Source organism: Curtobacterium sp. 22159, assembly GCF_052045775.1.
Taxonomy (GTDB): domain Bacteria; phylum Actinomycetota; class Actinomycetes; order Actinomycetales; family Microbacteriaceae; genus Curtobacterium.
In genome coordinates this window covers 263,975-353,656 of the sequence record NZ_JBQEPN010000002.1, presented here as the reverse complement: position 1 = coordinate 353,656, position 89,682 = coordinate 263,975, and the positions used below count along the sequence as shown (strand labels likewise).

The window sequence follows — 89,682 nt, the reverse complement described above, 5'->3', positions numbered from 1 at the left end:
CGACACCGGCGTCCCGCGGTCAACCGGCAGGCGTCACGAGCCCGATCTCGTACGCGAGGACGACGGCGTGCACGCGGTCCCGCAACTGCAGCTTCGCCAGGATGCGCCCGACGTGCGTCTTCACGGTCTGCTCCGCGATGAAGAGGTCGCCGGCGATCTCCCCGTTGGAGCGGCCACGGGCGACGAGCAGGAAGACGTCCCGTTCGCGGTCGGTCAGGACGTCGAGCACCCTGGTGCGTGGTGCCGCGGGCGTCGGGGTGGCGACGAACGCCTCGACGAGGTGCCGGGTCACGCGCGGCGCGAGCAGCGAATCGCCCTCCGCGACCGTGCGGACGGCCTGGACCAGCTCGTCGGCGCTCGCGTCCTTGAGCAGGAAGCCGCTCGCCCCGGCGCGGAGCGCGTCGAACACGTAGTCGTCGATGTCGAAGGTCGTCAGCATCACCACGCGCACCGGCCGGTCCGCGGGCGCCGCGGTGATCCGCCGGGTCGCCTCGATGCCGTCCATCTCGGGCATCCGCACGTCCATGAGGACCACGTCGGGCTGCAGCCGCACGGCCTCGACCACGGCGTCCGCTCCGTTCGCGGCCTCGCCCACGACCTCGAGGTCGTCCTGGGCCTGGAGGATCGCCCGCAGCCCCATGCGGAACATCTGCTGGTCGTCGACCACCATCACACGCGTCATCGGGTTCCTCCGTCGGCCGCCGGTCGCGGCGTGGTCGTGGTCGGCAGGGCCGGCAGCACGACGTCGACGCGGAAGCCGCCGTCGTGGTCCGGACCGTGGTCGACGGTGCCACCGAGCGACGACACCCGTTCGCGCATGCCCGCCAGGCCGAAGCCCCCGTCGTCCGGGGGAGCGGTCGGCACGCTGCCCGCCGGTGGCGCGTCGTTCGCGACCGCGACCGTGAGTGCGGTCCCGCGGTGGGCGACCGTGACGGTCGTGGGGGCGCCGGGGGCGTGCCGGGCGACGTTGCCGAGCGCCTCCTGCACGATCCGGTACACGGTGAGCTGTGCGATCCGGTCCACGGCGTCGTCGTCCTCGGTGTCGACCTCGAGCCGGAGGGCGACCGGGATGCCGGCGGCACGGGTGGCCTGCACCAGGGCGGCCAGGTCGGCCAGCCGCGGCTGCGGGGCACGCTCGGCGTCCGACTCCCCGCGCAACGTGCCGAGCAACTGCCGCATCTCCCGCAAGGCCGTGCGTGACGTCTCGGCGATGGCGGCGAACTCGTCGCGTGCCGCGGGCGGCAGGTCGGCGACGCGGTAGGGCGCAGACTCGGCCTGCATGTGCACCACGGACATGCTGTGGGCGACGACGTCGTGGAGCTCCCGCGCGATCCGCGACCGCTCCTCGACGGTGCGACGGCGCGCCTGTTCGAGGTCGACGTCACGACGGGCAGCGGCGAGCTCCTCGCGGATCGACCGTCGCTGCCCGATCACGATCGCCGCCGCCGCGACGATGAGGGTGTCACCGGCGGTCACGACGAAGCTCGTCGCCCAGACGTCCGGCTGTGCCCACCGGCCGGGCGTCACCGCGACGAGCGCGAGCGTCACGACAGCGGCCGCCGCCCAGACCGTGGTCGTCAGTCGCCAGGACGCGCGGACGCCGAGCACGACGAGCAGCACGCTCAGCCCGATGATGCCAGTGACGGGCACGGGCCACGGGCCGGCCGTGCCCGGTGCCGTCAGGAGCCCGAGGGCCGCGAGCCCGGCGAGGTGGGCGACGGACGACCCGCGCGGGAACAGCGGGGCGAGGCCGAGGCTCAGCGACAGCACCGCCGACACGAGCATCGCGAGGGGGACCGGCACACCGTGGACGACCGCCGTGACCGGGGCGGACACGGCGAACAGCGTCACCGCGCTGACGACGAGACCGACCCGGGCGGCGACGGGGATCCACGACGTCCGGGACGGCTTCGACGGGCTGGTCACGGGCGGGCGGTCCCTCCGGTGGGCTGGATGCGGGGCGCGGGTCGGGTGGCCGCGGGGGCGTCGGTGCCGACCGTGGTCGCCCCGGCGCGGGCGGCGGCACGTGCGTCGCGCCTCCGGGTGACTCTACCGATCACCCGGTCGACGACGATGCCGAGTCCGGCCGCGACCACCATCGACACGATCGCGGCGACGACGGGCTCGTGCAGCACGCTCGACGCGGCGAGGGCGATCCCGATGGACGTCGCCGACCAGGCCAGTCCGGCGACGGAGCTGATCGCGAGGAATCGGCGGTAGGGCAGCCGGGTCGCGCCCGCGGTCATGTTGACGGCCACCCGTCCGACGGGGATGTACCGCCCGACGAGGATGAGGCTCGCGGAACGCCGACGCATCTGCTGCTCGGCGAAGGCGAACGCCGCGGCGATGCGCGGCCGCTTCGACCGCGCCAGCCGTGCCAGTCCGATCCGGCGTCCGAGCCAGTAGGCGACCGAGTCGCCGGCGACCGCCCCGACGGCGGCCGCGACGAACACGGCGGCGAGGACGGGCTGCCCCGAGGTCGCGGCGACGGCGGCGACGGCGACGAGGGCCGACTCGCTCGGCACCGGCGGGAAGAACCCGTCCACCAGGCAGAGTGCGGCGAGGACGACGTAGACGAGCGGGCTCGCGGCCAGTTCGACGACGAGCGGGGTGATCTGGTCGAACACGGACGGCTCCCTCCGCCGACGGATCTCGTCGACGTGGACGACGCTACGGAGGTCCCGGACGGCTGCCATCCCGCCGGGGTCTCGACCACCCCCTACCGCGGTATGACTTCCCCTTGGTCGAAGAACACGTCCGGGGCGTCGACCCGACGGTCCCGCACGGTCGTCGGCGCCTCGAGGTGCACCGCCCCCGACGGCAGGATGCCCGCGCCGCCGAAGCGCTCCATGACGCGCCACTGGGCGACGACGTCCTCACCGGCGTGCTCGGGCGGGAGCGCCGGCCAGAAACCGAAGCCGCCGACGGTCTCCAACGCCTCCCGGTCGTAGAGCACGCACGCGCCCACCCAGGCGACGCGGTACGGCACCCAGCCACCGGGCTCGACGTCGAGCGCCGCAGCGAGGTGCGTCGGGTTCGCGGCGTTGTGCAACGACCAGCGGTCGAACGCCGGTGTGCCGCGGCGCACCACCTCGGGCACGACCGGACCGTCCCACCGCTCGAACACCGCCGTCTCCGCGGGCCGACGATCGGCGAGGTAGGACAGCCCCTGCACCGGGCTGCCGATGAACCCGCAACCGGTGCTGCGCAGCGCATCGAGCATCCGCGCGACCGAGCCCGGTTCGAGCCAGACGTCGTCGTCGAGGAAGAGCACCGCGGGAGCGGTGGCGTGGTCGAGGAGGAACTGCCGGTGCTCGGCCAGACCGCGCCGCTCCGGGTGGGTGAGCAGCGTGACGGGGCGTCCCTGCGCCTCCAGGACCCGCAGCATCGCCGCGACCGCCGGCTCGGAGGCGGCGTCCCCGCCCGCCGACTGGTCGCTGAGCACCAGCCGGAGGTCCACCTCGACCTGCGCCGCGAGGCCCGCGAGGGTCGTGGCCAGTTCGGCCGGACGTCCGACGGTCGGCACGAGCACGTCGACGTCGACCCCGCGGGCCGGGTCGGTCGGCTCCGCCCACGATCCGGACCAGCGGGCGGTCACGGCGCGGGGTCCGGCTCACGCCGGGCGGCGGCCTCACGGATGCGGCGGACGACCTCGGTGGTGGAGTGCTCCGGCACGTAGTCGACCATGACCACCTCGCCGCCGTAGCCGCGCACCACCTCCGTCTCGCGCAGCATCTCCGGCGAGTAGTCGCCGCCCTTGACGTACACCTCGGGTCGGAGCCGCTCGATGAGGGGGATCGGGGTGTCGGTCGCGAACACCGTGACGAGGTCGACGCAGGCCAGCGCCGCCAGGACGCCGGCGCGGTCCTCCGCCGGGTTGATCGGACGCTCCGGACCCTTCAGGCGGCGGACGGAGTCGTCGTCGTTGAGGGCGACGACGAGCAGGTCGCCGAGGTCACGAGCCTGCCGCAGGTAGGTGGTGTGTCCGCGGTGCACGACGTCGAAGCAGCCGTTCGTGAACACCACGCGCCGTCCCGCCTGGCGGGCACGTTCGACGGCGGCGGCGAGTTCGTCGTGGTCGACGACCGTCGCAGCGGGGGCGGTCACGGACTCGAGCAGGGCAGCGGCCGTGCAGACGGAGGTGCCGGCCTCGCGCACGACCACGTCGGCCGCGGCCTGTGCGACGGCGACGGCGTCACGGAGGGGTGCCCGGACCGCGAGCGCGACGGTGGCGGCCGCGCAGAACGTGTCGCCGGCCCCGGACGCCTGCTGCTCGGACGCCGGCGTCGCCCGGGTCCGGAAACCGTGGTCCTGGCCGGGCTCGAGCAGGACCGTGCCGTCGCGGTCGAGCGTGACCACGGCGGCGTGCGCTCCCGTCCGGGCGAGGACGTCCGAGCGGGCGTCGACGATCGCGGCCACACGTTCGGAACCCACCCCGAGCTCGCGACCGAGGAGGGCCGCTGCCTCGCCCGCGTTCGGCGTGACGAGGTCCGGACGGAGCGAGGACCACCGGGTGAGGTCGTGTGCATCGACGACCACGGCAGCGGGACGGTCACGGTCGAGCATCGGGACGACCTGCTCCGGGCGGACGCCCAGTCCGTAGTCGCAGACCACGGCGGCGTCCGCACAGCGGACGGCACGCGCGACGGCCTCGGCCAGGCGTGCTCCGTCGTCGGCCGAGGGCGTCTCGGCGAGCTCGTCGACGCGGACGACGACGCGATCGCCGCCGACGACGCGGGACTTCGTGGTCGTCCGGGCGCCCGGGACCTCGACGAGGAACGAGGTGTCGACCCCCGCCGCGTCCAACCGCTGGCGGAGCACGGCGCCGGACTCGTCGTCCCCGATCAGTCCGACCATGCGGACGCGCGCGCCGAGGGCCCTGGCGTTCACGGCGGTGTTCGCCGCGCCGCCCGGGACCGAGACGGTCTCGGTGACGCGGACGACCGGGGCGGGCGCCTCACGCGAGACGCGCTCGGCTTCGCCGACGGTCCACCGGTCCAGGATGCAGTCGCCGATGACCACCACGAGCGGTTCGCGGTCGTCGACGGTCGCGACGAGGTCGCGGACGAGTCGGACGTCGACGCTCATTCCGCACCTCCGGTGGGACGGGCGGGGGACCCGACGGCCGCTGCGGCGGCGGGCGGGGCCGGTTCGAGGTGCACGACCGTCGTGGTGGTCATCTCGTCGAGCAGGTGCGGGCCGTACCCGTAGCCGGCGCCCGACGCGCCGCGGGGTTGGGCGCTCCCGCCGGGCGCTCCGCCGAAGACGGCGTTCACCTTGACGGTCCCGACTGGGAGCGCCGCCGCGGCGCGCAGCGCGTTCCCGGTGTCGTTCGTCAGGACGGTGGCGGCGAGCCCGTACCGGTCGGCGGCGGCGAGCCGGAGGCCCTCGTCGAAGTCCTCGACGACGCGGACCGGCGCGATCGGGCCGAACGTCTCCTCGGTCATCGCCAGCATGTCGTCCGTGACCTCCGTGAGGACGGTCGCAGGGTAGAAGGAGCCGAGGCCGCCCGGGGTGACGCCGCCGGTGCGCACCGAGGCACCGCGCGCCACTGCGTCGTCCACGTGGGACTGCACCGTGCGCCGGAGCCGGTCGTCGACGAGCGGTCCGTACTCCGACGCCGCGGAGGCGGTCCGACGCTCGGCCTCGGCGACGAGTGCGGCGACGAACGGCTCGGCGACCTCGCGGTGCACGTACACCCGTTCGACGCTCGTGCAGATCTGCCCCGTGTTCGCGAACGCACCCAGGGCGACCTGCGACGCGGCCCACTCCGGGTCCACGCCGGCGTCGACCACGACCGCGTCGTTCCCGCCGTTCTCGCGGATCACGTGCGCGCGGGTCCGGGCCGCGACCTCGGCGAGACGATCACCCGTCGCCGTGGAGCCCACGTGGGCGTACACGTCGATGCCGTCCTGCTCGAGCAGCAGCTCGCCGGTGGTCCCGTCGCCGTCGACACCCACGAGGACGCCGTCGGGCAGGACCTCGGCGATGAGCGCGTTCAGCCGGGCGATCGTGGCGGGGGAGCGCTCGCTGCCCTTGTGCACGACGGTGTTGCCGGTGACGATCGCAGCGCCGAGGATGCCGCACGCCACCGCGACCGGGTCGTTCCACGGCGTGAGGGCGAGCACGACGCCACGGGGGTGCGGCACCGACCAGTCGGCGGCACCGTACTGGCCACGGAGGGCCTCACCGCGGTGCACGGGTCCCAGCTCGGCGTACTGCACGAGCGTGCCCACGCCCGCTTCGACGCCGCCGAGCGCGTCGCCCGGGACCTTGCCGGTCTCGCGGGTGTTGAGGTCGGCGAGCTCCTGCGCGTGCGCCCGGACGTTCGCGGCCGCGGCGTGCAACAGCGCGCCCCGCTCGGCCGGTGCGGTCCGTGCCCACGCCGGGGCCGCCGCTCGTGCACGGGCGACCGCGTTCCGGACGTCGTCCTCCGTCGACCGGCGCGTGGTCGACGCGACGGACCCGTCCACGGGGTTCGTCACCACCAGGTCGCGGTCGAGGTCGGCTTCGGTCGAGAGCGGGGCTTCGAGCGTCATGGGGTCCTTCCGGCAGACGGGCGGGAGTCGAACGCTGCTCGTGGTCGGCTGGACGCGCTCTCGGCTTCGCGCTTCTCGTCCATCCACGCCCGCTGCTGGGGAACCGACCGGAGCAGAACCGGTAGACGTGGTGTGTGCAACAGATCGGGAACGGTGGAGAACGCTTCGACGACGTGCGGGAGATCGCGGTGCTCCGCGGTGGGGGACTGGGCGACCTCATGTTCGCCGTCCCCGCGATCGAGGCGCTGGCTGCCGCGTACCCGCAGGCCCGCGTCACGCTGCTCGGGAGCCCCTCGGCACCGGCCGTGCTCGCCGGACGGACCGACGCCGTGCACGCGTTCGAGGAACTGCCGGTCGTCCCCGGGGTCCGCGACGCGGGGGACGACGCACCCGAACCCGAGGAGTTCTTCGACCGCCTCGCCGGCCGCTTCGACCTCGCCGTCCAGCTGCACGGCGGCGGTCGGAACTCGAACCCGTTCCTGCTCCGGCTCGGCGCCCGCCACACGGTCGGCACCGCGACGGAGGACGCCGAGGTCCTGGAACGCTGGGTGCGGTACGTGTACTACCAGCACGAGGTCCTCCGGGCGCTCGAGGTGGTGTCGCTCGCCGGTGCGGCCCCGGTCACGCTCGACCCGCGGGTCCGGGTGCGGGACGACGAGCGGGACGCCTGGCGCGAGCGGCTCGGCGTGACCCGGAAGCTGCTGGCCGTCCACCCCGGCGCGACCGATCCGCGCCGCCGGTGGAGTCCGGAGCGGTTCGCCGCGGTCGCCCGGGCACGGCTGGCGGCCGGGGACGACGTCGTGCTCGTCGGCGACCCCTCGGACGTGCCGGCCGCTGCCGCCATCGTCGACGCGCTCCCGGCGGACGCTGCCGACCGCGTGCACGACCTCACCGGGTCGCTGCCGCTGACCGAGCTGCCGGCGGTCCTCGCCGCGGCCGACGTCCTCGTGGGCGACGACTCCGGGCCGCGCCACCTCGCCGTGGCGGTCGGCACGCCGACGGTGGGGGTGTTCTGGTTCGGGAACGTCGTCAACGCCGGGCCGTTCGACCGCGGGCGCCACCGGGTGCACATGTCGTTCGTCACACGGTGCCCGGTGTGCGGGATCGACGTCACGCAGGTCGGCTGGTCGGCGGAGCGCTGCGAGCACGACCCGTCCTACGTCGACGAGGTGCAGCCGGAGGCGGTCCTGCAGGACGTCGAGGACCTGCTCGCGACCACCTGACGGCCGGGAGGCGCGCGGCGGCGCGACCGGCGGCGCGATCGGCGGCGCCGGTTGCGCGATCGGTGGCGGCGAGCGGGCAGGACACGCCGTGCGTGCTCGGTCGAGTGGGCGGAACCGGTCGGCGCGGCGCGCCGAGCGTGACGTGTCTTGCGTACTCGACCGTGGCGGGAGACGGACGGGNCCCGTCCGTCTCTGGCCGGGTGAGGCCTACGGCCAGCTCGGCTCCGTCGCCGGCATGATCGACAGCTCGCGGATCTCGCAGCCGGCGGGCTGGGCGAGCGCGAACAGGATCGAGTTCGCCACGTACTCCGGCTCGATGAGCTGCGCGTCCGGGCCCGGCTTGTACTGCTCCGTCCGGCCCTCGAAGAACGCGGTCCGCATGCCTGCCGGGATGATGTTCGTCACACCGACACGGCCCGCGGTCTCGGCGGCGAGGGCCTGCGAGAACCCGCGCACGCCGAACTTCGACGCGGAGTAGGCGGTGCCGTCGCCGACGCCCTTGAGCGCGAGCGACGAGGAGATCGTCACGACCCGGCCGTGCGTGGCCTCGAGTGCGGGGAGCGCCGCGCGCACGACGGCCGCCGTGCCGAGCAGGTTCACCGCGACGATCCGCTCCCAGTCGCCGGACGAGATGCCGCCGATGGGCGCGGGCTTGTCGATCCCCGCCGCCGTGACCACGGCGTCGAGGCCGCCGTGGCGTTCTGCCGCCTCGCGGACCGCGCGTTCGGTCGCCTCGGTGTCGGTCACGTCGACGGCGACGGCGTCGAGGCCCTCGGGCACGGCGTCGACACGCAGGTCGAGGACGATCGGCGTGCCGCCGGCCTCGGTGACCGCGGCGACGACGGCCGCTCCGAGTCCGGAGGCGCCGCCGGTGACGAGGACACGGCCGATGGGGGTGGTGGGGACGGGCATGGACTTCCTTCCGTAGGGGCGTGGTGCGGTGTGGCGGACGCCAGGCGCGGGGCGGTGCCGCTCCGCGCCTGGCGTCCGGCGGGTGGTGACGTCAGCCGACGCGTTCGATCGCGGCGGCGAGCCGCGTGGTGGAGCGTCCGGGGTGGAACGGGACCGTGACGACCCGTCCGCCCCACTCCGCCAGGGTCGCGGACTCCGGCAGTTCGCTCGCGGTGTAGTCGCCGCCCTTCGCCCACACGTCCGGGCGGAAGCGGCGGAGCGCCTCGTCCGGGGTGTGCTCGTCGAACACCACGACGGCGTCGACGCAGTCCAGGGCGAGCAGGAGTTCGACGCGGTCCTCCTGGCTCATGATCGGGCGGTCGGGTCCCTTCAGGGCGCGGACCGAGCTGTCGGAGTTGAGGCACACGACCAGGCAGTCGCCGAGGGCCCGTGCCGCGGACAGTGTGCGGGCGTGGCCGGCGTGCAGGAGGTCGAAGCACCCGCCGGTCGCGACGACGGTGCCGCCGGCGCTCCGGACGTCGTGCACGAGACGCATCGCGTCGCGGTCGGCACCGGGGACCCGGACCGGGGCGGGGCCGTCGTCCGCGAACAGGGCGGTGACGCCACCGGCAGCGAGGTACTCGGACGCGGCGGTCACCCCGGCGGTGACCGCGTCGGTGACGTCCGCGCCGGAGGCGAGTGCGACGGCGACGCTCGCGGCGAGCCGGTCCCCGGCGCCGCACGGGTCACCGGCGCTGACCGACGGAGCGGGGACGAACCGGTTGCCGGAGCGTCCGTCGGCGACGAGCGCGCCACGGTCGCCCAGGGTGACGGCGACCGCGCCGACGCCCCAGCGTGCGACGAGGTCCTCCGCGGCCTCGGTCGCGAAGGGGACACCCTGACCGGCGAGCCCCGTGAACCCCTTCGCCTCGGCGGCGTTGGGGGTCGCGACGGTGATGCCGGGCACCGGTTCCGCGCCCTTCGGGTGCGGGTCCCACACGACGGGGACGCGCTCGGCGACGCGTGCCAGGGCCTCGCGCAGCCCCGGGGCGGCGGCCACCCCGCGTCCGTAGTCGGCGACGACCACGGCGTCGACGTCGCCGAGGGCAGCGACCATCGCGTCGGTGGCGTCCGGGACGGGCGGGGTCGCGCAGCCCTCGTCGATCCGGACGAGGGCGTGGTCGACGACGCGCACGCGGGTCTTCACCGGGGTCGGGGCGCCGGACGGGCCGGCGACGACCGTGACGTCCGGCAGGAGGTCGCGGATCTCGGTCGCCCGGTCGTCGTCGCTCAGGACGGTGACGAGGGTGGTGTCGTGGCCGTCGCGCGCGAGCATCGTGGCGACGAGGCCGGCGCCGCCCGCTCGACGGTCGTCGGTGTGGACGTCGACCACCGGCACGGGAGCGTCGGGGCTCAGTCGTTCACTGGTGCCCGAGACGTCGATGTCGAGCAGGGTGTCGCCGACGACCGCGATGCGGAGGGGGCTGCGACCGCGCCCGGGCTGCGCTGCGCCGTGCGGCGACGCTGCGCCCTGGGGCGACGCTGCGGCCGTCATCGGCGACCGCCGCGGCGCAGGGCGGGCTCCATGGCCCGGCAGAGCGCGTGCACGAGCACCAGCTGCGCCTCCTGCACGTTCGCCGAGGGCCCGTCGATGCAGATCGCGTCGTCCACCGCCTCGGCGAGCGGGTTCGGCCGCGGACCCGTCATGGCGAGCGCACGGGCCCCGACGGCGCGGGCGGCCTCGGCGGCCCGGAGGAGGTTGGGGCTCTTCCCGCTGGTCGAGAGCAGCACGACGACGTCCCCGGCGCGGGCGTGCGCCGACACCTGGCGGGCGAAGACCTCGTCGTAGCCGTAGTCGTTCCCGATCGCCGTCACGGCCGAGGTCTCCGCGTGCAGCGAGATCGCGGAGTAGGCGGGGCGGTCGCCCTGGAAGCGGCCGGTGAGCTCCGACGTCAGGTGCTGCGCCTCGGCGGCGGACCCGCCGTTGCCCGCGGCGAGCAGACGACGGCCGGCGACGAGCCGGGCGGCGATGTCGTCCGCCCAGTCCGCGATGTGGTCCTTGTGGTCGACGAGCGACGCGATCACCGGGACGGAGGCCGCGACGTGGTCGAGCACGACGCGGGCACTCGCGGTGTCGGTCTCCTGCTCGATCCCGGTCTGCTGGTCGATGGTCATCGTGCGTTCCTCTCCGTCGGCTGTGCGGCGCGGGCGACCCGGCCGGCGTGGGTGGTCCGCGCGCGTGCGGTGGTCGGCGACGCGCTCACGGCGGTCGTGCCGGCGAGCAGCCGCTCGTAGACGCGCTCGCTGTCCGCCGCGACCTTCTGCCACGTGTAGCGCGCTTCGGCACGCTCGCGTCCGGCGCGTCCGTAGGCCTCGCGGCGCTCCGGGTCGTCGAGCAGCGACCCGACGGCGGCCGCGACGGCGGTCTCGTCGCGCGGCGGGACGTGCAGGCCGGTCGCGTCCTCGACGACCGTGTCGATGAGGCCGCCGACGCTCGACGCCACCACGGGGCGACCGCAGGCCATGGCCTCGAGCGGCACGATGCCGAACGGCTCGTACCAGGGAGCGCACACGACGACGTCGGCGCTCCGGTACACGGCCGGCATGTCGTGCTGCCCGAGCTGCCCGCGGAACGTGACGTGGTCGCGGATCCCGAGGGAGCGGGCGAGGGCGTCGAGTCGCTGGTACTCGGGATCGTCCGGCAGGTCCGCTCCGGCGACACCGGCGCCACCGACCACGACGAGTTCCACCTCGCGGCCCTCGTCGACGAGCTGCGCGAGCGCGGCGATGGTCGTCCCGACGCCCTTGCGGCGGACGAGCCGCGACGCGGAGAGGACGCGGAACGGACGGTTCCGTTCCTCGACGGGTCCGTCGGGGCGGAAGAGCGAGGTGTCGACGCCGCACGGCACGACGGAGATGCGGTGCAGCGGCACGCCGAGTGCCTTGAGCTCGAACGCCTCGTCGGAGCACGTCGCCACGACCTGGTCGACGCTCCGGCCGACGGCGGGTTCGATCCACTCGCGTTCGGCGGGGCTGGTGTCAGCGGCGCCCTGGTGGCGGCGCTTCACCACACCGAGCGCGTGGAAGGTCTGCACGACGGGGATGCGGACGCCGCCGGTGCGTGCCTGCACCTGGGCGACCGCCTCCAGGGCGGCGTGCCCGGACATCCAGAAGTGCCCGTGCACGACGTCCGGGCGGTCGACGAACCACTCGGCCGCGAGCACCGACGCGAACGTCCCCATGTACGGGAACAGCTCGTCCTTCGGGACGGCGCGGGCGGGACCTGCGTCGACGTGGACGACCTCGACGCCGGGACGCAGCGGCACCCGCACCGGCTGCGAGGCGTCGTCCCGGCGGGTGTACACCGTGACCTGGTGGCCGCGGTCGGCGAGCGCCCCGGACAGCTCGGCCACGTGGACGTTCTGCCCCCCGGCGTCGACTCCGCCGAGGACCGCGAGCGGACTCGCGTGCTCGGACACCATCGCGATCTTCATCGCAGACTCCCTTCGAGTGCGGCTCCCGCCGCCGTGTGCCGCCGCGCTCCGCGCGAGACGGCGTCGTCGAGCAGGTCGTCCCAGTCGGCGGTGAACCGGCCGAGTGCGTGTCGGGCCAGTGCGGCCTCGCGCGCGACGGCGCCGCGTCGTCGCGCTTCGTCCGGGTCCTCGGACAGGGTCCGGGAGGCGCGGACCAGCTCCTCGACGTCCGTCGCGATCGCGCCGGCCTCGGCGGGGACGGTCCGGGCCGCATCCGTCGTCGCGAGCACGAGCACCGGCATCGCCATGTGCATCGCCTCGATGAGCGAGAGGCCGAGCGAGGTCCACCGGTTCGGGTGGACGTAGGCGCGTCGTTCGGCGAGGGCGGCGTGCATCGGGTCGGACGGGACGTCACCGCGGGCGACGACGCGGTCCCCGAACCCGAGTTCGACGAGCCGTTCGGTGCCGATGCCCCAGACGTCGACCGGGGCCACCGTGGCGAACCGGGGCAGCAGGTCGGTGCCGACGACGCGGTTCCGGCGGACGGGCTCGTTGATGACGACGCCGAGGCGGTCGAGCGTGCCGGTGTAGATCGGCCCGGGGTCGACGACGCCGTGCTCCACGACGGTCGTGCGGGTGGTGCCGCAGTCCCACATGAGCGCGTTCCAGTGCGTCACGTGGGCGATCGTGAGGTCGTCGCGGTCGCGGAACGGGTGCAGGCTGTTCGGCACGTCGACGCGCGGTGCGTTGTGCTCCACGAACACCATCGGGACGTCGCGACCGGCGAGCAGTCGCCGTGCTTCGTCGAACTCCTCGGTGCGCTGCAGCACGACCACGTCCACCTCGGCCTCGGCGACGTCCGCCGGGTCGATCTCGATCGCGGACGCCGGCCAGTCCCGGCCGCCCCGGCCGAGGCCCCAGGCGTCGCGCGCCTCGGTCGTCGGGATGAGGTACTCGTGCGGGCCGCGGACGAAGGCGTCCATCCAGCCGCCGTGCACGTGCCACACGAGGATCCGCATGCAGGGCCTTTCGTCGGGGTCGTCAGGAGGAGAAGGAGGAGCAGTGGCGCACGCTACGCACGGGCGTCTGTCGTCCCACGCAGGTTCGTGTGTTCCATCCGGGAAGCGCGGTCCAGGAGTCGCTCGTGGGCTGCCAGCACGTCCTCGACGCGGACGTCGGAGAGGCAGGGGTGTCCGGGCACGGGGCACTCGCGGGCACGGCTCAGTCGGCACGGCGCCGACTGGTCGCCGAGGAGTTCCACGAGCGGGGCGTACGGGGCCCACTTCACGGCGGGGACCACGGGCGAGAACAGGCTCACGACGGGGGCACCGACGGCGGCGGCGAGGTGCGCGGGTCCGGTGTTCCCGACGACGACCACCTCGGCGCCGGCGAGCACGGCCGCGAGTTCGGCGGGCGACGTCCGTCCGCCCAGGTCGATGCCGGTCGTGCCCGCCACCGACGCGGTGAGTTCCCGTTCCCCGGGGGAGCCGGTGACCACGACGGGCACCCCGCGCTCCGCGTAGGCGGCGACCAGCTCGCGGTGTCGTGCCTCGGGCCAGGACCGGGCCGGGACGCTCGCGCCCGGGTGCACGACGACGTACCGGTCGAGCGCGGCGACGACCGCGGGTGCCGCCGCGTCGCGTCGGACGGCCAGGCCGCCGGTGTCGCCGGAGGGCAGCCGGAACCCGGCCGCCTCCGCGATCCGCAGCGCGCGCTCCGGTTCCGGCAGCTCCTCGGGGAGGTCCTCGCCCGGCCGCAGGCGGACGTCGAGGAGCGAGCCGGGGTGGTCGACCGACGCCCCGGTGATCCTGGGGACACCCGCGAGCCGCAGGAGGAGGGCCACGGGCAGCGGCGACTGGTGGAACGAGGTGAGGACGACGGCCTCGTCGGGCTGCACCTCGGTCACCAGGGCGCGGAACTCGCCGAGCACGGCGTCGTCGATCGGGCGGGCGGTCTCGGTGACCCACGGCGCCGCCCACACCCGCACCTGGTCGACGCCCGGCAGGAGCGCGGCGGCCGGCGCCCCCTGCGGGCCGCAGAGCATCGTCACGTGGGACGCCCCGGCGGCGACCGCCCGGACGGCGGGACCGGCGACCAGGACGTCCCCGAAGGAGTCCAGCCGCACGACGAGGACGCGCGGGCGGTCGTCGGTCACGACCGGACCGCCGCGGTGCGCGCGAGCACGAGGGTGACCGCCTCGTCGAGGTCGGCCGCCACGGTGGTGGCAGCGTCCACCTCGTCCTGCCGGGTCCGGTCGGTGGGGACGAGCACGCCCTGTGCGCCGGCGGCGACCGCGGCTCGGACGTCCGCGCCGATGTCACCGACGACGACGATCTCGGCGGGGGAGATGCCCAGCTGCTCGGCGGCGTCGAGGACCATGCCCGGGCGCGGTTTCCGGCACCGGCACCCGTCGTCGGCGTCGTGCGGGCAGACGCGCCACACGTCGAAGGGACCCACGAGTTCGTCCACCCGTGCGTTCGTCGCGTCCACCTGGTCGCGGGTCGCGAGGCCCTTCGCGATGGCGGACTGGTTCGTGACGACGCCCAGCGCCAGTCCGGCGGCGCGGGCGCGTTCGACCGCGCGGTGTGCTCCGGGCACCGGCACGACGAGGTGCGGATCGGCGTTGTAGGGGACGTCGATGACGAGCGTGTCGTCGCGGTCGAAGAGCAGGCCGCGGATGACGCGGTCCGGAGCGAGAGCCATGCTCCCTGGATACCGGCGCGCGGCATGGCGTCCGCGCAGGAAGCGTGGTGCGCCGAGGACGCGTGGCCGGACACGCTCCCCGTCGCCGGGGGCTAGCGTCGGACGGGTGACCGCCGTCGACTCCCTGCCCCCGTCCGACGGGCGCCCCGAGCTCCTCGTGCTCCGCGCCATCAAGCTCGGCGACCTCCTCGTCGCCGTGCCGGCCCTGCACGCACTGCGCCGGGCGTTCCCCGACCACCGGATCACGCTCGCCACCACCGCGTGGCTCGCGCCGGTGGTCGAGCTCCTGCCGGAGGTCGACGTGCACCTCGCGCAGCACGGGCTCGACCACCCGATCGGCGCCGATCGCGGCGTCGTCGACGTCGCGGTGAACCTGCACGGTGCGGGCCCGGAGTCGTCCGACCTGATCGCGGCGCTCGGCGCCCGTCGGGTGATCGGGCACGCCGACCCGGTGCACGGCTTGGACGGTCCGGTCTGGCCGGACGACGTCCACGAGCGCGAGCGGTGGACCCGACTGCTCGACTGGCACGGCATCCCCGCCGACCCGGACGAGGTCGCGATCGCGCGCCCGGCGGCCGACCCGGCCCTGGCCGGCGCAGCGGTCGTGCACATCGGCGCGTTCCACGGGGCGCGGCACTGGCCGACGGACCGCTTCGCCGAGGTGGTGCGCGTACTGCGAGCGCGCGGCCTCGACGTCGTGCTGACGGGAGGCGCGGACGACGTCGAGCGCGCCGCCGCCGTCGCGCGGGCGGCCGGGCTCGGAGAGGAGGCCGTCCTCGCCGGCGTCCTCGGGTTGCAGGAGTTCGCCGGGGTGATCGCCGCCGCGCGGTTGGTCGTGACGGTGGACACGGGGGCCGCGCACCTCGCGTCGGCGTACGGCATCCCGTCCGTCGTCGTGTTCGGTCCCGCTCCGCCCGAGGCGTGGGGGCCGCCCGCGTCGGGGCCGCACGTCGTCCTGACCGACGCCTCGGTTCGCCTCGGCGACGTCTTCGCCGAGGACCCCGATCCGGCGCTGCTGGCGGTCGGGGTCGCCGACGTGCTCGCCGCGGTGGACGGGCTCGGTGTGCACGGGCCGGATGCTGTGACCGGCGGCGTGGCCTCCCGGTAGCGTCGCCGACGAGCAGCTCGGACACGCCGGGTGCTCGTGAGGAGACGAACGTGTTCGAAGCCGCGAACATCCGGGACTGGATCGGGCTGCCCGTCGTGGACGAGTCCGACGACAAGATCGGGAACCTCGAGAGCATCTACTACGACACGGCGTCCTCGGAGCCGGCGTTCGGTGCGGTGACCACGGGGCTCGTCGGGTTCCAGAAGCTCGTGTTCGTGCCGCTGCTCGGCGCCCTCGTCGCCCCGAAGCACCTCCGTGTCGCCTACCCGAAGAAGCTCGTCAAGGACGCGCCGACGATCGCCACCGACGGTGAACTCGACGCGGCGCTCGAGCCGGAGCTCTACCAGCACTACGGGCTGCCGTACCAGACCGGCAGCGGGGGCGAACGCCGACTCGGCCGACGCTGAGCGACGGCCGCTAGCCTGGTCGGTCCGACCCGTCCCTGGAGGCCGACCTGATCCGTTCCGTCCGTTCGACGTCGCTCGCGGCGCTGGCGGTGCTCGTCGTGGTCCTCGGGACCGTGCTCGGCGGTGCCACCGGTGCGACGGCCGCCCCGATGTGGCCCGTGCCGGTGCCGTACCCGGTGACGGACGACCCGGCTGAGACGCTCGCCGCGGTCCCGCCCGGGAGCGAGTACGTCGCGCTCGGGGACTCGTACTCGGCCGGGTACGGACTGTCCGATCCCACCCGGTTGCCGACGAACGCGTGCGGGCAGTCGGCGCGGGACTACCCGCACCGCGTCGCAGCCCGGTTCGGACTCGCGCTCACCGACGTCACGTGCGCCGGCGCGACGAGCGAGGACGTGACGAGTCGCTCGCAGTTCCGTGGCGTTCCGCCGCAGGTCCGCTCGCTCTCCGCCCGCACACGCCTGGTGACCTTGACGATCGGCGGCAACGACGCGGACCTCTTCGGCACCGCGGCCTCGTGTCTGGCGCTCTCGGCGCAGGGCCCGGTGTTCTCGGGTCGGGACGCCCCGTCGTGCCGGAGCACCCTCGTCTCCGACGGCGTCGACCAGCTCGGCGCGAAGATCGATTCCCGCGTGGCGCTCGGCATCGCGGACACCCTGGCGGCAGTCAAGCGGGCCGCCCCGAACGCCGTGATCGTGTTCCTCGGGTACCCGGCGATCTTCCCGGACGCCGACCACACGCCGAAGGGCGGTTGCTTCCGGTCCGCACTCGACCTCGGCTCCCTCGCCGGGTCCTTCCCCGAGGACTCGTACCCGTTCACGAACACCGACGTCCGCTACCTCCACCGCGTCCAGGAGCGGCTGAACGACGTCTCGAGGTCCGCTGCCGACGCAGCCGGGGTCCGGTTCGTCGACGTGTTCTCGTCGACGCAGGCGCACTCCGCGTGCGCGACGCGCAAGCCGTACGTCTCCGGCGTCTCCCTGGACGGCTCCGCCAACCTGCGGCGCATCGACCTCCAGCCGGGTGCCCTGCACCCGAACCCGCGTGGCGTGGCGTACCTCGCCAAGCGCGTCGCGTCGGCGGCCCGGGAGCTCGCCGGCTGACCCGCGGTGTCGGCCGGCCGGCGTCAGGCGCTGACGCCGACCGGTTCGGTGTGGGCCGCGGGCGGGACGACGCAGACCGGCGAGACGGTCTCGCGCAGGACGTCGTGGAGCACCGCGCCCGACAGCGCCCGGACGTGACCGAGGCCGAGCACCACGAGCGACGCCCGCCGGGTGTGCGACGCGATGGCGTGCCCGGGGTGCCCCTCGACGAGCAGCGGGTGGAAGCGCACGTCCGGGTGACGCGCGGTGAGCTCGGCCGTCACCCGCTGCAGCAGCTCGGCGTTCCGCGCCCGCCAGCGCATCGGGTCCTCGGCGAAGTCCGTCAGCCCCGTCCGGGTCAACACGGGCATCTCCCACGCTCGCAGGAGCGTCACGCGGCGGTGCCGACGGTGTGCCTCGTCGACGGCGATCGCGACGGCTCGTTCGTCGATCGGTTCCTCGACCGCGAGCACGACGTCGCCGTCGATCGGGTGCGGCCCGTCCGGCACGACCACGGTCGGCACCGCCGCACGTTCGGCCACGCGCGCCGGATCGCCCCCGGCCGTCGACCCCCGCCGACCGCGGTACGTCCCGATGACGAGCAGGTCGCCGCCGTCGGACTCGTCGACGAGCGCCGTAGTGAAGGGTCCGGCGTGCCGTCGCACCTCGACCTCGGCGTCCGGCAGCGCGGCACGTGCGGCGTCCGCGAGGGCGTCGGCGACCCGCTTCCCGTCGGGCCCGGCGCGGCCCTCGATCGCCGGGTCGACGCCGATCACGCGGATCCGGCGTGCCTCGGCGCCGATGCGGTCGGTGATCCAGCGCAGGGCTTCGTCGTGCGGCTTCGCCGCGTCGGCGGCCAGGGTGACCGTCGTCCACTGTTCGTCCATCCCGATCGACCTCCTCGTCGCGGGGCCTTCCGGGGCGTCGCGTGGCGCTCCGTGGCTCGCAAACTACTCCCGCTGCGGAGCCCGCGTAGCGTTGCGGAGCGTGGGTGTGCTGAGTGCGGGACTGCTGCTGTACCGGGACGGCGACGACGGCGTCGAGGTGTACGTCGCGCACATGGGCGGACCGTTCTGGCGTGGACGTCCGCGGGCGTGGTCGATCCCGAAGGGGCTGGCCGAGGGCAGCGAGGACCCCCTCGAGACCGCGCGTCGGGAGTTCGCGGAGGAGATCGGCGTCCCCGCACCCGACGGTCCGCTGCTCGACCTCGGCGAGGTCCGGCAGTCGTCGGGCAAGGTCGTCCGGGTGTTCGCCGTCGCCGCACCGGGCTTCGAGGTCGACGAGGTCCGGTCGAACACCGCCCGCATCGAGCTCCCACGCGGTTCCGGCCGGTTCGTCGAGGTCCCCGAGGTCGACGAGGCACGGTGGGTGTCGGTCGACGGAGCACGGACGCTCCTCGTCGCCGGTCAGGTCGCTGCGCTCGACCGGTTGATCGACGCGATCGGTTGATCGTCGCGAGCCGTCGGTCCGGTCGACCGGATCAGCGTGCGCCACCCCGGTCCCCGGGGCGATCGCGTTCCGGGCGGTGTTCGCGGTCCGGGGATAGCTTGGACCGGCGTCGTGGCACGCGGCGCTCGGAGCAGGGGAGTGTTGCATGCGGCGATGGCGGGCGGTCACAGCGGGGCTGACGGGGATCGTGCTCGGGGCGGGGTTGGCGGTCGGTGGGGCGACGAGCGCCTCGGCCGCACCGGCCGGGCACTGGGGCACGTTCACCCTCAGCGGGACCAACAAGGACTACACGGGCACGATGACGCTGCCCGGGTTCCCGGACACGACGTTCACGTCGGATTCCCGGCAGTCGACGGTCGTCAGCGGCGCTTCGACCTGGCAGGGTCCGTCGACCGGTCCGGGCGCTGCCTACGGTTCGAGTCGTGGCAACACGTACCTGAACCAGCGACCGAACGCCGACTCCCCGACGGCGAGTGCGGCGTCGACCACCACCTACACCTTCGACGGCCCGACGCCCGGCAACGGGAGCTGGTCGTTCGTCCTCGGTGACATCGACGCCGACCAGGCGACGATCGCCGCGACCCTGCAGGGCGGTGCCGCGGCGTCGGCGGCACAGCTCGGGTACCAGGGCTCCTACAACTCGTGCTCCTCGGTCTCGCCCGGCGGCTGGTCGTGCCCTGCCGATCCTGGTGGCGTCCCCGCCGGGAAGGACGTCCCGACCTGGGACCCTGGGACGCGCACGCTGACCGGGAACACCGCCGCGAACGACACCTCCGGGGCGAGCGCGTGGTTCACGCCGACCGTCCCGCTCGAGACGTTGACGATCACGTACCAACAGCGCAGCGGCTTCCCCGTGTACCAGACCTGGTTCGCGAACCGCACCGCCGGGATCAGCGGCACGGCGACGCTCGACGGCGCGCCGATCCCCGGCGCGACCGTCACCGTGACCGCCCCGCGCGGCACCGTGTACACGACGACGGCGAACGCGGACGGCGCCTACGCGTTCCCGCAGCTGCCCGTGATCGGTGGCTACACCGTGGCGGTCACCCCGCCGGACGGCGCGACCGGTCCGGACCAGCCGATCGTCGTGTCGCTCAACACCGCCCCTGGTGGAGCGGATGCCGTCGCGGACTTCCCGTTCACGACGCCCGACCCGGCGACCACGTCCGTGATCGGCACCGTGACCGACTCAGCGGGCAACCCGGTCGCGAACGCTCCGGTGGTCGTCACCGACCCGGCCGACCCGGCCGGACCACCGCTCGTCGACACCACCACGAACAGCGCAGGCGCCTACACGGGCTCTGACCTGCCCGCCGGCACCGACCTCGCCGTCTCGGTCGCCGGCGCGCCCGCGACCACGATCACCACCGGTGCTGCGGGCGGCGCACCGACCGAGCCGGACGCGGTCGTCGCCCCCGCTGCGGTCGTCGCGACGATCACCGGCGTCGTCTCCCTCGACCGCACACCGGTCCCGGCCGGCGCCGTCGTCGAACTCGTCGACGCGGACGGTGCGGTCGTCGGTTCGGACACGACGGACGCCGCCGGTCGGTACACGTTCGCGACCGTCGCCGGCACCTACACGGTCCGCACCACCGTGCCGGTGCCCGGTGCCACGGGCTCGACCGCGAACCCCGTGACGGCGACCGCCGGGACGACCGTGCAGTCGAACCTCCAGTTCGCGACCCCCGCGGCACCGGTCGCCGTCACGACGAACATCCCGGGCAGGGTGCTCGACACGAACGGCGCCGCGGTGCGCGGTGTCGAGGTCACGGCGACGCCGACCGACCCGGACGCCGGCGCCCCGGTGCGCACGACCTCGGGCTCCGACGGGACGTTCGACCTCAGCGGACTGCAGCCGGACACCGAGTACGTGGTCGCCGTCGAGGGGGCGGACCCGGTCACGATCACGACACCGGACAGCGGCGCCGCGGACGCGATCGTGTTCGCAGTCGCGGCCGTGGCGCCGAGCCCTTCCGTCAGCGCGTCGGCCGGCACCACCCCCGTGTCGACGGTCGGTGGCACGCCGACGGGTGGCGCGCTCGCCTACACCGGTGCGGACGTGACGCCGGGGATCATCGCGGCAGGCGTGTTGGTGCTCCTCGGCGCGGGCCTGCTGACCTTCCGAGCGGTGCGCAACCGCCGCCGGAGGCACCTGCAGGACTGATCCACCCTGCGAGCGGGGCGGGAGCGGCGCTGCCGGTCCCGCCCCGCCGCGCTGCCGGTCCCGCCTCGCCGGACTCCGCCAGCGCTCCCGAGGGTGCACGACACGCCGCGTGCGTGTCGCCGAAGGGCCACGAAGCGCCGCTTCCCGAGGCCGAGAGTGACGGATCGGGCACACTCGCGAAGGCGAGCGCGTGCGCGCGTGCCTCAGCGGCGCCGCTGCGTCGGCACGGACGCCGTGGCCACCGCGACCGACCCGGTCAGGGTCTGTAGCGCACGCGACACCACCGGCACCGACGTCGTGACCACCGCGAGCGACGACGTGATCGCCTCGATCGACGATGTCGACAGGTGCTCCTGGTGGTGCGAGTGCACCGGGAAGCCCCGACGCGCCGCGACGACCACGCCGAGCGACCCGAGCAGCACCGCGGCACCGGCGAACGGCACGGACTGCAACCCGATCGTGCCGAGCGCCTGGCCGCCGATCGCCGCGCCGGCCGCGATGCCGATGTTCGACGCGCCGTTGACCAGCGCTCCCGCGATGTCGGGCGAGACGCCGCCGGTCCGGATCGCCGCCGCCATGAAGAGCGTGCCCGTCGTGCCGTTCGCCGCCATCCAGAGGCCGGCGACGACCATCGTGCCGAGCAGGGACCCGTGCACGAACGGCAGCGCCGCGAGTGCGCCGGCCATCACGGCGACGGCAGCGATGAGGGTCTGCCGCGGGGCACGGTCGACGAACGTCCCGGCGAGCCAGAGCCCCACCACGCCCGTGCCGCCGAGCAGCAGGAGCGCCCCGCTCACCATGCCGGAGGCGAGTCCGGCATCGACCGCGTACGGGCCGATGTACGTGTACACGACGTAGTGGCCGGCGAACAGCAGCAGGTCGGCGACCACGACCGAGAGCAGCCCCGTCCGTGCCCATGCACGAGGCGAGCCGATGTGCGGCGACGACGCACCGCGGACACTCGGCAGGAAGAGCAGCGCGACGACGGCGAGGGTGGCGGCCGCGACGGCGACGGCGCCGACGGCGGGACGCCAGCCGACCGACTGCGCGGCCCAGGTCGCGACGGGGACGCCGATGACGAACCCGAGGGAGCTGCCGGAGTAGACGAACGCGATCGCCCGGCCGGCGAGCCGCGGCGGCACGATCCGGGTGGCGTACGCCGAGGCCACGGAGAAGAACAGTGCGTGGGCGACACCGCCGACCACCCGGCCGGCGCAGACGACCGCGAACGAGGGCGCGAGCGCGATCATCACGTTCGACACCGCGTAGCCGACGAGCGTCGACACGAGGACCGCCTTGCGCGGCAGCCGGGCGGTGAGGGACGTCAAGGGGAGCGCCAGGATCGCCACGGCCGCGGCGTAGACGGTGACGACGATGCCCATGGTCGACTCGGACACGCCGAGGTCGGCACTCATTGTGCCGAGCAGCCCGACGGGCATGAGCTCCGTCGTGATCGCGAAGAACGTCGCGAGACCGAGCACGGCGATGCCGACGATCGAACGGGTGGTGACGGTGATCGGCCGCGTGTTCGTCGACACGGCCGAGGTGGTGGTGTTGGTGGACACGGTGCTGACCTCCTCCGGGGAACGGTGGAGCGCGCGTCGGTGCCGTCGTGACGTGACGACGACTCGTCCGGTGGGTGCCGGTCGACGATGCGCGCTCGCTGTGGTGTGTGGGTTGTGGGTACGACTCCACGGCGAGTGCGCTCTTCCAGTGTTGCACGCCCCGTCCGGGCGACGCGAGAGCGTTGGCCGTGAAAGTCCTCGGAGCGCTCCAACGGCGGTGGGACCGAGGCATTCCCGATCAGTTCTCGTTGGTCACGGTGCCCTGTACGCCTCCGCCGCGGAGCGTCAGCGTCAACGTGCCGCTCATCGACTGCGCCGACAGCGACACCGAGCCGTGCAGCGCGTCCGCCCGGGGGTAGCAGGCGGAGGTCGACTCCAGGCGGTTCGCGGTCGCCACCAGGCAGATCGTCGAACGGTCCGTCCCGACGCCCGCCCACACGGCCCACGGCGTCTGGAGTGAACCGCCGTCCAGCTCGCGGTTCGTGAAGATCAACCGGGTCGTCCGCAGGCTCACGGGCGCCTCGACCGGTCCCGGCAGCTGGTCCGCGTAGGTCTGCGGCTCGTCGAGCAGGTCCTCCAGCGTGATCGTGCCGGCGCTCGGCGTGACGCTCGGGGCTGCCGCCGTGTCCGGGCGCGAGGTCCCGACGACCGTCCCGGCCGCGAACGCGACGCCCACGGCGGCCGCGACGCCGAGCGTGATCCAGATCCGTGGTCGGCCCATCCAGGGAGCGCGCGCGGTCCGGTCGTGGCCCGGGAGGCGCGGTTCGGCCCCGTCGGCGTGGGTCACCGTGGTCTCGTCCCCACCCGGCTCATCGTGCTCGTCCGCGCCGGTGGGGCCCGGCGTCGGTACGGCCCGCTCGAGAGCGGGAGCGGGAGCGGCGGGAGCGTGGTGCCGCCGGTGTCGACCGAGCTGTTCGAGCGCGGCCCGGGCCTCGGCTGCCTCCGCATCGGAAGTCGCACCGCCCCAGGCGATCGCCTCGAGCCGTGCTCGCTCTGCTGCCACGTCGTCGTCGGCCATGTGCACTCCCGGTCCGGTCGCACTGTCCTGCTCATCGTCCCACCGCCTCCGGGTCGGCGCGCGCCCAGTTCGTGGGGCGTAGACGGGTGTGATGAGCGACAAGCGCGATCCCGATCCGGAGACCCTCGAGCCGCTGAGCCACGACACGCAGTCCGGCGAGGCCGACTACGTGGCGACGAGCCCGGGTGGATCGGGCACCGAGCGGCACGTCCCGCTCCCGGAGGAGGAGCAGGGGCGCGGCACCGAGTACGACCCCGTCGACCAGGGCCCCCAGCAGGAAGGGCAGGGCGGCTGACACCGGCGGGCGGAGGGCGGGCGCCGGGCGACGGCGCGCGTGTCAGGCGATGACGCGCCGGAGCACCGCGCGCTCACCGAGCGTCCACCCGGCACTCGTGACGACGTAGAGCGCTGCGGCGAGGGGCGCGATCGCCGCGAACACCACCGTGACGAACGGTGCGAACCGACCTATCGACGCCATCGCTGCGCCGCCCGGCACCCCGGCGTCCGGCACGGCGGCGGGGTTCCATCGCAGGTTCGCCCGCCGGGTGGCCTCGACCACCACGGCGAGCACGGCGAGCAGCAGCAGGACGACCCAGGCGTGCGCCCAGAGCGGCGAGGTGAGCACGGCCACGAGCGAGTGGCCGAGCGGGACGCCCGCGAGCGTCGCCGCGAGCAGGGTGTTCGTCGCGCCGTCGATCGTGGCGTGCGTGAACAGCGTGTACACGAGCGAGAGCACCGGGGCCTGCGCGAGCACCGGCAGGCATCCGGCGAGCGGTGACACCTTCTCGTTCGTGTAGAGCTCCTGCATCGCGCGCTGCAGGCGTTCCGCGTCCTTGCCGTACCGCTTCCGGAGCGCGGTGATCTGCGGGGCGAGCCGCCGTCGGTCACGTTCGGCGCGCACCTGCAGCACGGCGAGCGGGAGGAGCACGGCTCGCACCGCGAGGGTGAGCAGCACGACGGCGGCGGCCGCGGCGAGGCCCCCGGCGAGCGGGGTGAGCGCCGCGGTGGTCGCGGCGACGAGTCCGGCGCCGCCGTGCAGCAGCGGCGCGATGACGGGCAGGGTGGTGAGGTCCATGACGTTCCGATCGGTTCGGCGGGAGGGGTCGCGTGTGCGGCCCGGCCACCGGTCGGTGGTCAGGCCGGGGCGACGGCTCCCGGTGCCCGCGGTCGGGCGTGCCCGTCGGCGTCCGGGTGGCTCCACGCGATCCTCGTGGCCAGGTCGACCGAGGCACGCGCGGCCGCGACCCGGGGCACGGGCAGCAGTCCGAGCACGAGCGCGAGCACGGCGGCGACGAGGACCGCGACGGCCACGGCGGTGATCCCGACCGCTGCCGCCGCGAGGAGGGGGACGGCCGCGACCGAGGGGTCGCCGAGGACCAGCGCGGCGGTGACGCGCAGGAGCAGCTCGACGACGGTCATGGTCCGTTCAGGGTATCGCCCGCGTGCCGTCGCGGCCGAAGTGGCTGGTCAGGGCAGGATCGTGCCCATGACCGCAGGTTCGCCGAGCACCCCAGCGACCGTCGCCCTCGAGCGTGCCGGGGTCCCGTACACGCCGCACGTGTACGAGCACCACGAGACCGCCACGAACTTCGGCGAGGAGGCGGCGGCGGCCCTCGGGCTCCGGCAGGAGCAGGTGTTCAAGACCCTCGTGGTGTCCGTCGACGGCGCCCTCGCCGTGGCGATCGTGCCCGTGTCGAACCGACTCGACCTCAAGGCCATCGCGGCGGCCGTCGGTGGGAAGAAGGCGACGCTGGCGGACCCGGCCCTGGCGGAGAAGCGCACCGGCTACGTCGTCGGCGGCATCAGCCCGGTGGGCCAGCGGACACGCCTGCGCACGGTGCTCGACGAGTCCGCCCTGGCGTACCCGAGCATCTTCGTGTCCGGCGGCCGTCGCGGCTTCGACATCGAGGTCGCGCCGGCCGACCTCGTGCGGGTGACGGAGGCCACTTCGGCGCCCATCGCCCGGGCTTGAGTCGAGCCGCCGCAAGTTTCTTCCACGACCGGGAATGACCCGGCCCCTCCTGCGTTGCATTGAGTCGAAGGCACTCAAGTTCCCAGGAGGTCCCTTTGCCAGCAACGTTCGGCCCGACCGGCGGCAACGACTCGTTCGACGAGTTCCTCGCACGTCTGCTCGCGGCACAGGACACCGGGGCCCAGCGATCCGTACCGCTGGGACGCCCGGTCGACATCACCCGGCTCCTCAGCCGGCGTACCCACGAGCTGCTCCAGCGCACCGCCCAGTACGCGGTCGAGCAGGGCCAGCACGAGGTCGACGCACTGCACATCCTGCACGTGCTCGTCCGCACCGACCCCTTCACCGCCGTCGTCCGTCAGGCCGGCGTCGACCCGGAGCAGCTCGCCGACGAGATCGAGCAGCGCCTCCCGGTCGCCCGTGAGCCGCAGGGCGAGCCCACCGGTCGCCCGGCACTCACCGGCACCGCGCAGCGCATCCTGCTCGAGGCCACCCAGGCCGCCCGCGGTTTCGGCAGCACGTACACCGACCCCGAGCACGTCTTCTTCGCGCTCGTCATGGACCAGGACACCGTCACCGGGCAGTTGCTCGCGAGCGCCGGCGTCACCCCGCAGGTCATGCAGGACTACGCCCAGCAGGCCGCGGCAGCAGCACGAGAGGGGCGACCCATGCCCGGCACCACCGAGGCCGACCAGGCCCGCAGCGATTCCGACACCCCGACGCTCGACCAGTTCGGCACCGACCTCACCGAGCGCGCCCGCGACGGCCGCATCGACCCGGTGATCGGCCGCGCCGACGAGATCGAGCAGACCGTCGAGATCCTGCTGCGGCGCACCAAGAACAACCCCGTCCTCATCGGCGAGCCCGGTGTCGGCAAGACCGCGATCGTGGAGGGCCTCGCCCAGCGCATCGCGGACGGCGACGTCCCCTCGCTGCTCCAGGGCAAGCGCGTCGTCGCGCTCGACCTCGCCGGCATGCTCTCCGGCACGCGCTACCGCGGCGACTTCGAGGAGCGCCTGACGAAGGCCATGGACGAGATCGCGGCGCACGCCGACGAGCTCATCGTCTTCGTCGACGAACTCCACACCGTCGTCGGCGCCGGTGGCGGCGGTGAGGGCGGCTCGATGGACGCCGGCAACATCCTCAAGCCCCGCCTCGCCCGCGGCGACCTGCACATGGTCGGCGCGACGACGCTGAACGAGTACCGCCGGATCGAGAAGGACGCCGCACTCGAGCGTCGCTTCCAGCCCGTGACGGTGGGGGAGCCGAGCGTCGAGGACGCCGTGGCCATCCTCACCGGGCTCGCTCCGCGGTACGCCGAGCACCACGGGGTGACCTACACCGAGGACGCCCTCCGCGCCGCCGTCGTGCTGTCGCACCGCTACGTGACCGACCGGCACCTGCCCGACAAGGCCATCGACCTCATCGACCAGGCCGGCGCCCGCCGTCGCCTCGCGCTGTCGGGCGACGTGGACGTCGACGCCCTCCGCGCGCAGATCGCGACGCTGACCGCGTCGAAGGACGCGGCGGTGGCCGAGGAGCACTACGAGGAGGCGTCGCGTCTCCGCGACGAGATCGACGGACTGGAGGCGCGGATCACCGCCGCCTCGGAGGCGGACGCAGGTCGCGCCTCCCGTCAGGAGCAGGTGGGCACCTCGATCACGGAGGACGACATCGCGGCCGTGGTGTCGCGCGCCACCGGCATCCCGGCGACCCGTCTGTCCGGAGGCGACCGCTCCCGTCTCGCCGCACTCGAGGAGGAGCTCCACGAGCGCGTCGTCGGCCAGGACGACGCCGTGCGCGCCATCGCGACCGCGGTCCGGCGCAACCGGACCGGCATGGGTGACCCTCGTCGCCCCGTCGGCAGCTTCCTGTTCCTCGGCCCGACGGGTGTCGGCAAGACCGAGCTGGCCAAGGCCCTGGCGGTGTCGTTGTTCGGCGACGAGTCGGCGATGCTGCGCTTCGACATGAGCGAGTTCGGCGAACGCCACACCGTCTCGCGGCTGGTCGGTGCCCCTCCGGGGTACGTCGGCTACGACGAGGCCGGGCAGCTCACCGAGCGCGTCCGCCGCAACCCGTACTCCGTCGTGCTCCTCGACGAGGTCGAGAAGGCCCACCCGGACGTGTTCAACCTGCTGCTGCAGGTGCTCGACGACGGGCGTCTGACGGACGGTCAGGGTCGCACGGTCGACTTCCGGAACACGGTCGTCATCATGACGTCGAACATCGGCTCGGAGTTCCTCGCGTCGCGCTCCGGCGCACTCGGCTTCTCCGCGTCGGCGGACGGCGGCTACTCGGACGACGACCTCCGCGCCCGGGTGATGGGCAAGCTGCGCGAGTCCATGCGGCCGGAGTTCATCAACCGCATCGACGACATCGTGCTGTTCCGCAAGCTCGAGCCGACGCAGCTGCGGTCGATCGTCGACCTGCTGCTGCAGGACACCGCACTCCGCCTGCTCGCCCAGGGCATGACGCTGTCGGTGTCGGACGCCGCCGTGGGGTGGCTCGCCGAGCACGGGTACGAGCCGGAGTACGGCGCCCGGCCGTTGCGCCGTCTCATCCAGCGCGAGGTCGACGACCGCATCGCCTCCCTCGTCGTCGACGACGCCGTGACGGACGGCGACACCGTCCGGATCGACGTGGTCGAGGGTGGGCTGCAGGCGACCGCAGGGGTGGCAGCGGCGGTCTGACCCGACCGCAGTCGGAACGCCCCGGGGTCCTCACGGACACCGGGGCGTTCTCGCGTGCGACGGCATCGGCAGCGCCCGTCGCAGAATGCCGCTCAGAAGAATTGTCGAAAAGGGTTGCGCGGACATTGTCCGAGTCGATAGTGTGCACGAGCAGCAATCGACACGTCAGCACGAGACCGAAAGGGGGCCTGACATGTTCATCACCACGACGACGCCGTTCCGCGGAATCCGTGTGTTCAGCGGCTCCCTCATCCGGGTCCGCTGACGCGGGGCGTCCCACACCCGTCGACATCCCTGTCCTGAAGCGTCCGCGCTGAGTCCGATCTCGCGCGACGACGCCGGGAACGACCACCGATCGCGCTCGTCGCGTCACCCCCGTGGGTGGCGTCCGATCGTGCGTGGCGCAGGGACGGGAATGTCGGTGGCTGGTGCGACGCTCTTCCGCATCGGCAGCAATTCCGTTCCGCTCCGTCGGCATTCCCGACGTCATTGCGGAATGCATTCTCACGCATTCATCACCGCTGCCCGCGTTCCGGGCGGCACCGTCCTGCCCGCGCAGTACGTCACGCCCTGAAAGGCACCACCATGTCGACGAAGACCCCTGTCCGCCCTCCCGATACCCGCGCGGTGCGCTCGCGGGTGTCACTGTCCGACCGCATCGCGCTCCGCGTCGGCATGTCCCTCATCATCTGGAGTCGCCGGACCCGCCGCGAGCGTCCCGTCGTCGACCACCGGACGCGGCTCCGGCTCGACCGGGAGCGCGAGGCGCGGGAGGCCGCCTGGCTGCTCCAGACCGCCGCCCTGCGCCTCTGGCGCTGACCGCATCCCCGGTGGCGGGTCGCCTCGGCCGCAGCACCCTGTGGTCCGCGGCGACCCGCCGTCGGAGGGCGCTGGTCGAGCCGGGCCGGGTGCCCGACCCACGCCGCGCCTCCCGTACCGTTGTCGGGTGACCGAAACCGCAGCTGCCCTCGTCGAACGCCTGACTGCCATCGTCCCGGACTTCCCCTCGCCGGGGATCCTGTTCCGCGACGTCACCCCGGTGTTCTCCGACGCGGTCGCCTTCGGGCGGGTGTGCGAGGCGCTCGCGGCGCCCTTCGCGATCGGTGACGGCTTCGCCGCCGTCGCCGGCATCGAGGCGCGCGGCTTCGCGCTCGCGGGCGGCATCGCGGCCCAGCACCAGGTCGGCGTCCTCACCGTGCGCAAGGCGGGCAAGCTGCCGGGCGAGGTCCTCAGCGAGCAGTACGCGCTGGAGTACGGGGAGGCCGAGCTCGAGCTCCGCCCGGGCCAGCTCCCCGCGGGGACGCGGGTGCTGGTGGTCGACGACGTCCTCGCGACCGGGGGCACCGCGGCCGCGACCGTCACCCTGCTCGAGCGTGCTGGGTACGAGGCGATCGGCTTCGCCGCGCTGCTGGAGCTCGACGGACTCGCCGGTCGCGAGCGTCTCGAGCCGCGCCTGCGTGTGCAGACGCTCGGCGCCGTCACCGCCTGAGCGCTCCCGCGCGCCCCCGCGCACTAGTCTTGTCGCACCACACCGATCGAGGAGTCCCATCACCGTGACCGAGTCAGTCGCCCCGCCCGCAGAGCTTCCCCAGGCACCCGAGCCCCGCACCGCGACGACGACCACGACGGGCACCGAGCTCTTCGACGGCGTGCGCGGGGTCGTCGCGATCCGTGTCGACGGCGTCCTCAAGGACCTCGCGGCGTCGGTCGACGCCGGTGTCGTCGTCGAGCCGGTGACGCTGGACGAGCAGGACGGTCTCGACATCCTCCGGCACTCGGCCGCGCACGTGCTCGCGCAGGCCGTGCAGCAGATCAACCCGGACGCCAAGCTCGGCATCGGTCCGCCCGTCACCGACGGCTACTACTACGACTTCGACGTCGCCGAGCCCTTCACCCCCGAGGACCTCAAGGCCATCGAGAAGGGCATGGACCGGATCATCCGGCAGGCCCAGCGCTTCCGTCGTGTCGTCGTCACCGACGAAGAGGCCCGCGAGCGCATGGCGGGGGAGCCCTACAAGCAGGAGCTCATCGGGCTCAAGGGCGCCGCCACCGAGGGCGACTCGGGCGAGAGCGTCGAGGTCGGTGCCGGCGAACTGACCGTCTACGAGAACGTCGACCCGAAGTCGGGCGAGGTCGTCTGGCAGGACCTCTGCCGCGGGCCGCACGTCCCGCACACCCGCTGGATCGGCAACGCGTCGAAGCTCATGCGCGTCGCCGCGGCGTACTGGCGTGGGTCCGAGAAGAACCCGCAGCTGCAGCGCATCTACGGGACCGCATGGCCGGACAAGGACCAGCTCAAGGCGTACCTCGAGCGGCTCGAGGAAGCCGCGAAGCGCGACCACCGCAAGCTCGGCGCCGAGCTCGACCTCTTCTCGTTCCCGGACGAGATCGGCTCCGGGCTGGCGATCTTCCACCCGAAGGGCGGCATCATCCGCCGCGAGATGGAGGACTACTCGCGCCGTCGGCACGAGCAGGCGGGCTACTCCTTCGTCTACACGCCCCACATCACCAAGGGCGACCTGTTCGAACAGTCGGGCCACCTCGGCTGGTACAAGGACGGCATGTTCCCGGCCATGCACATGGACGAGGCACGCGACGAGGACGGCAACGTCACCCGCCAGGGCGCCGACTACTACCTCAAGCCGATGAACTGCCCGATGCACATCCTGGCGTACCGCTCGCAGGCCCGGTCCTACCGTGACCTGCCGCTCCGGATGTTCGAGTTCGGCACGGTCTACCGCAACGAGAAGTCCGGCGTCATCCACGGCCTCACCCGGGTGCGCGGGATGACCCAGGACGACGCCCACATCTTCACCACCCAGGAGAAGATGAAGGAGGAGCTGACCACGACCCTCCAGTTCGTGCTCTCGCTCCTCCGCGACTACGGCCTCGACGACTTCTACCTCGAGCTCTCCACGAAGGACCCGGAGAAGTACGTCGGCGACGACGCGGTGTGGGAGGTCGCGACGAACACCCTGCGCGAGGTCGCCGAAGAATCGGGCCTCGAGCTCGTCCCGGACCCGGCCGGCGCGGCGTTCTACGGCCCGAAGATCTCGGTGCAGGCCCGCGACGCCATCGGCCGCACGTGGCAGATGTCGACCGTGCAGCTCGACTTCAACCTCCCGGAGCGCTTCGAGCTCGAGTACACGGCGCCCGACGGTTCCCGCCAGCGCCCGGTGATGATCCACCGCGCCCTGTTCGGCACGATCGAGCGGTTCTTCGGCGTCCTCACCGAGCACTACGCCGGCGCGTTCCCGGCCTGGCTCGCACCGGTGCAGGTCGTCGCGATCCCGGTCGCCGCGGAGTACGGCGACTACCTCGACGAGGTCGTCGCGAAGCTGCGGTCGCACGGTGTCCGCGCCGAGGTCGACCACTCGGACGACCGCATGCAGAAGAAGATCCGCACGCACACGAAGCAGAAGGTCCCGTTCCAGCTCATCGCCGGCGGCGACGACCGGGACGCCGGCGCGGTCTCGTTCCGCTTCCGCGACGGCCGTCAGGACAACGGCGTACCGGTGGACGAGGCGGTCGAGCGCATCCTCACCGCGATCCGCGACCGCGCGCAGGTCTGATGACCGACGAGCAGGACCCGCTGGTGATCCGGGACGCCGCCACGGGCGCGGCGGTCCCGGACGCCTTCCAGCGGCTCTGGAACCCGCACCGGATGGCGTACATCGACGCCGGGCGTGAGGGCCGGGGGCGTGGTCACGAGGACGACTGCCCGTTCTGCGAGGCGCCGCGGAAGTCCGACGAGGACGCCCTCATCGTCGCGCGCGGTGAGCACGCCTACGTCCTGCTCAACCTCTTCCCGTACAACAACGGGCACCTGTTGGTCTGCCCGTACCGGCACGTCCCGCTCTACGACGAGGCGACGGCGGACGAGACCCGCGAGATGGGCGAGCTCACCCAGACGGCGATGCGCGTGCTGCGGGCGGTCTCGCACTGCGACGGGTTCAACATCGGCATGAACCAGGGCGAGGTCGCTGGGGCCGGGGTGGCGGCGCACCTCCACCAGCACATCGTGCCGCGCTGGGCCTCGGACTCGAACTTCTTCCCGATCATCGCCCGCACGAAGTCCATGTCGCAGCTGCTCGGCGAGACCCGCCGACTCGTCGCCGACGGGTGGCCCCGGCACCACTAGACTGTCGGCATCATGAGCGACAGCAGCAGCACCCCCGGCACCTCGATCACCGGCTCCGACCGCGTCAAGCGCGGCCTCGCGGAGATGCTCAAGGGCGGCGTCATCATGGACGTCGTCGACGCCGAGCAGGCCCGCATCGCCGAGGAAGCCGGCGCCACGGCCGTCATGGCCCTCGAGCGCGTCCCCGCCGACATCCGTGCCCAGGGCGGTGTCGCCCGCATGTCCGACCCCTCGATGATCGAGGAGATCATCGCAGCGGTGTCGATCCCCGTGATGGCGAAGGCCCGCATCGGTCACTTCGTCGAGGCGCAGGTGCTGCAGGAGCTCGGTGTCGACTACATCGACGAGTCCGAGGTCCTCTCGCCCGCCGACTACGTCAACCACATCGACAAGTGGAACTTCACCACGCCCTTCGTGTGCGGTGCCACGAACCTGGGCGAGGCGCTCCGTCGCATCACCGAGGGCGCCGCGATGATCCGCTCCAAGGGCGAAGCCGGCACCGGGGACGTCTCCGAGGCGACGAAGCACATCCGTACGATCACCAAGGAGATCGCCGCGCTGCGCAACCTCAAGGAGGACGAGCTCTACGTCGCCGCGAAGGAGCTGCAGGCCCCCTTCGACGTCGTGAAGGAAGTGGCGCAGACCGGCAAGCTCCCCGTCGTGCTCTTCACCGCCGGCGGTGTCGCCACCCCGGCCGACGCCGCGATGATGATGCAGCTCGGCGCGGACGGCGTGTTCGTCGGCTCCGGCATCTTCAAGTCGGGCGACCCGGCCAAGCGTGCCGCCGCGATCGTGAAGGCCACCACCTTCCACGACGACCCGAAGGTCATCGCCGAGGTCTCGCGCGGCCTGGGCGAGGCGATGGTGGGCATCAACGTCGCCGACGTGCCCGCACCGCACCGTCTCGCCGAGCGCGGCTGGTGAACGCCCGGCCCCGCGTCGGGGTCCTCGCCCTCCAGGGTGACTTCCGGGAGCACATCGCCTCCCTGACCGGACTCGGCGCCGACGTGGTGCCGCTCCGGCGGCCGGAGGAGATCGCGACGCTCGACGGCGTCGTCATCCCGGGCGGCGAGTCGAGCGTGATGGACAAGCTCTCGCGGGCGTTCGGCGTCGCCGAGCCCCTGTCCGAGGCGATCCGCGGCGGACTGCCCACCTACGGCACGTGCGCGGGCATGATCATGCTGTCGTCGCGCATCGCCGCGGGGATCCCGGGGCAGCAGACGCTCGACGTGCTCGACACGACCGTGCGGCGGAACGCGTTCGGCAGCCAGAACGACTCCTTCGAGACCGACATCCCGATGCCGGCGCTCGGCGACGCCCCCGTGCACGCGGTGTTCATCCGTGCTCCGGTGGTCGAGGAGCACGGTCCGGGCGTCGAGGTCCTCGGAGCGCTGTCCGACGGGCAGGTCGTCGCGGTGCAGCAGGACAACGTCATCGCCAGCGCCTTCCACCCGGAGGTCGCGGGGGAGGACCGCTTCCACCGCCGCTTCCTCGACCTCGTCCGGAGCGCCTGACGGTCCGGCAGCCCGGGGACGCGACCCGCGAGGCGGCGGCGATCCGTTCCTCCCGGCCAGTAGACTGAGTCAGATTTTCCGCAAGACGCAAGGAGCACCGTGTCCGGGCATTCCAAGTGGGCAACGACCAAGCACAAGAAGGCCGTCATCGACCAGCGCCGTGCCAAGTCGTTCGCGAAGCTCATCAAGAACATCGAGGTGGCCGCCAAGATGGGCGGCGCCGACCTGTCGGGGAACCCGACGCTCGTCGACGCCGTGCAGAAGGCGAAGAAGACCTCGGTGCCGAACGACAACATCGACCGCGCGATCAAGCGCGGCGCCGGCCTGACCGGTGAGTCGATCGAGTACACGACGATCATGTACGAGGGCTACGGCCCGAACGGCGTCGCGATGCTCATCGAGTGCCTCACGGACAACAAGAACCGTGCCGCGGCCGAGGTGCGGACGGCGATGTCCCGCAACGGCGGCACCATGGCCGACCCGGGCAGCGTCGCGTACAACTTCTCGCGCAAGGGCGTCATCTCGGTCACGAAGACCGACGGCCTCGACGAGGACACCGTCATGGGTGCCGTGCTCGACGCCGGCGTCGAGGACGTCATCGACCAGGGCGGCGGGTTCGAGGTCATCACCGAGGCGACCGACCTCGTCGCGGCCCGCACGGCCCTGCAGGACGCCGGGATCGACTACGACTCCGCCGACGCCGAGTTCGTCCCCGGCGTGAAGGTGCCGGTGGACGCCGACACCGCGCGCAAGGTCTTCAAGCTGATCGACGCGCTCGAGGACAGCGACGACGTGCAGAACGTCTACGCGAACTTCGACATCCCCGCGGACGTCCAGGCCGAGCTCGACGAGGACGAGGACTAGTCCGGTGCTGCGCGTGCTCGGGGTCGACCCCGGGCTCACGCGGTGCGGCGTCGGCATCGTCGAGGTCGCACCGAACCGTCGCGCCCGGCTGGTCCACGTGACGGTCGTGCGCACACCGGCGGACATGGCGCTCGAACAGCGGCTCCTCCGGATCGCGGACGGCATCGCCTCGGAGATCGACGACCACCGGCCGGACGCCGTGGCGGTCGAGCGCGTCTTCGCCCAGGCGAACGTGCGCACCGTGATGGGCACCGCACAGGCCGCGGGGCTCGCGCTGCACGCCGCGGCTGCGCGGGGCCTCCCGGTGGGCCTGCACACCCCGTCCGAGGTGAAGGCGGCGGTCACCGGCTACGGCAACGCCGACAAGCGCCAGGTCCAGACGATGATCGCCCGGGTGCTCGGACTCGACGAGGCGCCCCGACCCGCCGACGCCGCCGACGCGCTGGCGCTGGCCGTGTGCCACGCGTGGCGGCTCGGGTCGCCGGACGCCGTCGGCACGCGGGTGACGAACCTCACGCCGGCGCAGCGGGCCTGGCGCGACGCGCAGGGCGCGACGGTCGACTCGCCGCTGGCACGTGCCGCCGCCGCTGCGGCGCGGTCACCGCGTGGCTCGTCCGCGCCGTCGGTGGCCGCCCGTAGGCTCGGGGCATGATCGCGAGTCTCCGGGGCACCTGCATCGACATCGCCGGGTCCGACGTCGTGGTCGAGGTCGGCGGCGTCGGCTACGCGGTCACCGTCACGCCCGCACACGCCCTCACGATGCGCCACGGCGCCGAGGTGTTCCTCCGCACGGCGATGATCGTGCGTGAGGACGAGCACCTGCTCTTCGGCTTCGAGTCGACCGACGCCCTGCAGGTGTTCGACCTGCTGCGCAGCGTCTCGGGCGTCGGGCCGAAGTCGGCGATGGGCGTCCTGGCGCACATGGCACCCGCACAGGTCGCGAACGCCGTCGCGAACGACGACGACGCCGCCTTCCGCAAGGTCTCCGGCATCGGCCCGAAGACGGCGAAGCTCATCATCGTGGCGCTGGCCGGCAAGCTCGCAGCGTTCGAGCAGGCGCCCGCCGTCGCCGCCACGGGGACCGCCGCCCACCCGGCAGCGGTCGACGTCGTCGCGGCGCTCGTCGGGCTGGGCTGGCGTGAGGACGCAGCCCAGCGCGCAGTCGACGACACCGTCGCGAACGAACCCGGGGTCGCGGCCATGGGGACGCAGGCCCTGCTGCGCGCCGCGCTCGGCGCGCTCCGTCCCGCCGGGGCCGGCCGGTGAGCGGCATCACGGCCGCGAACGCCGAGTCGCAGGAAGAGCTCGCCTTCGAGGGTGCGCTCCGGCCGAAGTCGCTCGACGAGTTCGTCGGGCAGCGCAAGGTGCGGGGCCAGCTCGACCTGTTGCTCAAGGCCGCCGCCCTGCAGGAACGCACGCCGGACCACATCCTCATGGCGGGTCCGCCCGGGCTCGGCAAGACCACGCTCGCGATGATCGTGGCGCACGAGTCCGGCCGTCCCCTGCGGATGTCCAGCGGCCCCGCGATCCAGCACGCCGGCGACCTCGCCGCGGTGCTGTCGTCGCTCGTCCCGGGCGAGGTCCTGTTCATCGACGAGATCCACCGCATGGCCCGCTCCGCGGAGGAGATGCTCTACCTCGCGATGGAGGACTTCCGGATCGACGTGATGGTCGGCAAGGGAGCGGGTGCGACGAGCATCCCCCTGGACCTGGCGCCCTTCACCCTCGTCGGGGCCACCACCCGTGCGGGGCTCCTCCCGAACCCGCTCCGTGACCGCTTCGGCTTCACGGCGCACCTCGAGTTCTACGAGAAGGACGAGCTCGAGCAGGTCCTCATCCGGGCGGCGCACCTGCTGGAGCTGGACATCGACCGGTCGGCGTTGCGCGAGATCGCCGGACGCTCGCGGGGGACACCGCGCATCGCGAACCGCCTGCTCCGCCGGGTGCGCGACTACGCGCTCGTCCACCGCACGTCCGACGGCATGGCGGCGGTGCAGGGTGCCCTCGAGCTGTACGACGTCGACGAGCTCGGTCTCGACCGCCTCGACCGGGCCGTCGTCGAGACGATGCTGACCCGCTTCGACGGCGGTCCCGTGGGACTGAACACGCTGGCCGTCTCCGTCGGTGAGGAACCCGAGACCATCGAGAGCGTCGTCGAACCCTTCCTCGTCCGCGTGGGGCTCGTCACCCGCAGCCCGCGCGGCCGGATCACGACGCCGCAGGCATGGCGTCACTTCGGCATGACCCCGGGGCAGGGGAGCCTCGCACAGCCGGGGCTCTTCGACGACGAGTCCGACTGAACCGTCGCGGTCGGGGCGACACGCCACGCACGGATGTGTGCCCTAGACTGCTACGGCCCGAAACCGAGCAACCAGAGAAGGCATCGCATCATGGGTCAAGAAGTCATCCTCATCGTCATCGTCGTGGCGTTCGCGGCCTTCATGTTCTACAACAGCCGCAAGCGCAAGAAGCAGCAGGCCGAACTCGCCGACAAGATGGTGCCGGGTGCGCGCGTCATGCTGTCCTTCGGCCTCTACGGCACGCTCCTGTCGGTCGACGACGAGAAGGTCACCGCCGACGTCGAGATCGCGCCGGGCACGGTCGTCACCGTCCACCGTCAGACGCTCTCCCGTGTCGTCGACGACACCGCGTCGGACATCGCGACCACGGCCACGCCGGAGGACGAGCCGACCGCGTCGAAGCCCGTCGTCGAGCTCAACGGCGAGCCGGTCTACGGTGAGCGCCTCGACCAGGCCGAGACCGACGCGGCGAAGCGCAAGACCGAAGACTGACCCCTCGGCCGCCGGGTCCACCGACCCGGCGGCGACACCTGCCGCCGGTCTCCCGCCGTCGGTCCTGACAGAAAGACGAGACGACCGGTGGCACGATCGACACCCGTCAAGAAGGCGATCCGCTCGCTCACCTGGTTGGTGATCCTGATGGCGGTCCTCGCGGGGTTGAACACCGCGGCGTCGATCCTCGCCGGGTCGACCAAGGACGACAGCGGGAAGTGGTTCGCCGGGGCCAGCTGGGTCCCGGAGCTGGCCCTGGACCTCCAGGGCGGCACGCAGCTGACCCTCGCTGCCCAGAACACCGAGGGCGGCTCGGTGACGAGCCAGCAGCTCAACCAGGCCGTGAACATCATCCGGCAGCGCATCAACGCCACCGGCGTCTCGGAGTCCCAGATCAACACGCAGGGGACGAACAACATCGTCGTCTCCATCCCGGGCAAGCCCGACAAGGCGACGATCGACCGCATCGAAGCGGCCGCCAAGCTGACGTTCCGTCCGGTGCTCTACACCGAGGCGGCGACGAACACGTCCGTCGGCGACGGTTCGTCGAAGGCATCGCCCACCCCGTACTCGCCCCCGGCCTCCCTCGCGGCGACGCCGAGCGCGAAGCCGACGAACGCCAGTGACCTCAACTGGGTGACGCCGAAGCTGCAGGACCTGTACACGAACTACAACTGCAAGGCGCCGGACGACGTCACGACCGCGCCCGACGACGAACCCCTCGTCACCTGCGACCAGGACGGCGCGGCGAAGTACATCCTCGGGCCGGTCGAGGTCTCCGGTTCGGACATCAGCAACGCCACGTCCGGCCTCGCCACCGACTCGCAGGGCACCTCGACGGGCCAGTGGGCGGTCAACCTGACGTTCAACGGCACCGGCACGAAGGACTTCCGCACCGTCACGAACCGCCTGGTCTCGCTGCAGCAGCCGCAGAACCAGTTCGCGATCGTGCTCGACGGCTCGGTCATCACCGCGCCGACGACGAACTCCGCGATCACCAACGGCAAGGCCCAGATCACCGGATCCTTCACGGCCGAGTCCGCGAAGACCCTGGCCGACCAGCTCAAGTACGGTGCCCTGCCGATCAACTTCCAGGTGCAGTCGAACGAGAACATCTCGGCGACGCTCGGTACCGCGCAGCTCGTCGGCGGTCTCGTCGCGGGCCTGATCGGTCTCATCCTGGTGATCATCTACTCGGTCATCCAGTACCGAGCCCTGGCGTTCGTCACGGTCCTGTCGCTCGGCGTCGCCGCAGCACTGACCTACCTCGTGATCGCGATCATGTCCTGGCGCGTCGACTACCGGCTCTCGCTGGCCGGCGTCGCGGGTCTCATCGTGGCGATCGGCATCACAGCGGACTCGTTCATCGTCTACTTCGAGCGCATCAGGGACGAGCTCCGTGACGGCCGCGGGCTCGAGAGCGCGGTCGAGGCCGGGTGGAAGCGTGCGCTGCGCACCATCCTGGCGTCCGACTCGATCAACTTCCTCGCCGCCGTGGTGCTCTACATCCTCGCGGTGAGCGACGTGAAGGGCTTCGCGTTCACGCTCCTCCTGACGACCCTGATCGACGTCGTCGTGGTCGTGATGTTCACGCACCCGATGATGCAGCTCATCGCCCGCAGCCGGTTCTTCGGCGAGGGGCACCGGTTCAGCGGGCTCGATCCGTCCGCCCTCGGCGCCGTCTACCGGGGGCGTGCGCAGTTCCGTGCTCCGGTGGTGGACGGCAAGCGGCAGCGCAGCGCGGGTGAGGCGCAGCGTCGACAGACGATCGCGGAGCGGAAGGCCGCGCAGGCCTCGCGCGAGGACGGCACGACGCCGGACGGGAAGGACGACTGATGGCCAGCTTCAGCCAGTTCGGCAGCGACCTGTACACGGGCAAGCGCTCGTACGACATCGTCGGTCGCCGCAAGACGTGGTACCTCGTCGCGATCATCGCGATCGTGATCTCCCTCGCGGTCCCGTGGCTGCGCGGCGGCTACCAGCTCGGCATCGAGTTCACCGGCGGCTCGGAGTTCACGCTCTCCGACGTGAAGAACCTCGACCAGAACGTGGCGACGCGCACCGTGGAGTCCATCGTCCCGGACGGCATCCCGCGGGTCTCGCAGCTCGGCACGCACGGCATCCGCGTGCAGACCGGTCAGCTGACCGACCGTGAGACCACCGAGGTGCAGGACGCACTCGCCAAGGCGTACGACATCCCGGACAGCCAGGTCGCGGCCACCTTCATCGGTGCGACGTGGGGCGCGGACGTCCTCGCCCAGGCGATCCGTGGTCTGGTGATCTTCCTCGCCCTCGCCGCCGTGTTCATGGCGCTGTACTTCCGCACCTGGAAGATGTCGGTGTCCGCCATGGTGGCGCTCCTCCACGACCTCCTCATCACGGCGGGCGTGTACGGCATCGTCGGACTCGAGGTCACGCCGGCGGCGGTGATCGGCTTCCTCACGATCCTCGGGTACTCGCTCTACGACACGGTGGTCGTGTTCGACAAGGTCCGCGAGAACACCAGCCAGGAGTCCCACCGCACGTTCGTGCAGTCGGTCAACCTCGCCGTGAACCAGACGCTCGTCCGGTCGATCAACACCTCGGTCGTCGCGCTCCTGCCGGTGGCGGCGATCCTCTTCATCGGGTCGTACGTCCTCGGCGCCGGCACGCTCCGCGACATCTCGCTCGCGCTGTTCATCGGCATCATCGTCGGTACCTACTCGACGATCTTCATCGCGTCGCCGATGTACGCGCACCTCCGTGAGAACGAACCGAAGATCAAGCAGGCGGACGCGAAGAAGCAGGCCGCCGCGGCGAAGCGGCAGCGCTCGGTCGACGCGGCGGCGGAGGTCTGATGGCCGACGACGTCGACGTCGCCGAGGCGCTCCGTCGCCTCGAGTCCGGTTCGCGCCTGTTCGACGTGCGCGAGCAGGGAGAGTGGGACGAGGTCCACGCGCCGCAGGCGACGCTCGTGCCGATGTCCGAGCTGGTGGCGCGCTGGCGGGAGATCGACGGCGGTGACCAGCCGGCCATCATCGTCTGCCACTCCGGTGCCCGCTCCGCCCGGGTCGTCGCCGCGCTCGAGCAGTCCGGGGTGCCGGCGGTGAACCTCACCGGTGGCATGGTGGCCTGGGAGCAGGCAGGCGCCCCGGTGGTCCGCGACGCCCAGGGCGAACCGCGTCACGAGCACTGACCGGACGCGCGTAGTCTTGTCGGATCGAGCTCGGACACCGTCCCCGGGAGGCGCAGCATGACGGACACCCGTGAGTCCACGCCCCAGGACGCCCCCGCCCCGCGGGCGGACCGCCGAGCCAACGGCGGCGCGAGCCGACCCGGATCCGCGCCGCGGCCGTCGAGCCCGCTCGGCCCGAACACGACGGGCAACCTCGGTTCGCTGCGCTCGCTGCTCCCGCGGCTGTTCTCGCGTGCGCAGCCGGCGGGCGCGGTCGACACCCTGATCCGCACGGTCCGGTCGCACCACCCGAAGGCCGACGTGACGCTCATCGAGCGGGCGTACTCCGTCGCCGAGCGCGCGCACGACGGGCAGAAGCGGAAGTCCGGCGAGCCGTACATCACGCACCCGGTCGCCGTGGCCCAGATCCTCGCCGACCTCGGCATCGGCACGATCACGATCGCCGCCGCCCTCCTGCACGACACCGTCGAGGACACCGACTACCAGCTCGACCAGCTGCGCGAGGACTTCGGTGACGAGATCGCGATGCTCGTCGACGGGGTCACGAAGCTCGACAAGGTCAAGTACGGCGACAGCGCGCAGGCCGAGACCGTCCGCAAGATGGTCATCGCGATGTCGAAGGACATCCGCGTGCTGGTCATCAAGCTCGCCGACCGCCTGCACAACGCCCGGACGTGGGGGTTCGTCGAGTCCGCCTCCGCCACCCGCAAGGCGAAGGAGACGCTCGAGATCTACGCGCCGCTCGCGCACCGGCTCGGCATCCAGATGATCAAGCTGGAGCTCGAGGACCTCTCGTTCGCGGTCCTCCACCCGAAGCTGTACGTCGAGATCGACAGCCTCGTCAAGGAGCGTCAGCCGAAGCGCGAGCAGTTCGTGCAGAACGTCATCGGCACGCTCAAGAAGGACCTCAAGGCCGCGAAGATCCGCGGCGAGGTGATGGGTCGGCCGAAGCAGTACTACTCGATCTACCAGAAGATGATCGTGCGCGGGCGTGAGTTCGACGAGATCTACGACCTGGTCGGCATCCGCGTGCTCGTCCCCACCGTGCGCGACTGCTACGCGATGCTCGGTTCCGTCCACGCGCGGTGGACGCCGCTGCCCGGGCGCTTCAAGGACTACATCGCGACGCCGAAGTTCAACCTGTACCAGTCGCTGCACACCACCGTCCTCGGGCCGCAGGGCCGTGCGGTCGAGATCCAGATCCGCACCCACGAGATGCACCAGCGCGCGGAGTTCGGTGTCGCAGCCCACTGGAAGTACAAGCAGCGTGCCGCCGGCCGCGACGTCGACACCTCTTCGTCGACCGACCAGGACATGGCGTGGCTCGCGCACATCACCGACTGGCAGGCAGAGACCAGCGATCCCGGCGAGTTCCTCGATTCGCTGCGCTACGAGATCGGCGCCAAGGAGACCTACGTCTTCACGCCGCAGGGCAAGGTCATCGGTCTTCCGGCGGGGGCGACACCCGTCGACTTCGCCTACGCGGTGCACACCGAGATCGGCCACCGCACCATGGGCGCCAAGGTGAACGGTCGGCTCGTGCCGCTCGAGAGCCAGCTGTCCAGCGGCGACGTCGTCGAGATCTTCACGTCGAAGAACCCGGACTCCGGGCCCAGTCAGGACTGGCTGACGTTCGTCCGCAGCCCCCGCGCCCGCAACAAGATCAAGCAGTGGTTCACGAAGGAACGCCGCGAAGAGGCGATCGAGCAGGGCCGCGACGCGATCGCGCGAGCCATGCGCAAGCAGAACCTGCCGCTCCAGCGCATCATGAGCCAGGACTCCATCTCCGAGGTGGCGTCCTCGATGCGGTACGACGACGTCTCGGCGCTCTACGCAGCCGTCGGCGAGGGCCACGTCTCGACGCAGTCCGTCATCGAGAAGATCCTCGGCAACGTGCAGACCGAGACCGAGACGGAAGAGCCGGAGCTCAGCTTCCCGCGTCAGGTCACCAGTCGACAGCTCCGGAACAGTGACAGCGGCGTGCTCGTCCGCGGCGCCCCGGACATCCTCGTCAAGCTCGCGAAGTGCTGCACGCCGGTGCCGGGCGACCAGATCGTCGGCTTCATCACCCGCGGCCAGGGGGTGTCGGTCCACCAGGCGTCCTGCACGAACGTCAAGTCGCTGATGAACGAGCCCGACCGCATGATCGAGGTGGAGTGGGCGCCGTCCTCGAAGTCGGTGTTCCTCGTGCAGATCCAGATCGAGGCGCTCGACCGCTCCGGACTCCTCAGCGACGTCACCCGCGTGCTCACCGACCACCACGTGAACATCCTGTCCGCGACGGTGTCGACGTCCTCGGAGCGGTTGGCGCTCAGCCGCTTCGTGTTCGAGATGGGCGACACGACGCACCTCGACCGGGTGTTGAACGCCGTGCGACGGATCGACGCCGTGTACGACGTGTACCGGGTCAGCGCGGGCTGATCGGCAGCACGGTGTCCCCGGCGCCGTCCAGGAGCGCACGCAGTCGCCGCTCCGCCTGACGGACCATCGGGATGCGTCCGAGGGCGGTGAGCCGCGCACGGACCTCGTCGACCGAGACGTCCGAGACCGTCAGCAGTCCGTGCACGGCGGACGACTCGGCAGCGCCGAACGCGCCGTCCGCAGTGTTCGGCGTGCGGAGCAGGTCAACGGCGGTCCGCGCCGGGACCGTCACCCGGAGCTCGCCCAGGTGCACGACGTCCTCAGCGGGCACGCGGACCTCACGGAGGCGGACGCCGAGGCCGAGGTGCCCCCGACTCTGCACGGGGATGCACGCTTCGAGGGGCGCGGGTGGGCGGGACGCGGCGCCCCAGATCCACGCGGCCGTGAGCGTGCCCGCGATGAGCCGCGGGTCCTCGAGCGCCCAGGCCGCCGCGGCGGCGCGCAGCGCCGGGGTCTGCGGTTCGCCGGGGGAGGCCCAGCACGACCCGACGGCGACGAGCTCGCCGGCGAGGACCGCGGCGCGCAGCTCGGGCTCCGGCCAGTCGTCACAGGTCACGAGCGGGGAGCGGGGCACCCGCACATCCTGCCCGACCCCGCGGCGAGCCCCACACCCCCTGTGGAGAGGGAGGGCTCCGGCCGTGTCAGCGCAGGACGTCGGCGCGGTGCACGAGCGCGGCCGCACCGATGAGCGGACCGTCCTGGGAGAGTCCGGTCGGCACGATCCGCACCTTCGTGACGAAGGGGAACTCGACCCGCTCCGCGACGGCCTGGCGCGCGTACTCGAAGAGGTCCGGGGTGACGTGCGAGAAGCCGCCGCCGATGGCCACCACCTCGAGGTCCACCAGGCTCGTCGCCGCGGCGATCGCCTGGCCGAGGGCGCGGCCGCTCCGCCGGACGGCTGCCACGGCGACCTCGTCGCCGGCGGCGTAGGCGGCCGAGAGCTCCTCGCCGGTGCTACCGGTGAAGCCCTGCCGCTGGGCCCAGGCGACCGTCTTGGGGCCGCTGGCGATGGCCTCGAGGCACCCGGTGCCACCGCAGGCGCAGGGGTCGTCGAACCCGCCGCACTCGACGTGGCCGATGTGTCCGGCGTTCCCCGTCGGACCGCTCACGGTGCGACCGTGCAGGATCAGCCCGCCGCCGACACCGGTCGAGACGATCATCCCCATGACGTGGTCGGACCCCTGGGCGGCGCCGACCCAGTGCTCGGCGAGGGTGATCGCGAGGCCGTCCATGCGGAGCGTGACGGGGATGCCCTCCGGCACGTGCGCCGCCACGCGGTCGCGCAGCGGGTAGCCCCGCCAGACCGGCATGTTGAGCGGGGAGACGAGGCCGTGCACCTCGTCGACGGGTCCGGCCGAACCGATCCCGACGCCGACCAGGGCGGCGTCGGCGGGCAGTGCCGCGAGCGCTGCGGTGACCACCTCGTCGACGGCCGCCTGCAGTTCGTCGGACGTCCGCTGCGGCCCGGTCGGGCTCCGGAAGCGGGTCTCCGCCAGCACGATCCCCTCGTCGGTGACGAGGGCGGCCTCGACCTTCGTGCCGCCGAGGTCGACAGCGAGGGCGAGGGCACGCGTGTGCGGCGCGGTGGTCTGCGGTGCGGTGGTGGACATGCACGCTCCGATGCGGCGTTCTGGAGGCGCGGTGCGGTCCGCGGACGCTGCGTCGCGTCCGGTGGGCACCGGCCCGTGGTGGTGGGTGGGTCGGCTCGTCGGGCTCGCGCCCGGGTCAGTAGGAGGTGGTGTCGTCGCCGAGGGCCGATGCGCTGCCGGTCTCGGCACGGTGTGCGACCTCGTCGAGGATGCGCGCGGACGCACTGGTGCCGATGCGGTTCGCACCGGCCTCGACCATTTCGATGAGCGAGTCGAGGCCACGGACGCCGCCCGACGCCTTGACGCCGGTGTCGGCACCGACGGTCGCGCGCATGAGGCGGATGTGCTCGGCGGTGGCGCCGCCGCCGGCGAACCCGGTCGAGGTCTTCACGAACGCCGCGCCGGCCGACCGAGCGGCGCGGGAGGCGGCGACGATCTCGTCGTCGGTGAGGAAGGCGGTCTCGAGGATGACCTTCACCACGGTGTCGCCCGCGGCGTCCACCACGGCACGGACGTCCGCCTCGACGCGCTCCCAGTCGCCCGACTTGGCGGCGCCGATGTTCTGCACCATGTCGAGTTCGAAGGCGCCGTCGGCGAGGGCCTGCAGCGACTCGCCGACCTTGGCGGCGGTGGACGTGGTGCCGTGCGGGAAGCCGATGACCGTCCCGACGCCGACACCGGTGCCCCGGAGGCGCTCGACCGCGTAGGTGACGTCGCTCGGACGGACGCAGACGCTGAACACGCGGTAGGCGGCGGCCTCGTCGAGCTGCGCGTCGACGTCGGACCGCGTCAGCTCGGGCTTGAGGATCGCGTGGTCGATGAGACCACGGACGGCATCGGCGGTGACGGAGAACGCTGCATTGTCCACCCGGCAAGCCTACCCGGAGCCGGGCCGCGTACCGTGCCCCGCATGCACGTCCTCGTCACCGGGGCCACCGGGTACATCGGCGGTCGCCTCGTCCCACGTCTCCTCGAAGCCGGTCACGACGTCCGCGTCTTCGTCCGCACGCCGCGCAAGCTCCAGGACGTCCCCTGGCACGACGACGTCGAGATCGCCGAGGGCGACCTCCAGGACGCCGCGGCCGTGCGCGCGGCGGTCGATGGCGTGGAGGCGGTGTACTACCTCGCGCACGCCATGGGCGCGGACGGTGACTTCGAGCACGCCGAACGGCAGGCGGCGGAGACGATGGCCCGTGAGGCTCGGGCGGCGGGCGTGCGTCGGTTCGTGTACCTCGGGGGACTCCACCCCGACGGTGCGCTGTCGAAGCACCTCCGCAGCCGGAAGGAGGTCGGCGACGTCCTGCTCCGGTCCGGTGTCCCGACGATCGCCTACCAGGCCGGCGTCGTGATCGGGTCCGGCAGCACCTCGTTCGAGATGATCCGGCACGTCACCGACGTCCTGCCGTGGATGCCGGCGCCGCGGTGGGTCCGGAACCGCATCCAGCCGATCGCCGTGCGGGACGTCCTCTACTACCTCGTCGCGGCACTCGACATCCCTGCCGACGTGAACCGCACCTTCGACATCGGCGGACCCGACGTCCTCCGGTACGGGCAGATGCTCAACGGGTACGCCGTGGAGGCGAAGCTGCCGCAACGACCGATCTCCGTGCTGCCGGTCCTCACGCCCGGGCTCGCCGCGCACTGGTTCAACCTCGTCACACCGATCCCGCGGAAGCTCGCGACGCCGATCATCGAGTCGCTGCAGTTCGAGTGCGTGCAGCGTGAGCACGACATCGACGACGTCGTGCCCCGTCCCGAGGGCGGCCTGACCGGGTACCGGCGGGCGGTCCGGCTCGCCCTGAGCCGGATGCGGACGGGTGAGGTCGAGACCAGCTGGCGCAACGCGACCCTGTCCGCGACCCCCGCGGACCCGCTGCCGAGCGACCCGGACTGGGCCGGCCACACCGTGTACGTCGACGACCGCAAGCGGCACTCCGCGGCGTCGGCCGAAGAGGTGTGGCGTGTGATCGAGTCGATCGGCGGTGACAACGGCTGGTACTCGTTCCCGCTCGCCTGGGCCGCCCGCGGGTGGATGGACAAGGCCGCCGGGGGAGTCGGGCTGAACCGGGGCCGACGCGACCCGCAGCGTCTGGAACAGGGCGACGCGCTGGACTGGTGGCGGGTCGAGCGCCTGGACCGCGGGCGCTACCTGCGGCTCCGCGCCGAGTTCAAGTCGCCCGGGCGCGCGTGGCTCGAGATGACCGTGACACCCGCCGACGACGGGGGCAGTGACTACCGACAGCGGGCGATCTACTTCCCCCAGGGCCTCGCCGGGCGGCTGTACTGGTACTCGATCCTGCCCTTCCACGGGGTGATCTTCCCGGGCATGGTGGAGCGCATCACCGCGGCCGCGGAACGGGAGAGCGAGCACACCGAGTCAACGGGGCGGAACTGGACCCAGCAGAATGGGAAGCCGGAACCGGCACACGAGGAGGCAGCATGACCGCGGAACACACCAGCGTCCTGTTCCTGGGCGACAGCATCACCGAGCAGGGGTCGTGGGACGCCTGGCTGCCCGACGAGCGCACCGTCAACCAGGGCATCGGCGGCGACACCACCGACGGGGTGCTCACCCGCCTCGACGCGGTCGTCGCCGCGCAGCCCGAGGTCATCGTGCTCCTCATCGGGACGAACGACTTCGGCAACCACCGTGCGAGCGTCGAGCACGTGGTCCGGGGCGTCGAGTCGATCCTCGTGACCCTCCGGCGCGAACTGCCGGGCGTCCGGCTGCTGCTCGTGTCGATCCTGCCCCGGCAGGCCGAGTACGCCGCGAAGATCGAGGAGGCGAACCGGCACCTGCGGCAGTTCGTCGCCACGTGCCACGCGCAGTACCTCGACGCCTGGCCGGCCCTCGCCGACGGCGACCACCTCGACGAGCGGTTCACCGAGGACGGACTCCACCTCACCGAGGACGGCTACCGGGCGTACGTCGCCGAGCTCCTGCCCGCGCTCGAACGGGTCCGCGAGCTGCCGCCGATGTCCCGCTCGATCCAGGCCATCGACATCGACGCCGACGCCTGATGGCGGCACGCAAGGGTCGTCCCCCGGCGGGCTCGTCGCTCCACGGCGTCTCCTCGGCGCCGTCGAGCGCACCGGGCGGGGCACCGGGCCGAGCAGCGGGCGACACCCCGCCGTTCACGCGCCCGGCCCTCGCACCGTCACTCCTCGCCGCGGTCGTGCTGCTCGCCTGCGTCGCGATCATCGACTCCTCGGGCTTCGTGTTCGCCCGCTGGGGCGTGACGGTGCTCGCGCTCATCGTGCTGGTGTTCACCGTCCGCGGTCGCGCATGGTGGGCGACCGCGATCACGGCCGCCGTCGCGGTCTGCTGGAACCCGATCGTGATCGTGCCGATCCCGGGTGAGGCCTGGGCGGCGCTGCAGATCGTGGCCGCTGCGCTCTTCATCGTCGTCGGCATCCTCGTCAAGGTGCCGCGCGAGACGGGGACGCCCCGCGCCTCCAGGCCCTGAGCGGCGCGCTCGGCGCGGACCGGGCGTCCGCGCGGACGGTAGGATGAGGGGCCGGGCACCGGGCCCGGCCGTTCGACGCGAAGGGCATGGATGAGCAACGAGACCGAGCCGGTGACCGAGAGTCCTCTGCTGAACCCTCGACCGTCCTCCGGCGGTCTCGACCGACCTGACGTCGTGGTGCGGAAGGGTCGTCTGACGCTCGTCAACGGCCACCTCACCCCGCAGCAGTCGATGATCGAGGACCTCCTGTTCCTCGACGACGCGCTCACCGCCGGTGACGTCGACCACCTGCTCATCCGTGGGAACGACCAGCGGCCCGTGATCGCGGTCGACGAGCGCGACCGACAGCGTGCCGAGAGCGCTGTGATGGCCGCCGCGGCCAACGAGCCCTTCTACGCCAAGCCGCCGCGCAAGCCCGCGGTGCTCGTCATCGACGACGGCCTCGGGTCGGCGGACGAGCCCGTGCTGCGGGTGTTCCGGCCGCGCGTCGAGCCCCTCGGACGCCTCCGCTACGGCGCCGAGACGAGCGTGCAGCTCGAGTTCTGGCGGGTCACCGACACCGAGGTGCTCGCGCCCGTCGAGAACGCACTGATGCGCCGGAGCCTGCCGATCGACGAGTTCGTCCTGGTCGACATCGAGCGTTACGGCCGGACCTGGCGCACCGTCGAGCACATGTTCGACGACCACGTGTCCGACATCCGGTTCCCGATCGACATCGTGTTCTCGTGGGTCGACGGCAACGCCGTCGAGTACCAGCGCGCGCGGCAGGCCGCACAGGCCGGTGCGGTGCTCGGCGAGGGCGACGACGCACCGGCACGGTTCCGGCAGATCGACGAGTTGAAGTACGCCCTCCGGTCGGTGCACACGTTCGCACCGTGGATCCGGCAGATCTTCATCGCCACCGACTCGCCCGCGCCGGCGTGGCTCGCCGACCACCCGAAGGTGCGGATCGTCCGCTCCGAGGAGTTCTTCGCCGACCCGTCCGTCCTGCCGACGCACAACTCGCAGGCGGTCGAGTCGCAGCTGCACCACATCCCGGGCATCAGCGAGCACTTCATCTACTCGAACGACGACATGTTCTTCGGGCGCTCGGTCGACCCTTCGGTGTTCTTCAGCCCGGGCTCGGTGACGAAGTTCATCCTCGCGACGACCCGGATCGGGCTCGGGTCGAACAACCCGGCACGCAGCGGGTTCGAGAACTCCGCCCGCGTGAACCGGCGCCTGCTGCAGCAGCGGTTCGGCGCGGTGACGACCCGCCACCTCGAGCACGCGCCCACCCCGCTGCGCGTCTCGATCATGACGGAGATGGAGCACGAGTTCGCGGACGAGTTCAAGGCGACCGCGGCGTCACGCTTCCGGGCAGCGGACAACATCTCGGTGACCAACTCGCTGTACCACTACTACTCGCTGCTCACCGGCCGGGCGATCGTGCAGGAGAACGCTCCCGTGCGGTACATCGACACGACGATGCAGTCCGGGCTGCGGGCGCTCGACGAGCTGCTCAAGAAGCGGAACGTCGACTTCTTCTGCCTCAACGACGGCAGCTTCCCGGAGGTCAGCGACGAGGAGCGCACGCAGCGCGTGACGGACTTCCTCGAGAAGTACTTCCCGTTCCCGGCGCCGTGGGAGCGGCCGAGCGCCTAGCGCGCGCGTCGCGCCGGCGGCCCGCTGGGCTGCCGGCGGGCGGGCTGGCGCGCGCCGAGGTTTCGCGCTGAGCGACAGTTCACGCGCCCGTCCACGCGTGAACTGTCGCTCAGCGCGTGAAGTCGCAGGGGCCGCCGCCGTCGGCGCGCGGGCACCCGCCGGCGGCCGCGCCGGCACCCGCCCGCGCAGCCGCGGCTCAGCGGTGGACGGGCGAGACCGGCACCGAGTCCAGCGTGAACACCGGGATGCTCGAGGTCACCGGAGCCGGCTCGACCGCCGGGGCGATCGTCACGCCGGCAGCAGCGAGTCGGGCCTCGGTCTCCACGGCGGAGACCGGTTCGCCGACCGTCGCGTAGTGGCCGATCGGCACGACCGAGTGCACGACGTTGTGGCCGTACACGTGCACGAGGTTGAAGGACTGGGCGCCGTCGCGGCCTCGGGTACCGCCCTGGAACTCCGTGAGGTCCTGCGTGTAGCACGTGGCACTCGCGACCGACACCGGGATCCCGGCGAACACGGCGCTCGTCGAGTAGTGCAGGTGCCCGGCGATGATGGCGATGACGTCGCTGCCCTCGACCACCTCGGCGAGCGCGTCCTGGTCGCGGAGCTCCACGAGCACGGCGAGGTCCTGCACGCTCGGCACCGGCGGGTGGTGCATCGCGAGGATGGTGCCGTGCGGGGCCTGCTCGGACAGGACCTCGGCCAGCCAGTCGAGCTGCTCGGGGGAGACCTCGCCGTGGTGGGCACCGGGCACGCTCGTGTCGAGGGTGATCACGCGGAGGCCGTTCACGTCGTAGACGAAGTCGACGGGGCGATCGGTCGGCTGGAGCCCGAACAGCTCCTGTCGGAAGGCGCCGCGCTCGTCGTGGTTGCCCATCGCCCAGATGACCTGCGCGCCGATGCGGTCGGCAGCGGGCTGGACGATCTCGCGGATGCGGGCGTAGGCGCCCGGTTCGCCCTTGTCGGCGACGTCGCCGGTGACGACGATCGCCTCGGGCCGCGTCCCCGACCCCTCGATGTCGGCCACGATCTCGCCCAGGCGCGCGGCCGAGTCGACGGCGCCGTACAGCTCACCGTCGCCCGCGACCAGGTGGGTGTCGCTCAGGTGGAGGAGGAAGTGGTTCGGCCTCGGGTGTTCGGCCGTCCGGCTGTCCAATGGGTTCTCGTTCCGTTGGCGGGTGCGTGGTGCAACACAGTGCCACACCGTCCTGGACGAGTCCAGCACGTCTCGATGAACCCGGCGTGAATGCCGCCGGTGTGTTCGGCAAACAGGAAGCCCCCCGTCGCGAGATGCGACGGGGGGCTTCCTGGTGACGGGACTAGTGCGCTCCCGGTCCGACCTGCGGGGCATGGTGGCTGCCCTCGAGGTCGGGGCCGTGGTGCGCGGCGTGCGCGGCCTCGAGCTCGGCCTTCGACACCGGGGCGATGCGGTCCTCGAAGAAGAAGCGCGACATGCTGGCGCGGATCTTCTGCGCACCCGTGATCTTGCCGCGGGCGTTCGGACGGATCATGAGCGGCTTGTACTCGTTGAACTGCAGGAGCTTCCAACGCTCGTACTCGTCGAGCTGCTCGTGCACCTCGATGTACTCGCCGTGGGGGAGTCGGACGATGCGGCCCGACTCGTAGCCGTGCAGCACGATCTCGCGGTCCTTCTTCTGCAGGGCGAGGCACACGCGCTTCGTGATCCAGAAGGCGACGAACGGGCCGAGGACCGTCGTGGCCTGGATCACGTGGATGACGTGGTCGATCGACACGTAGAAGTGGGTGGCGATGATGTCCGACGACGCGGCGGCCCAGAGGCTCGCGTAGAGCGTGATGCCGGCGGCGCCGAACGCCGTGCGGGTCGGGGCGTTGCGCGGACGGTCGGCGAGGTGGTGCTCGCGCTTGTCACCGGTGACCCAGCCCTCGATGAACGGGTAGAGCAGGATCCCGAGGATGAGCAGCACGAGGACCGCGATCGGCGCGAGGATGTTGAACGAAACCGTGTAGCCGAACCACACGACCTCCCAGTGCGGCGGCACCAGACGGAGCGCGCCGTCCGCGAAGCCGATGTACCAGTCGGGCTGGGTACCGGCGGACACGGGGGACGGGTCGTACGGGCCGTAGTTCCAGATCGGGTTGATCGTGAACAGCGACGCGATGAGGGCGAGGATGCCCGCGACGATGAAGAAGAACCCACCGGCCTTCGCCGCGAACGCGGGGAGGATCGGCACACCGACGACGTTCTCGTTCGTCTTGCCCGGGCCCGCGAACTGCGTGTGCTTGTTGATGACGACGAGCACGAGGTGGACGCCGAGCACCGCGACGAGGATCGCCGGCAGCAGCAGGATGTGCAGCGTGTAGAGGCGGCCGACGATGTCGGTGCCCGGGAACTCGCCACCGAAGAGCAGGTAGGCGATCCAGACGCCGATCACCGGGACGCCCTCGATCATGCCGACGATGATGCGGAGACCGTTGCCGGAGAGCAGGTCGTCGGGGAGCGAGTAGCCGGTGAAGCCCTCGGCCATGGCGAGGACCCAGAGCAGGAAGCCGAAGACCCAGTTCAGCTCACGCGGCTTGCGGAAGGCACCGGTGAAGAACACGCGCGCCATGTGCAGCATGATCGAGGCCACGAACAGCAGCGCCGCCCAGTGGTGGATCTGCCGGACGAAGAGGCCGCCGCGGATGTCGAACGAGATGTTCAGCGTCGACTGGAGGGCCGTCGACATCTCGACGCCCTTCAGCGGGACGTAGGAGCCGTGGTAGACGACCTCGGCCATGGACGCCTGGAAGAAGAAGGTCAGGAACGTCCCCGAGAGCAGGACGACGACGAAGCTGTACAGCGCGACCTCGCCGAGCATGAAGCTCCAGTGGTCGGGGAAGATCTTGCGCCCGACCTCCTTCACGAGGCCCGAGATGCTGGTCCGCTCGTCGATGTAGTTCGCGACCCCGCCGATGATGCGGGACCCGCGCTCCGGCGCCGGCTTGGTGGTCGACGCGGGTGCGTCGGTGGTGGTGCTGCTCATCAGCGTTCACGCTCCCAGAAGGACGGTCCGACGGGCTCGTGGAAGTCGCTCTGTGCGACCAGGTAGCCGTCGTCGTCGATCGCGATCGGAAGTTGGGGGAGGGGACGTGCGGCCGGTCCGAAGATGACCTCGCAGTTGTTCGAGACATCGAACGTCGACTGGTGGCACGGGCAGAGCAGGTGGTGCGTCTGCTGTTCGTACAGGGCGACCGGGCACCCGACGTGGGTGCAGATCTTCGAGTACGCGACGATGCCGTCGTAGCCCCAGTTCTCGTGCCCCTTGGCGGGGTGGAGGTCCTTCGGGTCGAGGCGCATGAGGAGGACGGCGGCCTTGGCCTTCTCCTCCAGCATGTCCTCCTTGTCGAGCATGCCGTCCGGGATGACGTGGAACACCGAACCGATGGTCACGTCCGACGCCTTGATCGGCAGACCCGTCGGGTCCTTCGTCAGGCGCGTGCCCTTCGCCCACATGGTGTGGCGGAGGAGTTCGTTCGGGTCGGCCGCGGGCGCGAGGTCGCGCACGAGGACGATGCCGGGGAGCGGGAACGCCGCGAGGGCGCCGATCATCGAGTTGCGGATCAGCTTGCGGCGGCTGAAGCCGGACTCCTTGTCGGCGAGCTGGAAGGCCTCGACGGCCTTCGCACGCGTCGCGTCCGTGCCACGCGTGGTGTGGCGGAGCTCCGAGATCTCGCGGTCGACGACGAGCGACTTCGACCAGTAGACGGCACCGAGGCCGAGCGCGAGCAGGGCCAGGGCGATCGAGAGGCCGAGCCAGAGGTTCGCGGTGCGGACCGTCCCGAAGTCGTCGGACTTGATCGGGAAGGCGATGTACGCGGCGATGGCCAGGACGCTGCCGACGATCGACAGGTAGAAGAAGGTCGCGACCTGGCGCTCGGCGAGGCGCTGCTTCTTCGGGTCGACGTCGGTGCGGCGCGGGCGGTGCGGCGGCTCGCCCGGGTTCTCGAACGGCTCCGCGGGCAGGACCGCGGTCCCGGCCGACGTGGTGGTCGCGCCGTGCTTCTCGACAGCCGAGGACGAGTTCAGTGCCTCGTCGTCGTGCTCTGCCATGGTGTTCCCTTCAGTGTCGTTCGACACGGACGATCAGTTGGACTTCGCGGTGAGCCAGACGGTCATCGCGACGACCGCGCCGAGCCCGAAGATCCAGATGAACAGACCCTCTGCCACCGGGCCGAGGGAGCCGAGGGCGAACCCGCCCGGCGACTTGTTGTCCTGCACGTACTTGAGGTACGTGATGATGTCGGCCTTCTGCTGCGGCGTGAGGTTGAGGTCGTTGAACACCGGCATGTTCTGCGGGCCAGTGACCATGGCCTCGTAGATGTGCTTGCCGGAGACCGTCTGCAGGTTCGGGGCGTACTTGCCCTCGGTCAGGGCACCGCCGGCGCCCGCCACGTTGTGGCACATCGCGCAGTTGATGCGGAAGAGCTCCGCGCCCTCTGCCGCGTCGCCGTCCTTGCCGTTGGTGAGGCTGCTGGACGGGACCGACGGGCCCGGGCCGAGCGACGCCACGTACTGGGCGAGTGCGTCGACCTGCTCGTCCGTGAACTGGGCGGGCTTCTCTTCCGCCTGCGGGCCCTGCGCGGCCATCGGCATGCGGCCGGTACCGACCTGGAAGTCGACCGACGCTGCGCCGACGCCGATGAGGGACGGACCCTCGCTGGTGCCCTGCGCGGAGAGGCCGTGGCAGGTGGCGCAGTTCGAGGCGAAGAGCTTCTGGCCCTCGTTCACCTTCGACTGGCTCGACGCGGCCACGGTGCTCGTGCTGTCGTCGGCGTTGGCCGAGGAGCTGAACAGCGCGTACGCACCGCCGGTGGTCATGAGACCGACGACGATGAGCGACACGGTCGCCATCGGGGAACGGCGGCCCTTCTTGGACTTGGTTCTGTTGAACATGCGGTGGGGGCTATCCAGTTCCTACTTGAGAAGGTAGATGACGGCGAAGAGGCCGATCCAGACGACGTCGACGAAGTGCCAGTAGTACGACACGACGATCGCGGTGGTCGCTTCCTTGTGACCGAAGTTCTTGGCGGCGAAACCGCGGCCGAGGGTCAGGAGGAAGGCGATCAGGCCGCCCGTCACGTGGAGACCGTGGAAGCCGGTGGTCATGTAGAACGCCGAGCCGTAGGCGCTGGAGGAGAGCGTGACGCCCTCGTGCCAGAGGTTCGCGTACTCGAAGACCTGGCCGCAGACGAAGATCGCGCCCATGCAGTACGTGACGAAGAACCACTCCGTCATGCCCCAGTCCTTCGGGTTCCAGCTCGTGCGGTGCACCTGGAACCGCTCGGCGGCGAAGACCGCGAACTGGCAGGCGAAGCTGGACAGCACCAGGATGATCGTGTTCACCGAGGCGAACGGCACCTCGAGCTTGGAGGTCTCGGTCGCCCAGAGCTCGGGCGAGGTGCTGCGCAGCGTGAAGTAGATCGCGAACAGGCCGGCGAAGAACATGACCTCGCTGCCCAGCCACACGATCGTCCCCACGGCAACGGCGTTCGGCCTGTTCAGGACCGGACCGCTGGCGGATCTGGAGAGAGGGGTGCTAGTCACGTCCTCCATTATGGCGGAAGTCGCACGCAGTGTTTTCGCAGGAGACTGGCGGGTCTTCCGAATTCACTACGATCGAGGCATGTCCGACCTCCTGTCCTGGCCCTCGGTGATCAGCGCGCTCATGGCGCGCGACGACCTCACGATCAGCCAGTCCACATGGGCCATGCAGGAGATCGTGGAAGGGCACGCCACCGACGCCCAGATCGCAGCATTCGTGGTCGCGCTGCGCGCGAAGGGCGAGACAGTCGACGAGGTCGTCGGGTTCCGCGACGCGATCCTCGATGCCGCCGTCCCGCTGGACGTCGACCCGATGGCGCTCGACATCGTGGGCACCGGCGGGGACGTCGTCGGGACGGTGAACGTCTCGACCATGGCGGCCATCGTGATCGCGTCGGCCGGGGTGCCGGTGGTGAAGCACGGCAACAAGGCGAGCTCGTCGAAGTCCGGATCGAGCGACGTGCTCGCCGCCCTCGGTCTCGACCTGACGATGGACGCCGCGCGTGTCGCGGACACCTTCCGGCGCGTCGGCCTGACGTTCGCCTTCGCGAGTTCGTTCCACCCCGGGTTCGCGCACGCCGCTGCCGTCCGCCGGCAGATCGGCGTGCCCACGGTCTTCAACTTCCTCGGCCCGCTCGTGAACCCGGCCCGGTGCGAGGCGAACGCGGTCGGCGTCGCCCAGCTCGAGCTCGTGCCGATCATCACGGGCGTGTTCCAGACGCGCGGCGCGACCGCCCTGGTGTTCCGTGGCGACGACGGCCTCGACGAGCTCACCACGACCGGGCACAGCCACATCTGGGAGGTCACCGGCGGCCGCGTGATCGAGCACGACCTCGACCCGCGCGACCTCGGGATCGCCCGCGCACGGATCGACGACCTCGTGGGCGGGGACCCGCAGCACAACGCGGGCGTGGTGCACCGGTTCCTCGCGGGGGAGACCGGGCCCGTCCGGGACATCGTCCTGCTGAACGCGGCCGCGGGGCTCGTGTCGTTCCGGCTCGCCCAGGACCCGTCGGAGGCGGATCGCCCGATCCTGCAGCGGTTCCGCGAACAGCTCGTCGTCGCCGCGGACGCCGTGGACTCCGGCGCCGCCGCCCGCAAGCTCGCCGACTGGGTGGGCGTGTCCGCCCACGCCTGACCGCCACGACGAACCGGGATCGGACCCGGACGCCACCGGCGCCTCCAGGCGGTCGCGTCAGCGGGTGGTGACTACTTGACGTCCTCGTCGACCCAGTCGAAGGTCTTCGTGACGGCCTTCTTCCAGAGGCGGAGGGTGCGGTCGCGCTCGGCGTCGTCGAGCTGCGGCTCCCAGCGCTTGTCCTCCTGCCAGTTGGCACGGAGCTCGTCGAGGTTCTCCCAGAACCCGACCGCCAGGCCCGCCGCGTAGGCGGCACCGAGCGCGGTGGTCTCGGCGACCACCGGGCGGACCACCGGCACGTTGAGGATGTCGGCCTGGAACTGCATGAGCTCGTTGTTCGCGGTCATGCCGCCGTCCACCTTGAGCTCCGTGAGGTCGACCCCGGAGTCCGCGTTGACGGCGTCGAGGACCTCGCGGGTCTGCAGCGCGGTCGCCTCGAGGGCGGCGCGGGCGATGTGGCCCTTGTTGACGTAGCGGGTGAGGCCGACGATCGCACCGCGGGCGTCCGGACGCCAGTACGGGGCGAACAGACCCGAGAACGCCGGGACGAAGTACACGCCGCCGTTGTCCTCGACGGTCTTGGCGAGTGCCTCGACCTCCGGCGCGCTCCCGATCAGGCCGAGGTTGTCGCGGAGCCACTGGATGAGCGAGCCCGTGACGGCGATCGAACCCTCGAGCGCGTAGTGGGTCTCCTGGTCGCCGAGCTTGTAGCCGACGGTGGTGAGCAGCCCGTTCTCCGAGCGGACGATCTCCGTGCCCGTGTTGAAGATGAGGAAGTTGCCGGTGCCGTACGTGTTCTTCGACTCGCCCTGGTCGAAGGCCGCCTGGCCGAACGTCGCGGCCTGCTGGTCGCCCAGGATGCCGGCGATCGGCACCTCGCGGAGGAGGCTCGACGACTCGACCGTGCCGTAGACCTCGGAGGAGCTGACGATCTCGGGGAGCATCGACTTCGGCACACCGAAGTCGGCGAGGATGTCGTCACGCCACTCGAGCGTCTCGAGGTCCATGAACAGCGTGCGGGACGCGTTCGTGACGTCGGTCTTGTGGACGCCGCCGTCGACGCCGCCGGTGAGGTTCCAGAGGACCCAGGTGTCGGTCGTGCCGAAGAGGAGGTCGCCCGCCTCGGCCTTCTCGCGCGCACCCTCGACGTTCTCGAGGATCCACACGATCTTCGTGCCGGCGAAGTAGGTCGCGAGCGGGAGGCCGACGACCGACTTGTAGCGGTCGGTGTCGCCGTCCGCGAGCTTGTCGACGATCGACTGCGTGCGGGTGTCCTGCCAGACGATGGCGTTGTAGACCGGCTTGCCGGTGTTCTTGTCCCAGACCACCGCGGTCTCGCGCTGGTTCGTGATGCCGACCGCCGCGACGTCGTGGCGGGTGATGTCGGCCCGGGACAGCGCCTGGCCGATGACCTCACGCGTGTTGTCCCAGATCTCGGCCGGGTCGTGCTCGACCCACCCGGCACGCGGGAAGATCTGCTCGTGCTCCTTCTGTCCGACGGAGACGATCGAGCCGGAGTGGTCGAAGACGATCGCTCGGGTGGAGGTCGTGCCCTGGTCGATGGCGACGATGTAGTCGGCCATTGGTGCTCCTTACGGGTTTCGTTCGGTGGGGGGTCAGACGAGGGGGAGGAGGGCCTTGGACAGCACGGCTGCGAGCGCGCCGCCGACGAGGGGGCCGACGACCGGCACCCAGGCGTAGGCCCAGTCGCTCGAGCCCTTGCCCGCGATCGGGAGGAAGGCGTGCGCGATGCGGGGGCCGAGGTCACGGGCCGGGTTGATGGCGTAGCCGGTCGGGCCACCGAGGCTCACGCCGATCGCGATGACGAGGAAGGCGACCGGGATGGCGCCGAGCTCCGCGGGGGTCTTGCCGTTGGTGAAGGCGATGACGACGAAGACGAGCACGAAGGTGCCGATGATCTCGGTCACGAGGTTCCAGCCGTACGAACGGATCGCCGGGCCGGTGGAGAACACGCCGAGCTTGGCGGCCGCGTCCGGCTCCTCGTCGAAGTGCTGCTTGTACGCGAGCCAGACGATGACGGCGCCGATGATCGCGCCGATCAGCTGGGCGAGCCAGTAGAGGAACATCTGGCCGATGGTGATGTTGCCGAGGATCGCCTGCGCGAGGCTCACCGCCGGGTTGAGCTGGCCGCCGGACTTGTACGACACGGTGACGCCGGCGAAGACCGCGAAGCCCCAGCCGATCGTGACCATGAGGAACCCGGCTCCGAAGCCCTTGGACTTCGTCAGCGACACGGCGGCGACGACGCCGCCACCCAGGATGATGAGCATCGCCGTGCCGACGAGCTCGGAGAGGAAATTGACGCCGATGCCGTCCATCGGTGACCTCCAGTGCGTGAGGGTTGGGGGTCCGGTGGACTGCGCCGGCACTCCCCGTTGAGTGATTGAGGCCGAGCATAGTGACGCGGCTTCCGCTGGTGCGACGGGATCGTGAGGGAACTGCGCGAAAGTGCACGAACGTGCAGGAGAGGTGTGCGTCCGGGGACCCGCAGGTCGGTGTGCGGCGCGAACGCCCTGCACGAACGTGCACGGTGACGGAACGGCTGAGCGACCGTGGGATGTACATTGATGACACTCCGGTCGACGACGGCGGTGTGCTGCCTCGCGATCGCCCTTCCCGTGGAGGTCAGCATGAAGAAGCTCATCAACGATCCGCAGGCCGTGGTCGCCGAGACCGTGCGCGGGTTCGCGCTCGCGCACGCCGGGCACGTCGTCCTCGTGGAGGACCCGATCCACCTGCACCGGGCCGACGCCCCCGTGTCCGGGAAGGTCGGCATCGTGAGCGGCGGCGGGAGCGGACACGAGCCGCTGCACGCCGGGTTCGTCGGGCCGGGCATGCTCGACGCCGCCGTGCCGGGACCCGTGTTCACGAGCCCGACGCCGGACCCGATCGTGGCTGCCACGAAGGCGGTCGACGGGGGAGCGGGCGTGCTCCACATCGTGAAGAACTACACCGGCGACGTCCTGAACTTCGAGACCGCCGCCGAACTCGCCGGCATGGACGACATCCGCGTCGAGTCCGTCGTGGTGGACGACGACGTCGCCGTACAGGACTCGCTCTACACGGCGGGACGTCGCGGCGTCGCCGGCACCGTGGTCGTGGAGAAGTGCGCCGGCGCTGCGGCCGAACGCGGGGACGACCTCGACGCCGTCGCCGCGGTCGCTCGGCACGTCAACGACGTGACGCGCTCGATGGGCCTCGCGCTGACCTCCGGGACCGTGCCGCACGCGGGCGAACCGTCCTTCACCCTCGCCGACGACGAGGTCGAGCTCGGCATCGGCATCCACGGCGAGCCGGGGCGCGAGCGCATCCCGATGGCACCGGCGGACCAGCTCGTCGACCGGGTGCTCGAACCGATCCTGACCGACCTGGACGCCCCTGAGGGCTCGAAGCTCCTGCTCCTCGTCAACGGCATGGGCGGCACGCCGCTGTCGGAGCTCTACATCGTCTACCGCCGCGCCGCCGAGGTGCTCGCCGACCGCGGGTTCGAGGTCGCGCGTAGCCTGGTCGGCGACTACGTGACATCCCTCGAGATGCAGGGGTTCTCGCTCACCGTCACGGTGCTCGACGACGAACTCACCGCCCTCTGGGACGCACCGGTGGAGACCCCGGCACTGCGCTGGGGTCGCTGAGCCACCGCCCACCCTCCAGGAAGGAACACGAATTGGCGCTCGACACCGCATGGGCCATCGACTGGGTCCGACGCACTGCCGCCACGATCGACGAGCACCGGGCCGAGCTCGTGACGCTGGACCGTGAGATCGGCGACGGAGACCACGGCGAGAACCTCGACCGCGGGTTCCGTGCCGTGCTCGAGGCCGTCGACGCCGGCTCGTTCGACACTCCCGGCGCCGTGCTCAAGGTCGTCGCGACGAAGCTCATCTCGACGGTGGGCGGCGCTGCCGGGCCGCTGTTCGGGACCGCGTACCTCAAGGCGGCCCAGGCCGCCGGCGACGCGACCGAGCTCGACGCCGACACCATCGTGGCGGTCCTGACCGCGGCTCGCGACGGGATCGTCTCGCGCGGCAAGGCGGCCGTCGGCGACAAGACGATGGTGGACGCGTGGTCGCCTGCGGTGGACGCCGCGACGGCAGCGGCCACGGACGGCGCGGACCCGGCGCACGTGCTCGCCGCCGCCGCGGACGCCGCTGCCCGCGGCGCGGAGTCGACCGACCCGCTCGTCGCGCACAAGGGCCGGGCCAGCTACCTCGGGGAGCGCGCCGTCGGGCACCGCGACCCAGGCGCGCAGTCCACGGTGTACATCCTCCGGGCTGCGGTGGACGCCGCGTGACCGTCGGCATCCTGGTCGTCTCGCACAGCGCAGCGATCGCGACCGGCACCGTCGAACTCGCCCGTCAGATGGCCGCGGACGTCCCCCTGGTCGCCGCCGGCGGGACGGACGACGGCGGGATCGGGACGTCGTTCGACGCCATCACGGCGGGCATCGAGGAGCTGTCCGACGCCGAGGCGGTGGTGGTCCTCTGTGACCTCGGGTCCGCCTACCTGACGACCGACACGGCACTCGACTTCCTCGACGACGACGCGCGCGCTCGGGTGCACGTGTCGCCGGCGCCGCTCGTCGAGGGCGCGGTCGCGGCGGCGGTCGCCGCGCAGACCGGCGGCGACGTGGCGGCGGTCCTGGCGGCAGCGGCATCCGCGGCGGACACCGGGACGGACGCGGGCAGCGGGACCGACGCGGGCAGCGCCTCCCGTCCGGCCGTCGACGGCCCAGGAGGCGCGGGACCGGCGGCAGGGACCGGTGCGGACGACGACGCGGTCGCGTCGCAGACGGTCGAGCTCGTCAACGAGAGCGGACTGCACGCCCGACCGGCAGCCGAGTTCGTGAAGACGGCGGCGAAGTACGAGGCGACGGTCCGCGTGAACGGCGTGGACGCGAAGAGTCTGCTCGCGATCATGGCGCTCGCCCTGCCGAAGGGTGCGAGCGTGACGGTCGAGGCCAGCGGGCCGGACGCCGCCGACGCGGTCGACGCCCTGGTCGCACTGGTCCGGTCCGGCTTCGGCGAGTGAACCCGCGGCCCCGGCACACGGGGTCGCCGGGCCGATCGTGGACGGTGTCGGTCAGGTGATCGACACCGTCCCGGCGAGGTCGAGGTCCGACGGGCCCCCGGTCACCCCGGCATCGGCGAGGAGCGTGGCACCGAAGACCGCACTCCAGAACGTCCGGGCGTCGCGCCCGACGCCGCTGCCGCTCGTCCAGCCGTGCTCGGTGACGACCCGGTCGAGGTAGCGCTCCGACTGGCGGAACAGCACCTGGAGCAGGAGCCGGACCCGGTCCCGCTGGACGGCGTCGTCGCCTGCGGCCGCGAGGGCGCGGACGACGAGCGGCGTGGACGGCATGGCGAGCGCGGTGCGGGCGAGGACGTGCCTGAAGGCCTCCGGTGACGTCGCCCGCCGTCCGGCGGCCTGCAGGCGCGTGGTGTCCCGGAGGAACAGCGCGAACGCCGCGTCGAGGACGAGCCGGTCCTTCGAGCCGTAGTGGTGCGTGATCTGGTTCGGGTAGACGCCCGCCGCACGCGCGATCTCGCTCACGGTGACCGTCCGCCGTGGCTCCGCGCTGCTCGTCAGCAGCCCTGCGGTCGCCGCGAGGATCTTCGCGCGGGTCGCTGCGCCGCGCCGGGTTCCCGGGGCGTCCGTCTCGGTTGCCATGCCGGAATTGTACGTGGTACAACTCGACTTGTTCAATGTACAAGAAGGAGTCGTCCATGGACATCTCGATCACCGGCTACGGCGCAGTTTCCCCGTTCGGCCACGGCGTGCCAGCCCTCTGGGACGCACTCGTCGCCGGACGCTCCGGCGTGCACGTGCTCGAGCGGTCCGGACCGCTCTGGGAGCAGGTGCCGATCCGGGTCGGGGCCGACGCCGCGCTCGACGCCGACGGAGCGCTCGGCCGGGTGCGCGCCAACCGACTCGACCGCAGCCAGCAGCTCGCACTCGTCGCGGCCGAGGAGGCCTGGGCGGACGCCGGGGCCCCCGAGGTCGAGGGCGACCGGCTCGCCGTGGTGATCGGCACCGGCATCGGGGGAGTGGAGACCCTCCTGGACGCCCACGACGTGCTCGGGGCGTCCGGCGCTCGACGGGTGTCGCCGCGCGCCGTCCCGATGCTCATGGCCAACGGCGCCTCCGCCCAGATCAGCATCGCGTTCGGGGCGCGTGCCGGTGCCTACACGACGGTGTCGGCCTGCGCCTCCGGGGCCGAGGCGATCGCCACCGCCGCCCGCCTCATCGCGTCGGGAGAGGCCGACGTCGTGATCGCCGGCGGCACCGAGGCCGCGGTCACCCCGGTCACGATGGCGTCGTTCGCGCAGTCACAGGCGCTCGCCAAGCCCGGCGACGACGACCCCGCCACGCTCTCCCGGCCGTTCGACGTCGACCGCCGCGGGTTCGTCCTGGGCGAGGGCGCGGGCATCCTCGTCCTCGAACGGGCCGAGCACGCAGCCGCACGGGGGCACGCGCCGCACGGGACCCTCGCGGGGTGGGGCATCACGTCGGACGCGTTCCACATCACCGCGCCGCTCGACGACGGCAGCGAGCAGGAGCGGGCGATGACCGCCGCGATCCGCATGGCCGGACTCACCGGTGCGGCCATCGACCACGTCAACGCGCACGCGACGGGGACGCCCGTGGGGGACGTCGGCGAGGCGGCGGCGATCTCCCGCGCGGTGGGCACCGGTGCGCTGGTCACGGCACCGAAGAGCGCGATCGGCCACATGTTCGGCGCCGCCGGGGCGGTGGAGTCGATCCTCGCCGTCCGTGCGATCGAGACGGGTGTGGTCCCGCCGACGCGCAACCTCGAGCACCTCGACCCCGCGGTGGAACTCGACGTCGTGGCCGGTACCGCCAGGACCGCCCCGATCCGGACGGCGCTGAACAACTCGTTCGGGTTCGGCGGCCAGAACGCCTCGCTCGTGTTCACGGCCGCCTGAGGCGCGGCCTCAGGCGGCCGGCGTCGGCTCCGGCGCGAACCGCTGGAGGCCCGTGACACGCAGGAGGTCGAGCTTGGCGGAGTCCTCCGTTCCCGGCACCGTCGTGTACACGACGATGCGGAGGTCGCCACCGGGCACGCCGAGGACGTCACAGTCGACCTCGATGGGCCCGACGGGGGAGTGCACCCGCTTCCGGCTCGTGCGGTGCTCGGCCACCCGGCCGGTGTCCCACCGCCGCTCGAACTCCGGCGACTCGCGGCGCAGGCGGGACACGAGCTCGACGAGGTCCCGGTCCGCCGGGTACCGGCCGAGCGCCGCGCGCAGGTCCGCCGCCAGGTCGCTGGAGAACTCCTCCTGGTGCTCGTCGTCCCACTCGACCTCGTCGTGGCCGTGCATGAAGTGCCGCCAGACGAGGTTCCGGTCGATGCCCGTGTAGCGGCTCGGGTCACCCGAGAGCGCCGCCCAGAGGTCGTTCCACAGCAGGATGTCGTGCGCGGCCGTGAACACCGCGAGCGGGACGTCCCCGAGGCGGTCGACGATCCGCTGCACCCCGGCCGTCACGTGTCGGGGCACCGTGCGTCGGGACGGCGGCGTCGAACCGGCCACCCGGCAGAGGTGGTCGCGCTCCTCCTCGCTGATGCGCAGGGCCGTCGCCAGCGCCTCGAGCAGCTGCGGCGAGGGGTTCGTGGCCCGGCCCTGCTCGAGCCGGACGACGTAGTCCACGCTCACCCCCGCGAGCGCCGCGAGCTCCTCGCGCCGGAGCCCCGGCGTCCGTCGCCCCGGCCCCGCAGGCAACCCGACCTCCTCGGGACGGACCCGGTCGCGCCAGGAACGCAGCACACTCGCGAACTCGCTCATGCCACCATCCTCACCCCGCGGCCGGTGCCCTCCCTGGTACTGGTGGTCCCACCGTCGTGGCGTGCCTGGGAGACCTCGCCGGCGCGGGGGATCGTGGAGGCATGACGACAACACTCATCACCGGAGCCAACCGCAGTCTCGGCCTCGAGACCGCCCGACGCCTCATCGACGCGGGCCACACCGTCTACGCCGGCATGCGCGACCCCGGCCGCGGCGACGAGGCACGCGCACTCGGGGCCACCGTCCTGCAGCTCGACGTGACGGACCAGGAGAGCGTCGACCGTGCCGTCGCGGAGCTCCCGGCACTCGACGTCCTCGTGAACAACGCCGGGATCCTCGGCACGTCCTTCGGGGTGGACGACCTCGATGCTGCCGCCATGGACGCCGTGCTCGACACCAACGTCACCGGCGTCGTCCGTGTCACCCAGGCCGCGCTCCCGCTCCTCCGCGAGTCGGCCAACCCCGTCATCGTGAACGTCGCATCCGGGGTGGGCTTCCCGCGCTGGCTGACGACGCCGGGCCGGGACGAGTACCCCGTGCCCGCGGTGCCGTACGCGGCCTCGAAGGCGGCGCTCATCGCGCTGACCGTGCAGTACGCGAAGAACCTGCCGGGGTTCCGGGTGAACGCGAGCGACCCCGGGTACACGGCGACCGAGTTCAACGGCTTCGGTGGCCACCAGACCGTCACCGAGGGGACCGATGCCACGGTCGCCCTCGCGCTGCTCGGTGCCGACGGTCCGACGGGGGAGTTCCACGACCGCGACGGGCGCATCGCGTACTGACGCGACCGTCCGGCGGACGGGAGGCGCGGTGGCAGCGGGCGCCGCGCCTCCCGTCCGGCCGCGCCGCGCGCTCCGTCGTCGAGGTCGCACGACGTGCCGCGCGCTCCGTCGCCGAGGTCGCACGACGTGCCGCGCGCTCTGTCGCCGAGGTCGCACGACGTGCCGCTCATCTCCGCCGCCGACGGCGTGTCGTGCGACCGGAACCGCACGCGGGCGGCGTGTCGTGCGACCGGAACCGCGGCAGCCGAGCCGGCGCGCCGCGTCAGTCGTGGACGTCGGTGCCGAAACCCGGCCCCGGCCGCATCATCCAACCGGCGACGTCCGGGAGCGGCCGGAACCCGAACCGCTCGTACAGCCCGTGCGCATCCGCGGTGAAGAGCGCGAACCGCTTCAGCCCGAGCGGCTCGATCGCCTCGGTCACGCCGCGCACGAGCGCCGTCCCCACCCCGCGACCACGGACCTCCGCGTCGACGAAGACGTCGGCGAGCCACCCGAAGGTCACCCCGTCGGTGATCACCCGCGCGTAGCCGAGCTGCCGACCGGTCACGTCGTCGTGCACGCTGAAGTTCCGGGACCCGGCGATGATCGCGTCCTGGGTGGCGCGGTCACGACCACGCGCCCAGTACGACTCCTCGCTCAGCCAGCGGTGGACACGGTCGACGTCGAGGTCGGCGGGGTCGTCGGAGAATCGCAGTCCGTCCATCCGCCCAGTGAAGCGGTGGTCCGGTCACGGGGCAACGGCCGATCCGACGCGGGTGGCCCGGGAGGCGCGGTGCCGGTCCGACGGGCACCACGCGTCTGTCAGGATGACGGCATGCGCGCAGTCCAGTACTCAGCCTTCGGGTCGGTCCCGGCCATCGTCGACGTGCCGGACCCGGCCGCGCCGGACGACGGCGTCGTGGTCCGGGTCGCGGCGACCGGCGTCTGCCGGAGCGACTGGCACGCGTGGAAGGGTCACGACGACTCGGTCCGCCTGCCGCACATCCCCGGGCACGAGTTCGCCGGCGTCGTCACGTCCGTCGGGTCGGCCGTCGCACGGTTCGCCGTGGGGGACCGCGTGACGGCACCGTTCGTCTTCGCGTGCGGCGAGTGCGAGCAGTGCCTCGACGGTGCGACCCAGGTGTGCACGCGGCAGGAACAGCCCGGGTTCACGCTGCCCGGTTCGTACGCGGAGTCCGTCGTCGTGCCGCACGCCGACGTGAACCTCGTCGCCCTGCCCGACGCCGTGGGCTTCGCCGAGGCCGCCGGGCTGGGCTGCCGCTTCGGCACGGCGTACCACGCACTGCACGCCCGCGGTCGTGTGGCGCCAGGGGAGTGGGTCGTGGTGTTCGGCTGCGGGGGCGTCGGCCTCTCGACCGTCATCGTCGCCGTCGCCGCCGGAGCGCGCGTCGTCGCGGTGGACGTCTCGCCCGCGGCGCTCGCCCGCGCCGAGACGCTCGGAGCCGTCACGGTGCCGATGGGCGACGGCGCTCCGGAAGCCGTCCGGGGCATCACGGAAGGCGGCGTGCACGTGTCGGTCGACGCCTTCGGCAGCCGTGCCACCTCCGTCGCCGCCGTGGCCTCCCTGCGGCCCCGGGGCCGACACGTGCAGGTGGGACTGCTCCTCGACGACGAGGCGACCCCGGCCATCCCCATGGGACGCGTCATCGCGGACGAGCTCGAGCTGCTCGGGAGTCACGGGATCGCCGTGGCGGAGTACGCCGCGATGCTCGACGACGTCGTCGCGGGTCGGTTGCGGCCCGCCGAGTCGATCGGCCGCACGATCGGGTTCGACGACCTGCCGGACGCCCTGGTGGCGATGGACCGGCCCGCGACGTCCGCGGGCATGACGGTCGCGGTGTTCTGAGGGCCGGATCAGGCGCGGATGAGGTTGGGGGCGAACCGGCACCAGTAGTCGGTGATCGGGCCGTCCGACTCGCGGATCCCCACGCCACGCGACTCGCCGTCGAGGACCCAGGACCCCAGGACCGGGTGGTTGTGGCCGTTCGCGCCGGGGAAGTCGGGCAGCTCGTGGTACTGCTGCCACACACGCTCGCCGCCGGTGCCGTCGCGGCGGTACGCACGCCCGTTCGACGTCACCGAACCGTCGGCACGGTGCACCTCGATGCCGTCGCCCTCGCGTCCGAACACCGGCTTCACGACGAAGTCCGTCATGCCGTGCGGGCCGTCCGGGTACGCGGGCAGCAGGTTCTCGTGGCCGGGGAACGCCCGCCAGAGCGCGACCAGCAGCAGCTTGTTGGAGAGGAACATCTTCCACGCCGGCTCGTACCACCGGCCCAGCCGACCTCGGTCACTGACCAGGTAGTCGCCGAACTCCTGCTCGCCCTGCGCACGGTCGTCGCCGGAGACGAGGTCCTCCCACGGGTAGAGCTTGAACAGGTTGCGGATGACGGGGTACTGCGTTCCCGGTCGGTCGCCGGGCAGCGTGTACACACTCCGGGCGGAACCGGCCGGTTCCTCGCTGCCGACGAACTGCCGCGCGACCGCGTGCCAGCCGATGTCCTTCATCTCGATGCCGGTGTGCTCCCACCCGGCCTCGGCGGCGAGGTCGCGCACGTAGGCGACGGTGTTCCAGTCCTCGCCGGCCGTGTCGAGGTCGGAGTGCGCGACGAACAGCCGTCCACCCTCCTCGGCTCGCAGCGACTCGTGGAGGAGCGTGCGCCACCTCGCGACCATGGCTTCGTGGATGCCGTTCCACTGGTCCGTCTCGGCCGGGAGCTCACCGGTCGCCACACGGTCCTGGAGCCAGTGCCACTGGGACACCGACGCCTCGATGAGACCCGTCGGGGTGTCGCCGTTGTACTCGAGCAGCTTGGCGGGGGAGCCGTCCCCGGCGTACGCGAGGTCGAAACGCGCGTAGACGTCCGGTTCCTGGTGCTCGAGCGACCACGCGGCGAGCTCGAAGCCCGCCGGGGTGAGCCCGAGGGTGCCGAGTTCTCCCGCCGCCATGGAGCGCGCCGCCTCGAGGCACATCCGGTGGAGTTCCTCGGTCTGGCGTTCGAGCGCCTCGACCTCGGGGAGCGTGAAGACGTACGCGGCCCCGTCGTTCCAGTACTCCACCTCGGTCCCGTCGTCCCGCAGGGAGCGTGAGTAGATGAGACCGGTCTGCTGGATGCGACGCTGCCAGTCCGGACGCGGCGTGAACTCGACGCGTTCCATCAGCCGCCGAACCCGCCGTGCTCGCCCGACCCACCGAACCCGCCCTTCGACACCGAGCTGCCCTTGGACGAGATGCCGGACTTCGCCGTCTTCCCGGACGGCAGCGTGCTCGTGCCGCCCGACACGGAGTCACCCACGGCCGGGACCTTCGTCGAGCGGTTGCTGCTGATCGGTAGGTAGTACCAGGCAGCATGGCCGCCGTGGTTGTTGCAGTCGTCGTCGGGGAGGCGCTTCTGCGTCGCGTTGTCGCGGCAGATCTTCGCGTAGTCGCTGTCGACGCCGGAGCCTTCGCCGCAGCCGGTCAGCGACGCAGCGAGTGCGGCGACCACTCCGATCGAGACGACACGGGACGCACGACGACGACGAACACTCACGATTGGGAACAGTACCGGGTGTTCGATCTCCCGCGTTCACCGACCGGAGGGGAGCGTCAGGGCCTGCGGCGAGATCGCTGAGTTGACATAATACGCATTATCGGCGCAGCGGCCGTCTCGATAGCCGTGGAGGACCGGACGCGTCGGTGATACTCAGTTCGGGGTCGTGCGGCTCGTGCCGGTCCGTGTCGACTGCGCGGCCAGTCCCGGTCGTCCGCGACGGAACAGCCAGGCGATGTTCGAGGGTCCGGGGCTGAGCCGGATCGCCGCTTCTGCGATGACGCGTTCTTCGAAGTCGTGGTCGCGGGTGAGCTCGTGGATCTCGGTCGAAGCGCGCCACCAGAACCGGACCCGCTCGAGGATCGGCGAGCTCTGGCGGTGCGTCGACTCGGTCGTGAGCCTGCTCATGACGTTGTTGCGCCTGTGGTCGCACCGCGGAGGTCTTCGTCGGTGACGTGTTCCTTCCACGTCGTCGCGGTTGAGGGGTCGTCGCCGAGCTCGAGGAACGCGATGTGCTCCATGAACCCGTCCTCGGTGGAAGCGTGCCAGTGCTCCTGCCCGGGTGGGGTGTAGAGCGTCTGCCCGGGGTGTACCTCAATCACCTCGCCATCGCGGGTGCCGAACCGGGCGATCCCCTGGGTGACGTGGAGGTACTGGCCCTTCTCGTGCGAGTGCCAGGCCGTGCGGGCGCCCGGTGCGAACCGCACCAGCGCAGCAGTCGCGTGTTGACCGTCCTCGTGCGGGCTGACGATGCTCTCGACCCAGACGTCGCCAGCGAACTGCTCGGGCGGGTTCTTTACGGTCGGGGTGCGCGCTTCAATTTGCATCTTGTACTTCCTGTTCGTCGTCTCGTCGCGGGCGTCGTCAGCGCAATCGCGCTCGGTCACCACCAGAACGGCGCCTGCGGCCGGTACGGGTCCTCGATCGTGGCGATCTCCTCGTCCGTCAGGCGGAGGTCGAGCGCCGCGCCAGCGTCGGCGAGGTGGCCCGGCTTCGTCGCACCGACGACGGGTGCGGAGAGGACCGGATTGCGGAGCACCCACGCGAGCGCGACCTGCGCCATCGGGACGCCGCGACCCTCGGCGACGCGCTGGACCGCATCGATGACGGGTCCGTCATCGTCGCTGTCGAAGGCCTTCGCGACCGTGTCCGTCGCGGACCGTCTCGTCATCACACCTCTGGGCCTGGTGAGTCGGCCCTTCGCGTTCGGTGAGTACGGCACCAAGCCGACGCCCTGGTCGGCACACATCGGGATCATCTCCCGTTCCTCTTCCCGCTTGAGGGCGTTGTACTGGTCCTGCATGCTCACGAACGGCGTCCATCCGTGCACGGCTGCGGCGGTCTGCAGCTTCGCGAACTGCCACGCCCACATCGACGACGCCCCGAGGTAGCGGACCTTGCCAGCATGGACGAGTCCGTCGAGGGTCTCCATCGTCTCCTCGACCGGGGTCTCGTCGTCGAAACGGTGGATCTGGTACAGGTCGATGTAGTCCGTCCCGAGCCGGCGGAGCGACGCGTCGACCTGCTCGAGGATCGCCTTCCGGGACAGCCCGGACCCGCCGGGGCCGTCGTGCATCTTCCCGGACACCTTCGTCGCGAGCACGATGTCCTCGCGGCGGGAGTACTCCCGGATCGCGCGGCCGACGTACTCCTCGCTCGTGCCCTGCTGGTACACGTTCGCGGTGTCCCAGAACGTTATGCCGAGCTCCACGGCCTGCCGGAAGAACACCGAGGATGCTTCCTCGTCGAGCGTCCACGAGTGCATGCCGGCCGTGGGATCGCCGAAGCTCATGCAGCCGAGGGCGAGCCGGCTGACTCGCAAGCCCGTCGACCCCAGACGTGTGTGCTCCATGCTGCTCCTCCTCATGAACAGGTGAAAACCGTGCGCTCATCGGATTTCTACCACCGGGCCGCAGGCCGGAGGGATGCTCCGATGGAACACCCCACCACCGCCCGTGCGTCTCTACCGTCGGAGACGTAAACCGCACCGTGAGCAGGAGGCATGCATGAGCAGCTGGGCAGCCGACACCCTCGAACGGTTCGCCACCGCGGACGATCTGCACATCAGTCCGGTCCGTCCCGACGGGGTCACCCCTGGCACGCCGACGTGGATCTGGTCCGTCGTCGTCGACGGGGACCTCTACGCCCGGGCGTGGAACGGCCGGCGGTCACGGTGGTTCCGCGCCGCCGTGGAGCAAGCAGCCGGCACGATCCGGATCGCCGGCGAGCAGTACGACGTCGCATTCGACCAGCCCGGCCCGGGCCTGAACAGCCGGATCGATGCCGCGTACGAGCAGAAGTACGCCGGCAGCAGTCACCTGCCGCCGATGCTGCAGGACGGGCCGACCGCTGCGACGATCCGCATCCGCCCCCGCACCGTCTGACCCGCAGAAGCAATCCAGGAGGAGATCCCATGACTGAGCAGCAACGACAGGTCGGCGGCGGCCGGGCGATGTTCGGTGACTTCGCGCCGAAGCTCGCCGAACTCACCGACGACGTCCTGTTCGACGACCTCTGGAACCGTGCTGAGCTCCCTGCGCGGGACCGGAGCCTCATCACTGTCGCGGTCCTCACCGCCGGCGGTCACGCCGACCAGCTCCGCTTCCACCTCGGCCGCGCCGTCGAGAACGGCGTCACGCAGCGGGAACTGATCGAAGCGATCACTCACGTCACCCTTTACGCAGGCTGGCCGAACGGGATGGCCGCGATGGGCGTCGCCAAGGACCTCTTCGGTCAGGACTGACCAGCGGCGCTCCGCGTCGCACTGTTCGACGGTTCCCGCTCGTGTTCCTTGGTCGCGGTCCAGCTCGCCAGCAGCCGGAGCGACTCCTCAGTCTCGGAGCCGGGCTCGGCCGAGTAGACGAGGAAGTTGAGGCCGGACTCGGCCATGGGTTCCATCGCTTCGTAGACCAGATGCAGGTCCCCCACCACCGGGTGCCGGAAGTACTTGTTACCGTGCCCGTGGTGGCGGACGTTGTGCGCTCCCCACCGGGTCCGGAACTCCTCGCTCACCGTCGACAGTTCCCCGATCAGGCTCTGCAGCTCCGCGTCGTGCGGGTTGCGGCCGGCCTCGGCGCGGAGGATCCCGACGTTGATGTCCGCAGCACCATCCCAGTTCGGGTAGAACGCTCGAGACTGCTCCTGCTGCAGGAACGTGAACCGCGCCAGGTTCACCGGCCGCCCCTGACGCTCGTACATGTCCCAGTACAGACCGCGGAACAGCTGGTTCTCGGCAATGACGTCCATGCGTCCGTTCCGCACGAACGCCGGGCCGGCGGTGAACCCGTCCAACGCCCACTGCATGCCGGCACGCGCCAGCCGCTGCGGCGCCGTGCGGCGCTTCCGGACCGGAGACGCGTTCGCTTCACGCGCGAGGTCGAACAGGTGCTCGCGCTCGGCATCGTCGAGCAGCAACGCGTCGGCGATCGAGGCCAGGACCGCGTCCGAAGCACCGATCAGGTCCCCGCGCTCGAGTTTGGCGTAGTACTCCACGCTCACGCCCGCGAGCATCGCCACCTCAGCACGACGCAGCCCCGGGACACGACGACCAGGACCGCCCGGCAGCTCCACCTGCTCCGGCGTCACCCGGGCTCGCCGAGACACCAGGAAGTCCTTCACCTCGTCCTTGTTCTGCATGCAGACACAGTAGGACGGAAGACCAACGGCAGAGGCGTTCACTCAGAGCACCTCACGGGCTTTCACCCCGACCGGCACCCTGTCACCCTCGACATGCACTTGTGGCGGTCAGCTGTCGGGGCCCCCACCGGGGTGTGCCAGTGCGGCGAGCTGGCGGATCCGGTTTTCTGATACGGATCCAGGTGCGGCGGTGTCGCCGGTGTTGCCCTGCTCGCCGTGGATGGTCCGCGCGTAGCCGAGCTGGGTGTGCTCGTCGACGACGCGTTTCGGTCGCTGACGAACTCGGTGGCGTACTCCCCCACGGACGTCATCACGTTGTCGGCGCGAGGCGCTGATGGGCTCCGAGTCGGCGGCCGCGTTCGTCATCGCCCGTGCGGTGTCCCTCCTGGGCAGATCGACGCTGAGCGGAAGCGACGTCAGAGGCCCACGCTCCCCTGTGAAATACCACCGTCGATCGTCACCGTGGTGCTGGTCATGTACGCCGCACGACCCGAGGCGAGGAACACCACGACCTCGGCGATCTCCTTCGGTTCGGCGAGACGACCGAGTGGGATGGCTCGGTCGAGTTCCTGGAGCTTCTCCGGGTCGGACGTCGTCGCCGTGTTGATCGGGGTGTCGACCGCGCCCGGCGCGATGTTCACGATGCGGATGCCGTGAGGTCCGAGTTCCACGCCGCCGCTGCGCGCGAGCATCCGCATCCCGCCCTTCGACACGCAGTAGGCGAGGTTGCCCGGCATCGGCCAGTCCTCGTGCACGCTCGAGATGTTGAGCACGATCCCACCGTCGCCCTGAGCGATGAACTGCTTGGCCGCGAACTGCGTCGCGAAGAACGCGCTCTTCATGTTCACGGCCATGACCCGGTCGTAGCCCTCCTCGGTCTCCTCGAGCAGCGACTTGCGGTCCTCCATGCCGGCGTTGTTGACGAGCGCGTCGAGCCGGCCGTAGGTGTCGACGGCAGTCTGGATCATCTTCCGGAGGTCGTCCGCGCGGGTGATGTCCGCGTCCACGCCGACGGCCTTGCCACCGGCCTGTTCGATCTTCGCGATGAGGGCGTCCGTCGCTTCGGGGTGCGCGACGTAGTCGATGACGATGTTCGCGCCCTCGGCGGCCGCTTCGAGACAGATCTGCTCGCCGATGCCGCTGTTGCCGCCGGTGACGACGATGGTCTTCCCGTCGAGGAGCATGGGGGTCCTTCCGCTGGAGTGGTGGGGCTGCTGCGGTTGTACCACCGCGCCGCACTCCCCCACCCAGACTGCTGACCCCGCCGCGCGGAGGACGCGTCGTCATCCGCTGGTCTCGGTGTGGTTCGTCCCGGTGGCTCGTCCCCTCATCCGCAGGACCGATGCCCGGCACGAGCCCGTCCGGGACGCTGGACGACGTGCAGCAGAGCCCGTCCGTCCCCCACCTCGTCGTCCACGACGACGCCATCCGCGCGAACACGTCGCTGTTCGCCGACCGAACCGGTGGGCGCCTGATGGCGGTGCTCAAGGCCGACGGCTTCGGCCACGGTGCGATCGCCCGGTCGGTCGTCGACGCCGGCGCGACGTCGGTCGGGGTGACGTCGATCGAGGAAGCACTCGCGGTGCGGGCGGCCGGCGTGGACGTCCCCGTGCTCAGCTGGCTCAACCCCGTCGACGCCGACTTCGAGGGCGCGCTGCTCGCCGACGTCGACCTCGCGGTGTCCGGGCTCGAACTGCTCAGCGCCGTCAGCCGCGCCGCACAGAGCACCGGAAGGCGGGCTCGGGTCCACCTGCACGTCGACGTCGGGATGGCCCGGGACGGTGCCGCGCCCGACACCTGGCCCGCCCTGTGCGCGGCCGCCCGGGAACTCGAATCGCGTGGGACGCTGCGGGTCGTCGGGGTGATGGGCCACATGTCCTGCGCGGACCACCCGGACGACCCGCAGAACGTCCGCGAACGGCTCCTGTTCGACAACGCCGTCCGCACCGCGCGTCGTCGCGGTCTGGCCCGCTTCGCGACGCACCTCGCCGCGACCGCAGCGACGATCACGGGTGTCGGGGGCACGCACGACGTGCACCGCATCGGCGCGGGGCTGTTCGGCATCGACCCGTCGGGCACGTCCGACGACCTCCAGCCCACACTCTCGTTGACGGCACCGGTCGTGGCCACCCGCGCGGTCGGACGCGGCACGGGCGTCGGCTACGGCCTCGACCACGTGGCCGATCGCCCGACGAACCTCGCACTGCTCCCCCTCGGCTACGGCGACGGACTGCCCCGGGCGGCGTCGGGCCGCGCCGAGGTGCAGGTGCGCGGTCGCCGCCGCCCGCTCGTCGGCAGGTTCTCGATGGACATGGTCGTCGTCGACACGGGCGAGGACCGGCTCGGACTCGGCGAGACCGTCACGCTGTTCGGACGCGGGGACGAGGGAGCACCGACCGTCCGCGACTGGGCGCACTGGTCGGACACCATCGAACACGAGATCGTCACCCGGATCGGCACGCGTGTCGCCCGGGTCCACCGCACCGTCGAGACCCCGGAGGTCACCCGTGCCTGAGCACTCCCCTGCCCCTGCTCCCCGTCGCATCGCCGTGCTCGGAGGCGGCGTGAACGACGAGCACGACGTCTCCCTGGCGTCCGCCGCGGCGGTCACACGGGCCGTCGTCGCGCTCGGACTGGAGGCCGTGCCCCTCACCGTCGACCGGACGGGCGCCTGGCGCGGAACCGACGGAACGGCGCTGTCCGCGTCGGAGGCCGTCGGTCTGCTGACCGACTGTGACGCTGCGGTGCCGGTGTTCCACGGCGTGCACGGCGAGGACGGTGCCGCCGCGGGACTCCTCACCATGATCGGCGTGCCGGTCGTCGGTTCCCCCGTCCGTGCCGGTGCACTCGGCATCGACAAGTGGGTGACGAAGACGATCGCCGAGTCCGTCGGCGTCCCCACGGCCCGCTCGGTGCTCGTCCGCGCCGGACACGAGGCCGGGGTAGGCCTCCCCCTCCCGACGCCGTTCGTGGTGAAACCGACGACCGGCGGGTCGAGCAACGGGGTGTCCGTGGTCCGGGCGGCAGACGACTACCCGTCCGCCCTCGCGCTCGCACGCTCGGCGGGCGACGACGTCCTGGCCGAGCGCTTCGTCACGGGCCGCGAGGTGGACATCGCCGTCTTCCGCGACCGGTCCGGAGCGCTCCGCTGCGGAGCGCCCCTCGAGATCGGGGTCGATGACGGCGACGTGTTCGGGCGGACCGAGAAGTACGACGGCACGGCACGGTTCACGGTGCCCGCGGTGCTCTCGGACGCCGAGGTCACGGCGATCACCGACGCGGCCCGGACGCTCTACGAGGTGCTCGGCTGCGCGGGGGTGGCGCGCTTCGACTTCTTCGTCACCGGCGGGGGCGTCGTGCTCAACGAGGTGAACACCACGCCCGGCTTCACCGAGCAGTCCCAGGTGCCCCGGATGTTCGAGGCGGTCGGACTGCCGTACGTCGCACTCGTGCGGGAGTTGCTCGACGCGGCGCTCCGCCCGGCCGTCTGAACCGGCGCCCGATCAGGAGTCCGCGTCGGCCTGCGGGTCCTCGCCGTCGGTGGGCACGTCGTCCGCGTCGATCTCGAGCGCGGCCTGTTCGTCGTCGCGCTCCTCGAGCGTCTCGCGATCGGTGTCCGGCTGCTCCGGCTCCTCGCTCTGGGTGGTCTCCTCGGCAGGGTCTGGCTGGCTGTACGTCATGACGGCGACGGTACGCGCGCCGGCCTGGGCGGACGTCCGACGGCTGGAAGAGCAGACGGGAGGCGCGTGGCGATGCCGCCACGCGCCTCCCCTCCTGCTCGTGGTGCGGTCAGCTGTTGAGCGCGTTCGCCGCGATGATGCCGCCGATGATCATCATGATGATGGCGACGACGATCGCGATGACGCTCAGCACGATGCCGGCGAGCACCATGCCGCGGCTCCCCACGGCACGACGGCGGGCGACGATGCCGAGGACCAGGCCGACGATGCCGGCGATGAGGCCGACGATCGAGAACAGGAACGCGAACACGACTCCGACGATGCCGAGGACGAGCGAGCCGACGGCGAGACCGTTGCCGCCGGTCCGTGCAGGCGTGCCACCGGCGGGGTTCTCAGCGGGCGGGTATCCGTTGGTGGACATGGGGAGAGCTCCTTCGGTCGGGACGCGCACCGGACGACCGGGTAGCCGCCATCGAGCGTCGCTCAGGATGCTAGACCGATCCCTCAGCGCGTGTTCAGGTCTGCGTCGTCCCGGACGGGGTTCAGGCGCCGACGTACGCCGCGAGGTGCTCGCCCGTCAACGTCGCGCGTGCGGCGACCAGCTCCGCCGGCGTCCCCTCGAACACGACGCGCCCACCGTCGTGCCCCGCTCCCGGACCGAGGTCGATGATCCAGTCGGCACGGGCCATGACGGCCTGGTGGTGCTCGATGACGACGACGGTCCGGCCGCCGTCGACGAGTCGGTCGAGCAGTGCGAGCAACTGATCGACGTCGGCGAGGTGCAACCCCGTCGTCGGTTCGTCGAGCACGATGGTGCCGCCCCGCTCGCCGAGGTGGGTGGCGAGCTTGAGGCGCTGCCGTTCACCGCCCGACAACGTCGTCAGCGGCTGGCCGATCGTCAGGTAGCCCAGGCCCACGTCGACCAGACGAGCGAGGATCGCTTCTGCAGCGGGGATGCGCGACTCCCCCGCCGTGAAGAACTCCCGCGCCTCGGCGACCGGCATCGCGAGGACCTCGCTGATGTCCTTGCCGTCGAGCCGGTACTCCAGCACGGACTGGTCGAAGCGTTTCCCACCGCACTCGGCGCACACGGTGGCGATGCCGGCCATCATGCCGAGGTCGGTGTACACCACGCCTGCGCCGTTGCACGCCGGACACGCGCCCTCGGAGTTGGCGCTGAACAGCGCCGGCTTCACGCCGTTCGTCTTCGCGAACGCCTTGCGGATGGGCTCGAGCAGACCGGTGTACGTCGCTGGATTGCTCCGCCGTGATCCGCGGATCGCGCCCTGGTCGATGGCCACGACGTCGTCGCGGGACGCGAGCGATCCGTGCACGAGGGTGCTCTTGCCCGAGCCGGCGACGCCCGTGACGACCGTGAGCACGCCGGTCGGCACGTCCACGTCGATCCCCTGCAGGTTGTGGGCGCGCGCGCCGCGGATCTCGACGACGCCCGTGCGTTCCCGGACCACCGGCTTGACGGAGACCCGGTCGTCGAGGTGCACGCCCGTCACGGTGCCGCTCGTCCGGAGCCCCTCGACGGTGCCCTCGTAGCAGACGGTGCCGCCCGAACGCCCGGCACCGGGACCGAGGTCGACGACGTGGTCGGCGATGGCGATGACCTCGGGCTTGTGCTCCACGACCAGCACGGTGTTGCCCTTGTCGCGGAGCCGCAGGAGCAGCCGGTTCATCCGCTCGACGTCATGGGGGTGCAACCCGGTGCTCGGTTCGTCGAACACGTACGTGACGTCGCTCAGGGACGAGCCGAGGTGCTTCACCATCTTGACCCGTTGACCCTCCCCGCCGGAGAGGGTCCCTGTGGCCCGGTCCAGCGACAGGTACCCGAGCCCGATCTCGACGAAGGAGTCCACGGCCGCACGGAGCCCGTCCAGCAGGGGCCCGACGCTCGGCTCGTCGAGCTCGTGCAGCCACGCAGCGAGGTCGGTGATCTGCATGCCGCAGACGTCGGCGATGCTCTTGCCCGCGATCGTCGACGAACGCGCCGTGGCGTTCAACCGCGTGCCGTCGCACGCCGGGCAGGTGGTGAAGGTCACCGCAAGGTCGACGAAGGCACGGATGTGCGGTTGCATCGCCTCCCGGTCCTTCTGCAGGAACGAACGGCGGAACCGGAGGACGAGCCCCTCGTACGTCATGTTGATGCCGGCGATCTTCTGCTTCGTCGGCTCGCGGTACAGGAAGTCGGCACGCTCGGCGTCGGTGAAGTCGCGGATCGGGGTGTGCTTGTCGACGTACCCGGACTCGGCGAACATGCGCACGTTCCAGCCGTCCGAGCCGTACCCCGGGATCGTGATCGCGCCGTCGGCGAGGGACTTCGTCTCGTCGAACAGCTGCGTGAGGTCGATGTCCGTGACGGTGCCGCGTCCCTCGCAGTCGGCGCACATACCGCCGAGCCGCGAGAACGAGACCCGTTCGGCCTTCGCGTCCTTGCCCTTCTGCACCGTGATCGCGCCGCCCGCCGTCACGGTGGCGAGGTTGAACGAGAAGGCGTTCGGGCCGCCCACGTGCGGCGTCCCGAGTCGGCTGAACAGCACCCGGAGCATCGCGTTCGCATCGGTCACCGTTCCCACGGTCGAGCGCGGGTCAGCTCCGATCCGCTCCTGGTCGACGACGATCGCGGTCGTCAGACCGTCGAGCACGTCGACGTCCGGCCGCGCGAGCGAGGGCATGAACCCCTGCACGAACGCGCTGTACGTCTCGTTGATCATCCGCTGCGACTCCGCCGCGATCGTCGCGAACACGAGTGAGCTCTTGCCGGACCCGGACACGCCCGTGAAGACCGTCAGACGTCGTTTCGGGAGGTCGACGTCGACGTCCCGGAGGTTGTGCTCGCGCGCGCCGCGGACGCGGATCCGGTCGTGGCTGTCCGCTGCGTGCTCGTCGGTGACGTGCATGTCGACCAGCGTACCGGTCGCCCTCCGACGGCAGCGGGCTCAGGGGGCCGCGTGACGCCGCACCAGCTCCGGGAGCTCCGCCGGTTCGAACTGCTCGTCGGTGGCGTCGAGCTCGTCGGCGGTCCACCAGCGGGACTGCAGGATGTCGACCCGCTCGTCGTCCGTCCACTCCGCGTCGGACAGCACGAACCCGGGCGTCCGGACCACGTAGAACTCCGCGTGACCGCGATCGTGGTCGGCGAGGTCCCACTCGACGTCGAAGTCCCACGACCAGACCGGCGCGCCGGGGTCGTCGATCACGATCCCTGTTTCCTCACGGAGCTCGCGGATCGCCGCGTCGCGGTGGTCCTCCCCCGGGTCGACGCCGCCACCGGGGGTGATCCAGCGGTGTGCGCCGTCCGAGGAGGGCGACTTCGTGTCCATGAGGAACACCCGCCCGTCGGGGTCGAGCAGGATGATCCGGGAGGTGCGGCGCAGGCCGGGCTTCGCAGTCACCCGACCGACGCTACCGCCCCGCTCGGCATCAGGACTGCGAGCCGGTGAACTCCGAGACGTCACCCACGAGCTTGGTGTGGTCGGCCGGGATCGGCTCGATCGCCGCCAGGGCGATCTCGGCCGCGAACTCGGACACGCTGTAGAGCTTGCCGACGGCCTCGCGACGACCCTCGATCGCACCCGGGTTGAGACGGTTGAGGAGCGTGGCCGTGATCGTGCCCTCGATCATGTCGCCCGAGACCACGACGAACTCGATGCCGGCCGCCTCGAGCTGCGGGATGAGCTCACGGAGGGCGAGTTCGCCCGCCCGCTTGCTCTTCGCGACCGGGATGTACTCGTCCATCGTCTCGGCGGTCTCGACGAAGTGCGCCTGGTGGCTGGTCACGAAGACGACGCGGGACCCCGCCGGCATGTGCGGGACGGCCGTCCGGAGCATGTCGACCTGGGCGTCGCGGTTGAGCCGCAGCGCGTAGTCCTCGCCGAGGCCGGACTCCATGCCGCCCGAGGCGTTCAGCACGAGGAGGTCGATGCCGCCCCACTCCTGCACGACGGTGTCGACCATGGCCTGCACGGAGTCGTGGTCGGTGAGGTCGGCGCCGACGGCCAGGGCCGATCCGCCCGCGGCGACGATCTTCTCGGCGATCTGCTCGGCGCGCTTGGCCTTGTTCCGGTAGTTCACGACGACCTTGGCGCCGGCCTCGGCCAGGTAGCCGACCGTGTCCGCGCCGATGCCGCGGGACGAACCCGTGACGAGTGCGCGCTTGTCGGCGAGGGATCCGGGGGCGAGGGGGTTGCTCACAGTCGTGTTCTCCAGGTCTGCTTCGGCGGGTCGGCCGCCGTCGAGCCTACCAACCAGCCGAGCGCCGGCCGTGCGGACTTGATATGTTGAACCGAGTTGGACCGGCCGTCGCGACGCAGCGAGCAGCCGCGCGCGACCGAGGGAGGGAGATCGCGTGAACGGGATCGATTGGATCCAGGGCATCGTCTGGATCGGACTGGTGCTCGTGCTGGGCGTGGTCGAGATCTTCACCCTCGACTTCGTCTTCATCATGCTCGCGGCCGGCGCTGCGGGCGGCCTCGTCGCGGCCCTGCTCGGCGCGCCGTGGTGGCTGTCGGCCATCGTCGCCGCCGCCGTGGCCCTGCTCCTACTCTCCGTCGTGCGTCCCCGACTGCTCACGACACTCGGGCGGAACGCCGACCCGCACCGCACCAACGTCGAGGGGCTGATCGGCCTCCCGGGCACCGTCGCCGTCGCCTTCACCCCGTCCGCCCCCGGGCAGGTCCGGCTGGCGAACGGCGAGACCTGGAGCGCGCGCCTCACCGCCGACGCCACCGACCGCACACCGCCGCTCGGGACCCACGTGGTCGTCGAGTCGATCGAGGGGTCGACGGCCGTCGTCCGCCTCGGAGAAAGGGCCACCTCGTGACCATCTCAGCCGGGACGATCGCACTGCTCGTCCTCATCCTCGTCGTCGTCATCTTCGTGATCGTCGTCCTGTCCCGTGCGATCCGCATCGTGCCGCAGGCGACGGCGGGGATCGTCGAGCGGCTCGGCAAGTACCACAAGACCCTCAGCCCCGGGTTGAACCTCCTGGTGCCGTTCATCGACCGGCTCCGGCCGCTCCTCGACATGCGCGAACAGGTCGTCTCCTTCCCGCCGCAGCCCGTCATCACCGAGGACAACCTGGTGGTGTCGATCGACACGGTCGTCTACTTCCAGGTGACCGACGCCCGCGCGGCGACCTACGAGATCGCGAACTACCTCGGCGCGGTCGAGCAGCTCACCACGACCACGCTCCGCAACGTCGTGGGCGGCCTGAACCTCGAAGAGGCCCTGACGAGCCGCGACAACATCAACGGCCAGCTGCGCGTCGTGCTCGACGAGGCGACGGGCAAGTGGGGCATCCGCGTCGGCCGCGTCGAGCTGAAGGCCATCGAGCCGCCCGTGTCGATCCAGGACGCGATGGAGCAGCAGCTCCGTGCGGAACGGAGCCGGCGCGCCGCGATCCTGCAGGCCGAGGGGACGAAGCAGTCACAGATCCTCGAAGCCGAGGGGCAGCGCCAGGCGGCCATCCTCGCCGCCGAGGGTGACGCCAAGGCCCAGGTCCTCCGGGCCGAGGGCGAGGCGCAGGCCATCGCGACGGTGTTCGACGCGATCCACACCGGCGACCCGGACGAGAAGCTCCTCTCGTACCAGTACCTGCAGACGCTCCCGAAGATCGCCGAGGGCACCGCGAACAAGGTGTGGATGATCCCGAGCGAGTTCACCGAGGCGTTGTCGGGCATCGCGAAGGGCTTCACGACCGCACGCTCCGGTGGCGCCCCCACCGCCGGCGGCGCAGCGGGGAGCGACTTCCTCTCCCGGATCTCGAAGCTCGCGAGCGAGAGCCTCGCGGGCACGGCCGCGACCGACGCGGCGTCCGGTTCGGCCCCGCGTCCGGATGCCACGGCGGCGGACATCGTCCCCGAGTCGGAACTCGACGAGCGTCTGGCCGAGTCGAACCGCAGCGTCGACGAGCACCTCGCCGCCAGCGACGAGGCCGCGCGGGACGAACTCGGCGACGACGAGCCGGACACCGCCCAGCGCTGACCGGCCCACACGACGACGCCCGCCCCGGGATCCCGGGGCGGGCGTCGTGTCGGTCGCGGTGTCAGGCGCCGCGTCGGGCGCGGAGGAACGCCAGGCGCTCCTCGAGGAGTTCCTCGAGCTCTTCGCGTGAGCGGCGCTCGAGCAGCATGTCCCAGTGGGTCCGGGGTGCCTTCACGTCCTCCTCGGCGACCTCGACGGGGATGCCGTCGTCGCCGAGCAGCCGTCCTTCGCGGCCGGAGCGGGGGTCCGCCCAGCTCTGCGGCACGTCCGCCTCGGCGGCGAACACGACGTCGAACGTCTCGCCCGAGTCCGTCTGGTAGACCGCGCGCTTGCGGTCGGAGAGCTCGACGCCCTCCTCGCTCTGGAGACTCTGGCTCCCGAGCCGCATCCCGCGGAGACTCCGATCAGCCATGTGTGTGCTCCTCTCGCTCGTCTGCCCTCCTCAACACTGTCCCACGCACCATCAATCCCGGTCCGGCGCATTCACAGTCCGTTCCCAGTGGGCGGCCGCAGGGGTCAGGAGCGGCGGCGACCACCGGTGCGGCGTGCCCACGGCGCGCAGGCGAGGAGGGTGAGCAGACCGCCGAGTGCGAGCACCAGCGTGATCGCCCCCGACGCGACCGTCGCCGGCGTCGTGGACGTCCCGAGCGGGACGTCGGTGATCATCGACGTCGCCGTGTAGGCCGGCACCCGGTCGATCGTCCGACCGCTCGGGTCGATGACCTGCGAGGCCCCGACCGTCGAGATGTTCACGAGCGACCGCCCCGTCTCGATCGCCCGCATCCGTGCGATCTCGAGCTGTTGGAGGTTCTCGTCGGTGCCGTCGAAGTCGGCGTTGTTCGTCTGCGCGAGGATGACCTGCGCTCCCCCGCGCGCCATGTCGGCCGTGAGTCCGTCGTCGACGATGTCGAAGCAGATCGCGATGCCCGCCCTGATGCCCGCGACCGGGAGCACGTTCGGCTTCGTCCCCGGCGTGTAGTCGCGTTGCAGCAGCCCGACGAGCGACGGCGCGAGCTTCGAGAAGAACCAGCGGTCGGGCACGTACTCGCCGAACGGCACGGGTCGCTTCTTGTCGTAGGACGAGCGCCACCCGTCCGCCGTCCACACGAACGACGTGTTGTGGAGCACGCCCGACGACGTCTGGGTGATGGCACCGGCGACGAGCGGCGCGCCGACCGCGTCGACGACCGAGTCGAGCGCCGAGGCGATGACCGGCTGCTGCCGGGGGTCGAACTCGGCGGACGCCTCGGGCCACACCACGAGGTCGACCCCCTTCGCGTCGACGTCGGTCGCGGCGACCTGCGCGTTGAGGACCTCTCCGGGCGACGCCCCGTCGAAGTACCCGGCGGGTCCGTTCCCCTGCACCGACTCGATGCGGACCGTGCCGTGCGTGGCGGTCGGCCAGGCGGGGACCGCGAGCACCGCCGCCACGAGCAGGCCGGCCGTGGCCACGCGGACCGGGACGCGGAACGCCGCACCGGGAAGCCTCGGCACGACCAGCGCGAGGGACAGCACGACCGCCGTGCAGTAGACGACCACGAACGTCAGCCCGAGCACACCCACGTACGCGGCGAGGTGGGCGAACGGCCCTTGGGACTGGGACAGGCCGATGCGTCCCCAGGCGAACCCGCCGTACGGCCAGCTCCCGGAGAACCACTCACGGCCCGTCCACAGCGCCGCGACGACGGCCGGGAGGCCCCACACCCGTCCGGCGGTCGAGTGCACGACGCGCGCGACCCACCGGTACCCGAGCGCGATCGCGACGCTGCCGAGGGCGAAGAACGCCGCCTCGAACAGCGCGAGCGCGAGCCACGGGACGGGCCCGAGGTAGCGCCCGGCCCAGGAGATGGCCGGGATCCAGAACGCGGCGCCCGAGACGTACCCGAGCCACGCGGCCCGCCGGGCACGCTGCCCCATCGCGGCGAGCAGCATGCAGGCGAGCGCCGGGTAGGCGAGGAACCACCAGCCGGGCGACGGGAACGACAGGGCGAGGAGCACGCCGCCGATGACCGCGAGCGGGAGCGCCCGGGCGAGTGGCAGCGCCGCGAAGTCCGGACGCCATCCGCCGAGCGCGACACCGCCCCGGTCGTCGCGCATCGCCGGAGGTCGGGGTGTCCCGACGGGGCGTCTCGGGGTGGAGTCGGCGTCTCGCGGACGCACGGAGGACTCGGGAAGCTGCACCGCGCCTCCCGTCAGACCGTCGCGTACGCGACGATGCCGCGCCGGACCGCGTCCGTCGCCCGACGAGCGGTCTGCGCGAGGTCCTCGTCGCCGGCGTTCCGGATCTGGTCGAGCAGGTCGATCACCTGCTTCGACCAGCGGACGAAGTCACCCGCGGGCAGGTCGAGCGTCCGCAGCACGTCGTCGAGCGCGGAGCCGGACGCCCACCGGAACATGCCGACCGCCATCGCGGGCGTCGGCGGTTGGGACCCGGCGAGCCGCGCGTCGCGCTCGATGTCGTCGAGTCGGGACCAGATCGTGAGGGTCTCGTCGAGCGCCGGGCGGAACGCACCGCGGGGCAGTGCGTGCTCCGTGCCGGGCGCGTCCTCTCGCCGGGGCTGGTAGACGATCGTCGCGGCCATCGCTGCGAGCTGCGCCGCGGTGAGGTCCTTCCAGACGCCCGCCTCGAGGCACTCGGCGACGAGCAGGTCCCGCTCGCCGTAGATGCGCTGCAGTCGTCGACCACCGGCGGCGACCGTCGCCTCGCCGTTGCCCGTGTCGACGAGGTACCCGAGCTGGAGCAGGACGTCCGTGACACGGTCGAACGTCGTCGCGACCGCGCCGGTCCGGGAGCGGATCTGCTGCACCAGCTTGTCGTTCGCCCGCTTGAGCTTGTACCAGCGCTCCGCCCAGCGGGCGTGGGCCTCGCGGTCGGGGCAGGCGTGGCAGGGGTGGCGCTGCATCCGCCGGCGGACGTCGGTGATCGCCGCCTGGCGTTCGGCGCGTGCGCCGTGCGACGCCTCGCGGCCGCCGGGGACGTTCGAGCGTTCGAGGTCGGAGAGCTCACGGCGGAGCGCCGCGTACTCGGTGAAGTCGCCGAGGTGGCACTGCATCGCCTGGGCGTACCCGTCGAGGGACTCCTGCTGCGACCGCACCTTGCGCGCGAGGTCGACGACGGACCGGTCCGCCTGGAACTGGGCGAACGAGGTCTCGAGGACCTCGCGCGTGCGCTGCCGGCCGAACTGGTCGATGAGGTTCACGGCCATGTTGTAGGTCGGCTTGAAGGAGGAGTTCAGCGGGTACGTCCGACGGCTCGCCAGCGATGCCACGGCCTGCGGGTCGAGCCCGTCGGACCACTGGATGACCGAGTGGCCCTCGACGTCGATGCCGCGCCGCCCGGCACGACCCGTGAGCTGGGTGTACTCCCCCGGCGTGATCGGCACGCGCGCCTCGCCGTTGAACTTCTCGAGCTTCTCGAGCACCACCGTCCGCGCGGGCATGTTCACGCCGAGCGCGAGGGTCTCGGTCGCGAACACCACCTTGAGGAGCTTGCGCTGGAAGAGGTCCTCGACGACCTCCTTGAAGGCGGGCAGGAGCCCGGCGTGGTGCGCGGCGACGCCCCGCTCGAGGCCTTCGAGCCACTCCCAGTAGCCCAGGACGGCGAGGTCCTCGTCGAGCAGCGTGCGGCAGTGGTACTCCGCGGTCTCACGGATCTCGTTGCGCTCGTCGCTCGTCGTGAGGGACAACCCGGAGCGCAGCACGTTGCGGACGCCCTGGTCGCACCCGGCGCGGCTGAACACGAAGAAGATCGCCGGCAGCAGCATCCGCTCGTCGAGCATCTGCGCGATGCGCTCCCGGTGGAGCTTCTCGGTGCGGGGACCCCGGCGCTCCGGGTAGCCGCCCCGTCCGCGCCGCCCGCGGTGACCGCCGCCGTGCCGTTCGCTCCGGGAGGCACCACCGACCAGGCGCAGCAGTTCCGGGTTCACCCGGTTCGTCGCAGCCGCGCCGCTCGAGTCGAACAGGTCGACCAGCTTGGAGCCGACGAGCACGTGCTGCTCCAGCGGCACCGGACGGTCCTCGGACACGATGACGTCGGTGTCGCCGCGCACGGTCTGCAACCAGTCGCCGAACTCCTCTGCGTTGGAGACCGTCGCGCTGAGCGACACCAGTCGGACCTCGGTCGGGAGGTGCAGGATGACCTCTTCCCAGACGGCGCCCCGGAAGCGGTCCGCGAGGTAGTGCACCTCGTCGAGGACCACCCACGCCAGGTCGTCGAGCAGGTCGGAGTCCGCGTAGATCATGTTGCGGAGCACCTCGGTGGTCATCACCACCACGCGCGCCCGCGGGTTCACGTTCGTGTCGCCGGTGAGGAGCCCGACCTCCGACTCGCCGTACACGTCCACCAGCTCGGAGTACTTCTGGTTGCTCAGGGCCTTCATCGGCGTCGTGTAGAACACCTTCGCCGTCGGCTGGCGCATCGCGAGCCAGATCGCGAACTCGGCCACGATCGTCTTGCCGGCACCGGTCGGCGCCGCGACCAGGACGCTGCGGCCCTGGTCGAGGGCGTCGCACGCCGCGAACTGGAACGGGTCGAGGTCGAAGCGCAGGTCCGACCGGAACAGTTCGAGGTTGCGCGAACGGTTGCGGATCTTCGCCGCCTGGAACCGCTCGGCTGCGCTGGGTCCGGCGGAGGTCACAGGCCGTACTCTTCGTCGAGCTTCGCCTGACGCTTCGCCACCCGCCGGTCGTGGAACCACGTCACCGCACACGCCCCGACGTAGAGCACGATCATCGGCACCGCGAGCAGGAACATCGAGATGACGTCGGCGCTCGGGGTCACGATCGCGCAGAACACCAGGATGCAGAGGATCGCCACCCGCCACGACTTGATGATCGACGACGCCGACAGCACCCCCACGAAGTTGAGGAGCACCAGGAACACCGGCAGCACGAACGCGACGCCGACCGCGACGATGAGCTTGATGACGAAGTCGTAGTACGCCTTCGCGTCGACGATCGAGGTGTCCTGGGAGGACACGAAGCTGCCGAGGATCCCCACGACGTGCGGCAGGATGTACCACCCGAACCAGCACCCTGCGAAGAACAGCGGGATGGCCGTGCCGAGGAACCCGAAGACGTACTGCTTCTCGCGCCGGACCAGCGCCGGGACGATGAACGCCCAGATCTGGTACAGCCACACCGGGCTGGAGATGACGATGCCGATCGTGATCGCGATCTGCAGGCGGAGGTCGAACGCGCCCGTGATCATCGGGAAGTTCAGCTCGGCCGTGTGCCCGCCGACCTTCGCGAGCTGGGCGACCGGGGCACGGAGCGAGTCCAGCACGAACGGGGTGAGGAACCACCCGCCGACCGCGCACACCGCGACCGCGATGACCGCCTTGAACAGACGGTTCCGCAGCTCGATGAGGTGCTGCCCGAGCGACATGCGGCCTTCGGCGTCCTTCGTCGGACGGCCGGTCCGCCTCGCTCGCCCGCGCGCGGTCGTCGAAGCCATGCACCGATCCTACGGGGTCGGGACCGACAGTCGACCGCGAGTCCGCGGGTCGCCGTACGGAGACGGGAGGCGCGGGGCGGGCTGGCAGCGCGCCTCCCGTCCGCCGACCGGTGCGGCGGGGCGGCGTCAATCGGCGAGGGCAGCGGCGGCGAAGTCGCGGACCGCCGCGCGGGCCGCCGGCGGGTCGAGCACCACGGCGCGCCCCGGCAGACCGGCCACGAGCCGCACCACCCCGTCGAACCCGTTCGAGGCGGCGAGTCGGATACGAACCCGGCCGTCGTCGTCCGGGGCGTCCGCGGTGTCGGCGAGGAAGTCCGCGACGAGCGGCAACGACGAGGAGTCCAGCTCGACCGTGACGATGACGTCCTCGGCCGCCTGCTGGAACAGCGTGTCCGGGATCACGACGTCGTCGATCGACTTCTCGGCCGGACGCTCGTCGACCCGCACGCCGGACATCCGGTCGAGGCGGAACGTGCGGAGGGCCTGTCGGTCGAGGTCCCAGGCGCGGAGGTACCAGTCCGTGTCGATGGACTCCACGCGCAACGGGTCGACGCGGCGCGCACCGCCCTGGGTGCGGGGTCCGGCGTACTCGAACGCGAGGCCACGACCCTCGGCCATCGCCCGTCGGATCGTGGCGAGGGCGACGTCGTGGAGGTCCTGGCCGACGGCCACGTTCGCCGCCGCTCCCCCGGCACCCCGGGACAGCTTGGCCATGAGCGCACGGATGGCGTCGCGGTCGGCGGCCTCGGGCAGCGCGGAGAGGTACTGCAGTCCGGCGATCAGCGCCGATGCCTCGCGGGCGGAGAGCCGGGGCGAGTCGTCGATGGCGACGAGGTTGGTCAGGACGATCATGTCGTTCTGGTCGAAGTCGTCCCAGGCGATGTCGAAGAGGTCACCGTGCTGGTACTGCATGGTCTCACCGGGGACGCCCGAGACGGCGATCAGCTCGACCGCCCGGCGGATGCGCGCCTCGGGGACGCCGAAGTGCCGCGCTGCCTCGGCCACCGACACGCGTTCGCGGTCGATGAGGTACGGGACGAGGGCGAGCAGGAATGCGAGCTTGTCCTGCGCCTGGAGCGGTTGCTGCTCAGCCACGCGTGTCTCCCTCGTGGTCGGCGACGAGCGCTCGGAGACGCTCGGTGACGCGGTCGCGGAGGTCGTCGGGCTCGAGGACTCGGACTTCGGGACCGAACGCCGCGAGTTCCTCGGCGAGGATCTGCGGGTCGACGTGGTGGAGCACGAGCACGCCGTCCTCGTCCGTCTCGGTGTCGCGACGACGCGCGAGCCGACGTTCGGCGTCCGAGCCGGGGCGGACACGGATGCGAGCGGTCCTGGTGGCCCAGATCCGCTCGAGTTCGGCGAGGGCTCGTTCGCCGGCACCGGCGGGCGCCGGGTGCTGACCGACCTCGTACGGGGTGACGGGCCCGACGATCCGGGACAGCAGGTAGTTCTTGTCGGTCGCGGTCGCGAACTCGTGGGCGGCGAGCATCCAGCGGCCGCCGTGCTGCACGAGTGCGAGCGGCGCGACCGCACGGCGGCGAGGCTCGTGCTGGCCGGGGGTGATGTAGTCGAACCGGACGGCGGCAGCCCGGTCGAGCGCGGCCCGGAGCGGCTCGAACGCAGCGTCGCGCGCGCGCAGACGCGGCGCGTAGGCGTCCACGCCGAGGGAGCCCACACCGTCGTCCTCGGAGCCGGCCGAGCGCACCTTCAGCAGACCGCGACGTGACTCCGCCGACAGTGCGCCCTCACGCCAGGCCATCGCCGCGAGGGACAGCAGCGCGGATTCGTCCGGGGTGAAGCGCACGTCGACGGGGAGGTCGTACTCGCCCTTCGGGATCCGGTACCGGAGCGTCTGGTTGTTCCCCGCTGCACCGGGGGTCTCGATGGTCTCGAGCGGGATCCCGAGCTCGCGGACGTCGTCCTTGTCACGCTCGAACTGGCGTTCCAGCGAGGCGTTGTCCCCGCCGTTCGTGAACCGTTGCCGGTACCCCTGGACGTTCGCGAGGATCTCGGACTTCGTCAGCCCCGACTCCGTCGAGAGCAGCGCGAGGACCAGGCTGAACAGCCGTTCCTCGGCAGGCACACGGGGCACACGGGTCGCTGGCACGAGCCGATCCTACGGCAGCGGGGGGGGGGGGGGGGGGAGGAGGGGGAGGAGCGGGGGGGGGGGGGGGGGGGGGGGGGGGG

90 protein-coding genes are annotated in these 89,682 nt (G+C 71.8%); 41 read left to right on the top strand and 49 right to left on the bottom strand.

The genetic code is table 11. The features are described 5' to 3' along the window. Window positions 1–19: 19 nt before the first annotated feature. Genes ACTJKO_RS03810 through ACTJKO_RS03785 form a run of 6 tightly spaced genes read right to left on the bottom strand, consistent with a single transcriptional unit; the run spans window position 20 to window position 6,539 of the window. On the bottom strand, window positions 20–682 hold the full coding sequence (locus tag ACTJKO_RS03810; protein ID WP_440685821.1) for a response regulator: 663 nt from the start codon (window positions 680–682) through the stop codon (window positions 20–22). Beyond that, window positions 679–1,926, bottom strand: coding sequence for a sensor histidine kinase (locus ACTJKO_RS03805; RefSeq protein ID WP_440685819.1), 1,248 nt, complete (start codon window positions 1,924–1,926; stop codon window positions 679–681). Before ACTJKO_RS03805 ends, ACTJKO_RS03810 begins: the two co-directional genes overlap by 4 nt. After that, window positions 1,923–2,696: a DedA family protein gene (locus ACTJKO_RS03800; RefSeq protein WP_440685817.1), complete on the bottom strand. Its 774-nt coding sequence runs from the start codon at window positions 2,694–2,696 to the stop codon at window positions 1,923–1,925. The genes ACTJKO_RS03805 and ACTJKO_RS03800 overlap by 4 nt, the downstream gene beginning before the upstream one ends. 23 nt (window positions 2,697–2,719) lie before the next feature. Further along, on the bottom strand, window positions 2,720–3,598 hold the full coding sequence (locus ACTJKO_RS03795; protein ID WP_440685815.1) for a glycosyltransferase family 2 protein: 879 nt from the start codon (window positions 3,596–3,598) through the stop codon (window positions 2,720–2,722). Next, window positions 3,595–5,088: a D-glycero-beta-D-manno-heptose 1-phosphate adenylyltransferase gene (rfaE2, locus tag ACTJKO_RS03790; RefSeq protein ID WP_440685813.1), complete on the bottom strand. Its 1,494-nt coding sequence runs from the start codon at window positions 5,086–5,088 to the stop codon at window positions 3,595–3,597. Before rfaE2 ends, ACTJKO_RS03795 begins: the two co-directional genes overlap by 4 nt. Further along, window positions 5,085–6,539, bottom strand: coding sequence for an aldehyde dehydrogenase family protein (locus tag ACTJKO_RS03785; RefSeq protein WP_440685811.1), 1,455 nt, complete (start codon window positions 6,537–6,539; stop codon window positions 5,085–5,087). The genes rfaE2 and ACTJKO_RS03785 overlap by 4 nt, the downstream gene beginning before the upstream one ends. Window positions 6,540–6,673: 134 nt before the next feature. Between ACTJKO_RS03785 and ACTJKO_RS03780 the strand changes: the two genes are divergently transcribed. Beyond that, window positions 6,674–7,762, top strand: a complete 1,089-nt coding sequence (locus ACTJKO_RS03780; protein ID WP_440685809.1) for a glycosyltransferase family 9 protein — start codon at window positions 6,674–6,676, stop codon at window positions 7,760–7,762. A 207-nt stretch (window positions 7,763–7,969) separates the two neighbouring features. Here the strand turns inward: ACTJKO_RS03780 and ACTJKO_RS03775 are convergent, their stop codons facing one another. From ACTJKO_RS03775 to ACTJKO_RS03745, 7 genes are all read right to left on the bottom strand, one after another. Continuing rightward, the gene (locus tag ACTJKO_RS03775) at window positions 7,970–8,674 is read right to left on the bottom strand and encodes an SDR family oxidoreductase (protein ID WP_440685807.1); all 705 of its coding nucleotides are present in this window, start codon (window positions 8,672–8,674) and stop codon (window positions 7,970–7,972) included. A gap of 91 nt (window positions 8,675–8,765) precedes the next feature. Continuing rightward, window positions 8,766–10,208, bottom strand: a complete 1,443-nt coding sequence (locus ACTJKO_RS03770) for a PfkB family carbohydrate kinase (protein WP_440685805.1) — start codon at window positions 10,206–10,208, stop codon at window positions 8,766–8,768. Next, window positions 10,205–10,828 carry a D-sedoheptulose-7-phosphate isomerase gene (locus ACTJKO_RS03765; RefSeq protein WP_440685803.1) on the bottom strand — a complete coding sequence of 208 codons (624 nt, stop codon included), beginning with the start codon at window positions 10,826–10,828 and terminating at the stop codon, window positions 10,205–10,207. The genes ACTJKO_RS03770 and ACTJKO_RS03765 overlap by 4 nt, the downstream gene beginning before the upstream one ends. Further along, window positions 10,825–12,147, bottom strand: a complete 1,323-nt coding sequence (locus ACTJKO_RS03760; protein WP_440685801.1) for a glycosyltransferase — start codon at window positions 12,145–12,147, stop codon at window positions 10,825–10,827. Before ACTJKO_RS03760 ends, ACTJKO_RS03765 begins: the two co-directional genes overlap by 4 nt. After that, window positions 12,144–13,145, bottom strand: coding sequence for a glycosyltransferase (locus ACTJKO_RS03755; protein WP_440685799.1), 1,002 nt, complete (start codon window positions 13,143–13,145; stop codon window positions 12,144–12,146). The genes ACTJKO_RS03760 and ACTJKO_RS03755 overlap by 4 nt, the downstream gene beginning before the upstream one ends. 53 nt (window positions 13,146–13,198) lie before the next feature. Next, entirely contained in the window at window positions 13,199–14,281 is a 1,083-nt protein-coding gene (locus ACTJKO_RS03750; protein WP_440685797.1) for a glycosyltransferase family 9 protein, read from the bottom strand. After that, window positions 14,278–14,829, bottom strand: a complete 552-nt coding sequence (locus ACTJKO_RS03745) for a D-glycero-alpha-D-manno-heptose-1,7-bisphosphate 7-phosphatase (RefSeq protein WP_440685795.1) — start codon at window positions 14,827–14,829, stop codon at window positions 14,278–14,280. The genes ACTJKO_RS03750 and ACTJKO_RS03745 overlap by 4 nt, the downstream gene beginning before the upstream one ends. Window positions 14,830–14,935: 106 nt before the next feature. On the opposite strand from ACTJKO_RS03745, the gene ACTJKO_RS03740 reads away from it, so the two are divergent. The 3 genes from ACTJKO_RS03740 to ACTJKO_RS03730 all read left to right on the top strand — a co-directional run bounded on the left by ACTJKO_RS03740 (window position 14,936) and on the right by ACTJKO_RS03730 (window position 17,447). After that, window positions 14,936–15,937 carry a glycosyltransferase family 9 protein gene (locus tag ACTJKO_RS03740; protein WP_440685793.1) on the top strand — a complete coding sequence of 334 codons (1,002 nt, stop codon included), beginning with the start codon at window positions 14,936–14,938 and terminating at the stop codon, window positions 15,935–15,937. Window positions 15,938–15,987: 50 nt separating this feature from the next. Next, a complete protein-coding gene (locus ACTJKO_RS03735) occupies window positions 15,988–16,344 on the top strand; it encodes a PRC-barrel domain-containing protein (protein ID WP_440685791.1) in 357 nt (118 codons plus the stop codon). Between the two features lie 89 nt (window positions 16,345–16,433). Further along, window positions 16,434–17,447, top strand: a complete 1,014-nt coding sequence (locus ACTJKO_RS03730; protein ID WP_440685789.1) for an SGNH/GDSL hydrolase family protein — start codon at window positions 16,434–16,436, stop codon at window positions 17,445–17,447. A gap of 23 nt (window positions 17,448–17,470) precedes the next feature. Here the strand turns inward: ACTJKO_RS03730 and ACTJKO_RS03725 are convergent, their stop codons facing one another. Further along, a complete protein-coding gene (locus ACTJKO_RS03725; RefSeq protein WP_440685787.1) occupies window positions 17,471–18,313 on the bottom strand; it encodes a universal stress protein in 843 nt (280 codons plus the stop codon). 100 nt (window positions 18,314–18,413) lie between these two features. Here ACTJKO_RS03725 and ACTJKO_RS03720 point away from each other — a divergent pair, with 100 nt between their 5' ends. Both ACTJKO_RS03720 and ACTJKO_RS03715 read left to right on the top strand, forming a co-directional pair. Further along, a complete protein-coding gene (locus ACTJKO_RS03720) occupies window positions 18,414–18,875 on the top strand; it encodes an NUDIX domain-containing protein (RefSeq protein WP_440685785.1) in 462 nt (153 codons plus the stop codon). 145 nt (window positions 18,876–19,020) lie between these two features. After that, on the top strand, window positions 19,021–21,039 hold the full coding sequence (locus ACTJKO_RS03715) for an MSCRAMM family protein (protein WP_440685783.1): 2,019 nt from the start codon (window positions 19,021–19,023) through the stop codon (window positions 21,037–21,039). Between the two features lie 203 nt (window positions 21,040–21,242). Here the strand turns inward: ACTJKO_RS03715 and ACTJKO_RS03710 are convergent, their stop codons facing one another. Together ACTJKO_RS03710 and ACTJKO_RS03705 are read right to left on the bottom strand one after the other, a co-directional pair. After that, complete coding sequence (locus ACTJKO_RS03710) at window positions 21,243–22,604, bottom strand: MFS transporter (protein WP_440685780.1); 1,362 nt, start codon at window positions 22,602–22,604, stop codon at window positions 21,243–21,245. Between the two features lie 238 nt (window positions 22,605–22,842). Continuing rightward, entirely contained in the window at window positions 22,843–23,622 is a 780-nt protein-coding gene (locus ACTJKO_RS03705; RefSeq protein ID WP_440685778.1) for a hypothetical protein, read from the bottom strand. 91 nt (window positions 23,623–23,713) lie between these two features. Here ACTJKO_RS03705 and ACTJKO_RS03700 point away from each other — a divergent pair, with 91 nt between their 5' ends. Further along, complete coding sequence (locus ACTJKO_RS03700) at window positions 23,714–23,917, top strand: hypothetical protein (protein ID WP_440685776.1); 204 nt, start codon at window positions 23,714–23,716, stop codon at window positions 23,915–23,917. A 42-nt stretch (window positions 23,918–23,959) separates the two neighbouring features. Here ACTJKO_RS03700 and ACTJKO_RS03695 read toward each other — a convergent pair whose 3' ends face one another. Both ACTJKO_RS03695 and ACTJKO_RS03690 read right to left on the bottom strand, forming a co-directional pair. After that, window positions 23,960–24,697, bottom strand: a complete 738-nt coding sequence (locus tag ACTJKO_RS03695; protein WP_440685774.1) for a YidC/Oxa1 family membrane protein insertase — start codon at window positions 24,695–24,697, stop codon at window positions 23,960–23,962. Between the two features lie 59 nt (window positions 24,698–24,756). After that, window positions 24,757–25,041: a DUF6412 domain-containing protein gene (locus ACTJKO_RS03690; protein WP_440685772.1), complete on the bottom strand. Its 285-nt coding sequence runs from the start codon at window positions 25,039–25,041 to the stop codon at window positions 24,757–24,759. Between the two features lie 67 nt (window positions 25,042–25,108). Between ACTJKO_RS03690 and ybaK the strand changes: the two genes are divergently transcribed. The 17 genes from ybaK to ACTJKO_RS03605 all read left to right on the top strand — a co-directional run bounded on the left by ybaK (window position 25,109) and on the right by ACTJKO_RS03605 (window position 43,191). Beyond that, window positions 25,109–25,594, top strand: coding sequence for a Cys-tRNA(Pro) deacylase (gene ybaK, locus ACTJKO_RS03685; protein ID WP_440685770.1), 486 nt, complete (start codon window positions 25,109–25,111; stop codon window positions 25,592–25,594). Window positions 25,595–25,689: 95 nt separating this feature from the next. Then, window positions 25,690–28,284: an ATP-dependent Clp protease ATP-binding subunit gene (locus ACTJKO_RS03680; RefSeq protein ID WP_440685768.1), complete on the top strand. Its 2,595-nt coding sequence runs from the start codon at window positions 25,690–25,692 to the stop codon at window positions 28,282–28,284. A gap of 639 nt (window positions 28,285–28,923) precedes the next feature. Further along, complete coding sequence (locus ACTJKO_RS03675) at window positions 28,924–29,103, top strand: hypothetical protein (protein ID WP_440685766.1); 180 nt, start codon at window positions 28,924–28,926, stop codon at window positions 29,101–29,103. 127 nt (window positions 29,104–29,230) lie between these two features. After that, window positions 29,231–29,773: an adenine phosphoribosyltransferase gene (locus ACTJKO_RS03670; protein ID WP_440685764.1), complete on the top strand. Its 543-nt coding sequence runs from the start codon at window positions 29,231–29,233 to the stop codon at window positions 29,771–29,773. 64 nt (window positions 29,774–29,837) lie between these two features. Next, on the top strand, window positions 29,838–31,856 hold the full coding sequence (thrS, locus tag ACTJKO_RS03665) for a threonine--tRNA ligase (RefSeq protein WP_440685762.1): 2,019 nt from the start codon (window positions 29,838–29,840) through the stop codon (window positions 31,854–31,856). Beyond that, window positions 31,856–32,425 carry an HIT family protein gene (locus tag ACTJKO_RS03660; protein ID WP_440685760.1) on the top strand — a complete coding sequence of 190 codons (570 nt, stop codon included), beginning with the start codon at window positions 31,856–31,858 and terminating at the stop codon, window positions 32,423–32,425. The genes thrS and ACTJKO_RS03660 overlap by 1 nt, the downstream gene beginning before the upstream one ends. A gap of 12 nt (window positions 32,426–32,437) precedes the next feature. After that, window positions 32,438–33,349: a pyridoxal 5'-phosphate synthase lyase subunit PdxS gene (pdxS, locus tag ACTJKO_RS03655; protein ID WP_440685758.1), complete on the top strand. Its 912-nt coding sequence runs from the start codon at window positions 32,438–32,440 to the stop codon at window positions 33,347–33,349. Next, on the top strand, window positions 33,343–33,939 hold the full coding sequence (pdxT, locus tag ACTJKO_RS03650; RefSeq protein ID WP_440685928.1) for a pyridoxal 5'-phosphate synthase glutaminase subunit PdxT: 597 nt from the start codon (window positions 33,343–33,345) through the stop codon (window positions 33,937–33,939). Before pdxS ends, pdxT begins: the two co-directional genes overlap by 7 nt. A 99-nt stretch (window positions 33,940–34,038) precedes the next feature. Next, window positions 34,039–34,803, top strand: coding sequence for a YebC/PmpR family DNA-binding transcriptional regulator (locus tag ACTJKO_RS03645; RefSeq protein WP_440685756.1), 765 nt, complete (start codon window positions 34,039–34,041; stop codon window positions 34,801–34,803). A 7-nt stretch (window positions 34,804–34,810) separates the two neighbouring features. Continuing rightward, the gene (gene ruvC, locus ACTJKO_RS03640; protein ID WP_440685926.1) at window positions 34,811–35,455 is read left to right on the top strand and encodes a crossover junction endodeoxyribonuclease RuvC; all 645 of its coding nucleotides are present in this window, start codon (window positions 34,811–34,813) and stop codon (window positions 35,453–35,455) included. Then, on the top strand, window positions 35,452–36,069 hold the full coding sequence (gene ruvA, locus ACTJKO_RS03635) for a Holliday junction branch migration protein RuvA (RefSeq protein ID WP_440685754.1): 618 nt from the start codon (window positions 35,452–35,454) through the stop codon (window positions 36,067–36,069). Before ruvC ends, ruvA begins: the two co-directional genes overlap by 4 nt. Then, window positions 36,066–37,103, top strand: a complete 1,038-nt coding sequence (ruvB, locus tag ACTJKO_RS03630; protein ID WP_440685752.1) for a Holliday junction branch migration DNA helicase RuvB — start codon at window positions 36,066–36,068, stop codon at window positions 37,101–37,103. The genes ruvA and ruvB overlap by 4 nt, the downstream gene beginning before the upstream one ends. Window positions 37,104–37,193: 90 nt before the next feature. Continuing rightward, window positions 37,194–37,595, top strand: a complete 402-nt coding sequence (locus ACTJKO_RS03625) for a preprotein translocase subunit YajC (RefSeq protein WP_440685750.1) — start codon at window positions 37,194–37,196, stop codon at window positions 37,593–37,595. Window positions 37,596–37,682: 87 nt separating this feature from the next. Continuing rightward, window positions 37,683–39,431: a protein translocase subunit SecD gene (gene secD, locus ACTJKO_RS03620; protein ID WP_440685748.1), complete on the top strand. Its 1,749-nt coding sequence runs from the start codon at window positions 37,683–37,685 to the stop codon at window positions 39,429–39,431. Beyond that, window positions 39,431–40,432: a protein translocase subunit SecF gene (secF, locus tag ACTJKO_RS03615; protein WP_440685746.1), complete on the top strand. Its 1,002-nt coding sequence runs from the start codon at window positions 39,431–39,433 to the stop codon at window positions 40,430–40,432. The genes secD and secF overlap by 1 nt, the downstream gene beginning before the upstream one ends. After that, entirely contained in the window at window positions 40,432–40,770 is a 339-nt protein-coding gene (locus ACTJKO_RS03610) for a rhodanese-like domain-containing protein (RefSeq protein WP_440685744.1), read from the top strand. The genes secF and ACTJKO_RS03610 overlap by 1 nt, the downstream gene beginning before the upstream one ends. Window positions 40,771–40,827: 57 nt before the next feature. Next, window positions 40,828–43,191, top strand: coding sequence for a RelA/SpoT family protein (locus ACTJKO_RS03605; RefSeq protein WP_440685742.1), 2,364 nt, complete (start codon window positions 40,828–40,830; stop codon window positions 43,189–43,191). On the opposite strand, the gene ACTJKO_RS03600 is transcribed toward ACTJKO_RS03605, so the two are convergent. The 3 genes from ACTJKO_RS03600 to deoC form a co-directional block, all read right to left on the bottom strand. Then, window positions 43,178–43,765 (bottom strand): type IV toxin-antitoxin system AbiEi family antitoxin, encoded by a 588-nt coding sequence (locus tag ACTJKO_RS03600; RefSeq protein ID WP_440685740.1) that lies wholly within the window; start codon window positions 43,763–43,765, stop codon window positions 43,178–43,180. The two genes, ACTJKO_RS03605 and ACTJKO_RS03600, sit on opposite strands and share 14 nt — an antisense overlap. A gap of 67 nt (window positions 43,766–43,832) precedes the next feature. Further along, window positions 43,833–44,801: an ROK family protein gene (locus ACTJKO_RS03595; RefSeq protein ID WP_440685738.1), complete on the bottom strand. Its 969-nt coding sequence runs from the start codon at window positions 44,799–44,801 to the stop codon at window positions 43,833–43,835. A gap of 115 nt (window positions 44,802–44,916) precedes the next feature. Continuing rightward, entirely contained in the window at window positions 44,917–45,648 is a 732-nt protein-coding gene (deoC, locus tag ACTJKO_RS03590) for a deoxyribose-phosphate aldolase (RefSeq protein ID WP_440685736.1), read from the bottom strand. Between the two features lie 42 nt (window positions 45,649–45,690). Between deoC and ACTJKO_RS03585 the strand changes: the two genes are divergently transcribed. From ACTJKO_RS03585 to ACTJKO_RS03570, 4 genes are all read left to right on the top strand, one after another. After that, window positions 45,691–47,223, top strand: a complete 1,533-nt coding sequence (locus ACTJKO_RS03585) for an SDR family oxidoreductase (RefSeq protein WP_440685734.1) — start codon at window positions 45,691–45,693, stop codon at window positions 47,221–47,223. Further along, entirely contained in the window at window positions 47,220–47,801 is a 582-nt protein-coding gene (locus ACTJKO_RS03580; protein WP_440685732.1) for a GDSL-type esterase/lipase family protein, read from the top strand. The genes ACTJKO_RS03585 and ACTJKO_RS03580 overlap by 4 nt, the downstream gene beginning before the upstream one ends. After that, window positions 47,801–48,247 (top strand): DUF6804 family protein, encoded by a 447-nt coding sequence (locus tag ACTJKO_RS03575; RefSeq protein ID WP_440685730.1) that lies wholly within the window; start codon window positions 47,801–47,803, stop codon window positions 48,245–48,247. The genes ACTJKO_RS03580 and ACTJKO_RS03575 overlap by 1 nt, the downstream gene beginning before the upstream one ends. A 90-nt stretch (window positions 48,248–48,337) precedes the next feature. Continuing rightward, a complete protein-coding gene (locus tag ACTJKO_RS03570; protein WP_440685729.1) occupies window positions 48,338–49,891 on the top strand; it encodes a stealth conserved region 3 domain-containing protein in 1,554 nt (517 codons plus the stop codon). A 196-nt stretch (window positions 49,892–50,087) separates the two neighbouring features. On the opposite strand, the gene ACTJKO_RS03565 is transcribed toward ACTJKO_RS03570, so the two are convergent. The 5 genes from ACTJKO_RS03565 to ctaE all read right to left on the bottom strand — a co-directional run bounded on the left by ACTJKO_RS03565 (window position 50,088) and on the right by ctaE (window position 55,466). Further along, window positions 50,088–51,047, bottom strand: coding sequence for a phosphodiesterase (locus ACTJKO_RS03565; RefSeq protein WP_440685727.1), 960 nt, complete (start codon window positions 51,045–51,047; stop codon window positions 50,088–50,090). Window positions 51,048–51,210: 163 nt separating this feature from the next. After that, window positions 51,211–52,896 carry a cytochrome bc1 complex cytochrome b subunit gene (qcrB, locus tag ACTJKO_RS03560; protein ID WP_440685725.1) on the bottom strand — a complete coding sequence of 562 codons (1,686 nt, stop codon included), beginning with the start codon at window positions 52,894–52,896 and terminating at the stop codon, window positions 51,211–51,213. Beyond that, window positions 52,896–53,963 (bottom strand): cytochrome bc1 complex Rieske iron-sulfur subunit, encoded by a 1,068-nt coding sequence (qcrA, locus tag ACTJKO_RS03555; protein WP_440685723.1) that lies wholly within the window; start codon window positions 53,961–53,963, stop codon window positions 52,896–52,898. Before qcrA ends, qcrB begins: the two co-directional genes overlap by 1 nt. 33 nt (window positions 53,964–53,996) lie before the next feature. Beyond that, window positions 53,997–54,806, bottom strand: a complete 810-nt coding sequence (qcrC, locus tag ACTJKO_RS03550) for a cytochrome bc1 complex diheme cytochrome c subunit (protein ID WP_440685721.1) — start codon at window positions 54,804–54,806, stop codon at window positions 53,997–53,999. Window positions 54,807–54,827: 21 nt separating this feature from the next. Then, complete coding sequence (gene ctaE, locus ACTJKO_RS03545; RefSeq protein WP_440685719.1) at window positions 54,828–55,466, bottom strand: aa3-type cytochrome oxidase subunit III; 639 nt, start codon at window positions 55,464–55,466, stop codon at window positions 54,828–54,830. 70 nt (window positions 55,467–55,536) lie between these two features. Between ctaE and trpD the strand changes: the two genes are divergently transcribed. After that, window positions 55,537–56,592: an anthranilate phosphoribosyltransferase gene (gene trpD / locus ACTJKO_RS03540; RefSeq protein WP_440685717.1), complete on the top strand. Its 1,056-nt coding sequence runs from the start codon at window positions 55,537–55,539 to the stop codon at window positions 56,590–56,592. Window positions 56,593–56,663: 71 nt separating this feature from the next. On the opposite strand, the gene glpK is transcribed toward trpD, so the two are convergent. Both glpK and ACTJKO_RS03530 read right to left on the bottom strand, forming a co-directional pair. Beyond that, window positions 56,664–58,175, bottom strand: a complete 1,512-nt coding sequence (glpK, locus tag ACTJKO_RS03535; protein ID WP_440685715.1) for a glycerol kinase GlpK — start codon at window positions 58,173–58,175, stop codon at window positions 56,664–56,666. 33 nt (window positions 58,176–58,208) lie between these two features. Beyond that, window positions 58,209–58,931, bottom strand: a complete 723-nt coding sequence (locus ACTJKO_RS03530; protein ID WP_440685713.1) for an MIP/aquaporin family protein — start codon at window positions 58,929–58,931, stop codon at window positions 58,209–58,211. Between the two features lie 312 nt (window positions 58,932–59,243). On the opposite strand from ACTJKO_RS03530, the gene dhaK reads away from it, so the two are divergent. From dhaK to dhaM, 3 genes are read left to right on the top strand one after another with little or no spacing between them, the layout of a single operon-like run. Then, a complete protein-coding gene (gene dhaK, locus ACTJKO_RS03525; protein ID WP_440685711.1) occupies window positions 59,244–60,245 on the top strand; it encodes a dihydroxyacetone kinase subunit DhaK in 1,002 nt (333 codons plus the stop codon). A gap of 32 nt (window positions 60,246–60,277) precedes the next feature. Beyond that, window positions 60,278–60,904, top strand: a complete 627-nt coding sequence (gene dhaL / locus ACTJKO_RS03520; protein WP_440685709.1) for a dihydroxyacetone kinase subunit DhaL — start codon at window positions 60,278–60,280, stop codon at window positions 60,902–60,904. Next, complete coding sequence (gene dhaM, locus ACTJKO_RS03515; protein WP_440685707.1) at window positions 60,901–61,641, top strand: dihydroxyacetone kinase phosphoryl donor subunit DhaM; 741 nt, start codon at window positions 60,901–60,903, stop codon at window positions 61,639–61,641. The genes dhaL and dhaM overlap by 4 nt, the downstream gene beginning before the upstream one ends. Window positions 61,642–61,692: 51 nt before the next feature. Here dhaM and ACTJKO_RS03510 read toward each other — a convergent pair whose 3' ends face one another. Continuing rightward, a complete protein-coding gene (locus ACTJKO_RS03510; RefSeq protein ID WP_440685704.1) occupies window positions 61,693–62,280 on the bottom strand; it encodes a TetR/AcrR family transcriptional regulator C-terminal domain-containing protein in 588 nt (195 codons plus the stop codon). 56 nt (window positions 62,281–62,336) lie between these two features. Here ACTJKO_RS03510 and ACTJKO_RS03505 point away from each other — a divergent pair, with 56 nt between their 5' ends. After that, window positions 62,337–63,557, top strand: a complete 1,221-nt coding sequence (locus ACTJKO_RS03505; protein ID WP_440685702.1) for a beta-ketoacyl-[acyl-carrier-protein] synthase family protein — start codon at window positions 62,337–62,339, stop codon at window positions 63,555–63,557. Between the two features lie 9 nt (window positions 63,558–63,566). Here the strand turns inward: ACTJKO_RS03505 and ACTJKO_RS03500 are convergent, their stop codons facing one another. Beyond that, window positions 63,567–64,415 (bottom strand): helix-turn-helix domain-containing protein, encoded by an 849-nt coding sequence (locus ACTJKO_RS03500; protein WP_440685700.1) that lies wholly within the window; start codon window positions 64,413–64,415, stop codon window positions 63,567–63,569. 101 nt (window positions 64,416–64,516) lie between these two features. Between ACTJKO_RS03500 and ACTJKO_RS03495 the strand changes: the two genes are divergently transcribed. Continuing rightward, on the top strand, window positions 64,517–65,197 hold the full coding sequence (locus tag ACTJKO_RS03495; protein ID WP_440685698.1) for an SDR family NAD(P)-dependent oxidoreductase: 681 nt from the start codon (window positions 64,517–64,519) through the stop codon (window positions 65,195–65,197). 262 nt (window positions 65,198–65,459) lie between these two features. Here ACTJKO_RS03495 and ACTJKO_RS03490 read toward each other — a convergent pair whose 3' ends face one another. Next, on the bottom strand, window positions 65,460–65,900 hold the full coding sequence (locus ACTJKO_RS03490; protein ID WP_440685696.1) for a GNAT family N-acetyltransferase: 441 nt from the start codon (window positions 65,898–65,900) through the stop codon (window positions 65,460–65,462). A 111-nt stretch (window positions 65,901–66,011) separates the two neighbouring features. Between ACTJKO_RS03490 and ACTJKO_RS03485 the strand changes: the two genes are divergently transcribed. Then, the gene (locus ACTJKO_RS03485; protein WP_440685694.1) at window positions 66,012–67,043 is read left to right on the top strand and encodes an alcohol dehydrogenase catalytic domain-containing protein; all 1,032 of its coding nucleotides are present in this window, start codon (window positions 66,012–66,014) and stop codon (window positions 67,041–67,043) included. 8 nt (window positions 67,044–67,051) lie between these two features. Here the strand turns inward: ACTJKO_RS03485 and ACTJKO_RS03480 are convergent, their stop codons facing one another. The 5 genes from ACTJKO_RS03480 to ACTJKO_RS03460 form a co-directional block, all read right to left on the bottom strand. After that, entirely contained in the window at window positions 67,052–68,356 is a 1,305-nt protein-coding gene (locus ACTJKO_RS03480) for a glutathionylspermidine synthase family protein (RefSeq protein WP_440685692.1), read from the bottom strand. Beyond that, window positions 68,356–68,730, bottom strand: coding sequence for a tRNA-dihydrouridine synthase (locus ACTJKO_RS03475; protein ID WP_440685690.1), 375 nt, complete (start codon window positions 68,728–68,730; stop codon window positions 68,356–68,358). Before ACTJKO_RS03475 ends, ACTJKO_RS03480 begins: the two co-directional genes overlap by 1 nt. A 153-nt stretch (window positions 68,731–68,883) precedes the next feature. After that, window positions 68,884–69,138 carry a hypothetical protein gene (locus ACTJKO_RS03470; protein WP_440685688.1) on the bottom strand — a complete coding sequence of 85 codons (255 nt, stop codon included), beginning with the start codon at window positions 69,136–69,138 and terminating at the stop codon, window positions 68,884–68,886. Next, the gene (locus tag ACTJKO_RS03465; protein ID WP_440685686.1) at window positions 69,135–69,557 is read right to left on the bottom strand and encodes a cupin domain-containing protein; all 423 of its coding nucleotides are present in this window, start codon (window positions 69,555–69,557) and stop codon (window positions 69,135–69,137) included. The genes ACTJKO_RS03470 and ACTJKO_RS03465 overlap by 4 nt, the downstream gene beginning before the upstream one ends. A gap of 56 nt (window positions 69,558–69,613) precedes the next feature. Further along, a complete protein-coding gene (locus ACTJKO_RS03460) occupies window positions 69,614–70,582 on the bottom strand; it encodes an aldo/keto reductase (protein WP_440685684.1) in 969 nt (322 codons plus the stop codon). Window positions 70,583–70,736: 154 nt separating this feature from the next. Here ACTJKO_RS03460 and ACTJKO_RS03455 point away from each other — a divergent pair, with 154 nt between their 5' ends. Together ACTJKO_RS03455 and ACTJKO_RS03450 are read left to right on the top strand one after the other, a co-directional pair. Further along, window positions 70,737–71,114 (top strand): DUF2255 family protein, encoded by a 378-nt coding sequence (locus ACTJKO_RS03455; protein ID WP_440685682.1) that lies wholly within the window; start codon window positions 70,737–70,739, stop codon window positions 71,112–71,114. 29 nt (window positions 71,115–71,143) lie between these two features. Next, on the top strand, window positions 71,144–71,473 hold the full coding sequence (locus ACTJKO_RS03450) for a carboxymuconolactone decarboxylase family protein (RefSeq protein ID WP_440685680.1): 330 nt from the start codon (window positions 71,144–71,146) through the stop codon (window positions 71,471–71,473). On the opposite strand, the gene ACTJKO_RS03445 is transcribed toward ACTJKO_RS03450, so the two are convergent. Further along, window positions 71,464–72,366, bottom strand: a complete 903-nt coding sequence (locus tag ACTJKO_RS03445; protein ID WP_440685678.1) for a helix-turn-helix transcriptional regulator — start codon at window positions 72,364–72,366, stop codon at window positions 71,464–71,466. The two genes, ACTJKO_RS03450 and ACTJKO_RS03445, sit on opposite strands and share 10 nt — an antisense overlap. A 416-nt stretch (window positions 72,367–72,782) precedes the next feature. Further along, window positions 72,783–73,550 (bottom strand): SDR family NAD(P)-dependent oxidoreductase, encoded by a 768-nt coding sequence (locus ACTJKO_RS03440; RefSeq protein ID WP_440685676.1) that lies wholly within the window; start codon window positions 73,548–73,550, stop codon window positions 72,783–72,785. A 158-nt stretch (window positions 73,551–73,708) separates the two neighbouring features. Here ACTJKO_RS03440 and alr point away from each other — a divergent pair, with 158 nt between their 5' ends. Together alr and ACTJKO_RS03430 are read left to right on the top strand one after the other, a co-directional pair. After that, the gene (alr, locus tag ACTJKO_RS03435) at window positions 73,709–74,881 is read left to right on the top strand and encodes an alanine racemase (protein ID WP_440685674.1); all 1,173 of its coding nucleotides are present in this window, start codon (window positions 73,709–73,711) and stop codon (window positions 74,879–74,881) included. Beyond that, window positions 74,874–75,857 (top strand): D-alanine--D-alanine ligase family protein, encoded by a 984-nt coding sequence (locus ACTJKO_RS03430; protein ID WP_440685672.1) that lies wholly within the window; start codon window positions 74,874–74,876, stop codon window positions 75,855–75,857. The genes alr and ACTJKO_RS03430 overlap by 8 nt, the downstream gene beginning before the upstream one ends. A gap of 12 nt (window positions 75,858–75,869) precedes the next feature. Here the strand turns inward: ACTJKO_RS03430 and ACTJKO_RS03425 are convergent, their stop codons facing one another. The 5 genes from ACTJKO_RS03425 to ACTJKO_RS03405 form a co-directional block, all read right to left on the bottom strand. Then, window positions 75,870–76,046 carry a hypothetical protein gene (locus tag ACTJKO_RS03425; protein ID WP_440685670.1) on the bottom strand — a complete coding sequence of 59 codons (177 nt, stop codon included), beginning with the start codon at window positions 76,044–76,046 and terminating at the stop codon, window positions 75,870–75,872. A gap of 109 nt (window positions 76,047–76,155) precedes the next feature. After that, window positions 76,156–76,467, bottom strand: a complete 312-nt coding sequence (locus tag ACTJKO_RS03420) for a DUF4190 domain-containing protein (protein WP_440685668.1) — start codon at window positions 76,465–76,467, stop codon at window positions 76,156–76,158. A 121-nt stretch (window positions 76,468–76,588) separates the two neighbouring features. Next, window positions 76,589–78,955 (bottom strand): ATP-binding cassette domain-containing protein, encoded by a 2,367-nt coding sequence (locus ACTJKO_RS03415; RefSeq protein ID WP_440685667.1) that lies wholly within the window; start codon window positions 78,953–78,955, stop codon window positions 76,589–76,591. 39 nt (window positions 78,956–78,994) lie between these two features. Further along, entirely contained in the window at window positions 78,995–79,450 is a 456-nt protein-coding gene (locus ACTJKO_RS03410) for an NUDIX hydrolase (protein ID WP_440685666.1), read from the bottom strand. Window positions 79,451–79,478: 28 nt separating this feature from the next. After that, a complete protein-coding gene (locus ACTJKO_RS03405; protein WP_440685664.1) occupies window positions 79,479–80,249 on the bottom strand; it encodes an SDR family oxidoreductase in 771 nt (256 codons plus the stop codon). A 154-nt stretch (window positions 80,250–80,403) separates the two neighbouring features. Here ACTJKO_RS03405 and ACTJKO_RS03400 point away from each other — a divergent pair, with 154 nt between their 5' ends. Both ACTJKO_RS03400 and ACTJKO_RS03395 read left to right on the top strand, forming a co-directional pair. After that, entirely contained in the window at window positions 80,404–80,877 is a 474-nt protein-coding gene (locus ACTJKO_RS03400; RefSeq protein ID WP_440685663.1) for an NfeD family protein, read from the top strand. Next, window positions 80,874–82,040: an SPFH domain-containing protein gene (locus tag ACTJKO_RS03395; RefSeq protein WP_440685661.1), complete on the top strand. Its 1,167-nt coding sequence runs from the start codon at window positions 80,874–80,876 to the stop codon at window positions 82,038–82,040. The genes ACTJKO_RS03400 and ACTJKO_RS03395 overlap by 4 nt, the downstream gene beginning before the upstream one ends. Before the next feature lie 61 nt (window positions 82,041–82,101). On the opposite strand, the gene ACTJKO_RS03390 is transcribed toward ACTJKO_RS03395, so the two are convergent. The 6 genes from ACTJKO_RS03390 to ACTJKO_RS03365 form a co-directional block, all read right to left on the bottom strand. Further along, on the bottom strand, window positions 82,102–82,452 hold the full coding sequence (locus ACTJKO_RS03390) for an RNA polymerase-binding protein RbpA (protein ID WP_440685659.1): 351 nt from the start codon (window positions 82,450–82,452) through the stop codon (window positions 82,102–82,104). Window positions 82,453–82,556: 104 nt separating this feature from the next. Continuing rightward, window positions 82,557–84,137: an apolipoprotein N-acyltransferase gene (lnt, locus tag ACTJKO_RS03385; RefSeq protein ID WP_440685657.1), complete on the bottom strand. Its 1,581-nt coding sequence runs from the start codon at window positions 84,135–84,137 to the stop codon at window positions 82,557–82,559. Between the two features lie 95 nt (window positions 84,138–84,232). Next, window positions 84,233–86,677 (bottom strand): DEAD/DEAH box helicase, encoded by a 2,445-nt coding sequence (locus ACTJKO_RS03380; protein WP_440685655.1) that lies wholly within the window; start codon window positions 86,675–86,677, stop codon window positions 84,233–84,235. Beyond that, entirely contained in the window at window positions 86,674–87,426 is a 753-nt protein-coding gene (gene tatC, locus ACTJKO_RS03375) for a twin-arginine translocase subunit TatC (RefSeq protein WP_440685924.1), read from the bottom strand. The genes ACTJKO_RS03380 and tatC overlap by 4 nt, the downstream gene beginning before the upstream one ends. A gap of 195 nt (window positions 87,427–87,621) precedes the next feature. Next, window positions 87,622–88,590, bottom strand: coding sequence for a helix-turn-helix transcriptional regulator (locus ACTJKO_RS03370; protein WP_440685653.1), 969 nt, complete (start codon window positions 88,588–88,590; stop codon window positions 87,622–87,624). Continuing rightward, entirely contained in the window at window positions 88,583–89,602 is a 1,020-nt protein-coding gene (locus ACTJKO_RS03365) for a helix-turn-helix transcriptional regulator (RefSeq protein ID WP_440685651.1), read from the bottom strand. The genes ACTJKO_RS03370 and ACTJKO_RS03365 overlap by 8 nt, the downstream gene beginning before the upstream one ends. Between the last annotated feature and the right edge of the window lie 80 nt (window positions 89,603–89,682).

Excerpts from the sequence above, each read along its gene's own strand:
- ACTJKO_RS03810 (WP_440685821.1), bottom strand. The coding sequence starts at position 682 with ATGACGCGTGTGATGGTGGTCGACGACCAGCAGATGTTCCGCATGGGG.
- ACTJKO_RS03800 (WP_440685817.1), bottom strand. The coding sequence starts at position 2,696 with ATGGCAGCCGTCCGGGACCTCCGTAGCGTCGTCCACGTCGACGAGATC.
- rfaE2 (WP_440685813.1), bottom strand. The coding sequence starts at position 5,088 with ATGAGCGTCGACGTCCGACTCGTCCGCGACCTCGTCGCGACCGTCGAC.
- ACTJKO_RS03785 (WP_440685811.1), bottom strand. The coding sequence starts at position 6,539 with ATGACGCTCGAAGCCCCGCTCTCGACCGAAGCCGACCTCGACCGCGAC.
- ACTJKO_RS03775 (WP_440685807.1), bottom strand. The coding sequence starts at position 8,674 with ATGCCCGTCCCCACCACCCCCATCGGCCGTGTCCTCGTCACCGGCGGC.
- ACTJKO_RS03770 (WP_440685805.1), bottom strand. The coding sequence starts at position 10,208 with ATGACGGCCGCAGCGTCGCCCCAGGGCGCAGCGTCGCCGCACGGCGCA.
- ACTJKO_RS03765 (WP_440685803.1), bottom strand. The coding sequence starts at position 10,828 with ATGACCATCGACCAGCAGACCGGGATCGAGCAGGAGACCGACACCGCG.
- ACTJKO_RS03760 (WP_440685801.1), bottom strand. The coding sequence starts at position 12,147 with ATGAAGATCGCGATGGTGTCCGAGCACGCGAGTCCGCTCGCGGTCCTC.
- ACTJKO_RS03755 (WP_440685799.1), bottom strand. The coding sequence starts at position 13,145 with ATGCGGATCCTCGTGTGGCACGTGCACGGCGGCTGGATGGACGCCTTC.
- ACTJKO_RS03745 (WP_440685795.1), bottom strand. The coding sequence starts at position 14,829 with ATGGCTCTCGCTCCGGACCGCGTCATCCGCGGCCTGCTCTTCGACCGC.
- ACTJKO_RS03725 (WP_440685787.1), bottom strand. The coding sequence starts at position 18,313 with ATGGACGAACAGTGGACGACGGTCACCCTGGCCGCCGACGCGGCGAAG.
- ACTJKO_RS03715 (WP_440685783.1), top strand. The coding sequence starts at position 19,021 with ATGCGGCGATGGCGGGCGGTCACAGCGGGGCTGACGGGGATCGTGCTC.
- ACTJKO_RS03705 (WP_440685778.1), bottom strand. The coding sequence starts at position 23,622 with ATGGCCGACGACGACGTGGCAGCAGAGCGAGCACGGCTCGAGGCGATC.
- ACTJKO_RS03700 (WP_440685776.1), top strand. The coding sequence starts at position 23,714 with ATGAGCGACAAGCGCGATCCCGATCCGGAGACCCTCGAGCCGCTGAGC.
- ACTJKO_RS03695 (WP_440685774.1), bottom strand. The coding sequence starts at position 24,697 with ATGGACCTCACCACCCTGCCCGTCATCGCGCCGCTGCTGCACGGCGGC.
- ACTJKO_RS03690 (WP_440685772.1), bottom strand. The coding sequence starts at position 25,041 with ATGACCGTCGTCGAGCTGCTCCTGCGCGTCACCGCCGCGCTGGTCCTC.
- ybaK (WP_440685770.1), top strand. The coding sequence starts at position 25,109 with ATGACCGCAGGTTCGCCGAGCACCCCAGCGACCGTCGCCCTCGAGCGT.
- ACTJKO_RS03660 (WP_440685760.1), top strand. The coding sequence starts at position 31,856 with ATGACCGACGAGCAGGACCCGCTGGTGATCCGGGACGCCGCCACGGGC.
- pdxS (WP_440685758.1), top strand. The coding sequence starts at position 32,438 with ATGAGCGACAGCAGCAGCACCCCCGGCACCTCGATCACCGGCTCCGAC.
- ruvA (WP_440685754.1), top strand. The coding sequence starts at position 35,452 with ATGATCGCGAGTCTCCGGGGCACCTGCATCGACATCGCCGGGTCCGAC.
- ACTJKO_RS03625 (WP_440685750.1), top strand. The coding sequence starts at position 37,194 with ATGGGTCAAGAAGTCATCCTCATCGTCATCGTCGTGGCGTTCGCGGCC.
- secF (WP_440685746.1), top strand. The coding sequence starts at position 39,431 with ATGGCCAGCTTCAGCCAGTTCGGCAGCGACCTGTACACGGGCAAGCGC.
- ACTJKO_RS03610 (WP_440685744.1), top strand. The coding sequence starts at position 40,432 with ATGGCCGACGACGTCGACGTCGCCGAGGCGCTCCGTCGCCTCGAGTCC.
- ACTJKO_RS03605 (WP_440685742.1), top strand. The coding sequence starts at position 40,828 with ATGACGGACACCCGTGAGTCCACGCCCCAGGACGCCCCCGCCCCGCGG.
- ACTJKO_RS03595 (WP_440685738.1), bottom strand. The coding sequence starts at position 44,801 with ATGTCCACCACCGCACCGCAGACCACCGCGCCGCACACGCGTGCCCTC.
- ACTJKO_RS03585 (WP_440685734.1), top strand. The coding sequence starts at position 45,691 with ATGCACGTCCTCGTCACCGGGGCCACCGGGTACATCGGCGGTCGCCTC.
- ACTJKO_RS03580 (WP_440685732.1), top strand. The coding sequence starts at position 47,220 with ATGACCGCGGAACACACCAGCGTCCTGTTCCTGGGCGACAGCATCACC.
- ACTJKO_RS03575 (WP_440685730.1), top strand. The coding sequence starts at position 47,801 with ATGGCGGCACGCAAGGGTCGTCCCCCGGCGGGCTCGTCGCTCCACGGC.
- ACTJKO_RS03570 (WP_440685729.1), top strand. The coding sequence starts at position 48,338 with ATGAGCAACGAGACCGAGCCGGTGACCGAGAGTCCTCTGCTGAACCCT.
- qcrB (WP_440685725.1), bottom strand. The coding sequence starts at position 52,896 with ATGAGCAGCACCACCACCGACGCACCCGCGTCGACCACCAAGCCGGCG.
- qcrA (WP_440685723.1), bottom strand. The coding sequence starts at position 53,963 with ATGGCAGAGCACGACGACGAGGCACTGAACTCGTCCTCGGCTGTCGAG.
- qcrC (WP_440685721.1), bottom strand. The coding sequence starts at position 54,806 with ATGTTCAACAGAACCAAGTCCAAGAAGGGCCGCCGTTCCCCGATGGCG.
- ctaE (WP_440685719.1), bottom strand. The coding sequence starts at position 55,466 with ATGGAGGACGTGACTAGCACCCCTCTCTCCAGATCCGCCAGCGGTCCG.
- trpD (WP_440685717.1), top strand. The coding sequence starts at position 55,537 with ATGTCCGACCTCCTGTCCTGGCCCTCGGTGATCAGCGCGCTCATGGCG.
- glpK (WP_440685715.1), bottom strand. The coding sequence starts at position 58,175 with ATGGCCGACTACATCGTCGCCATCGACCAGGGCACGACCTCCACCCGA.
- ACTJKO_RS03530 (WP_440685713.1), bottom strand. The coding sequence starts at position 58,931 with ATGGACGGCATCGGCGTCAATTTCCTCTCCGAGCTCGTCGGCACGGCG.
- dhaK (WP_440685711.1), top strand. The coding sequence starts at position 59,244 with ATGAAGAAGCTCATCAACGATCCGCAGGCCGTGGTCGCCGAGACCGTG.
- ACTJKO_RS03510 (WP_440685704.1), bottom strand. The coding sequence starts at position 62,280 with ATGGCAACCGAGACGGACGCCCCGGGAACCCGGCGCGGCGCAGCGACC.
- ACTJKO_RS03505 (WP_440685702.1), top strand. The coding sequence starts at position 62,337 with ATGGACATCTCGATCACCGGCTACGGCGCAGTTTCCCCGTTCGGCCAC.
- ACTJKO_RS03500 (WP_440685700.1), bottom strand. The coding sequence starts at position 64,415 with ATGAGCGAGTTCGCGAGTGTGCTGCGTTCCTGGCGCGACCGGGTCCGT.
- ACTJKO_RS03495 (WP_440685698.1), top strand. The coding sequence starts at position 64,517 with ATGACGACAACACTCATCACCGGAGCCAACCGCAGTCTCGGCCTCGAG.
- ACTJKO_RS03490 (WP_440685696.1), bottom strand. The coding sequence starts at position 65,900 with ATGGACGGACTGCGATTCTCCGACGACCCCGCCGACCTCGACGTCGAC.
- ACTJKO_RS03485 (WP_440685694.1), top strand. The coding sequence starts at position 66,012 with ATGCGCGCAGTCCAGTACTCAGCCTTCGGGTCGGTCCCGGCCATCGTC.
- ACTJKO_RS03480 (WP_440685692.1), bottom strand. The coding sequence starts at position 68,356 with ATGGAACGCGTCGAGTTCACGCCGCGTCCGGACTGGCAGCGTCGCATC.
- ACTJKO_RS03470 (WP_440685688.1), bottom strand. The coding sequence starts at position 69,138 with ATGAGCAGGCTCACGACCGAGTCGACGCACCGCCAGAGCTCGCCGATC.
- ACTJKO_RS03465 (WP_440685686.1), bottom strand. The coding sequence starts at position 69,557 with ATGCAAATTGAAGCGCGCACCCCGACCGTAAAGAACCCGCCCGAGCAG.
- ACTJKO_RS03460 (WP_440685684.1), bottom strand. The coding sequence starts at position 70,582 with ATGGAGCACACACGTCTGGGGTCGACGGGCTTGCGAGTCAGCCGGCTC.
- ACTJKO_RS03455 (WP_440685682.1), top strand. The coding sequence starts at position 70,737 with ATGAGCAGCTGGGCAGCCGACACCCTCGAACGGTTCGCCACCGCGGAC.
- ACTJKO_RS03450 (WP_440685680.1), top strand. The coding sequence starts at position 71,144 with ATGACTGAGCAGCAACGACAGGTCGGCGGCGGCCGGGCGATGTTCGGT.
- ACTJKO_RS03445 (WP_440685678.1), bottom strand. The coding sequence starts at position 72,366 with ATGCAGAACAAGGACGAGGTGAAGGACTTCCTGGTGTCTCGGCGAGCC.
- ACTJKO_RS03440 (WP_440685676.1), bottom strand. The coding sequence starts at position 73,550 with ATGCTCCTCGACGGGAAGACCATCGTCGTCACCGGCGGCAACAGCGGC.
- alr (WP_440685674.1), top strand. The coding sequence starts at position 73,709 with ATGCCCGGCACGAGCCCGTCCGGGACGCTGGACGACGTGCAGCAGAGC.
- ACTJKO_RS03425 (WP_440685670.1), bottom strand. The coding sequence starts at position 76,046 with ATGACGTACAGCCAGCCAGACCCTGCCGAGGAGACCACCCAGAGCGAG.
- ACTJKO_RS03420 (WP_440685668.1), bottom strand. The coding sequence starts at position 76,467 with ATGTCCACCAACGGATACCCGCCCGCTGAGAACCCCGCCGGTGGCACG.
- ACTJKO_RS03415 (WP_440685667.1), bottom strand. The coding sequence starts at position 78,955 with ATGCACGTCACCGACGAGCACGCAGCGGACAGCCACGACCGGATCCGC.
- ACTJKO_RS03390 (WP_440685659.1), bottom strand. The coding sequence starts at position 82,452 with ATGGCTGATCGGAGTCTCCGCGGGATGCGGCTCGGGAGCCAGAGTCTC.
- lnt (WP_440685657.1), bottom strand. The coding sequence starts at position 84,137 with ATGCGCGACGACCGGGGCGGTGTCGCGCTCGGCGGATGGCGTCCGGAC.
- tatC (WP_440685924.1), bottom strand. The coding sequence starts at position 87,426 with ATGTCGCTCGGGCAGCACCTCATCGAGCTGCGGAACCGTCTGTTCAAG.